At 67.4% G+C, this 111,438-nt stretch carries 100 protein-coding genes, 1 pseudogene and 1 riboswitch (2 of these 102 cut by a window edge); of the genes and pseudogenes, 35 read left to right on the top strand and 66 right to left on the bottom strand.

All coding sequences use genetic code 11. The annotated features are described in order from the left end of the window. The 3 genes in view from BM133_RS16865 to BM133_RS16855 are tightly spaced (at most 37 nt apart) and all read right to left on the bottom strand, a layout consistent with a single transcriptional unit that may run on beyond the window. Window positions 1–304, bottom strand: partial view of a pirin family protein gene (locus BM133_RS16865; RefSeq protein ID WP_093435904.1) — the start only. The gene continues 563 nt to the left of window position 1, outside the view; only the first 304 of its 867 coding nucleotides appear in the window; the start codon lies at window positions 302–304; its stop codon lies beyond the left edge, outside the window. After that, window positions 301–888, bottom strand: coding sequence for an NADPH-dependent FMN reductase (locus BM133_RS16860; protein WP_093435902.1), 588 nt, complete (start codon window positions 886–888; stop codon window positions 301–303). The genes BM133_RS16865 and BM133_RS16860 overlap by 4 nt, the downstream gene beginning before the upstream one ends. Before the next feature lie 37 nt (window positions 889–925). Beyond that, window positions 926–1,312 carry a DoxX family protein gene (locus tag BM133_RS16855; RefSeq protein WP_093435899.1) on the bottom strand — a complete coding sequence of 129 codons (387 nt, stop codon included), beginning with the start codon at window positions 1,310–1,312 and terminating at the stop codon, window positions 926–928. Window positions 1,313–1,398: 86 nt separating this feature from the next. Between BM133_RS16855 and BM133_RS16850 the strand changes: the two genes are divergently transcribed. Continuing rightward, window positions 1,399–2,340, top strand: coding sequence for a LysR family transcriptional regulator (locus BM133_RS16850; protein WP_093435898.1), 942 nt, complete (start codon window positions 1,399–1,401; stop codon window positions 2,338–2,340). Window positions 2,341–2,365: 25 nt separating this feature from the next. Continuing rightward, entirely contained in the window at window positions 2,366–2,842 is a 477-nt protein-coding gene (locus BM133_RS16845; protein ID WP_093435895.1) for an FKBP-type peptidyl-prolyl cis-trans isomerase, read from the top strand. 9 nt (window positions 2,843–2,851) lie between these two features. Here BM133_RS16845 and BM133_RS16840 read toward each other — a convergent pair whose 3' ends face one another. Beyond that, window positions 2,852–4,465, bottom strand: a complete 1,614-nt coding sequence (locus BM133_RS16840) for a CYTH and CHAD domain-containing protein (RefSeq protein WP_093435893.1) — start codon at window positions 4,463–4,465, stop codon at window positions 2,852–2,854. Between the two features lie 175 nt (window positions 4,466–4,640). On the opposite strand from BM133_RS16840, the gene BM133_RS16835 reads away from it, so the two are divergent. Together BM133_RS16835 and BM133_RS16830 are read left to right on the top strand one after the other, a co-directional pair. Beyond that, a complete protein-coding gene (locus tag BM133_RS16835; protein ID WP_093435891.1) occupies window positions 4,641–5,063 on the top strand; it encodes a VOC family protein in 423 nt (140 codons plus the stop codon). Between the two features lie 153 nt (window positions 5,064–5,216). Beyond that, entirely contained in the window at window positions 5,217–6,278 is a 1,062-nt protein-coding gene (locus tag BM133_RS16830) for a pirin family protein (protein WP_177224861.1), read from the top strand. Window positions 6,279–6,396: 118 nt separating this feature from the next. On the opposite strand, the gene BM133_RS16825 is transcribed toward BM133_RS16830, so the two are convergent. The 3 genes from BM133_RS16825 to BM133_RS16815 form a co-directional block, all read right to left on the bottom strand. Next, the gene (locus tag BM133_RS16825; RefSeq protein ID WP_093435885.1) at window positions 6,397–6,687 is read right to left on the bottom strand and encodes a YciI family protein; all 291 of its coding nucleotides are present in this window, start codon (window positions 6,685–6,687) and stop codon (window positions 6,397–6,399) included. Window positions 6,688–6,784: 97 nt separating this feature from the next. Next, window positions 6,785–7,795 (bottom strand): Bug family tripartite tricarboxylate transporter substrate binding protein, encoded by a 1,011-nt coding sequence (locus BM133_RS16820; protein WP_177224860.1) that lies wholly within the window; start codon window positions 7,793–7,795, stop codon window positions 6,785–6,787. A 68-nt stretch (window positions 7,796–7,863) separates the two neighbouring features. After that, window positions 7,864–8,955 (bottom strand): tartrate dehydrogenase, encoded by a 1,092-nt coding sequence (locus BM133_RS16815; protein ID WP_093435880.1) that lies wholly within the window; start codon window positions 8,953–8,955, stop codon window positions 7,864–7,866. 126 nt (window positions 8,956–9,081) lie between these two features. On the opposite strand from BM133_RS16815, the gene BM133_RS16810 reads away from it, so the two are divergent. The 3 genes from BM133_RS16810 to BM133_RS16800 all read left to right on the top strand — a co-directional run bounded on the left by BM133_RS16810 (window position 9,082) and on the right by BM133_RS16800 (window position 11,487). Then, window positions 9,082–10,002: a LysR family transcriptional regulator gene (locus BM133_RS16810; protein ID WP_093435877.1), complete on the top strand. Its 921-nt coding sequence runs from the start codon at window positions 9,082–9,084 to the stop codon at window positions 10,000–10,002. A gap of 85 nt (window positions 10,003–10,087) precedes the next feature. Further along, entirely contained in the window at window positions 10,088–11,155 is a 1,068-nt protein-coding gene (locus tag BM133_RS16805; protein WP_093435875.1) for a M4 family metallopeptidase, read from the top strand. Continuing rightward, window positions 11,152–11,487 (top strand): protealysin inhibitor emfourin, encoded by a 336-nt coding sequence (locus BM133_RS16800; RefSeq protein WP_093435872.1) that lies wholly within the window; start codon window positions 11,152–11,154, stop codon window positions 11,485–11,487. Before BM133_RS16805 ends, BM133_RS16800 begins: the two co-directional genes overlap by 4 nt. Window positions 11,488–11,490: 3 nt before the next feature. Here BM133_RS16800 and BM133_RS16795 read toward each other — a convergent pair whose 3' ends face one another. Next, window positions 11,491–12,819 carry an Nramp family divalent metal transporter gene (locus BM133_RS16795; protein ID WP_093435869.1) on the bottom strand — a complete coding sequence of 443 codons (1,329 nt, stop codon included), beginning with the start codon at window positions 12,817–12,819 and terminating at the stop codon, window positions 11,491–11,493. Between the two features lie 117 nt (window positions 12,820–12,936). Here BM133_RS16795 and BM133_RS16790 point away from each other — a divergent pair, with 117 nt between their 5' ends. From BM133_RS16790 to BM133_RS16780, 3 genes are all read left to right on the top strand, one after another. Further along, window positions 12,937–13,245 carry a putative quinol monooxygenase gene (locus BM133_RS16790; RefSeq protein ID WP_093435867.1) on the top strand — a complete coding sequence of 103 codons (309 nt, stop codon included), beginning with the start codon at window positions 12,937–12,939 and terminating at the stop codon, window positions 13,243–13,245. Between the two features lie 91 nt (window positions 13,246–13,336). Then, window positions 13,337–13,942: a hypothetical protein gene (locus BM133_RS16785; RefSeq protein WP_093435864.1), complete on the top strand. Its 606-nt coding sequence runs from the start codon at window positions 13,337–13,339 to the stop codon at window positions 13,940–13,942. Window positions 13,943–13,981: 39 nt separating this feature from the next. Beyond that, window positions 13,982–14,557 carry a hypothetical protein gene (locus BM133_RS16780; RefSeq protein ID WP_256219236.1) on the top strand — a complete coding sequence of 192 codons (576 nt, stop codon included), beginning with the start codon at window positions 13,982–13,984 and terminating at the stop codon, window positions 14,555–14,557. Between the two features lie 75 nt (window positions 14,558–14,632). Here BM133_RS16780 and gap read toward each other — a convergent pair whose 3' ends face one another. Both gap and BM133_RS16770 read right to left on the bottom strand, forming a co-directional pair. Beyond that, window positions 14,633–15,634: a type I glyceraldehyde-3-phosphate dehydrogenase gene (gene gap / locus BM133_RS16775; protein ID WP_093435858.1), complete on the bottom strand. Its 1,002-nt coding sequence runs from the start codon at window positions 15,632–15,634 to the stop codon at window positions 14,633–14,635. Window positions 15,635–15,694: 60 nt separating this feature from the next. Then, window positions 15,695–17,809 carry a transketolase family protein gene (locus BM133_RS16770; protein WP_093435856.1) on the bottom strand — a complete coding sequence of 705 codons (2,115 nt, stop codon included), beginning with the start codon at window positions 17,807–17,809 and terminating at the stop codon, window positions 15,695–15,697. Between the two features lie 146 nt (window positions 17,810–17,955). On the opposite strand from BM133_RS16770, the gene BM133_RS16765 reads away from it, so the two are divergent. Genes BM133_RS16765 through BM133_RS16755 form a run of 3 tightly spaced genes read left to right on the top strand, consistent with a single transcriptional unit; the run spans window position 17,956 to window position 20,467 of the window. Continuing rightward, window positions 17,956–18,336 carry an S-adenosylmethionine decarboxylase family protein gene (locus BM133_RS16765; RefSeq protein ID WP_093435853.1) on the top strand — a complete coding sequence of 127 codons (381 nt, stop codon included), beginning with the start codon at window positions 17,956–17,958 and terminating at the stop codon, window positions 18,334–18,336. Between the two features lie 23 nt (window positions 18,337–18,359). Beyond that, window positions 18,360–19,073, top strand: a complete 714-nt coding sequence (locus tag BM133_RS16760) for a nucleotidyltransferase family protein (protein WP_093435850.1) — start codon at window positions 18,360–18,362, stop codon at window positions 19,071–19,073. Further along, window positions 19,070–20,467 carry an aminopeptidase P N-terminal domain-containing protein gene (locus BM133_RS16755; RefSeq protein ID WP_093435847.1) on the top strand — a complete coding sequence of 466 codons (1,398 nt, stop codon included), beginning with the start codon at window positions 19,070–19,072 and terminating at the stop codon, window positions 20,465–20,467. The genes BM133_RS16760 and BM133_RS16755 overlap by 4 nt, the downstream gene beginning before the upstream one ends. Here the strand turns inward: BM133_RS16755 and BM133_RS16750 are convergent. Next, window positions 20,409–21,383, bottom strand: coding sequence for a LysR family transcriptional regulator (locus BM133_RS16750; protein ID WP_093435844.1), 975 nt, complete (start codon window positions 21,381–21,383; stop codon window positions 20,409–20,411). The genes BM133_RS16755 and BM133_RS16750 overlap by 59 nt on opposite strands. A gap of 129 nt (window positions 21,384–21,512) precedes the next feature. Here BM133_RS16750 and BM133_RS16745 point away from each other — a divergent pair, with 129 nt between their 5' ends. Both BM133_RS16745 and BM133_RS35170 read left to right on the top strand, forming a co-directional pair. Continuing rightward, window positions 21,513–22,580 (top strand): aldo/keto reductase, encoded by a 1,068-nt coding sequence (locus BM133_RS16745; protein WP_093435842.1) that lies wholly within the window; start codon window positions 21,513–21,515, stop codon window positions 22,578–22,580. Continuing rightward, window positions 22,577–22,744, top strand: coding sequence for a hypothetical protein (locus BM133_RS35170; protein WP_177224859.1), 168 nt, complete (start codon window positions 22,577–22,579; stop codon window positions 22,742–22,744). The genes BM133_RS16745 and BM133_RS35170 overlap by 4 nt, the downstream gene beginning before the upstream one ends. Window positions 22,745–22,939: 195 nt before the next feature. Here the strand turns inward: BM133_RS35170 and BM133_RS16740 are convergent, their stop codons facing one another. The 11 genes from BM133_RS16740 to BM133_RS16690 form a co-directional block, all read right to left on the bottom strand. After that, a complete protein-coding gene (locus tag BM133_RS16740; protein ID WP_093435839.1) occupies window positions 22,940–24,292 on the bottom strand; it encodes an esterase-like activity of phytase family protein in 1,353 nt (450 codons plus the stop codon). Between the two features lie 172 nt (window positions 24,293–24,464). After that, the gene (gene pbpC, locus BM133_RS16735) at window positions 24,465–26,774 is read right to left on the bottom strand and encodes a penicillin-binding protein 1C (protein WP_371286341.1); all 2,310 of its coding nucleotides are present in this window, start codon (window positions 26,772–26,774) and stop codon (window positions 24,465–24,467) included. 33 nt (window positions 26,775–26,807) lie between these two features. Continuing rightward, window positions 26,808–32,819: an alpha-2-macroglobulin gene (locus BM133_RS16730; protein ID WP_093435837.1), complete on the bottom strand. Its 6,012-nt coding sequence runs from the start codon at window positions 32,817–32,819 to the stop codon at window positions 26,808–26,810. Window positions 32,820–32,939: 120 nt separating this feature from the next. Then, window positions 32,940–33,416 (bottom strand): DUF2269 family protein, encoded by a 477-nt coding sequence (locus BM133_RS16725; RefSeq protein WP_093435834.1) that lies wholly within the window; start codon window positions 33,414–33,416, stop codon window positions 32,940–32,942. After that, a complete protein-coding gene (locus BM133_RS16720) occupies window positions 33,413–33,790 on the bottom strand; it encodes a DoxX-like family protein (protein WP_093435831.1) in 378 nt (125 codons plus the stop codon). Before BM133_RS16720 ends, BM133_RS16725 begins: the two co-directional genes overlap by 4 nt. Next, complete coding sequence (locus BM133_RS16715; RefSeq protein ID WP_093435828.1) at window positions 33,787–34,905, bottom strand: saccharopine dehydrogenase family protein; 1,119 nt, start codon at window positions 34,903–34,905, stop codon at window positions 33,787–33,789. The genes BM133_RS16720 and BM133_RS16715 overlap by 4 nt, the downstream gene beginning before the upstream one ends. Beyond that, on the bottom strand, window positions 34,902–36,533 hold the full coding sequence (locus tag BM133_RS16710; RefSeq protein ID WP_093435825.1) for an FAD-dependent oxidoreductase: 1,632 nt from the start codon (window positions 36,531–36,533) through the stop codon (window positions 34,902–34,904). The genes BM133_RS16715 and BM133_RS16710 overlap by 4 nt, the downstream gene beginning before the upstream one ends. 10 nt (window positions 36,534–36,543) lie before the next feature. Then, window positions 36,544–38,094 (bottom strand): polyamine aminopropyltransferase, encoded by a 1,551-nt coding sequence (locus BM133_RS16705; RefSeq protein ID WP_093435822.1) that lies wholly within the window; start codon window positions 38,092–38,094, stop codon window positions 36,544–36,546. 127 nt (window positions 38,095–38,221) lie between these two features. Continuing rightward, on the bottom strand, window positions 38,222–38,440 hold the full coding sequence (locus BM133_RS16700; protein ID WP_013544332.1) for a DUF350 domain-containing protein: 219 nt from the start codon (window positions 38,438–38,440) through the stop codon (window positions 38,222–38,224). Window positions 38,441–38,500: 60 nt separating this feature from the next. Further along, a complete protein-coding gene (locus tag BM133_RS16695; RefSeq protein WP_093437062.1) occupies window positions 38,501–39,988 on the bottom strand; it encodes a DUF4178 domain-containing protein in 1,488 nt (495 codons plus the stop codon). A gap of 139 nt (window positions 39,989–40,127) precedes the next feature. After that, window positions 40,128–41,186 (bottom strand): SPFH domain-containing protein, encoded by a 1,059-nt coding sequence (locus BM133_RS16690; protein WP_093435820.1) that lies wholly within the window; start codon window positions 41,184–41,186, stop codon window positions 40,128–40,130. Between the two features lie 177 nt (window positions 41,187–41,363). On the opposite strand from BM133_RS16690, the gene BM133_RS16685 reads away from it, so the two are divergent. The 3 genes from BM133_RS16685 to BM133_RS16675 all read left to right on the top strand — a co-directional run bounded on the left by BM133_RS16685 (window position 41,364) and on the right by BM133_RS16675 (window position 44,784). Beyond that, complete coding sequence (locus BM133_RS16685) at window positions 41,364–43,712, top strand: NADP-dependent malic enzyme (protein ID WP_093435817.1); 2,349 nt, start codon at window positions 41,364–41,366, stop codon at window positions 43,710–43,712. Window positions 43,713–43,894: 182 nt separating this feature from the next. Continuing rightward, on the top strand, window positions 43,895–44,308 hold the full coding sequence (locus BM133_RS16680) for a guanyl-specific ribonuclease (protein WP_093435815.1): 414 nt from the start codon (window positions 43,895–43,897) through the stop codon (window positions 44,306–44,308). A gap of 50 nt (window positions 44,309–44,358) precedes the next feature. Next, window positions 44,359–44,784 (top strand): barstar family protein, encoded by a 426-nt coding sequence (locus BM133_RS16675; RefSeq protein WP_086011111.1) that lies wholly within the window; start codon window positions 44,359–44,361, stop codon window positions 44,782–44,784. Window positions 44,785–44,827: 43 nt separating this feature from the next. On the opposite strand, the gene BM133_RS35165 is transcribed toward BM133_RS16675, so the two are convergent. From BM133_RS35165 to BM133_RS16660, 4 genes are read right to left on the bottom strand one after another with little or no spacing between them, the layout of a single operon-like run. Continuing rightward, the gene (locus tag BM133_RS35165; RefSeq protein ID WP_177224858.1) at window positions 44,828–45,061 is read right to left on the bottom strand and encodes a hypothetical protein; all 234 of its coding nucleotides are present in this window, start codon (window positions 45,059–45,061) and stop codon (window positions 44,828–44,830) included. Then, window positions 45,058–45,822 carry a 16S rRNA (adenine(1518)-N(6)/adenine(1519)-N(6))-dimethyltransferase RsmA gene (gene rsmA / locus BM133_RS16670; RefSeq protein WP_093435813.1) on the bottom strand — a complete coding sequence of 255 codons (765 nt, stop codon included), beginning with the start codon at window positions 45,820–45,822 and terminating at the stop codon, window positions 45,058–45,060. Before rsmA ends, BM133_RS35165 begins: the two co-directional genes overlap by 4 nt. A 4-nt stretch (window positions 45,823–45,826) precedes the next feature. Beyond that, on the bottom strand, window positions 45,827–47,236 hold the full coding sequence (locus BM133_RS16665) for a peptidylprolyl isomerase (protein WP_093435810.1): 1,410 nt from the start codon (window positions 47,234–47,236) through the stop codon (window positions 45,827–45,829). A 21-nt stretch (window positions 47,237–47,257) separates the two neighbouring features. Then, on the bottom strand, window positions 47,258–49,873 hold the full coding sequence (locus tag BM133_RS16660) for an LPS-assembly protein LptD (RefSeq protein WP_093435807.1): 2,616 nt from the start codon (window positions 49,871–49,873) through the stop codon (window positions 47,258–47,260). 237 nt (window positions 49,874–50,110) lie between these two features. Between BM133_RS16660 and BM133_RS16655 the strand changes: the two genes are divergently transcribed. The 4 genes from BM133_RS16655 to BM133_RS16640 all read left to right on the top strand — a co-directional run bounded on the left by BM133_RS16655 (window position 50,111) and on the right by BM133_RS16640 (window position 54,105). Further along, complete coding sequence (locus BM133_RS16655; RefSeq protein ID WP_093435804.1) at window positions 50,111–51,289, top strand: aminoglycoside phosphotransferase family protein; 1,179 nt, start codon at window positions 50,111–50,113, stop codon at window positions 51,287–51,289. 70 nt (window positions 51,290–51,359) lie between these two features. Continuing rightward, on the top strand, window positions 51,360–52,100 hold the full coding sequence (locus BM133_RS16650) for a 16S rRNA (uracil(1498)-N(3))-methyltransferase (protein ID WP_093435801.1): 741 nt from the start codon (window positions 51,360–51,362) through the stop codon (window positions 52,098–52,100). An 88-nt stretch (window positions 52,101–52,188) separates the two neighbouring features. Continuing rightward, window positions 52,189–53,544: a M20/M25/M40 family metallo-hydrolase gene (locus BM133_RS16645; protein ID WP_093435798.1), complete on the top strand. Its 1,356-nt coding sequence runs from the start codon at window positions 52,189–52,191 to the stop codon at window positions 53,542–53,544. Between the two features lie 99 nt (window positions 53,545–53,643). After that, the gene (locus tag BM133_RS16640) at window positions 53,644–54,105 is read left to right on the top strand and encodes a YidB family protein (RefSeq protein ID WP_198785438.1); all 462 of its coding nucleotides are present in this window, start codon (window positions 53,644–53,646) and stop codon (window positions 54,103–54,105) included. A 69-nt stretch (window positions 54,106–54,174) separates the two neighbouring features. On the opposite strand, the gene BM133_RS16635 is transcribed toward BM133_RS16640, so the two are convergent. Both BM133_RS16635 and BM133_RS16630 read right to left on the bottom strand, forming a co-directional pair. Continuing rightward, window positions 54,175–55,029, bottom strand: a complete 855-nt coding sequence (locus BM133_RS16635; RefSeq protein ID WP_093435793.1) for an alpha/beta hydrolase — start codon at window positions 55,027–55,029, stop codon at window positions 54,175–54,177. Between the two features lie 304 nt (window positions 55,030–55,333). Then, window positions 55,334–56,845, bottom strand: coding sequence for a M20 family metallopeptidase (locus BM133_RS16630; protein WP_093435790.1), 1,512 nt, complete (start codon window positions 56,843–56,845; stop codon window positions 55,334–55,336). Window positions 56,846–56,936: 91 nt separating this feature from the next. Between BM133_RS16630 and BM133_RS16625 the strand changes: the two genes are divergently transcribed. After that, window positions 56,937–57,731 (top strand): DUF72 domain-containing protein, encoded by a 795-nt coding sequence (locus BM133_RS16625; protein ID WP_093435787.1) that lies wholly within the window; start codon window positions 56,937–56,939, stop codon window positions 57,729–57,731. Here BM133_RS16625 and BM133_RS16620 read toward each other — a convergent pair. Next, a complete protein-coding gene (locus BM133_RS16620) occupies window positions 57,728–58,249 on the bottom strand; it encodes a bactofilin family protein (RefSeq protein ID WP_093435783.1) in 522 nt (173 codons plus the stop codon). The genes BM133_RS16625 and BM133_RS16620 overlap by 4 nt on opposite strands. 167 nt (window positions 58,250–58,416) lie before the next feature. Here BM133_RS16620 and BM133_RS16615 point away from each other — a divergent pair, with 167 nt between their 5' ends. Continuing rightward, the gene (locus BM133_RS16615; RefSeq protein WP_371286344.1) at window positions 58,417–59,313 is read left to right on the top strand and encodes an ion transporter; all 897 of its coding nucleotides are present in this window, start codon (window positions 58,417–58,419) and stop codon (window positions 59,311–59,313) included. On the opposite strand, the gene BM133_RS16610 is transcribed toward BM133_RS16615, so the two are convergent. From BM133_RS16610 to BM133_RS16595, 4 genes are all read right to left on the bottom strand, one after another. Next, the gene (locus BM133_RS16610; RefSeq protein ID WP_093435778.1) at window positions 59,258–59,845 is read right to left on the bottom strand and encodes an IMPACT family protein; all 588 of its coding nucleotides are present in this window, start codon (window positions 59,843–59,845) and stop codon (window positions 59,258–59,260) included. The genes BM133_RS16615 and BM133_RS16610 overlap by 56 nt on opposite strands. 23 nt (window positions 59,846–59,868) lie before the next feature. Further along, window positions 59,869–60,456 (bottom strand): methionine biosynthesis protein MetW, encoded by a 588-nt coding sequence (metW, locus tag BM133_RS16605; RefSeq protein ID WP_093435775.1) that lies wholly within the window; start codon window positions 60,454–60,456, stop codon window positions 59,869–59,871. Continuing rightward, window positions 60,453–61,610: a homoserine O-succinyltransferase MetX gene (locus tag BM133_RS16600; RefSeq protein ID WP_093435773.1), complete on the bottom strand. Its 1,158-nt coding sequence runs from the start codon at window positions 61,608–61,610 to the stop codon at window positions 60,453–60,455. The genes metW and BM133_RS16600 overlap by 4 nt, the downstream gene beginning before the upstream one ends. A 125-nt stretch (window positions 61,611–61,735) precedes the next feature. Then, window positions 61,736–62,299: a TMEM165/GDT1 family protein gene (locus BM133_RS16595; protein ID WP_093435770.1), complete on the bottom strand. Its 564-nt coding sequence runs from the start codon at window positions 62,297–62,299 to the stop codon at window positions 61,736–61,738. Window positions 62,300–62,316: 17 nt separating this feature from the next. Next, a riboswitch (yybP-ykoY riboswitch) is annotated at window positions 62,317–62,494 on the bottom strand. Between the two features lie 262 nt (window positions 62,495–62,756). Between BM133_RS16595 and BM133_RS16590 the strand changes: the two genes are divergently transcribed. Next, complete coding sequence (locus BM133_RS16590; protein ID WP_093435768.1) at window positions 62,757–63,326, top strand: RNA recognition motif domain-containing protein; 570 nt, start codon at window positions 62,757–62,759, stop codon at window positions 63,324–63,326. 98 nt (window positions 63,327–63,424) lie between these two features. Here BM133_RS16590 and BM133_RS16585 read toward each other — a convergent pair whose 3' ends face one another. From BM133_RS16585 to BM133_RS16570, 4 genes are read right to left on the bottom strand one after another with little or no spacing between them, the layout of a single operon-like run. Next, window positions 63,425–64,213, bottom strand: a complete 789-nt coding sequence (locus BM133_RS16585) for an SDR family oxidoreductase (RefSeq protein WP_093435765.1) — start codon at window positions 64,211–64,213, stop codon at window positions 63,425–63,427. A 23-nt stretch (window positions 64,214–64,236) separates the two neighbouring features. Continuing rightward, the gene (lptC, locus tag BM133_RS16580) at window positions 64,237–64,890 is read right to left on the bottom strand and encodes an LPS export ABC transporter periplasmic protein LptC (RefSeq protein ID WP_177224857.1); all 654 of its coding nucleotides are present in this window, start codon (window positions 64,888–64,890) and stop codon (window positions 64,237–64,239) included. Next, on the bottom strand, window positions 64,887–65,435 hold the full coding sequence (locus BM133_RS16575) for a KdsC family phosphatase (RefSeq protein WP_093435762.1): 549 nt from the start codon (window positions 65,433–65,435) through the stop codon (window positions 64,887–64,889). Before BM133_RS16575 ends, lptC begins: the two co-directional genes overlap by 4 nt. After that, the gene (locus BM133_RS16570) at window positions 65,435–66,436 is read right to left on the bottom strand and encodes a KpsF/GutQ family sugar-phosphate isomerase (protein ID WP_093435759.1); all 1,002 of its coding nucleotides are present in this window, start codon (window positions 66,434–66,436) and stop codon (window positions 65,435–65,437) included. The genes BM133_RS16575 and BM133_RS16570 overlap by 1 nt, the downstream gene beginning before the upstream one ends. An 88-nt stretch (window positions 66,437–66,524) precedes the next feature. Here BM133_RS16570 and BM133_RS16565 point away from each other — a divergent pair, with 88 nt between their 5' ends. Next, on the top strand, window positions 66,525–68,510 hold the full coding sequence (locus BM133_RS16565) for a monovalent cation:proton antiporter family protein (protein WP_093435756.1): 1,986 nt from the start codon (window positions 66,525–66,527) through the stop codon (window positions 68,508–68,510). Window positions 68,511–68,615: 105 nt separating this feature from the next. On the opposite strand, the gene BM133_RS16560 is transcribed toward BM133_RS16565, so the two are convergent. The 7 genes from BM133_RS16560 to rpmH form a co-directional block, all read right to left on the bottom strand. Further along, window positions 68,616–69,563 (bottom strand): zinc ribbon domain-containing protein, encoded by a 948-nt coding sequence (locus BM133_RS16560; RefSeq protein WP_093435754.1) that lies wholly within the window; start codon window positions 69,561–69,563, stop codon window positions 68,616–68,618. Between the two features lie 94 nt (window positions 69,564–69,657). Beyond that, complete coding sequence (locus BM133_RS16555; protein ID WP_093435751.1) at window positions 69,658–70,119, bottom strand: Crp/Fnr family transcriptional regulator; 462 nt, start codon at window positions 70,117–70,119, stop codon at window positions 69,658–69,660. A 101-nt stretch (window positions 70,120–70,220) separates the two neighbouring features. Beyond that, on the bottom strand, window positions 70,221–71,630 hold the full coding sequence (gene mnmE, locus BM133_RS16550; RefSeq protein WP_093435748.1) for a tRNA uridine-5-carboxymethylaminomethyl(34) synthesis GTPase MnmE: 1,410 nt from the start codon (window positions 71,628–71,630) through the stop codon (window positions 70,221–70,223). A 75-nt stretch (window positions 71,631–71,705) separates the two neighbouring features. Then, on the bottom strand, window positions 71,706–73,397 hold the full coding sequence (gene yidC / locus BM133_RS16545) for a membrane protein insertase YidC (protein WP_093435746.1): 1,692 nt from the start codon (window positions 73,395–73,397) through the stop codon (window positions 71,706–71,708). Then, window positions 73,394–73,681 carry a membrane protein insertion efficiency factor YidD gene (yidD, locus tag BM133_RS16540; RefSeq protein ID WP_013544365.1) on the bottom strand — a complete coding sequence of 96 codons (288 nt, stop codon included), beginning with the start codon at window positions 73,679–73,681 and terminating at the stop codon, window positions 73,394–73,396. Before yidD ends, yidC begins: the two co-directional genes overlap by 4 nt. Then, on the bottom strand, window positions 73,678–74,091 hold the full coding sequence (locus BM133_RS16535) for a ribonuclease P protein component (protein ID WP_093435743.1): 414 nt from the start codon (window positions 74,089–74,091) through the stop codon (window positions 73,678–73,680). Before BM133_RS16535 ends, yidD begins: the two co-directional genes overlap by 4 nt. An 86-nt stretch (window positions 74,092–74,177) precedes the next feature. Continuing rightward, window positions 74,178–74,312, bottom strand: coding sequence for a 50S ribosomal protein L34 (gene rpmH, locus BM133_RS16530; protein ID WP_007834827.1), 135 nt, complete (start codon window positions 74,310–74,312; stop codon window positions 74,178–74,180). 288 nt (window positions 74,313–74,600) lie between these two features. Here rpmH and dnaA point away from each other — a divergent pair, with 288 nt between their 5' ends. The 3 genes from dnaA (at window position 74,601) to gyrB (ending at window position 79,935) form a co-directional block, all read left to right on the top strand. Next, window positions 74,601–75,980 (top strand): chromosomal replication initiator protein DnaA, encoded by a 1,380-nt coding sequence (gene dnaA, locus BM133_RS16525; RefSeq protein WP_093435740.1) that lies wholly within the window; start codon window positions 74,601–74,603, stop codon window positions 75,978–75,980. Window positions 75,981–76,069: 89 nt separating this feature from the next. Next, entirely contained in the window at window positions 76,070–77,176 is a 1,107-nt protein-coding gene (dnaN, locus tag BM133_RS16520) for a DNA polymerase III subunit beta (RefSeq protein ID WP_093435737.1), read from the top strand. Between the two features lie 137 nt (window positions 77,177–77,313). Next, complete coding sequence (gene gyrB / locus BM133_RS16515) at window positions 77,314–79,935, top strand: DNA topoisomerase (ATP-hydrolyzing) subunit B (RefSeq protein ID WP_093435735.1); 2,622 nt, start codon at window positions 77,314–77,316, stop codon at window positions 79,933–79,935. Between the two features lie 77 nt (window positions 79,936–80,012). On the opposite strand, the gene BM133_RS16510 is transcribed toward gyrB, so the two are convergent. The 8 genes and pseudogenes from BM133_RS16510 to BM133_RS16485 form a co-directional block, all read right to left on the bottom strand. Continuing rightward, a complete protein-coding gene (locus BM133_RS16510) occupies window positions 80,013–80,750 on the bottom strand; it encodes a Crp/Fnr family transcriptional regulator (protein WP_093435732.1) in 738 nt (245 codons plus the stop codon). A gap of 40 nt (window positions 80,751–80,790) precedes the next feature. After that, the gene (locus tag BM133_RS16505; protein ID WP_256219234.1) at window positions 80,791–81,687 is read right to left on the bottom strand and encodes an OmpA family protein; all 897 of its coding nucleotides are present in this window, start codon (window positions 81,685–81,687) and stop codon (window positions 80,791–80,793) included. A gap of 47 nt (window positions 81,688–81,734) precedes the next feature. Then, complete coding sequence (locus BM133_RS16500; RefSeq protein WP_256219233.1) at window positions 81,735–88,079, bottom strand: YadA-like family protein; 6,345 nt, start codon at window positions 88,077–88,079, stop codon at window positions 81,735–81,737. A 36-nt stretch (window positions 88,080–88,115) separates the two neighbouring features. Continuing rightward, window positions 88,116–89,384: pseudogene (locus BM133_RS35760) on the bottom strand (ESPR-type extended signal peptide-containing protein); the annotation flags it as partial. A 127-nt stretch (window positions 89,385–89,511) separates the two neighbouring features. Beyond that, complete coding sequence (locus BM133_RS16495; protein ID WP_093435728.1) at window positions 89,512–90,342, bottom strand: winged helix-turn-helix domain-containing protein; 831 nt, start codon at window positions 90,340–90,342, stop codon at window positions 89,512–89,514. 69 nt (window positions 90,343–90,411) lie between these two features. Further along, a complete protein-coding gene (locus tag BM133_RS34660) occupies window positions 90,412–90,645 on the bottom strand; it encodes a hypothetical protein (RefSeq protein WP_143100143.1) in 234 nt (77 codons plus the stop codon). Window positions 90,646–90,914: 269 nt separating this feature from the next. Next, the gene (locus tag BM133_RS16490; protein WP_143100142.1) at window positions 90,915–91,643 is read right to left on the bottom strand and encodes a Crp/Fnr family transcriptional regulator; all 729 of its coding nucleotides are present in this window, start codon (window positions 91,641–91,643) and stop codon (window positions 90,915–90,917) included. Beyond that, window positions 91,640–92,389, bottom strand: coding sequence for a Crp/Fnr family transcriptional regulator (locus BM133_RS16485; protein WP_177224855.1), 750 nt, complete (start codon window positions 92,387–92,389; stop codon window positions 91,640–91,642). Before BM133_RS16485 ends, BM133_RS16490 begins: the two co-directional genes overlap by 4 nt. A 480-nt stretch (window positions 92,390–92,869) precedes the next feature. Here BM133_RS16485 and BM133_RS16480 point away from each other — a divergent pair, with 480 nt between their 5' ends. The 3 genes from BM133_RS16480 (at window position 92,870) to BM133_RS16470 (ending at window position 95,398) form a co-directional block, all read left to right on the top strand. Beyond that, window positions 92,870–93,394, top strand: coding sequence for a hypothetical protein (locus tag BM133_RS16480; RefSeq protein WP_093435720.1), 525 nt, complete (start codon window positions 92,870–92,872; stop codon window positions 93,392–93,394). 122 nt (window positions 93,395–93,516) lie between these two features. Beyond that, on the top strand, window positions 93,517–94,008 hold the full coding sequence (locus BM133_RS16475; RefSeq protein ID WP_093435716.1) for a hypothetical protein: 492 nt from the start codon (window positions 93,517–93,519) through the stop codon (window positions 94,006–94,008). 142 nt (window positions 94,009–94,150) lie between these two features. Beyond that, window positions 94,151–95,398 (top strand): metallophosphoesterase, encoded by a 1,248-nt coding sequence (locus BM133_RS16470; protein WP_093435713.1) that lies wholly within the window; start codon window positions 94,151–94,153, stop codon window positions 95,396–95,398. A gap of 18 nt (window positions 95,399–95,416) precedes the next feature. Here BM133_RS16470 and BM133_RS16465 read toward each other — a convergent pair whose 3' ends face one another. Then, a complete protein-coding gene (locus BM133_RS16465) occupies window positions 95,417–95,914 on the bottom strand; it encodes a polyhydroxyalkanoate granule-associated phasin (RefSeq protein WP_093435710.1) in 498 nt (165 codons plus the stop codon). A 199-nt stretch (window positions 95,915–96,113) separates the two neighbouring features. Between BM133_RS16465 and BM133_RS16460 the strand changes: the two genes are divergently transcribed. After that, window positions 96,114–96,689, top strand: a complete 576-nt coding sequence (locus BM133_RS16460) for an acyloxyacyl hydrolase (RefSeq protein WP_093435708.1) — start codon at window positions 96,114–96,116, stop codon at window positions 96,687–96,689. A gap of 3 nt (window positions 96,690–96,692) precedes the next feature. Here the strand turns inward: BM133_RS16460 and BM133_RS16455 are convergent, their stop codons facing one another. Genes BM133_RS16455 through BM133_RS16445 form a run of 3 tightly spaced genes read right to left on the bottom strand, consistent with a single transcriptional unit; the run spans window position 96,693 to window position 99,742 of the window. After that, the gene (locus BM133_RS16455; protein WP_177224854.1) at window positions 96,693–97,649 is read right to left on the bottom strand and encodes a lysylphosphatidylglycerol synthase domain-containing protein; all 957 of its coding nucleotides are present in this window, start codon (window positions 97,647–97,649) and stop codon (window positions 96,693–96,695) included. A 16-nt stretch (window positions 97,650–97,665) separates the two neighbouring features. After that, a complete protein-coding gene (gene clsB, locus BM133_RS16450; RefSeq protein WP_093435705.1) occupies window positions 97,666–98,937 on the bottom strand; it encodes a cardiolipin synthase ClsB in 1,272 nt (423 codons plus the stop codon). Window positions 98,938–98,950: 13 nt separating this feature from the next. Beyond that, window positions 98,951–99,742, bottom strand: a complete 792-nt coding sequence (locus tag BM133_RS16445; protein ID WP_093435703.1) for an endonuclease/exonuclease/phosphatase family protein — start codon at window positions 99,740–99,742, stop codon at window positions 98,951–98,953. 281 nt (window positions 99,743–100,023) lie between these two features. Between BM133_RS16445 and BM133_RS16440 the strand changes: the two genes are divergently transcribed. Then, entirely contained in the window at window positions 100,024–100,461 is a 438-nt protein-coding gene (locus tag BM133_RS16440) for a serine/threonine protein kinase (protein ID WP_093435700.1), read from the top strand. A gap of 92 nt (window positions 100,462–100,553) precedes the next feature. Here BM133_RS16440 and BM133_RS16435 read toward each other — a convergent pair whose 3' ends face one another. The 5 genes from BM133_RS16435 to BM133_RS16415 form a co-directional block, all read right to left on the bottom strand. Continuing rightward, on the bottom strand, window positions 100,554–101,129 hold the full coding sequence (locus BM133_RS16435; RefSeq protein WP_093435697.1) for a Spy/CpxP family protein refolding chaperone: 576 nt from the start codon (window positions 101,127–101,129) through the stop codon (window positions 100,554–100,556). Between the two features lie 158 nt (window positions 101,130–101,287). Next, window positions 101,288–102,361 (bottom strand): flavodoxin family protein, encoded by a 1,074-nt coding sequence (locus BM133_RS16430; protein ID WP_093435695.1) that lies wholly within the window; start codon window positions 102,359–102,361, stop codon window positions 101,288–101,290. A 93-nt stretch (window positions 102,362–102,454) separates the two neighbouring features. After that, a complete protein-coding gene (locus BM133_RS16425) occupies window positions 102,455–103,342 on the bottom strand; it encodes a pirin family protein (RefSeq protein WP_093435692.1) in 888 nt (295 codons plus the stop codon). Window positions 103,343–103,401: 59 nt separating this feature from the next. After that, window positions 103,402–103,959, bottom strand: coding sequence for a DUF3159 domain-containing protein (locus BM133_RS16420; RefSeq protein WP_093435689.1), 558 nt, complete (start codon window positions 103,957–103,959; stop codon window positions 103,402–103,404). Further along, window positions 103,956–105,362 carry a carotenoid oxygenase family protein gene (locus tag BM133_RS16415; protein WP_093435687.1) on the bottom strand — a complete coding sequence of 469 codons (1,407 nt, stop codon included), beginning with the start codon at window positions 105,360–105,362 and terminating at the stop codon, window positions 103,956–103,958. The genes BM133_RS16420 and BM133_RS16415 overlap by 4 nt, the downstream gene beginning before the upstream one ends. Window positions 105,363–105,525: 163 nt before the next feature. Between BM133_RS16415 and BM133_RS16410 the strand changes: the two genes are divergently transcribed. Beyond that, a complete protein-coding gene (locus BM133_RS16410; protein WP_177224853.1) occupies window positions 105,526–106,185 on the top strand; it encodes a TetR/AcrR family transcriptional regulator in 660 nt (219 codons plus the stop codon). 110 nt (window positions 106,186–106,295) lie between these two features. Here BM133_RS16410 and BM133_RS16405 read toward each other — a convergent pair whose 3' ends face one another. From BM133_RS16405 to BM133_RS16385, 5 genes are all read right to left on the bottom strand, one after another. Beyond that, complete coding sequence (locus BM133_RS16405; protein WP_093437052.1) at window positions 106,296–107,057, bottom strand: GNAT family N-acetyltransferase; 762 nt, start codon at window positions 107,055–107,057, stop codon at window positions 106,296–106,298. 46 nt (window positions 107,058–107,103) lie between these two features. Next, a complete protein-coding gene (locus BM133_RS16400) occupies window positions 107,104–108,249 on the bottom strand; it encodes a biosynthetic peptidoglycan transglycosylase (RefSeq protein WP_256219230.1) in 1,146 nt (381 codons plus the stop codon). 133 nt (window positions 108,250–108,382) lie between these two features. Beyond that, window positions 108,383–108,952, bottom strand: a complete 570-nt coding sequence (locus BM133_RS16395) for a hypothetical protein (protein WP_093435679.1) — start codon at window positions 108,950–108,952, stop codon at window positions 108,383–108,385. After that, window positions 108,933–109,862 (bottom strand): exosortase Q, encoded by a 930-nt coding sequence (gene xrtQ, locus BM133_RS16390; RefSeq protein WP_093435677.1) that lies wholly within the window; start codon window positions 109,860–109,862, stop codon window positions 108,933–108,935. The genes BM133_RS16395 and xrtQ overlap by 20 nt, the downstream gene beginning before the upstream one ends. Before the next feature lie 16 nt (window positions 109,863–109,878). Further along, window positions 109,879–111,438, bottom strand: partial view of a VIT and vWA domain-containing protein gene (locus tag BM133_RS16385; protein WP_093435674.1) — the 3' portion only. 513 nt of this gene lie beyond the right edge of the window; 1,560 of the gene's 2,073 nt are visible here — the last part of the coding sequence; its start codon lies off the right edge, out of view; the stop codon is at window positions 109,879–109,881.

Here is a 111,438-nt window from a genome sequence, read left to right as displayed (position 1 = left end):
CGCGCATCCACTCGACCCCGCCGCCGCGCAGCACGCCCTGTTCGCCGGTCGTGTCTTCGTAGAGCGTGTCGCCTTCGATGAGCCAGGTCAGCGTGGCGATGCCCGAGTGCGGGTGCATGCCGAAGCCCTTGTGGCCGCCGCCGACATCGAAGCCGAACAGGTCTAGGAACACGAAGGGTTTCAGGAACTCGCCCAGGTCGCCCGGGCTCATGAGCCGCGTGATCGGCCCGTGCTGCGCGCCGCGCGTGCGGTAGACGATGGCGCGCGCCTCGGTCGAGACGGCGACTTCGACGGCGGTGGTCATGCGGCCTCCCTCGCGGTCTTCAGCGCCCGGGTCCACCACGCGAGGTCGTCCAACATGCCGTTGGCGGCCTGCCCGAGATGCGGGAAGTCGTCGAAGCTCTTGCCCTGCTGCCAGATGCCCAGGAACTCGACCATGCCGATGTGCACGGCGTTGCGCACCGGCGCCATCTGCATCTCGACCGCGACCAGCCGCAGCTGCTCCACCGCGCGCGCCGCGCCCACGCCGCCGTAGCCCACGAAGCCGATGGGCTTGCGCACGAACTCCTTGTAGGCCCAGTCGATCGCATTCTTGAGCACCGCGCTCGGGCCGTGGTTGTATTCGGGCGTGACGATGACCAGGCCGTCGAAGGTGGCCAGCTTGGCCTGCCAGCGCTGCGCGGCCTCGTTCTTCACCGGGCCCCAGGCGGGCGCGCCGGCTTCATTGAAAAAGGGCAGCGGATGGTCGCGCAGGTCGACCAGCTCGAAGGCGAGGTCGGTGCGCTGCTTGGCGATCTCGTGGATCCACTGCGCGGGCTTCTCGCCGAAGCGGCCTTCGCGGGTCGAGCCGAGGACGATGCCGACGAGAGGTTTTTGCTGTTGGCTCATGAAGTACTCCTGAATGGGGGTTGGGAAGGAAAAGGGATCAGGCCGCGGTGGCCGCCAGCCGCGGCACGGGCCGCAGCCGCCACGCCACGAAGGCCGAGAGCAGCGCGAGAACGATGGCCGGCGCCGGGTTGCCGCCGATCAGCACGAGGTGCGTGGCCACGGCGCAGGCCATGGTCACGGCCAGCAGCAGGCCGCCGAGGAAACCGGTCGCCGGCACGAGCAGCAGCAGCGCGCCGCCGACCTCGACCACGCCCGTCACGTAGCGGAACCACTGGCCGAAGCCGATGGCATCGAACACCTGGACCATCTGCGGCACGCCGGCCAGCTTGGAGGCGCCGGCCGCGCCGAAAGCCAGCGCCAGGAGGATGCGGACGCCCCAGACGATGCGGCGTTGGGTAAGGGAAAGAGAGGATGGGGAAGACATGGACACAAGGTTAGGGTCGCACCCATTGATCGACTAGACGGTAGAGTCGGATTGCACTCGTCCATCCATCGAAGGAATCAACCCCCATGCTCGACCTCAACGACATCGCCATGTTCGTGCAGGTGGTGCGCTACGGCAGCTTTGCCGAAGCTGCCCGGCGCCTCGGCCTGCCGCCCAACACGGTGAGCCGGCGCATCCAGCAGCTCGAGGCGCAGCTGGGCACGCGGCTGATGCAGCGCTCGACCCGCAAGCTGACGCTCACGAGCGCGGGCCAGGCGTTTCACGAGCGCTGCGCGGGGGCGGTCGATGGGCTGGTCCAGGCCGGGCAGGAGCTGATCACCGGCAGCCAGGGACCCAGCGGGCTCGTGCGCGTGGCGGCGACGGCGGACTTCTTCGATTTCTTCCCGATGGAATGGGTGGCGGACTTTTTGGCGGCGAATCCGCTGGTGCGCGTCGACTTCGTGCTGAGCGACGCAAAGGCCGACCTGATCGCCGAGCAGATCGACGTTGCGTTTCGCGGCGGGGCGCTGCCCGACTCAGGCTATGTCGGGCGCAAGTTGCTGGGGCCGCGCACGGACGGGTTGGTGGCGAGCCCCGCGTACATCGCCGCGCGCGGGGCGCCCGCGACGCTGCAGGAATTGGCGGATCACGACTGCGTGACGGCAGCGCACCCGAGTGGGCGGGCGACCTGGCGGGTGACCGGGCCGGAAGGGGTGGAGGAGGAATTGCAGGTCACCGGGCGCTTCAGCGGGAACACGGCGCAGGCGTTGCGCAAGGCCGCGGTGGCGGGGCTCGGCATCGCGCTGCTGCCGCCGTCGATGGGGCGGCTGGACGTGGAGGCGGGGCGGCTGGTGCCGGTGCTGCCGCAGTACCAGCGCACGGGGCAGGGGCTGACGGTGCTGTACCCGAGCCGCAAGCACCTGCCGCTGGCGGTGTCGGCGTTCATCGGGATGGTGTTCGAGAAGTTGAGTACCGAGGAGACGCTGCCGGACGCGTTTCGATCCTGGAAAGCCTCGCTTCGACGGTGAATCGGTTTCCACAGAAAATGCCGGCATGAAAATCGAAAAAGACACCGTCGTCACCATCAAGTACAAAGTCTCCGACGCCCAGGGCAAGCTCATCGAGGCCAGCCCCGAGCCGATGGCCTACCTGCATGGCGGCTACGAGAACACCCTGCCCAAGATCGAGGAAGCGCTCGACGGCAAGGAAAAGGGCTTCCAGACCGTGCTGAACCTCTCCCCCGAAGACGCCTTCGGCCCGCACGACGAGGCGCTGGTGCGCACCATCCCCAAGAACGAATTTCCGCCGGGCGTGAAGGTGGGCGGGCAGCTTCAGGGCCGGCTCGACGACGGCACCGAGCACGTCTTCACCGTGACCAAGATCAAGGGCCCGGTCGTGCTGCTCGACGGCAATCATCCATGGGCCGGCAAGGCGCTGAAGTTCAGCCTGCAGGTGACGGATGTGCGTGCGGCGCTGCCGGTGGAAATCGAGCACCGGCATGTGCATGGTGCGCACGGGCACCATCACTGATTCTTCGCGTCAGCGGACACGCGCCGCCTTGGTCCAGAACCGCGGCGCCTCGTCGATCCCGCCCAGCGCCTTGCGGCATGTCTTCGCATGGACCGCATGCCTCGCACTGAACCACCCCACCGCAAACCACGCGCGCCCGTCGCGCGCCGTGGCTTCGCGGTAGAGCGCGAGCGCGACGGCTTCGTCGTTGAATTCGCCCAGCGCGTCCTGCGCGGGGCGCAGGTGCTTCAGGTAGCGCTCGGCGGCTGACGACGACTTTTCATCGGCATCGAACAGCGGCGCGACGAACTCGGCCAGGTAGCGCAGGCGCTTGAGCCGCTTGCGCACGCGGTGCTGGCTTTCGGTGTCGAGCGACTCGAAGCGCTTGCCGTCGCGCACCGCCTGCTTGTGCAGATGCTGCAGGCGCTTTCGCAGGAAGCGGCGGGCGTCGCCGAGGCTCATCGGGGTCGGCGCCGGAGGGGGTTCTTCGGCTGCTTGTGCATTGGTGGCCTTCGGTTCGGCTTGCGGCGCTGCCGCGGTGAATCCGATCAGCGAAACCAGCACCGATTGGAACGCCGGCGCACGCACCACATCGCCGGACGACCGCACATCGGCCGCCACATCGTCACTGCCCGCCAGTGGATCGAACTCCGGCGCGCCCGCTTCGCGCAGTTGCGGCTGCGCCAGTTTCACCACCTGTTCGCGGTCGCGCAGGTCACCGAGCGCGCGGAAGGCATCGACCAGCGGCGGCTCCCATGCGGCCGCGTCGAAAAGACCGGTGTCCGCATCGAGCCCCGCCAGTTCGCGCAGCGCGGTACGCAGGCGCCGGATGCCGATGCGCAGTTGATGGATCTGCTCTTCGTCCGTGCTGCCCGCGGCGATCTCGCTGGCGTTGGGCAGCATCTGCGCGAGGCACGACGCGACCACGGCCTGCTGGACCGCGCGGCCATCGAGCTTGTCCTTGCCTTCGGGAAAGCGCGGCGTCTCGGCCTTCACGGCCGGCACGACTTCGACCTTCGCCAGCAGCCGCGCGCCGCGCTCGGCCTTGGACACGGTGCTGAACCACAGCCCGTGCTGCTGCGACCACCGGCGCGCGAGCGCCACGAGCCCCTGAACGTCGCCGCGCTTGAGTTCGAGCTCCAGCTCGCACACGGGCGATTCAGACTGCTCAGGCGTGCCCGCGTAAGCCACGACCTTGCCGACATCCAGCGCCATCTCCACGACCGCGCCGCAGGGCCCCGTGACGCGCACGTCGCGCGTGAGCCGCACGATGTCGGTGGACTGCCGCTCCACCAGCGGCGCACCGCTCGCGGCCAGCACCTTGGCGAGCCGATCGCCCACGGGCGTGCCCTGGTGGCGCTGCGGGTCGACGCTCGGCGATGCGGCGGCGGTGCCGAGGTCGACGTTGTGCTCCAGCCGGTGCAGCGCGTTGTCGCCCGTCGCCTTGACGGTCTGCACCCAGCGCCGCCCTTCCTTGCGCAGCCGCAGCACGATGCCCTGGGCGGCAAGCGCCTGGTCGGCGGTGTCGAAATAGCGCGCCTGCAGACGGGTGCGCACGACGGTGCCGCGCCGCAGCGCCGCCTCGACGGCCTTCAGCCGGCCGGCCGGAATCTGAAACTTGAACTCGATTTCCATGGCGGCCATGATGCCCCGCCTTCTTGGGTCCCGGGCGCAATCCCCCGGGGGCCGGGCCGGGCAAAAACAGAGAGTCGAAAAATCATGTGGACGCCGTCCATTTTCTTTGGTATCTTTTGTGGACGGTGTACACAACACACCGGCAAACCTCCAGATCCAACCCTTCATCGACACAGGAAACACCATGGCCAACAAGCAGATCTTCGTGAACCTCCCCGTCAAGAACCTCGAGAAGACCAAGACGTTCTTCGCCGCGCTGGGCTACACCTTCAACGCGCAGTTCACCGATGCGAATGCCGCCTGCATGGTGATCGAGAAGGACAGCATCTTCGCGATGCTGCTGGTCGAGGACTTCTTCAAGACCTTCACGACCAAGAGCATCACCGACACCAGCAAGAGCACCGAGGTGCTGGTGTGCCTGTCGTGCGAGAGCCGCGCCGAGGTCGACGCGCTGGTCGCCAAGGCGGTGGCCGCCGGCGGCACCACGCCGCGCGAACCGCAGGACTACGGCTTCATGTACGGCCACGGCTTCCAGGACATCGACGGCCACCTCTGGGAGCTGATGTACATGGACCCCAACGCCGTCGTGACGCACCAGAACACCTGATGCGCTGAAGAACAGGCAAGAGCGATGCCCATCGTTCCATACGCGCTCTTCACTGTTGCAGGCAAGGCCCCTACCGGAAGGCGGCGGCGCCCCGATATTCCAACCATTGGCACGGCATCATCGGCCGAGCCCCCCATGGAAAGGAATATCAACATGTCCGACAACAACAACAAGGGCCCCGTCGTCCAGGTCAAGCCGCTCGGCTTTCCCTGGCAGACGATCGACCCGTTCCTGTTCTGCGTCTATCACGACGACGCCTATCCCAAGGCCAACGGCCAGATGGGTCCCGAGGCCTCGCTGGCCGGCCGCCAGATCGGCCAGGACTTCAGCCGCAAGGACGGCTGGAGCATGTACCACGGCGACACGGTGCCGGGCTTTCCCTCGCACCCGCACCGCGGCTTCGAGACGGTGACCATCGTGCGCAAGGGCCTGGTCGATCACTCCGATTCGCTGGGCGCCACCGCGCGCTTCGGCGGCGGCGACGTGCAGTGGCTCACGGCCGGCAAGGGCATCGTGCACTCCGAGATGTTCCCGCTGCTGGACGCGGGCGCGCCCAATCCGCTGGAGCTGTTCCAGATCTGGCTCAACCTGCCGGCCAGGAACAAGATGGCCGAGCCGCACTTCACGATGTTCTGGTCGGACGCGATTCCGCGCTTCGCCTCGGACGACGCCAAGGGCGGCCGCACCGAGGTGGCGGTCATCGCCGGCCGGCTCGGCGATGCGGTCAACGGCCAGGACCCGATCCAGCCGCTCGCGCCGCCGCCCGCGTCATGGGCCGCACAGGCCGATGCCGACGTGGCGATCTGGACGATCAAGATGACGCCCGGCGCGCAATGGACGCTGCCGGCCGCCACGGGCGAAGGCACGCGGCGGATGCTCTATTTCTTCAAGGGCGCGGTGGCGCAGATCGGCGGCCAGCGCGTCGAAGGCCCGGCGGCGGTCGAACTGCGCGCGGATGCGGCGGTCGAGCTGGTCAACGGCGACGACGAGAGCGAGTTCCTCGTGCTGCAGGGCCGCCCGATCGCCGAGCCGGTGGCGCAGTACGGCCCCTTCGTGATGAACACGCAGGCCGAGATCAGCCAGACCATGGCCGACTACCGTCGCACGCAATTCGGCGGCTGGCCGTGGGACGATTCGGCGCCGGTGCATGACGCCAAGGCCGAGCGCTTTGCGCGGCACCCGGGTGGGCGCGAGGAAGTGCCGGCAGCGAAATAAGACCCTACGGTCTTCTTCGAGAAACACCGCGGAACCGGCTCTGCCGGGCCGGAGGTGTTGCCCCCGGCAGGGGTTGGCGAAGCGACACGAAGTGCGCGTAGCCTGGGGGCGAGCCCGATCAGAACGTCTTGAGAACTTCGATGCTGGGGGCGGTCATGCTGGGGACGAACTCGGTCACGTCCATCCGCGCCACGCCGCCCTGCACGAAGGGGTCGCGCGCCAGCAGCGCTTCCAGCGCCTCGCGGTCGCCCGACCGCGCGAGGATCACGCCACCCGTGCGCGGCACCTGCCGGCCCGACGCCACGAACAGGCCGCTCTCGTAATGCTTCTTGAGCCAGACCATGTGCGGGTCCATCAGCGCATCGACTTCTTCCAGGGGGCGGGTGTAGGTGAGGGTGACGATGAACATGGGCAGGATGGCGGTGAAGACGAAAGCCCCAATCCTATGCCTTGGCAGGGTACCCAACGCACGAGAGTGTGCACGCGCGTAACCAAGGCCCTGTGCCCTATTCGATCGCCACGCCGCCTTCTTTCACCAACTTCGCGAATCTGTCCGTTTCCTCGCGGATCTGTCGCGCCATGTCGTCCGGCGATCCACCCAGCGGCTCGGCGCCGATGGCCTGCATGCGCTGCACGAAATCGGGCGACTTGATGATCTTCACCATCTCGGCGTTGAGCCGCGCGACGATCTCCCTGGGCGTCGCGGCCGGCGCGAGCACGCCGAACCAGGTGCCGATGTCGAAGCCCTTCAGGCCCGCCTCTTCCAGCGTGGGCACGTCGGGCAGCACCGACGAGCGGCGCGCCGTGGTCACGGCCAGCGCACGCAGCTTGCCGCCCTTGATGTGCTGCAGCACCGGTGTGATGGTGTCGAACGACATCGCCACCTGCCCGCCGAGGAGGTCGGTGGTGAGCGGGCCGCTGCCCTTGTAGGGCACGTGCAGCAGCGTGGTGCCGGTGCTGGCCTGGAACTGCGTGCCGATCAGGTGCTGCGCGGTGCCGTTGCCGTTGGAGCCGTAGGCGAGCTTCTCGGGCGCGGCCTTGGCGAGCGCGACCAGTTCGGCCACGTTCCTGGCCGGCGTATTTGCCGGATTCACGACCAGGACGTTCGGCACCATCGCCACGACGGTGATGGGCGCCAGGTCTTTCTGGAAGTCGTAGGGCAGCTTCTTGTAGACGCTGGTGGCGATGGTGTGGTGCACCGCGCCCATCAGCAGCGTGTAGCCGTCGGGCCTGGCCTTGGCGACGTAGTCGGCGCCGAGCGTGGCGCCGGCACCCGGCTTGCTCTCGACCACCACGGGCTGGCCGAGCGACTGCGAGAGCTTGTCGGCCAGCGCGCGCGCCAGCACGTCGGTCGTACCGCCCGCGGGAAACGGCACGACGAGGCTGATCGGTCGCGTGGGCCATGCGGCCGGCTGCGCGAAGGCCAGCCCGGCGACGCCGAGGCCCAACGCCATCGCGCCGGCCTGCAGCATCGTGCGACGGCGACGCGCGCCCCGGGTGAAAGTGAAAGCTGTCATGGTCTTGTCTCCGGCTCGTTGTGGTGGTGCCCGCGCGCATCGAGGCGCGCTGTGGCTGCGGAAGGAAATCAGGCCGCGAGGGGCTGCCGCGCGCTCGCGATGTGTTCGCACACGGCGCGCGTCACTTGCGCGGTGGTGGCGCTGCCGCCGAGGTCGCGCGTGTGCAGCGAGGGGTTGGCGGTGACGTGCTCCACCGCCTCCATCACGCGGCGCGCCGCCTCCGCTTCGCCGAGGTGCTCCAACAGCATCACGACCGACCAGAAGGTGCCGACCGGGTTGGCCAGGCCCTTGCCCATGATGTCGAAGGCCGAGCCGTGGATGGGCTCGAACATCGAGGGGTAGCGGCGCTCCGGATCGATGTTGCCGGTGGGCGCGATGCCCAGGCTCCCGGCCAGCGCGGCCGCGAGGTCGCTCAGGATGTCCGCGTGCAGGTTGGTCGCGACGATGGTGTCGAGCGAGGCGGGCCGGTTGACCATGCGCGCGGTGCAGGCGTCGACCAGTTCCTTGTCCCAGGTCACGTCCGGAAATTCCTTGGCGATCTGCAGCGCGATCTCGTCCCACATCACCATCGCGTGGCGCTGCGCATTGCTCTTGGTGACCACGGTGAGCAGCTTGCGCGGCCGCGAGCGGGCCAGCTGGAAGGCGAAACGCATGATCCGCTCGACACCCGCGCGGGTCATCATGCTCACGTCGGTCGCGGCCTCGATCGGGTGGCCCTGGTGCACGCGGCCGCCGACGCCGGCGTATTCGCCCTCGGAGTTCTCGCGCACGATCACCCAGTCGAGCTGTCCCGGCGCGCAGCGCTTGAGCGGGCCGTCGATGCCCGGCAGGATGCGCGTGGGCCGCACGTTGGCGTACTGGTCGAAGCCCTGGCAGATCTTCAGGCGCAGGCCCCAGAGCGTGATGTGGTCGGGAATGTGCGGATCGCCCGCGGAGCCGAATAGGATGGCGTCTTTTGCGCGCAGCGCGTCGAGGCCGTCGGCCGGCATCATCTCGCCGTGCGCGCGGTACCAGTCGCCGCCCCAGCCGAAGTCTTCGAACGTGAAGTGCAGCGCGCCGCCGGAGGCCGCGGCCAGCGCCTGCATCACTTCGCGCCCGGCCGGGATCACTTCCTTGCCGATGCCGTCGCCGGGAATGGTGGCAATGCTGTAGCTGCTCATCGTCGTCCGTCCTTCAATGGAATGCTTCCGGGTTCTGGAAGGTGCCACTGTAGGATTCGAAGCATCGAACGATTCGCCCCCGAAGTGAATCCATCCTTAACCTGAATTCAACAATCGGATCGCCCCATGGTTTCTCCGATACAGCCCGCCGAACTCGGCTTCTTCTCCACGCTCGCGGCTTGCGGCAGCCTGAGCGCGGCGGCGCGCGAGCTGGGCATCAGCACGCCGGCCGTGAGCAAGCGGCTCGCGCAGATGGAGGCGCGCATCGGCGTGACGCTGGTGAATCGCACCACGCGGCGCATGAGCCTCTCGCCCGAGGGCGAACTCTATGTGGCGCATGCGCGCGGCATCCTCGGCGCGATCGACGACATGGCGCAGCTGCTGGGCGAGGCGAAGGCCGAGCCGCGTGGCCTCTTGCGCGTGAACGCGACGCTGGGCTTCGGCCGCAGCCACGTGGCGCCGCTGATTTCGAAGTTCGCGCGCAAGCACCCGGAGGTAGAGGTGCAACTGCAGCTCTCGGTCAACCCGCCGCCGCTCACGGACGACGCCTTCGACGTCTGCATCCGCTTCGGCGCACCGCCCGAGGCACGCGTGATCGCGCGGCGCATCGCATCGAACCGGCGCCTCTTGTGCGCCTCGCCCGCGTATCTCGCGCGCGCCGGGCAGCCCAAGGTGCCCAACGACCTCACACGCCACCGCTGCATCGGCATCCGACAAGGCGACGAAGCGTATGGCGTGTGGCGCCTGAGCTCGGGCCGCGGCGCCGCGCAGCACACCGAGGCCGTGAAGACGCGCGGCGCGCTCAGCACCAACGACGGCGAGATCGCGGTCAACTGGGCGCTCGATGGCCACGGCATCCTGATGCGCGCGGAATGGGACATCGCGCGGTACCTGCGCAGCGGCCGGCTGGTGCAGGTGCTGGCCAACTACCGCACGCCCGATGCCGACATCTACGCGGTGTACCCCCAACGTCATCAGCTGTCGGCGCGCGTGAGAGCTTTCGTTGACTTCATTGCGGCGGCGCTGGCGGCGGGCAGCATCCGGTGACATCTGCAAAGGGACTTGCGCGGCTCGGTTCGCGGCTTTCTGCTACCGTATTTTTCATCGCTGACCGCTCACCGGAGACCTGCTCATGCCGCTTCGCCCGCCACCGATCCTGCCGCCCGGCTTCGTACCGCCGTACCTGCTGGACCGGCTCGCGGCGCACGCCGATGCGCCGGTCAGCGCGCGCGCGGCCAACACGCTGATGATCGACCGCGAGCACCGCGGGCTGCGCGAATTCCTCGCGCCCAAGGTGTCGTCGAGCCCCGCGCCGCAGTACGCGAAACGCGGCTCGCCCGAACGCAAGATCCATGACGCGGGCAACACCACGCAACTGCCCGGCAAGCTGATCCGCAGCGAAGGCCAGGCCGCCAGCAAGGACCTCGCGGTCGACGAGGCCTACGACGCCCTGGGCGCCACCTGGCGCCTGTACCGCGACATCTACGCGCGCGACTCCATCGACGCCGCGGGCATGCCGCTCACGGGCAGCGTGCACTACGGCAACGACTACGACAACGCCTTCTGGAACGGCACGCAGATGGTGTTCGGCGATGGCGACGGCGAGGTGTTCAACCGCTTCACCATCGCCGTGGACATCATCGGCCACGAGCTCACGCACGGCGTGATCGATCACGAGTCGGGGCTGGTCTACCAGGGCCAATCGGGCGCGCTCAACGAATCGATCTGCGACGTGTTCGGCGCGCTCGTCAAGCAGCACGTGCTCAAGCAGACGGCGCAGCAGGCCGACTGGCTGGTGGGCGCGGGGCTTTTCAAGGAAACGGTGAAGGCGCGCGCCCTGCGCTCGATGGCCGAACCGGGCACCGCCTACGACGACCCGGTGCTCGGCAAGGACCCGCAGCCCGCGCACATGAAAGACATCGTCGTCACGCGGCAGGACAATGGCGGGGTGCACATCAACTCCGGCATTCCGAACCGCGCTTTCCATCTCGCCGCGACCGCCATCGAAGGCCCGGCGTGGGAGACGGCCGGGCGCATCTGGTACGACACCGTGTGCGACCGCCGGTTGAAGCAGGACGCCGATTTCGCCGCCTTCGCCGAACTGACCGTGAGCGCCGCCGCCAAGCGCTTCGGCCCCGGCAGCGCCGCGCACAAGGCGGTCATCGCCGCATGGAACACCGTGGGAGTCACCGCATCATGATCCGCCTGCCGCCCCTGACCGAAGCCACCGTGGTGCGCGTGACGCGCGAGGGCGGCATTGCCTACATGCCGGGCCTTGCGCGCCCGCGCAGTTTTCAGCTGGGCGACTGCACCGCGGAGTTGCGCCAGCAGATCGACGACGCGCTGCAAAGCGCCGCGCCGCACGCCGAGGAAAGCGATGCGGCCTCGCCAGGCGGCGACCAGCGCGTCTACCGCGTGGAAGTGGTGATGGAGAACACGGCCACCGCCAGCTCGGTCAGCTTCGACGTGCCCGAGACCGACGCGCCCGAGGCGCTGGTGCATCTCTGGAAGGACGCCGGCAAGCGGCGTTGACGCTCATCCGTTTCCGAAGACCACCGAGGCGATCAACCACACGTTGGCCGCGCTGATCACGCCGAACAGGCCCCAGGCCAGCAGCTTCACCACGGCGCCGTTCGCAAAGCCGCCCATCATTTCGCGGCTGCTCGTGAAGCGGATCAACGGCCACATCGCAAAAGGCAGCTGGAAGCTCAGCACCACCTGGCTGAGCACCAGCATCTTGCCCACGCCGCCATCGCCGAACCACCAGACGCCGAAGAACGCCGGCCCGAGCGCCAGCGCGCGCGTGAGGAAGCGCCGCTGCCAGCACGGGATCTTCAGGTCGAGAAAACCTTCCATGATGATCTGGCCCGCGATGGTGCCGGTGAAGGTCGAGCTCTGCCCCGAGGCCAGCAGCGCGATGCCGAACAGCGTGGCCGCGAACGCGCTGCCGACGATGGGTTCGATGAGCCGGTAGGCATCGTCGATCTCGGTCACGTCCTGGTGGCCGGTGGCGTGGAAGGCGCTGGCCGCCAGCACCATGATGGCCGCGTTGACCAGGAGCGCGAGCGACAGCGACACCACCGCGTCGAGCGTGCAGAAGCGCACCGCCTCGCGCCGCGCCGCATCGGTGTCGGCGATGAGCCGCGTCTGCACGATGGACGAGTGCAGGTACAGGTTGTGCGGCATCACGGTGGCGCCGACCACGCCGATCGCAAGGTACAGCGCGCCGGGCTGCTGCAGCCGCTCGAAGCTGGGCGCAAAGCCCATCGCCACGCCGAACCAGTTGGGCTGCGACATCGCGAGCTCGACCACGAAGCAGCCCGCGATGGTGCCCACCAGCCCGAGCACGATGGCCTCCACGCGCCGGAAGCCCGCGCCCTGCAGGCCCAGCACGAGCAGCGTGTCGAAGGCCGTGATCGCGATGCCCACCGGAATCGACACGCCGAACAGCAGGTGCAATGCAAGCGCGCTGCCCAGCACCTCGGCCAGGTCGCAGGCCACGATGGCCAGCTCGGCGCCGAGCCAGAGGAAGCGGTTCACGCGCGGCGAATAGTGCTCGCGGCAGGCGCGCGCGAGGTCTTTCTGCGCGACCAGCCCGAGCCGCACGCACAGCGTCTGCAGCAACATCGCCGCCAGGCTCGCGAGCAGCACCACGAAGAGCAGGCCGTAGCCGAAGCGCGATCCCGCCTCGATGTCGGTCGCCCAGTTGCCCGGGTCCATGTAGCCCACCGATACGAGGAGGCCCGGGCCCGCGTAGCGCAAGAGCTTCTTGCCGAAGGGCAGGTCCTGCGGGACCGCCACGCTGCCCTTGACTTCGGAGGGGCAGAAGGGCGCGGTGGCCGTGCGGGGGAGCGGGAAGAACATGCGCGCGATGATAGGGTGGGGCACCGGGTCTCGCGCGGGACCTGCGCCGAGGCGCCGGATCTTTTAGATTCGACGCTCGCCATCCACAACCCTTACAACCACACCGGAGCCATTCCAATGATTCACGTAGTCGCTGTCATCAACGCCAAGCCGGGCCAGCGCGCCCAACTGCTCGAAGCCTTTGCCGCCAACCGCGCGGCCGTGCTGGCCGAAGAGGGCTGCATCGAGTACGGCGCGACGATCGACGCGCAAGGCGTTCCCCCCTCGAAGGCGAGCTTCGGGGCCGACAGCTTTGTCGTGATCGAGAAGTGGGAAACGCTGGCCCATCTGCAGGCCCACGCCGTCGCGCCGCACATGAAAGCCCATGGCGAGAAGACCAAGGAACTGGTCGAGAGCAAGCTGATCCACGTGCTCGAACCAGTCTGAGGTTCTTCCCTTAGCGGCCTTCGCGCACGGCGCGAGGCGTGCTACCTTCGCGCCGGGAGCACAAGACATCTCGGACGAGGGGACTCGAGACATGGCGATCGTTTTCAGACCGCATGGTTTCCGCCTGCACGCTTTCGCCGCGAGGCTAGGCGCATGCGCCGCGGTGCTGCTCGCGGCTGGTTGCGCACAGCTCGGCGCACCGCCTTACGCCGCCGACTACGAGGCGCTCGATCGCCTCGAGGCCAACAACCCCGGCAAGGTGGCGGTCGCCAAGGTGCAGCCGACCGACCCCAATGACAAGATCAACACGCTGAGCCTGCGCCGCGCCAAGTTGGTGTCGCCCAGCGGCACCTTCGCGCAGTACCTGGAGGACGCGCTGATGCGCGACCTGAGCGAGATCGCGGTCTACGACCCGAAGGCGCCGACACGCATCGCAGCGCGCATCGTCGTCAACGAACTCGACCTCGGCGTGGTCAACGGCACCGGCCGCATGGACGTGGAGGTCACCGTCACGCGCGACGCGGCGCAGAAGCTGCGCAAGACCTACCGCGGCGAGATCGCCTTCGATTCGAGCTACGCGAACATCGTGGCCGTGCCCGCCGGGCAAGCGGCATATCCGCGGCTGGTGCGTGCGCTGCTGCGGCAGGTGTATGCCGATCCGCAATTCGTTGCGGCCATCGCCTCGTCAGCGCCATAAAGCCGGAGAAGCACCATGTCGTTTCTTCTTTCTTCTCCGATGCCCCGCCTGGCTGCCGCGCTGGCAACCGCCGCCCTGCTGGCCGGCTGCTCCCATCCGATCACGATGATCACGGAGACCGCGCCGCCGCGCTCCGTCGCCCATCTCATCCCGAAGAAGGTCGCCTATGTGATGACCGATGCGCAGCGCGACCTGCAGGTCACGACCGCCGGCGGCAGCGGCGACCGGGTGAGCTACTACCCGTACCGCGACCTGGAGAAGTCCATTCGCGATGCGCTGCGCGGGGTCTACCGCAACGTGATCGTCCTGCGCACCGCCGGCGATGCGAAGGCCAATGAAGCAGCGGGCGTGTCGCTGGTGTTCACGCCGCAGATCAAGACGGATTCGAGCTCGTCGTCCTGGGTCACCTGGCCGCCCACTTCGTTCACGGCCGAGGTGTCCTGCGTGGTGAGCGACGCCGCGGGAGCCGAGGTCACGCGCGTGCGTGCAACCGGCAGCGGTGCGGCGGAGTTCGGCGAGTTCAATGGCGATTACGGGCTGGCGGCCCGGCGTGCGGCCAGGCAGATGACTTCGCAGCTGAGCAGCGAGATCCGCAGGAACGCGAAGCTGCAGTGAGCGCGTTGTCGCCGAACCGGCGAGCCCCAAGAAAAAACGCGCCCTCGGGCGCGTTTTTCGTTGAAGCGCGAAGCCTTACTTCGACACGACCTTCACCATCTCCAGGCACTTGTTCGAATAGCCCCATTCATTGTCGTACCAGCTCACGAGCTTCACGAAGGTGCTGTCCAGCGCAATGCCGGCTTCGGCGTCGAAGATCGAGGTGCGCGGGTCGCCGCGGAAATCGGTGGCCACCACCTTGTCTTCGGTGTAGCCCAGCACGCCCTTGAGCGCGCCTTCGCTCTGTGCCTTCATTTCGGCGCAGATTTCCTTGTACGTGGCTTCCTTCTCGAGCTCGACCACGAGATCGACCACCGACACGTCGGAGGTCGGCACGCGAAAGCTCATGCCCGTGAGCTTCTTGTTGAGTTCGGGGATCACCACGCCCACGGCCTTGGCTGCGCCAGTGCTCGAGGGAATGATGTTTTCCAGGATGCCGCGGCCGCCGCGCCAGTCCTTGTTGCTCGGGCCATCGACGGTCTTCTGCGTGGCGGTGGCGGCGTGCACGGTGGTCATGAGGCCGCGCTTGATGCCCCACTTGTCGTGCAGCACCTTGGCCAGCGGAGCCAGACAGTTGGTGGTGCAGCTGGCGTTGCTGATGATGGCTTCGCCGGCGTACTTCTTGTCGTTCACGCCGTAGACGAACATGGGGGTGTCGTCCTTCGAGGGTGCCGACAGGATCACCTTCCTGGCGCCCGCGTCGATGTGCTTTTGCGCCGTTTCCTTCGTGAGGAAGAGGCCGGTCGATTCGAGCACGATGTCGGCGCCGACGTCGTTCCACTTCAGCTGCGACGGGTCGCGCTCCTGCGTGAGGCGGATCTTCTTGCCGTTGACGATCAGCGTGTTGCCTTCGACCGTCACTTCACCCTTGAAGCGGCCATGCACCGAGTCGTACTGGAGCATGTAGGCCAGGTAGTCGGGCTCGAGCAAGTCGTTGATGGCAACGATCTCGATGTCGTTCTTGAAGTTCTGCACCGCTGCGCGCAGCACGTTGCGACCGATGCGGCCGAAGCCGTTGATACCGAGTTTGATAGCCATCTGACTTGCTCCTAAGGTTGAAAAACTTGTGATCGGACGGAAAGAAGTACCGGGAGACGATCAGTCCCGCAGCGCCGCTTCCACGGTGGCGGCAACGTTTTCCGCCGTGAACCCGAAATACTTGAACAGCTCCGGCGCCGGTGCCGATTCGCCGTAGGTGTCGATGCCCACGACGGCCGCGCAGCCGTACTTCCACCAGCCGCCGGTGCAGCCCATCTCCACGGCGATGCGCGGAATCTTCTTGGGCAGCACGGCCTTCTTGTAGGCGACGTCCTGGCGATCGAAGGTGGTGGTCGAGGGCATCGACACCACGCGCACCGCGATCTTCTTTTCGGCCAGGAGCTTCTGGGCGGCCAGCGCGAGCGGCACTTCGGAGCCAGTGGCGATGATGACCGCCGCGGTCTTCTTGCTCTTGAGGCCCACGGTTTCCGGCTCGGACAGCACGTAGGCACCACGGCTGATGTCGCCCAGTTCCTTCTTCGGTGCGTAGGCGATGTTCTGGCGGCTCAGCAGCAGCGCGGTCGGGCGCGACTGGTTCTGCAGCGCCACGGCCCAGGCCACCGCCGTTTCGGCCGTGTCGCCCGGACGCCAGACGTCCAGGTTCGGAATCAGGCGCAGCGACGCGGCGTGCTCGATCGACTGGTGGGTCGGGCCGTCTTCGCCCAGGCCGATGGAGTCGTGCGTGAACACGTGGATCACGCGGCGCTTCATCAGCGCGGCCATGCGGATGGCGTTGCGGCTGTAGTCGCTGAAGGTGAGGAAGGTGCCGCCGTAGGGGATGTAGCCGCCATGCAGCGCCACGCCGTTCATGATGGCCGCCATGCCGAACTCGCGCACGCCGTAGTTGATGTGGCGGCCGATGGTGCCGTGCGGCACTTCGGCGGGGGCTTCGGGCTTGGCTTCGTCTTCGGCGCCCTGCTTGGCTTCCACCGCCGGCACGTTCATGACCACGGCGCCCGTCTTCGGGTCGAAGCGCAGGGCCGCAGTGCTCTTGGTGTTGGTGAGGTTGGAGCCGGTCAGGTCGGCGCTGCCGCCGAGCATTTCGGGCAGCGCGGCCGTGAAGGCTTCCAGCGCGAGCTGGCTGGCCTTGCGGCTGGCGACGGTCTCGCCCTTGGTGTGGGCGGCCACCACGGTGTCGAACGCGACCTGGTGGAAGTTCTTGGGCAGCTCGCCCTTCATGCGGCGGGTGAACTCGGCGGCCAGTTCGGGGAAGGCGGCGGCGTAGGCGGCGAACTTGTCGTTCCAGGCGGCTTCGATCTTCGCGCCTTCGGCCTTGTGGTCCCAGTCGGCGTACACCTCGGCCGGGATTTCGAAGGGCGGGTAGTGCCAGTCGATCGCGTCGCGGGTGAGCTTGATTTCTTCGGCGCCCAGCGCCTCGCCGTGCGCCTTGGCGGTGCCGGCGCGGTTCGGGCTGCCCTTGCCGATGACGGTCTTGCAGTTGATGAGCGTGGGCTTGTCGGTCGACTGCTTGGCCTTGGCGATGGCCTTCGAGACCGCCTTGGCGTCGTTGCCGTCGATCGGACCGATCACGTGCCAGCCATAGGCGTGGAAGCGTTCGGCGACGTTGTCGATGTACCAGGGCTTGACCTGGCCGTCGATGCTGATGCCGTTGTCGTCGTACAGCGCGATCAGCTTGTTGAGCTTCCAGGCGCCGGCGAGCGCGCTGGCTTCGTGGCTGATGCCTTCCATCATGCAACCGTCGCCGAGGAAGGCGTAGGTGTGGTGGTCGACGATGTCGTGGTTCACCTTGCCGACCTGGCGGTTGAACTCGGCGGCGAGCAGCTTTTCAGCCAGCGCGAAGCCGACCGCGTTGGTGATGCCCTGGCCCAGCGGGCCGGTGGTGGTTTCCACGCCGGGGGTCACGTCGATCTCGGGGTGGCCGGCGGTCTTGCTGTGCAGCTGGCGGAAGTGCTTGAGCTCTTCCATCGGCAGGTTGTAGCCCGTGAGGTGCAGCACCGAGTACAGCAGCATCGAGGCGTGGCCGTTGGAGAGCACGAAGCGGTCGCGGTCGAACCAGTGCGGGTTGGCCGGGTTGTAGCGCAGGTGCTCGCCCCACAGTGCGACGGCCATGTCGGCCATGCCCATCGGTGCACCGGGATGCCCGGAATTTGCTTGTTGGACGGCATCCATAGCCAGAGCGCGGATTGCGTTGGCCATCAGGGCGTGGTTTGCCATGTGCGGTGGACTTTCGGAGGGAAAAGGAAAGGGTTGGGGTCGGGAGAACCCGCGATTTTACCGGGCGAGCCCCAACCGCCCCCGATACGGCCTGAACACCCTGCTGATGTTCTTGTGCGGCGGGCTGGCTGCTAGAGTTGCCACCCATGCACGGGCTGCACCTCACCGCCGATCTCCACGACTGCCGATGCGGTCTCCAATGGCTCACCGACGGGCCCGCCCTGGGCGCCGTCTGCATCAAGGCAGTGTCGGCCGCGGGGCTGCAGGCGGTGGGCAAGCTGATCCATGCCTTTCCCGCCACGTCCGAAGGGCCGGGCGGCGTGACGGCCACGGTGCTGCTGGCCGAATCGCACCTGTGCATCCACACCTGGCCCGAGCAGCGCGGCGTGACGCTCGATGTGTACGTCTGCAATTTCGGCGGCGACCATTCGGCCAAGGCGCATGCGCTGATGGAATGCCTGGTCTCGCTGTTCCAGCCCTCCCACAGCGAACGCAACGAGCTGCAGCGCGGCCGAATCGCGGCGTGAGCACCCCGGCTTCCGTGCGGGCGATGATCCTGGCCGCAGGCCGCGGCGAACGCATGCGGCCGCTGACCGATGCGACGCCCAAGCCCCTGCTCGAAGTGCGCGGCAAGCCGCTCATGCAATGGCCGATGGAGGCGCTGGCCGACGGCGGCTTCACCGAACTGGTCGTCAATACGGACTGGCTGGGCGCGAAGATTTCGGCCCGGTTCGGCGCAAGCCCCTTGCTGGACGCGCACGGCGCGCTATCAATTTCATATTCCGACGAGGGCCGCGACTTCGGTGGCGCCCTCGAAACGGCAGGCGGCATCGTGCGCGCACTGCCGCTGCTGGGCGAAGTTTTCTGGGTCGCGGCCGGCGATGTGTTCGCGCCCGATTTCCGCTTCGCGCAAGCCTCGGTCGACCGCTTCCTGGCCGGCGGCAAGCTGGCGCACCTGTGGCTGGTGCCGAACCCGGCGCACAACCCGAAGGGCGATTTCGGCCTGTCCGCCGAGGGGCTCGCGCTGAACCAGGCCGCCGAGAAGCACACCTTCTCGACCATCGGCCTCTACCGCGCCGCCCTGTTCGCGCCGCCGTACTGCAGCATCCCGCCCGGCAACCCTGCCGGCGTCAAGGCCCCATTGGCCCCGATCCTGCGGGCCGCGATGGACAATGAACTCGTGAGCGCCGAGCTCTACACCGGCCCCTGGACCGATGTGGGAACCCCCGAACGGCTTGCCCAACTGAACACCACGCCAAGATGACCTCAGCAGACACCACCACGATCTACGCCGAGCGCCGCGCGCGCCTCGCCTCGCACCTCGGCAAGGACGGCATCGCCATCATCCCGACCGCGCCCGAGCGCCCGCGCAACCGCGACACCGATTTCCTGTACCGGCACGACAGCTACTTCTATTACCTGACCGGCTTCACCGAACCGAACGCCTGGCTGGTGCTGGCCGGCGACGGCCGCGCCACGCTGTTCTGCGCACCGAAAGACCTGGAGCGCGAGATCTGGGACGGCTACCGCCTGGGCCCCGAAGCGGCGCCCGCCGCGCTCGGCGTCGACGAGGCCTTCTCGGTCACCGACCTCGACGCCAAGCTGCCCAAGCTGCTGGAGAACCGCTCGACCGTGTGGTTTCCGTTCGCCATCCACAAGGGCCTGGAGACCCGCATCGACGGCTGGCTGCAGTCGGTGCGCGCCCGCGTGCGCTACGGCGCGCTGTGCCCCGAAGAGCAGCGCGACCTGTGCGGCCCGCTCGACGAGATGCGCCTCGTCAAGGACGCGCACGAGCAGGACATCATGCGCCGCGCCGCGCAGATCAGCGCCCGCGCCCACGTGCGCGCGATGCAGCTTTCATCTCGCATGCTGCGCGAGGGCAAGGACGTGCGCGAGTACCACCTGGACGCCGAGCTGCTGCACGAGTTCCGCTTCGGCGGCTCGCAGTATCCGGCGTACTACTCCATCGTCGCGGCCGGCGCCAACGCCTGCGTGCTGCACTACCGCGCCGACGCGGCGCCGCTGCGCTCAGGCGAACTGGTGCTGATCGACGCGGGCTGCGAGCTGGACGGCTACGCGAGCGACATCACCCGCACCTTCCCGGCCGACGGCAAGTTCACCGGACCGCAGCGCGCGCTGTACGACCTGGTGCTCGCGAGCCAGGACGCATCGGCCGCGGCCACCAAGGCCGGCAACCGCTTCACCGACCCGCACGACGCCGCGGTGCGGGTGCTGGCGCAGGGCATGCTCGACTTCGGGCTGCTGGACGCCAACAAGGTGGGCAGCCTCGACGACGTGATCGACTCGCGCGCCTACTTCCAGTTCTACATGCACCGCACCGGCCACTGGCTGGGCATGGACGTGCACGACTGCGGCAGCTACGTGGAGCCCACGCAGGTCGGCGAAGTGAGCGAACGAAAAGATCCGCTGTCCAACGAGGTCATCAAGAACCGGCCGAGCCGCATCCTGCATCCCGGCATGGTGCTGACGCTGGAGCCCGGCATCTACGTGCGGCCCGCCGACGGCGTGCCAGAGCAGTTCCACAACATCGGCATCCGCATCGAGGACGACGCGATCGTCACGGCCACCGGCTGCGAACTCATTTCGCGCGGCGTGCCGGTGAAGGCGGACGAGATCGAGGCGCTGATGCGGGCCTGACCGCCCGCTGCGACACCGGCGGCGGCGCGTGCCGCGCCTGCAGGAAGTCGATGAACACCCGCAGCTTGCGCGGCATCTGCGCGCGGCTCGGGTGGTAGAGGTAGAAGCCCGGAAAGGTCGGCCACCACGGCTGGAGCAGCGGCACGAGGCGGCCGCTTTCGAAGTCGGCGCGCACCGATTCCTCGAACGCCACCATGATGCCCGCGCCGTTGCGCGCGGCCGCCAGCAGCACGTCGCTGTCGTTGCTGACCAGCGGGCCGGCCACCTCTACATCGAGCACGCGGCCGTCCTGCGCGTATTCCCAGCGGTAGAGCCCGCCCGTGGTCAGGCGGTAGTTCAGGCAGTGGTGCGCGCGCAGGTCCTCGGGCGTCTGGGGCGGCGTGCGGCCCTGGAGGTAGCGCGGCGATGCGAAGGTCACCATGCGCAGCGGCCCGCCCACGGGCACGGCCACCACGTCCTGCGCCAGGCTTTCGCCGAGCCGGATGCCGGCGTCGAAGCCGCCTTCCACCAGGTCGACCATGCGGTTGTCGCAGACCAGCTCGAGCGTGATGTCGGGGTAGGCCTGCGCGAAATCGCCGAAATGCGGAAAGAGCAGCAGCTCGGCCGACACCCGCGCCGCGTTCAGGCGCAGCAGGCCGGCGGTCTTGTCGCGCGCCTCGTCGATGCCCTCGACCGCCTGCGCCAGGGCATCGAGCCCCGGCCGCGCGCCCGCGAGGAATTGCTGGCCCAGCTCGGTGACGCCGACGCGCCGCGTGGTGCGGTCGAGCAGGCGCACGCCCAGGCGCTGTTCGAGCGTGCGCACGGTCTGCGACAGGGCGGAGGGCGACACGCCCAGTTCTTCCGCGGCGCGCGTGAAGCTGGCGTGGTGGGCCACCCGTGCAAAGGCGGCAATGGCCGGAAGGAGTTCAGGCGACATGCGCTCATTATGAAGACCAGCTTCACAAAGCATCAAGCCGAACGGGCTTTTTCCGAATCAATGCCGGAACTACCTTCGAGGCCATGGCGATGCAGCCGCACCGCCGCCCCCCTCGAAAGGACATTCACCATGAAGCTGGACAACTACCTCACCCTCGGCCGCTCGGGCCTGCGCGTCAGCCCCATGTCGCTGGGCACCATGACCTTCGGCCAGGAGTGGGGCTGGGGCGCCGATGCCAGCGAGTCGCGCCGCATGTTCGACGCGTACGTGGAACGCGGCGGCAACTTCATCGACACCGCCAACTTCTATACCAACGGCAGCTCGGAGCGCATGCTGGGCCAGTTCATCGCCCAGAAGCGCGAGTCGGTGGTGCTGGCCACCAAGTACTCGCTCAACATGCAGCCGGGCAACCCCAACGCCGGCGGCAACCACCGCCGCAACATGGTCCGCTCGGTCGAGGCGAGCCTGAAGCGCCTGGGCACCGACTACATCGACCTGCTGTACCTGCACATCTGGGACAACCTCACGCCCTTCGAGGAAGTGATGCGCGCCTTCGACGACCTCGTGCGCTCGGGCAAGGTGCTGTATGCCGGCATCTCCGACACACCGGCCTGGCAGGTCGCGCGCATGCAGACGCTGGCCGATCTGCGCGGCTGGGCGCCGCTGGTGGCGCTGCAGATCGAGTACAGCCTGATCGAGCGCACCGTGGAGCGCGAGCTGCTGCCGATGGCACACGAACTCGGCCTGGGCGTGATGGCGTGGTCGCCGCTCGGCAGCGGTGTGCTGACCGGCAAGTACACGCGCGCCGACCTCGACCACGCGAACAACCCCGGCGCCGGCGTGACGGGTTCGCGCAAGGACGTGGCGGCCGGCAACGGCGCGCTGCAGCCCCGCTCGCTTGACATCGCGGATGTGGTGGCGCAGATCGCGAAGGAACAGGACCGCTCACCGGCGCAGGTCGCGCTGGCCTGGCTGCTGCATCGCAACGCGCCGACGGTGATGCCGATCATCGGCGCGCGCACCTTCGCGCAGTTCGAGGACAACCTGGGCGCGCTGGATGTGGCGCTCGACGGCGATGCGATGCAGCGCCTCGATGCGGTCAGCGCGATCAAGCTCGGCTTTCCGCACGACTTCATGGCGCTGCCGATGACGCAGGGCGTGCTGTCGGGCGGCTCCTCGGTGCGGCGGCCGGCATGAAGCTGCTGCGGCTCAAGGTCGTGGTGATCGGCGGGGGCGGCATGCTCGGCCGCGCGCGAAGTCACGCGGCTCTACGCGCTCTGGCCGTGGAAGGCGCGATGAGCGGACAGGCGCTGCGCATCACGCCGCCGATGCGGCAAGCAGCAGGCAGAGCAGTGCAATAACCGCAGCAGCGGACGCGATCCGGTGAAAGCGGTGCGGCGCGCATCCCAGCAATCCCACGGTCGCCAGCGCGGGTGCCGTGAGCGCGCCCAGCCAGAGCACCCAGCCGATACGAGACCGCGCAGGCGCACCACGCACTGGAGAGCCAGCGCACATCCGGCAAGGTGGTGCTGGTGCCCTGACCGCTTTTGCTTTTTTTACTTCGCCTGCAGCAACGCGCCCACTTCGAGCAGCACCAGCTCGTTGTCGTCCGCCTTGTTCGGCTCGCGGCTGCTCGAGAAGGGCAGGTTGTTGTCGTTGCCGACCACGATGTGCGTCGCATCGACCACGTCGACGTTCTCGATCGTGAAGAACGGGAACTTGAGCACGCCGTCGTTCAGCGGCTTGCGCGCGAGCTTGTCTGGATCGGCGATGTTCAGCAGGTCGATGTAGCCGATCTTGCGCGCCGGGCCGCCCGCGTTCGCATCGCCCAGCTCGACCTTGTAGACGCGCTTGAACTTCGCGATGTCGTGAAAGCAGTCGGTGCGCTTCTGGCCTTCGGGGCAGGCCTTGTCGTTCGTGCCTTCGCCGTTGTCGCGCTCGATGACGAGGCCCGTGGTGCCGTCGATCATGTTGAAGTCGCCGATGGCGTTGCCGTTGGCTTCGAGCACGTACTTCCAGTGGCGGCCCGTCCATTTTTCGGTGGCCACGTCGAACTCCAGCACGCGCAGCGCTTCCTTGCCGTCGACGCGTTCGTAGTCCTTGGCCTCGGCGTTCCACACCGGGCCTTCGAGCAGCGCGTAGAGCTTGCTGCCGTCCTTGGACGAGGCCATGCCCTCGAAGCCCTTGGAGCGCTTGACCTGGAAATCGACCGCGCCGCCGGGAACGCCCGGCGTGGTGACCGCGGGGTGATCGGGCGAGCGCACGACCTTGCCGTCGACCTGCGTGTCGAACACCGCGAGCACCTTGCCCTTGAGGTCGGCCTTGATCAGGAAGGGACCGAACTCTTCGCCGATCCAGAGCGCGCCGCCGGCGAACTGGAAGCTCTCGGGATCGAAATCGGAGCCCGTCAGGTAGCGCTGCTTCGTGCCTTCGTGGACGATGCGAAACGGCACCTTCTTTTCCGGGTCGTGCAGGAAGATCGTGTTCAGGCGGTTGAACTTGCCGCTCTTGAAATCCACCTTGTAGTGGTTCAGGTAGAGCATGAAGTCGGGCGAGTTGGCCTTGGCGCCGGCACCGTTGTCGGTGAGGATCCAGAACGTGCCGTCGTCCATCTTCTTGATGCCCGAGTGGCCCTGCAGCGGCTGGCCCTTGAAGGGCACCGAGACCCCGGTGCCACGGCCACCCGAGAGACCTTCCACCGTACCCAGCGCCTCGACGCGCTTGCCCGAGGTGAACTTGCCGCTGGCCTGCAGGTCGGCGGGCGCATCCTTGGGCGCGGCGACGAAGCTTTGCGCGGGCAGCACGGCGTGGCCGGCGAGCGTGGCGGGAAAGGCGGTCTGTGCGGCCGCGCTGCCGCAGGCGAGCGCGGTGGCAAGGGCGACGAAGGAGAGGGAGGCAAGACGCGTCATGAGCAAGAAGAAAGGTTTCAGTCGAAACGCGAGACCATGCCGATTTCGCGTGACGCCGCCATGACATCCGTTCGTTGCGGGCGCCGCTGGGCCTCCCAAGGCGCCCGCGCCTCATCTCGGGGGTGGTGAATCACACGAAGCGCAGCGCAGTGAAAAGCCGGGGGCTCGCAAGCTACGGTGCGATGTCCACCGTGACCTCGCGCGACTCCGCGCGGCCCTGGTCATCGATTGCGCGCAGCACGTAGCGCCGGCCTGAATCGGCCATGTCGGGCATCCAGGTGATGCCTTCGCCGGGCGCGGCCTTGCCGATCAGCGCGTCGTCCGCGAACCAATAGATCGCCTGCGTTCCTGCGGCCGCTTCGGCGCGCAGCACCAGCGGCTCCGGCTTCTTCACGCGCAGCGTGTGCCGCACGCCGCGCAAGGGCGAGGTGATGAGCGGCGCCGTTTCCGAGGCCTCGCCCTTCTCGCAGCCATCGGCCGGCAGGCTCGCGCGCGGCAGGCCGGCCTGGCGGAACAGCCGCCGCATGTCGCTGCCCCATTGCTCGACCACCTGCTGCCGCGCATTGGGCTGCGGCCCGCACACCACCTTGCCGGTCGTCTCGTCGACCCACACGGCGCGGTGCAGGTTGCTCACCTGGATCGGCGACTTGCCGGCGATGAACCAGGTCGTGGCACGCACCGGGCACAGCCCATCGGGCAGCCCGCCCGTCGCTGCGCAGACTTCGATCTGGCGAAGGTCGGGCGGCTGACGCGTCGCGATCTCGCCAGGGTCCAGCCGCTCGGCGCGCAGTGCATCGACCATGCGCAGGAAGAGCGGCGCGGCCGCATCCACGCCCACGAGCGCGGGGTTGCTGGTGCCGTCGAAATTGCCGACCCACACCACGAGCACATGGCGGCCGAACACGCCCGCGGTCCATGCATCGCGAAAGCCCCAGGAGGTGCCCGTCTTCCACGCGATGGCGGGGCGTGCGGGCAACGTGGTGTCGGGGCGCGGCGTGTGGCGCAGCATGTCGAGCGTGATGAACGAGGCCTCCTCGCTCAACAGGCGCAGCGGCTGCGCCGGGCGCTCGTCGGGCGTGGGTTGCGTGTAGCGCAGCGGCTGCGAGATGCCGCCATTCGCCAGCGTGGCGTAGAGACCCGCAAGCTCCTCGGGCGTGACCTCGCCACCGCCCAGCACCAGCGCCAGGCCGTAGTGCGATTCGCTCTGCAGCTTCTGCACGCCCGCGAGCCGCATGAAGTCGTAGAGCCCGGGTTTCGAGAGCTTCGCTGCGACGGCCACCGCCGGAATGTTGCGGCTGCGGATCAACGCCTCCTGCGCGGACAACGGGCCGGCGAAGCGGTGGTCGAAGTTCTCGGGCGTGTAGGGGCCGAAGGAAGTCGGCGCATCTTTCAGCATCGTCTTCGGATGCAGCAGCCCCTGGTCGAGCGCGAGTGCATAGATGAAGGGCTTGAGCGTGGACCCCGGCGAGCGCTTGGCCTGCGTGCCGTTGACCTGCCCCGCGATCGCGTCGTTGTGCCAGTCGGCCGAGCCGATGAGCGCCCGCACCCGCATGGTCGAGGCGTCGAGCAGCAGCGCGCTCGCGTTGGCCATGCCGACGTCGGCGTGCGTGCGCAGGTACTGGCCCATCACGCGTTCGAGCGTGGCCTGCATGCGCAGGTCGAGCGTGGTACGGATCTCTTGCACGCCACGCTCCTGCGCGAGCAGCATGTCGGTGGCGTGCGGCGCGAGAAAGGGAAGGCTCCCGCGCGACTGGGCGGAGAGCGCAAGCTGCGCATCGGGCGCGTGCTGCTTCGCGGTCGGATCGCGCTCGGCCCACAGCGCCCACAGCCGTTCGCGCGCCGACTGCAGCTCGGCATTGCGGCCGCGCTCGGCGATGCGCTTGACGGGGTTCTGCGGAATCACCGCGAGCGTCAGCGCCTCGGGCAGGCTGAGCTTGGCGGCGTCCTTGCGGAAGTAGATGAGGCTGGCGGCCTGCACGCCTTCGATGTTGCCGCCGTAGGGCGCGGTGTTGAGGTACGCCTCGAGGATCTCGCGCTTGCCGAAGCGCGCCTCCAGCCAGAGCGCCGCGCCGATCTGCGCGACCTTGCCCATGGCCGTGCGGCTGTCGATGCCGTAGATGCGCCGTGTAAGCTGCATCGTGAGCGTCGAGCCGCCTTGCCTGCGCTCGCCACTGGCGATGCGCCAGGCGCTGCGCGCCAGCGCGGCGGGGTTGACGCCGGGGTGCGCGTAGAAGCGGCGGTCTTCGTAGAGCAGCACGGCATCGACCAGCGTCGGGGAGATGCGGTCGAGCGGCACCCAGAGGCGGTATTGCTCGTCGCCCGCGAGCGTGAGGCGCAAGAGCTCGCCGCCCTGGGCATACACGGCGCGCGAGCTGCCGACGGTTTCGCTGAGCGGGGCGTGCGGCCAGAGGCGCAGCAGCGCCAGCAGGAAGGCGGCCGCCAGCGCCCACAGCGCGGGCTTGCGGAGCCTTTCCAACTTCACGCTCAAGCGCATGGCGGCCTCGCTGCGCCTGCGTCAGTTGGCGACGACCTGGAAGCGCGCACCGGCCGAGCGCGAATACACGCGCCGGTCGTACATCGCCTCGCCATACGCGGCCGGCACCACGAAGTCGCCCACGTTGGTAGCGCGCGCCTTGTAGGTCACTTCGAGCAGGTCCTTGTTGACGGCGCCGTAGAACACCACGCGGTCTTCGCGGATGTCTGCGTACTGCACCTTCCAGGAGCCACCGCCGCCCAGGCGCTTCTTCCAGATCGGCGCATCGGCATTGGCGTCATCGTCGTCGCCCACGGCCTGCAGCACCGGCTCCAGCCCGCCGGGCAACAGGTCGACCAGCGCCACGTCGTTGAGCTGCGCGCGCTCCAGGCTGCGCACGCGCACCCGCACCGTGACCTCTTCGCCGAGCCTGGCCTTGGTGATCGGGTTGCCCTTGGCATCGAGCACCTCGTGGAAGATTTCCAGGCCCTGGTTCACCGGCGTGGCGGGCACGTTGCGCTCGAAGCCCTGCTCGGCCCAGCTGTAGTACAGGTTGAAGTCGCTGTCGTTCGACAGCTTCAGCCTGGCGGTGCCGATGGGAACCGGCGCGCGCGTGATCGGGTTCACCGAGCCCAGCGCGAGCGCCGCGGCCTGCCCTTGCGCGTTGACCGTCTGCGCCGTGAGCTTGCCCTCGACGTTCTGCGCCACGGCTTCGAAGTAGGCATCGACCGCCAGCAGCATCGAGGCCGACGACAGGCTGTTGTACCAGCCGTCGCGCACCATCGCGCCCATGCCTTCCCACACCTCGGGCTTGAGCGTCTTCAGGCGCGAGGGGAAGTGGCGGCCCACCAGGTGCAGCGTCATGCTGTCGTGCACCAGCGGGTCGTAGTAGGCGCCCCACACGTTGCGGCGCTGCTTCTTCTCGGTGCGTGCGAGCAGGTCGGACCACACGGGGTTGAGCAGCTCGTTGGCCACCTGCTCCTGCTTCACGAGCTGGTAGCTCGCGGCCAGGTACACGGCGCCGAGGTCGTCGCTCCAGCCCTGCGTCTGCTTGCTGCGCCAGGCTTCGCGCAGGTTGGCCAGAGCGGCCGGCGCGATGATGCCCTGGCGTGTCAGCAGGTAGGCGGCCTGCGTGCGCTGGCGCCAGCCGTCCAGCGAGGTGTCGCCGCTGCCGAGCCAGCCCTGCAGGTAGGTGTTGGCCTTCTGCAGCAGGTCCTGCGGCACGGGCAGCTTGTGGTCCTTGGCTTCGATCAGCAGGTGCACCGCGTACAGCGTGGCGAAGGGACTGGCGTCGGCACCGGGCCACAACGCGAAACCGCCATCGGCCGTCTGCCGTGCGCGCAGCTGCACGAGGTAGCGCTCGAAGGTCTTGCGCGCGTCGGGCAACGGGCCTTGCTCGGCCGTGCGGCCGCGCGCCATTTCCTTGATCAGCTCGGGGCGCCCGGCCAGCAGCACGGCCGGGAAGGTCTGGCTGGTGATCTGCTCGGTGCAGCCGTGCGGATAGACCTCCAGGTACTGCATGAGCCCGGTCGCGAAGGCCCACGGCGCGGCAGACACCGCCACTTCGCTCTTGCGGAAGTTCGGATACAGGTCGGCCTTGCTGCTCAACTCGCCCGCGCGCTGGAAGCTGCCCGCCTGCACCAGCGTGACGAAGGGCGATGCGGGCCGCACGCTCACCTCGGTCGACAGGCGCGCGCTGAAGGTCTTGTGCGTCGAGGTGAACACCAGCGCCGAGGAACCCAGCACCGCCTGCTCGCCCGGCTTGGCGCGCACGTTGAACCTGGTGCTCGCTTCGCCGCGCTCGTTGACCTTGAGCGTCTGCGTGGCATCGCCCACCACTTCGAGTCCGCCTGAAGCGGTGAGCGTGAGCGCAATGGGCACTTCCTTGCCCGAACCCGCGATGTTGTTCGCAAGGCCCACGCCCACTTCGACGGTGTCGCCGGGCGCCATTGCGAGCGGCGCGTTCGGCAGGATCACCATGTCGCCGCGCACCACGGTGCGGGTGCTCTTGGCGGCGGTGGTCTCGTCGTTCACCGCGACGGCCATCACGCGAAGGCTGCCGTTGAAGCTCTCGGGCACGGTGTAGCTGAACTCGCGGCTGCCGTTCACATCGACCAGCCCCGACCAGTAAGCCACCGGCTTGTCGCGCTTGCGCTTGAACGGGTTCAGGTGCTTGCCCAGTTCGCCTTCGCCGTCACCACCGGGTGCGGCGCCCTGCATGAGCTTCTTGAACTCGGGCAGGATCAGGTCGAGCGTCTGCAAGGTGCCCACTTCGAGCGCGCGCTTCTGGAAGAAGTGCTTGAGCGGGTCGGGCGTCTTGTAACGCGCCACCTGCAGGATGCCTTCGTCCACCGCGAACAGCACGGCGCGCGTGGGCTTGTCGCTGGTGAGCTTCATCTTCACCGTCTGGCCGGGCTTCACGAGTTCGCTGCTGGTGAGCTGCAGGTTCGCGGTGCGCTTGGCCAGGCTGGTGGCGAAGGGAATGACGCCGTACGACAGCGGGCTCATGTAGACCTCGTCCGAGGCCGGGTCGCGCACGAAGTGCACGTTGATGTAGCCGGTGCCCTCGAAGTCCTTGGGCAGCGTGATCTTCTGCACCGAGGCGGTCTTGTCAGTCTTGAACCATGCGTGGGCGTAGACCTTGTCGCGCTCGATGGTGATGAGGCCCGCGCCCACATACGGCGCGCGGATGCTCACCTCGATCTCCTGGCCCGGCTCGTAGTCCTTGCGGTCCAGCGTGAGCTGCAGCTCGGCGTTGCGGTCCAGCGAGCGCGAGACGTTCGCGTTGCCCGCCACGCTGTACTCGACGCGGTTCAACTCCAGCCCGCCGGCATTGCGCACCACGTAGGCAAAGTTGCCCGGCGTGGACGTGTTCAGCGCGATGGTGTTGCCGGCCGCGACGATGGCCAGCGGCTTCTCGTCGATCACGATTTCCTTCTTGCGCGACTCGTAGCGGTAGAGGCCGCTGTCCTGCTTCACGAGCACCGACAGCACCTTGCGCTCCACGCGCTCGATCTTCAGGTCGGCCACGGCCGTCTTCCTGGCCTGCGGGTCGATCGCGATCACGGTGGCGTTGCGCGCGGCGCCCTTGCTCACGTAGCTGGTGTCGCCATCGACCTTCACGCCCACGAGGTAGGGCATGTCGCTCACCAGCGTCTGGGCCTCGGCCGAGACGCTGCGCCCGCCCTCGGGCTCGAAGGCCTTGGCGAGCACGTGCACCTGGTAGGTGGCGGCATCGAAGCGCGAGAGGCGCAGGTCGAACTCGGCCTTGCCTTCGGCGCTGGTCTGCGTGCTGCCCAGGTCGTCGACCTGCTTTTCGGCGGCGCGCTGCGGATCGAAGAAGGCGTAGTCGGCAAACGCGCGGAACACCGGGAAGGCCGGGCTCAGCGTGAGCGTGCCTTCGACCTTGCGGTCGGGCGCGGGCGTGCCGAAGAGGTTCTGCACATCGATGAGTGCCTTCAGGTCCTTCGGCTTGACCCAGCCTTCGGCGACTTCGCTGCTGAGCTTGGCGACGACCTTGGTGCGGTCGGGCAGGAACTCCTGCACCTTCACCGTGGTGCTGCCGATCAGGAGGCCCTGCACCTCGGGGTTGCCCGGCGACGATTCGCGCGGCAGGTAGAGATTGACGGTGTAGTTGCCGGTGGGCGAGCTGTCCTGCGTGGTGTGCGCGATTTCCGCCGCGCCGCCGGGGCCGAGCTTGAGCTTTTCGCGGCGCACGCTGAGGCCGCGCGCATCGATGATCTCGGCTTCCAGCGGCAGGTCGCGCAGCGACGTGGCCCAGTTGCCGGCCTTGACCATCATCGCGATGTGCATGGTGTCGCCCGGGCGGTAGATGCCGCGGTCGCTGAACACGTAGGCGGTCATCTGGTTCGGCACGCCGGCCGCGCGCAGGCCGCCGACGTCGAAGCGAGAGATGTCCAGCGTGCGGTCGCTGCGGTTGAAGGGCAGGAAGCTCAGGTCGCCGTCCTTGCGCACCACCAGCACCACGGGTGCTTTCTCCCGCTGGTAGCCGGCGAGGTTGGGCAGCTTGGCGGCGCCCGTGGCGTCGGTGGATTGCGACGCCACGATCATGCCGTTGCGGCCCCACACCTCGACCAAAGCGCCAGCGACCGGCTGGCCGTTGGCGATGCTCTGCACGAACACGTCGCGCGTGCCGTCGAGCGATTTCTTCGCGACGATGCCAAGGTCTGTGACCAACACCAGGCGCTGGTCTTTCTGGTCTTCGGGGTTGCCGCTTTCGGGATTGCCTTCGCCCTCGTACTGCTGTTGCTCTTCCTGCTGTTCTTCTTCGGGCTGCGCCTGGGTGGCATCGCCTTCGGGCTTCTTCCTGGCCTTGGGATCGAAGCCCTGCACCTTGAGCAGGAACACGCCGCGGCGGTCGGCCACGTCGCTGCGCAGGTACTCGGCGAAGTCGACGGTTTCGTAGTGCGCCTTGCCGGCGGGAATGCTGAGCGGAATTTCCTTCTGGAAGCGATCGACGAGGTTGTCCGACTGCAGGCCGCTGTTGAACTGCGGATGCGCGAAGTCGCCGTTGGTCTGCGTGACAAGGTGCTGCAGCTGCTGCGGCAGGAGGCGGCCGATTTCCAGGCGGATGCCGGGCAGGTCGCGCACCAGGATCGGCAGCTTGCGTTCACCGGAGAGCGCGAGCAGCGAGCCCTGGCTCATGATGGTGAGCTCCGGCGCGAAGGTCTTGAGCAAACGCACATCCTGCCGCGCGGCGCCGAGCTGGTAGCCGCCCGGCGTCTTCAGGCCCTTGGCCACGCGCACCAGCAGGTAGCGGCCGCCCTCGGCCTGCGGCAGGCGGAAGCTGACCATCTCGGTCACCTCGCGCTCGCTGGCGATGGGCTGCAGGCTGATCTTCTTCGCGCGGCGCAGCACGGCGTCGGTGACCTTCGACGGATCGGCGGACCAGTCGAACTTTTCTTCCGGGTCGCCCTTGGCTTCTTCCGTGGCGGGCAAGAGCCAGGCCTGCACCACGCGCGCCATTTCGCGCTCGTGCACCGGCATCGAGGCGGTGACGTGCATCACGTGCTCAGGCTCGCCGTTCTCGCCGGTGACGATGGTGGGGTCGACGCTGGAGATGTCCAGGCTGAAGAGGCCGGGAATGTCGACTGCGCGCGAGATGTCGTTGCGCTGGCCAGGGCCGCCCTTCTGTGCGACCGCGCCGGCCGCAAGGCTCAGCACGACGGGGCGGGTCTTCTCGGGAATGGGCAGCGGCTCGGACTGGAGCGTGGCGGTGAGGCGCAGCTTGTCGTAGCTGACGGTGAACTTCTCGCTCGCGCACTTGCCCACGCTGAAGATCGAGGTGCCGCAAGCCTGGTCATAGGTCAGCACCAGTCGCTTTTCGAATTCGGCGGTGTTGACCGGGTGCGAGAAGCGCACCTGGAAAAGTGCACGCCGCACGTTGGCCTGCACGGGGTCTTGATAGAACTCCGCGCCCGCGATGCGCGCGCTGAATTCGGGCGAGGCGAACTCGTACTTGCGCTGCTCGATCTCGATGTGCGGCGCGAGCGCATCCTTCGAGAGCTGCACCTTGTAGGGCTGGCCGACCGGCCAATCCTGCGCGGGAAGGAATTCGAGCTTCTTCTGGCTGCTCCACGACCAGCGTCCGGCAATGGCGGGCTCGATGGTGACGCCGGTCGCCTCCTGGCCGATGCGCGCGATCGGCGCGACCGAGGCGGAGAAGTTGATGACGACCGGGTTCGGTCCCTTGTCGTTCTCGATCTGCGTGCGCGGCGGCGGCACGATCTGCGCGGTGGAAACGACAGGCTCGACGCGATCGGGCGTGAGGCCGTGCCACCACTTCAGCACATGCGGGCTGGCGAACCAGCCGGCCAGCACCAGCAACGCCAGCACGACCAGCCAGGCCAGCCGTTGCTGCAGCCACTGCAGCCCGAAAAGAAGAAAAGCGCCCACGATGCGCAGCCACCCTGGGGGTCGCCAGGAACCGATGAGTCCGCGTGCCAGCGGACGCAGAAAACCGAGCGCACGGCCCAGTCCGGTGAAGAGCACGTCGCTGAGCGACGCGAGTTTTCGATTGGCGATTTGAAGCATGGAAGCTCCCCCGGTGTTTTTGTTGGCGCCTGGCAGTCTCCCGACTGCCTGTGAAGCAATGGCGCTGTGTGTGAAGTCTGCGTGAAAACCGCACAGGCCCGCGCACCGGCCCGTCTCGAATCAAAGCGAAAGCGCGGGCTTGTTCACCATGAGCCAGAAGACGGCGGCCATGGCCACGAAAGCCGGGTAGCCGAGCAGTTCCCAATAGCGTTGGTAGCGCGCGTACAGCGGCGGCAGCGGCATGGCGTCGCGATGTGCTTGCCCGGCCATCGCGGCCATGCGGATCTGCAGCCACACCACCGGCAGCCAGCAGATCCCCGCGAACAGGAAGAGGCCCAGCGATACCGCGAGCCACGGCGTCGAGAGCGGCCAGCCCGCCATGTGCGCCAGCGCGAAACCGGTGGCTGGCTGCAGGATGACCGTGGGCGTGGTGAACCACCAGTCCGCGCGCACCACCAGCCGGCTCACCACCGCCTGCGCCGGCACGCTGCCGCTGCGGTTGGCAAAGAACATGTAGAAGGCCGAGCCCAGCCCCGTGCCGACCATCAGCACGCTGGAGACGATGTGCAGCCACTTGAGGACGAGGTAGGTGTTCATGGCTTGGTGCGCCGGTACAGGTGCCAGAGCAGTGCGGCGATGGGCAGGTTCTTGAGCAGCGGGCCCAGCGGATGCAGCCACAGGGCGGGCTGAAGAAAGGTCGCCGCCGCGGTCATGAGCAGCATCAGGCCGAGGGCCGCGAGATAGCTGGTGCGACCGGGCCGCCACCAGAGCGCCAGGCCGATGGCGAGGTCGGCCGCCGCGCCACCGAGGATCAGCAATTGCACCAGCCACGGCGGCGATGCGATGCCGGCATCGGCCAGCACCTGGCGGCTCTGCCCGTTCAGTTCGACGAGGCTGGCAAAGGCCGTGAACAGCCAGACCGCCACGAGGCTCAGGCGCAGCAGGCGATCGTCGTCGGCCGGCTGGGTCATGGGGTGGGCGAGGTCTCGTCGATCAGGTCGGTCACCATGCCCCAGCGCGCGAACTCGGGCTCGAATTCCGGCAGCGTGAGCAGCCCGGCGCAGGCGTGCGCGCCGACGGGAAGCGCATCGCCGCGCGCGAGCCGGCGTGCCAGCAGGATCGCGGCCATGCAGGGAATCTCGGGGCCATGGTTGTCGTCGGCGGCGATGTGCCAGGCGTGGCGCGCGACCGCGCCCTGCGCATCGATGCCTTCGCCCCGCACCACCATGCCGCCCAGCGCAGTGCCGAGCACATCGAACACGCCACCCGCCGAATGCAGCAGCGGCGCCAGCTTCCGCGGCGCGCGCAGCAGGCCCACGCGATGCATGAACGCCATGAAGGCGAAGGCTTGCTGCGCGATACCGACTTCGAGCGCCGCGCGGAACATGACTGACTGCACGCCCGCATAGCGCGACGGAAAAAGTTCGAGATCGGGGATGTCGCACAAGGCACCCCGGCGTGGCCGCATGCGCGCGAACTGCACCTTCACGGGATTCGCCCAGCCGGGCTGCTCGATCCACTGACCGTCCTGCCAGACGCGGATCGGCTCACCGCAGTAAGCGAGCACGCCCGCGAGCGTCGCCTCGCCGCGCGGCGCGCCTTGCGCAGGCGCGATGCAGATGTCGATGCTGCGGATGCCTTGCCAGCCGGCCGCGAGATGGTCGACCACCGCCGACGAGAGCGCCGGCACGGTGCTGGCGCCTGCAACGGCAGTTCGCCCCGCATCGCGGAAGGCGGCGTCCATCGCGGCGGGAAAGTCGCAGACGAAGCGGCGCCCATCGGCCAGGTCGATGTAGTGCGCGCCGGCGGCGGCCACGGCCTGCGGCACGCGGTAGTCCTGGTTCTGGAACGGGCCGGCGGTGTGGATGACGAGCTCGACGCCCAGGTACCCCAGGCCCTGCGCGAGATCGGGCGCCTCCGCATCGACGCGAATGCCGCGCGCATTGCCGCCCAGCGATTGCGCAAACGCCGTCGCACGCTCCAGGTCGCGCCCGCCGACCAGCAACTCGATGCCGGCATCCGCCGCCAGCGCACGACAGATGCGCGCGCCGAAATTGCCGTAGCCGCCGAGCACCAGCGTCTTCATGCCAGGCTCGCGCCCGCGACGTGGCCGCGCGTGAACGCTTCCTCGAAGATCGAATAGCCCGACCAGTCGGCGTGCGCGAACGACAGGCGCCCCGCGATGACGCTGCCGCGGTGCGCATCGTCCGGCGCGGTGCGTTGCGAGCCGATCTCGGCCAGCAGCCCGGGCCGGGGGATCGACATGGCGTGGCCGTAGCGCGTGATCTCGATGCGCGTGGCGAGCGAAGGCAGGTCCGGGTGCGGCACCGACAGCTCGGCGAGCAGGTCGTCGCGCCAGCCGGTCCACGGGCGCTCCAGCAGCAGCTTGCGGCCGTCGGCGGTGTCGTAGCTGCTCGGGCCCAGCGGGCGGTACCAGCTCAGCACGGTGCCGCGTGGCGTGGGGTCCAGCGTCTGGTGGCGCGCATCGACATAGCCGAGGCCGCGCGTGCCGTAGATGACGTTGTCCCAGCTGGGCGCGGCGCCGACGCGGTCGGCCAGCGGGCCGCGCAGGTGCACGTTGGCCACCAGCCACGGCGCGTAGCGCACGTGCGCGGCGGCGTGCTTCAGCACCTCGGGCGCGTTCTCGACCACGCGCGCGGCGATGAACACCGGCAACGCGACGATGCAACGCTCGGCCTGCCAGCGCACCAGCGATTTCGACGCGGTATCCCACGCATCGACCTCGACGCCGCCGCGCAACTCGGCGATGCGCGTGACGACCTGGCCCGTGCGCAGGCGCTCGCCGAGCGGCGCGGCCAGTTGCTTCGTGAGCCAGCCGTTGCCTTCGGGCCAGGTGAGCACGCCGTCGCGCTCAGGGTTCGCATCGTTGGCGCTGCCGCTCGGATCGCCGGGCGCATGGAAGCCGTGCCGGCTCGCGAAGTAGTGGATGCCGGCCCAGGCCGAGACCTGTTCGATGCCCGCGCCGTAGTCGTCGCGGCAGCAGTAATCGAGGTACCAGCGCAGCTGCACGTCGCTGAAGCCTTCGCTGTCGAGCCAGCGCGAGAAGGCGATGGCATCGAGCGCCAGCAGTTCGGGCGTGACCGCGACCTTGAGCGTCGGAATGGCGAAGTGCGCCGCGTGCTGCAGTGCGTCGATGCGCTGCGCGAACTTGCGGTACTGCGCCATCGTGTCGACGCCCACGCCGTGCACGGGCAACAGGCCGTCCTGCCACTCGCCGTGGAAGAACAAACGCTCCTGCGGGCTGTGGCAGAGGGTGCGCTCGTCGTATTCCCAGCGGCCCGCGACGCGCTGGCGCAGGCCCAGTTCTTCGAGCAAATCCTGCACCTCGCGTGCATCGTCGCCGGGCACCGGCAGGTAGTGGGCACCCAGCGGGCAGGCAATGCCGTTGACCATGCCGCCGCGCGCGTTGCCGCCGGCGGTGTCTTCGAGTTCGAGCAGGGTGAAGTCCTCGATGCCCGCGAGCCGCAGCGCACGCGCGGCCGCAAGGCCCGCGACACCGCCGCCGGCGATCACCACGCGCGTGCGTTTCACGGTCGCGGGCGCCTGGCTCTTGAGCGTGCCGTCGCGCATCGCATGGCCGCGCGCGACGTCGATGCCGGTGAAGCCGCCTTCGATGGGCGGCGGCACCTCGCACCCGGCCAGCGCCAGGGCGCCCGCCGCGCCCGCTACGCCGAGGAAATCGCGCCGCTGCATGGTGTCGAAGCTAGTGCGCCATGACCTTGCCCCACTCTTGCTCGTAAGTGGTGACCAAGGTTTGATTCGACAGGCGGTTCACCTCGGCCGGCACGCGCGCCATGTCGAGCGGAAAGTCGAACATCAGGGGCAGCGTCGACGGCGAGAGGAATCGCAGCCCCGAGGGCAGCGCATCGGGCATCCGATAGGGCCGGCGGCTCGCGATGATGTAGCCCCATTCGCCGAAGCTCGGCACATGTGCGTGATACGGCGTCGCGCGCAGGCCCACCGACTCGATGGTGGTCGCCACGGTCCAGTAGCTCTTGCGCGCCACCAGCGGCGAGGTGGTCTGGATCACCGCGTAGCCACTGGCCGACAGGCGCTTCTCGAGCAGCGAATAGAAGCTGTTGGTGTAGAGCTTGCCGATCGCGAAGTTGGTCGGATCGGGAAAATCAACCACGATCACGTCGAACATGTCGCCCGGCTGCTGCAGCCACTGGAAGGCATCGGTGTTGACGATCTTCACCTTGGGCGACGACAGCGAATGCGCGTTGAGCGCGGCCAGCGTCTCGTGCTCGGTGAAGAGCTTCGTCATGTTCGGATCGAGCTCCACGAGCGTGACCGATTCGACCGAGGGGTACTTCAGGATCTCGCGCACCGCCATGCCGTCGCCGCCGCCGAGCACGGCGACCTTTTTCGGCGCGCCCTGCGCGGCCATCACCGGATGCACGAGCGCCTCGTGGTAGCGGTACTCGTCGCGCTCGGCGAACTGCAGGTTGCCGTTCAGGAAGAGGCGGTGCCCGAGCTGCCCGCGCGTGACCACGATGCGCTGGTAAGGCGAGGTGGCACTGAACACGATGCGGTCCTGATAGAACTTGTCTTCGGCCAGCGTGGTGATGTGGTCGGCCCAGACGAAAGCGGCCAGCAGCGCGGCCAGTGCGAGAAAGCACGCCACCGCATGCGCGCCGATGCGCCGCAGCTCATGGCGGAACAGCCACAGCGCCCACACCGCCACCGCCGCGTTCATGAAGCCGAACAAGAGGCCGGTGCGGATCATGCCCAGCTGCGGCACGAGGATCAGCGGAAACGCCACCGACACCGCGAGCGCGCCCAGGTAGTCGAAGGTCAGCACCTGCGACACCAGGTTCTTGAGCACGATGTTGCGCTTGAGGATGCGCATGACCAGCGGGATCTCGAGCCCGACCAGCGTGCCGACGACCATCACGAGACCGTAGAGCAAGAGCCGGAAGGCGCTCGGCACATAGGCGTTGGCAAGGAACAGGATCGCCGGCAGCGCGCCGCCGATCAGCGCCACCAGCAGCTCGATGCGAAGGAAGTGCGCCGGCAGCTGGCGGTCGAAATAGCGCGAGAGCCAGGAGCCCACGCCCATCGCGAACAGGTAGGTGCCGATGATGGTGCTGAACTGCAGCACCGAATCGCCGAGCAGGTAGGAGCTGAGCGCCGCCGCGCTCAGTTCGTAGACAAGCCCGCAGGCTGCGACCACGAACACGCTGGCGAGCAGGGCGATCTCGACGGGCTGCGGCCCTTTGGCCGGCAGCGCCGGACTGGCTGGAGCGTTCATGGATCAGGCGGTCGCCGCCGGGCCGCCAGCGCGGCAACGTCCGCGCTTTGCCCGGACGGGCGAGCCGCGCCTCCCCCTCGGGGGCTGGCGAATGACGCGTAGCGAAGCGAAGTGCAAAACCGGGGGGCTAATGAATCGCTGCGGCGACGATGATGCAGATGCCCAGGCTCATCGCGGCCACGACCAGGCCGAGCGCCACGTTCTGCTTCTCGACGATCTCGCCCCACAGGTCATAGGGCGTGATCTTGTCGATGATGAGAAAGCACAGCCAGAAGATGATCACGCCGATCAGCGCATACACGAGCGATCCGAGGACCACGCCCGGTTTCAGCCATTCAAATCCCATGGGGACCTCCAGTCGTAGCAGTAGTAAGAAGTGAAATTGCGATGGGCGAAAGCATCTTCGTCATTTGTGGCCGCCACCGCTCGAATACCCCCCGTACGAGCCGCCCGAACTGCGGTAGCCGCTCGAGGAGCCGCCACGGCCGCTGCAGGTGCTCAGGATGATCAGCAGGATGATGATGACGACGATGATGAGGATGATCGTGCCGCAGCCCATGCCCGAGGCGGCGCTCACGGGCAGCGCGTCGCCGCGCTTGAACATGTCCTTCTTGGCATCGAGCTTGAAGGCGGTCGCGACCACGCCGCTGTCCAGCTTGATGCCCGACGACCAGGTGAGCTCGTTGGTCGAGCGCTCCATCGACAGCAGTGCCGGGCCGCTGGCGAAGTCGCGGTTGAAGGTCTTCTGCCCGCGCTCGACCTGCCAGTAGAACTCTCCCGCCACGTAGGTGGTCTCGGCGTTGTAGGCGTACTGCTGCTGGTAGCGCTTGCTCAGATATGTGGCGGTGCTGCCGTTCTCGGCCATCACCGGCGCGCCGGTGGTCGGCTTGACCATGCTCCAGCCGTCCTCGGCATCGACCAGGAAGCTGAAGCCGCGCTTCTGGTTGTAGAGCAGGTACTCGTCCCAGCCGAACATCTCGTCGTCGCCCGGCTCCACGCCCATGCGGTGCTGGAAGCCCACCACCTGCCACTGGGCGCCCTGCAACTGGCCCATGGCACCCAGCGCGATGAGCGGGCGCACCGGCTCGTCCTGCGCCGCGTGCTTGAGCTCGCCGCCGATGCCCTGCGACAGATCGATGATGCTGTTGCACGAACGGCAGGTGATGCTCTTGCTGTCGGCCAGGTTGACGGTGACCGGCGAGCCGCAGTTCGGGCAGTTGAAGCTGCGGCCCTTTTCGTCCTTGGCCGACTCCTCGCGCAGGCCGGAGAGCTGCAGATCCTCGAGTTGCACCGAGCGGCCGAGGTAGGCGCTGGGCTTGGCGGTGCCGTAGTCGATGCTGAGCACCAGCCCCTTGTCGTTGCGCAGCTCGACCATCGCGAACGGCCGGCCGAGATCGGGCAGGTGCGGCAGCTCGCCCTGCGCGGAGGTGAGCGCAACCTGCTCGTTCGAGGTGACGGTGTAGCTCTGGCCGGCGAAGGCGCTGGTGGCGCCCACGCGCAGGTCGACCGACGGCGGCGCGGTGCGCTGCAGATCGAAGGGCAGCGCGAAGACGTAGGCGCCGTTGTCCTCGCTGAGGATCGCGGTGCGGTCGTCGTCGAGCGCGGCGATCCATTCGGTCCAGCGGCCACCGGGGTAGGTGTATTGCAGCCGGCCGATCAGCGTGAAGGGCTTGTCCTGGATGCGGCCCGAGGCGAACAGCTGCAGCGGGCTGAAGTCGTCGAACAGCTCGGCCATCTTGCCGGTGCGCGCGAGCGTCTCGCCCTGGCGCACGACGGTGCTCTGGCAGTAGGGACAGACCGCGTGCGTCGACTGCGCCGAGCGGAATTCGACCGGCGCGCCGCAGCCGGGGCAGGGGGCGCGGTAATAGCGCTGGTTGCCGGTTTCCTCAGCCATGGCAATCCACGGCAACGGCAACAGCGGCGGCAGCGACTGCAGCTATGGGGAATGCCGTGGAACCGGCTGCGCCAGGCCACGGGCATTGCCCCCTGCAAGGGGGAAGGAGAAGCGACACGAAGTGCGCGAAGCCTGGGGGTTAGACCAACTTCTTGAGCAGGTCTGCCTTCTTGGCGTCGAACTCTTCTTGCGTGAGGATGCCCTTGGTCTTGAGCTCGCCGAGCTTCTCGAGCGTGGTCATCACGTCGGCGGGGCTCACCACGGCCACGGCGGGCTGGGACGCTGCCGTGGCGGTGGCCGCAGCGGCTGCGGCCGCGTTCGGGCTCAGGCCCTGTGCGAGGTTCTGCGCCAGCACCTGGCCGAGCGCCACGCCGGCGCCCAGGCCCATCGCATCGCCCGCGATGCCGCCGCCGTTGGCCGCGCCTTCGGCGAACTTGGGGATCGCCTGCGCCGTCTGGTACTGCATGAACTTGCCCATGTCGTTGCCGACCATGCCCATGCCGATCTTCTGGTCGAGGATCTTCTGCAGCTCTTCGGGCAGCGAGACGTTCTGGACGGTGATGTTCTCCAGCTTGATGCCGATCTTCTCGAACTCGGGCACGAGCTGCGCGGCGAGCGCCTGCGCGAACTGGATCTGGTTGGCCGCGAGGTCCAGGAAGGGAACGCCGCTGGACGCGATGGCGTTGCTGATGTTCTGCAGCACCAGGCCGCGCAGCTGGCCGTCCAGGTCGGCCACGCTGTAGATGTCGCGCGTGCCGGAGATCTCGGTATGGAACAGCTTGGCATCGCCGATGCGGAAGCTGTAGTTGCCGAAGGCCCGCAGGCGCACGGCGCCGAAATCCTTGTCGCGGATCGTGATCGGCTGGGGCGTGCCCCACTTCTGGTCGACCTGCTGGCGGGTGCTGAAGAAGTAGACGTCGCTCTTGAAGGGCGATTCGAAGAGCTTGTCCCAGTTCTTCAGGTACGTGAGCACGGGCAGCGTCTGCGTCGTGAGCTTGTACATGCCGGGGCCGAAGACGTCGGCCACCTTGCCTTCGTTGACGAAGACGGCCACCTGCGATTCGCGAACGGTGAGCGAGGCGCCGTTCTGGATTTCCATCTCGGCCATCGGGAACCGCCAGGCCAGCGTGCCATCGCCGGTCTCGGTCCACTGGATGATGTCGATGAACTGTTTCTTGATGAAATCCATCAGGGCCATGGTTGCTCCTCTACAGGTTTTTTCAGGTTTTGTCCGAGCCGTGCATATTGCCACATCGCCTTGACAGCGCCCCGTGCTTTTGGTCATGCCTCGCACCGGCCATGCGGCGTATGGCTTTACGAACCGAGGTCTACAATCGGCGCCCCCAGAAGAAGCGCCACCAGGAGCTACAGGCACATGTCCGATTCGACCCCTTCGACTTCATCGACTCCCACGCCCGAAGACAAACGCGCCGAGTTGCGCCGTGCCGCCCTCGAGTACCACGAGTTTCCCGTCCCCGGCAAGATCGCCATCGCGGCGACCAAGCAGATGGTCAACCAGCGCGACCTGTCGCTGGCCTACTCGCCCGGCGTGGCGGCGCCCTGCGAGGAAATCGTCAAGGACCCGCTGAACGCCTTCAAGTACACCTCGCGCGGCAACCTCGTGGGCGTCATCAGCAACGGCACCGCGGTGCTCGGCCTGGGCGACATCGGCGCGCTGGCTTCCAAGCCGGTGATGGAAGGCAAGGGCGTTCTCTTCAAGAAGTTTGCCGGCGTCGACGTGTTCGACATCGAGATCGACGAGAAGGACCCGGTCAAGCTGGTGGAGATCATCGCTTCGCTGGAGCCCACCTTCGGCGCCATCAACCTGGAAGACATCAAGGCCCCGGACTGCTTCTACGTGGAGCGCGAACTGCGCAAGCGCATGAAGATCCCGGTGTTCCACGACGACCAGCACGGCACGGCGATCACCGTGGCGGCAGCCATGGTCAACGGCCTGAAGGTGGCCGGAAAGAACATCGCCGACATCAAGCTGGTCACCTCGGGCGCGGGCGCCGCGGCGCTGGCCTGCCTGAACCTGCTGCTCAAGGTGGGCCTCAAACGCGAGAACGTGTTCGTCACCGACCTGGCCGGCGTGGTCTACGAAGGCCGCGAAGAGCTGATGGACGACGACAAGCGCCAGTACATGCAAAAGACAGAGCTGCGCAAGCTCGCGCAAGTGATCGTCGGTGCCGACGTGTTCCTGGGCCTGTCGGCCGGCGGCGTGCTCAAGCCCGAGATGGTCGCCAGCATGGCGGCCAAGCCGGTGATCTTCGCGCTGGCCAACCCGAACCCCGAGATCGCCCCCGAAGACGCGCACGCAGTGCGCCCCGACGTGATCATGGCCACGGGCCGCACCGATTATCCGAACCAGGTCAACAACGTCCTGTGCTTCCCGTACATCTTCCGCGGCGCGCTCGATTCGGGCGCGACCACGATCACCGACGAGATGGAAATCGCCGCGGTGCACGCGATTGCCGACCTGGCCCAGGCCGAACAGAGCGAGCGCGTTGCCGCCGCCTACGTCGGTGAAAAACTGTCGTTCGGCCCCGAATACCTCATTCCGAAGCCCTTCGATCCGCGTCTCATGATGAAGATCGCGCCGGCGGTGGCCAAGGCGGCCGAGGAAAGCGGTGTGGCGACGCGTCCGATCAAGGACATGGACGCCTACCGCGACAAGCTGCAGAACTTCGTCTATGCCTCGGGCACGACGATGAAGCCGATCTTCGAAGCGGCCCGCCGGGCGCAGAAAAAGCGCGTGGCGTACTGCGAAGGCGAGGAAGAACGCGTGCTGCGCGCCGCGCAGATCGTGGTCGACGAAGGCATCGCGCGCCCGACGCTGATCGGCCGCCCGGCCGTCATCGCGCAGCGCATCGAGAAATTCGGCCTGCGCCTGAAGGAAGAGCTGGACTACGACATCGTCAACGTCGAGCAGGACCACCGCTACCGCGACTTCTGGCAGACCTACCACCGCATGACCGAGCGCAAGGGCCAGACGGTGCAGACCGCCAAGATCGAGATGCGCCGCCGCCTCACGCTGATCGGCGCGATGCTGCTGCACAAGGACGAGGTCGACGGCATGATCTGCGGCACCTGGGGCACCACGCTGATCCACCTGCACTACATCGACCAGGTGATCGGCAAGCGCCCCGGCGGCTGCGAGAGCACCCCGCAGGACGTGCCGGTGTACGCCTGCATGAACGGCCTCCTGCTGCCCGACCGCCAGGTGTTCCTGGTCGACACGCACGTCAACTACGACCCCTCGCCCGAGGAGCTGGCCGAGATCACGACGATGGCGGCCGAGGAAATGATGCGTTTCGGCCTGAAGCCCAAGGCGGCGCTGCTGTCGCATTCGAACTTCGGCACCAGCAACGAACCCAGCGCCATCAAGATGCGCAAGACGCTCGACCTCTTGCGCGTGCAGGCGCCCTGGCTCGAAGTGGACGGCGAAATGCACGGCGACGTGGCCCTGGACAGCAAGCAGCGTGCGGTCGTCATGCCGCACAGCGCGCTGGCGGGCGACGCCAATCTGTTGGTTTTTCCGAACATCGACGCCGCCAATATTTCGTACAACCTGCTCAAAACTGCAGCAGGCGGCAACATCGCCATCGGCCCTGTCCTGCTCGGTGCGGCCAAACCTGTGCACATTCTCACGGCCAGCGCGACTGTTCGGCGCATCGTGAACATGACAGCCTTGACAGTGGCTGACGCAAACGCAGAGAGATAGGCCATTCGGCGAAAGTGGACGCTGACTTAGTGGGCCACTTCCGCCTCTCGCGACTGCTCAAACTTTGGGCAGTCGCTTGCTATTTTCGCCAGCGTGGTGCACACTCGCGGGCTTGAATTTGCGGGTTAACCCCGAGGTTGAGCGCAATTCGAACCCCCCGCTCTTTTCTCTTGTGGTGTCCCATGGCGGCTTACGCCTCGATCACGTCCTCTGTCTCCAAGTTTGCGCTCACCAGCCTGATGCTGTTGGCGTTGACGACCGGGGCCGAGGCTCGCGGATGGTTCGGCGCAGGAAAAACGTCCGTTGAGGAATCGATTGCACTGACCGATCTTCCGGTCCAGGGCCAGCGAACCTATCAGGCCATCTTGAACGGTGGTCCCTTCCGGTACGAAAAGGACGGCACTGTATTTGGCAATCGCGAGCGTCTCCTGCCGCCGGCACGGCGCGGCCACTACCGCGAGTACACGGTGACGACACCGGGCGCTCGCAACCGGGGTGCCCAGCGAATCATCTGCGGTGGCGAGCAGCGCACGACCCCCGAGGCCTGCTGGTACACGGCAGACCACTATGCAAGTTTCAGACGGATTGCGCCATGAGCGATGAAAACGACCTGAGCGGCGCCCCCAAGCGCCCCGAAGAAATGATGATGACTATGGAAAGACCAGCGGAGATGACCTTATCCCTTCGTGCCGTACGCCCGAACATCGTGCAATCGATCCGCGCGTTCCGCGTGAACGACCTGCAGGACGCCGCCAACGCGGCCGGCCAGCACTTCCTGTACGCAAACCTGGGCAACGCCCAGACCAAGCAGGACGTGCTCGACCTGATCGCCCAGCAGTTCACCTTCCCGGCGCACTTCGGCAAGAACTTCGACGCGCTGTACGACTGCATGACCGACCCGTTGCATAAATCGGGCCCGCAGCCAGGTTTTGTCATCGTGCTCGAACAGATCCCGGCCAACGCCAAGTTCGACAAGGAAGCGCGCGAGCAGCTGCTCGACATCTTCCGGGACGCTTCGGATTACTGGGGCGACCGCAAGGTCCCCTTCCGGTGCTTCTATTCTTTTCTGTAGCCCGTTCTGCATCTACCAGCCAAGCAGAACGGGCGAACGAGGCTCAGCCGAACGCTGAAACCCTCGATGGCATCGAAGTGAACCCCAACGCCGCCGCAACGGCCGCCGCCAGCACCGAGCCGGCGGGCGAAAAAATGCCGACCGACAAACTGGTCGACGTGTCGCCCCTGGCATTGCGCATGAGCAGCCCCTTCAACGCGGGGTACTGGCTGGCCGCCGCGTAATCGCAGCAACCCGCCCCCATGAAAAAAGCCCGTCGTCGACGGGCTTTTTTCATGGGGGAACGGCCTGGGCCAGTGCAACGTATTCGGCCACCGGCACTTCCTCGGCGCGCCGCTGGGGATCGAACTCTCCCTGGAAGCCGTGCGTCTCCAGCCATTTGCCCAGCGTATGCCGCAGGATCTTGCGGCGCTGGCTGAAGGCCACCTGCACGATCTCGCCCAGCCGCGCCGCATCCACTGCCGGCGGCTGCGCCAGCGGCACCATGCGGACCACGGCGCTGTCCACGCGCGGCGGCGGCTCGAAGCTCTCGGGCGGCACGAACAGCACGTTCTGCATCTCGTAGCGCCACTGCAGCATCACGCTCAGGCGGCTGTAGTCCGAGGTGGCGGGCCTGGCCACCATGCGGTCGATCACTTCCTTTTGCAGCATGAAGTGCTGGTCCGCGATCAGGTGGGCAAAGCCCAGCAGATGGAACAGGATCGGCGTGGAGATGTTGTAGGGCAGGTTGCCCACCACGCGCAGCGGCTTCGGCTCGGCCTTGGCCGCGAGCTCTGCGAAGTCCACCTTCAGCACATCGGACTCGATGACCTCCAGCTGCGGGTGCTCGCGCAGCCGCTTGGCCAGGTCCCGGTCGAGCTCGATGACCGTCAGGCGTCCGAGCCGTTCGACCAGCGGCTGCGTCAGCGCCGCGAGCCCTGGCCCGATCTCGACCATCGCATCGCCGGGCTGCGGCGCGATCTCCTGCACGATCGCATCGATGATTCCGCCGTCGGACAGGAAATGCTGCCCGAACCGCTTCCTGGCGATGTGTGCCATCGGATCAGGACTGCGGCGGGTCGCGGTATTCCACGTAGGCGCGTGCGCGCACTTCCTGCACCCAGGTGGTGAAGGCTTCCTCGACGCGCTGTTCGCGCAGCACGTTGCGCGCGGCTTCGCGCTGCTCGGTCTGGGTCAGCTTGGAATCGCGGCGGCCGACCACCTGGATCAGGTGCACGCCGAAGCGCGACACGACAGGGTCGCTGATCTGGCCTGGCGACAGCCGGTCCATGGCTTCCTCGAACTCGGGCACGAACTGGCCGGGGCGCGACCAGCCGAGGTCGCCGCCTTCCTTGGCACTCGCGTCCTGCGAGTTGTCTCGCGCAAGACCCGCGAAGTCGGCCGTGCCGGCCTGCACGCGGCGCTTGAATTCCGCCAGTTGCGCCACCGCCTGCGCCGTGGTGCGCTTGGGGTCGTTGAGCAGCAGGATGTGGCGCACCTGGGTCTGCGTGACGGTCGCGTCCAGCGATCCGATCTGCGCCTTGGCCAGCACCTTGAGCACATGGAAGCCGGCGCTGGAGCGAACCGGCCCGGCGATGCCGTTCAGCCCCGTCGATTGCACGGCGTCCACGAACAGCGGCGGGTAGCGGTCGGAGGAGCGCATGCCGATGGCGCCGCCGTTTTCGCGGTCGGGCGAATCGGAGTTCTCGCGCACCAGCTTGGCGAAGTCCTCGCCCGAACGGGCGCGCTCGGCGATGCCCTGCGCCTTCTTCTGCGCGGCGGCCACCTGGGCGTCCGTGGCGTTCTCGGGCAGGGCGACGAGCACCTGCGCGAGATTGAGGTTCTGAAAGGCCGCATTCTTGGTGGTCGAGTTGCGCTGGTCGCGCAGGTACTCGTCGGCCTCGGTGTCGCTGATCTTGACCTTCGACTCGACTTCGCGGTCGCGCAGGCGCGTGAGCAGGAGCTGGTCGCGCAGGTCGCTGCGGAAATCGGCCAGCGCGATGCCTTCGGCAGCCACGCGGCGGCGCAGCTCGACCAGGCTGATTTCGTTCTGGCGTGCCACGGTCTGCTCGGCCTGGTCGATCGCCACGTCGTCGACCTTGATGCCGCCTTCCTTGGCCAGCTGCAGCTGGGCGCGCTCGACGATCAGGCGCTCGAGCACCAGGCGCGCGAGCTCGCCGCGCGGCACGCGTTCCGCATCGGGGTTCTCCTTGAGCAGGCGCGTCACCCGCGACTGCACGTCGGTGTTGGTGATCGGCTCGGAGTTGACCAGCGCGACGATGAATTCAGCCGCCCGCTGCACGGGTGCCGCCGACGGCGCGGCAGGGGCCCGCTGCACCGGCGGAGGACCCAGGCGCGGACCGGCGCGCATGATGTCCGTGATGCCGCTGCCAGAGCGAAAGCCCTGCGCACCCGACGTTGCGGCCATTGCCGCGAGGCAGCCCAGGGTGATGATGGAACGGATGTGTTTCATGGCGTTGCTCAGTCAGTCGTCTCAGTCGTAGTTGGTGAAGCGGCTCGGCGCCTCGCCAGGTTGGCGCAGGGGTTCGTAGCGCTGGATGTTCTGCCGCAGCGCCTGCATCGGGCTCGAGCCGATGCTGGAGAAGCCGACAAATTCGAGCTGGAACATGATGCGGGTGTTGGCCGTCACCTGGCCGGTGGTGATGCGCTGCAGCACCACGCGCCCGATCCAGCAGCAGCCGTCGTACTCGAAACCGAGCACGCCGTCCGTGAGTTTCTTGTCCTGCAGGTCGTAGTTGAGACGGCCCACCGCGTACCAGCGGCCACCGCCCTGGCCCTTGCCCGGGCCCAGGTTCTTGCCCTTGTCGCCCCACAGGTCGTTGAGCGGCCATTGCCAGCCCACGTCGATCGACTTGTTGCCGTCGTTGACCGCGGTGGTGTTCGGATTGGCCAGCAGCGCCGCCTGGTACGCCGCGCTCGGGGCCTGGTAGCGGAACGCCACGCTCAGGTTGTGGTACGGCTCGGGGTTGTAGCGCGCGCTCAGCGCCGCGCGGGTCGAGCGGCGCGTGTCGGGGTTGTACTGCACGAGCGCGTCGGTGCTCCACTTGGGCGTCCAGTTGATCTGGCCGCCGACGAGGAAGTCGCTCGCGCGGTCGGTCACCGGCAGGCCGCCAGGGAGCACGACCTTCTGGTCCGCAAAGCGCAGCCGCTGCGCGATGCCGATGCGTGCCGCCTCGACGCCGGTCGAGGGGTCGATCAGGCGGGAGGTCACGCCCATCGTGAGCGCGTTGGTGTCCGAGATGCGGTCGCTGCCCGAGAAGGCGTTCTCGGTGTAGATGGTCGCAAAGCTGAAGTCGTTGGCCGCCGAGTCGTAGTTCGGCAGCATGCTCTGGTTGCGGTACGGCGTGTAGACGTAGTACGCGCGCGGCTCCAGCGTCTGGCGGAAGGCGCGCCCGAAGTAGCTCGCGTCGCGCTCGAAGATCAGGCCGCTGTCCAGGCTGAAGGTCGGCACCGTCCGGTTGGACGAGGTTGGGAAAAAGTACAGCGAATTCGGGTTGTACGGCACGCCGTTGACGTACTGGACACCGTTGATCGTGAGCTTGGGGATGTCCGCCTGCGGCTGGTAGTAGCTGTAGCTGGCAGTGTTCAGCTGCAGTTTTGGAATGACGAACGAACTCGGCGTGATGAACGGCCGGCTGATCGCAAGGTTCGCCATGGCGCGATCGCCATCGGGCTGCGACTGCTGGATGAGGTCGAAGCCGGGCTGGCCGCTCAGGATCGTGTTGACCCGAAAGCGCGTGTAGTCGAGGTTCAGCGCAACGTCGAAGCCGTGCCAGTCGTACTTGTTGTAGTTGGCCGTGATCTGCGGCATGCGGTCGTACGAGGGCACGATCGGCGACAGGTTGTACTGCAGCGTCTGGTAGCGCAGCGTGCGGATCGCGCCGCTCCAGTCGTCCTTGCTCCAGTTGAGCGAGGCCTCGTTGGGCAGCTGGCGCTGCGCCAGCGTGGGCGTGCGCGTGAAGTCGCGCCAGTAGTCGTTGTCGCTGACGCGGTTGATGTTGATGTTGGCCGACAGCGAATCCAGGCCGAGCGCCTTGGCGTCGAAATCCTGGTGGTGGTTCGCCCAGATGCCCCAGCGCTTGGTGCTGCCGGGCGGCGCGGTCAGGTCCTTGGCCTGGATTTCTCCATTGGCCAACTGCTGCAGTTGCGAGGCGCGCAATTCGTTGTAGCGCTGGCCCACCAGGCGGTCGGCGCCCATCAGGTCCAGGCGGATGCTGCCGGTGTATTCCTTCTCCATGTACCGGAACTCGGTGCCCAGGTTCAGGCCGCGCTTGCTCATGATCGTGGGCGTGATCGTGGCGTCGCGGTTGGGCGCGATGTTCCAGTAGTACGGCTGCGAGATCTCGATGCCGTTGGTGTTGTCCACGCCGATGGTGGGCGGCAGGAGGCCGCTCTTGCGCGCGTTGGACAGCGGGAAACTCACGCTCGGGATCGGCGGCGTGCTGATGCCCATGAAGCTCAGGCGCGCGTTGGTGGCGACGCCCTCATTCTCTTCGGTGTCGGTGGTGATCGTGGCCGCGGTCAGCAGCCACGCCGGCATCCAGCCCGGGAAGTCTTCGCGGCGGCAGGTGGTGTAGGTGGCGCGCCGGGCGATCGAGACGTTGGCGTCGACGAAATCGATGCGCTCCGCATCGCCGTGGCCGCCGTTCGCCAGGAACCGGTAGCGCACGTTGTTGAAGAAGCCCTCGAAGGTCTCCAGCTTGAGCTCGAGCTCGGGCCCCTCGTACACGTTGCCGGCCTGGTTGACCCGCACGTTGCCCTTGGCCTTGGCGCGGTCGTCGGGCTGGTAGTACTCCAGGCGGTCGGCGGTGATGGCGACCGGGCCGCGCCTGAGCGTCGCATTGCCTTCGACCACCGTCTCCAGGTCGGGGCGGCCGGACATGCGGTCGCCGGTGACCAGGCTGGGCAGTTGGCCGCGCTCGGTGGGCGGGATGATTTCGGTGAGCAGCGGCGTGCGCTTGAGCGTGAGCGGGCCATCAAGGCCGCCCGCGGGCTGCGCGAAGGCGCCGTGCGCCTGGAGCAGCGCCAGCGACAGCATGGCCAGCTTCAGCGGCGGGCTGGCGCGTCGCAGGGCAACACGTCGGCTCATCAAGCCTCCTGCCAGGCCGTTCCGAGGAAGGCCCGCGGCCCCCCCGAGGAGAGCAGCGAGCGCACAAGGTGCCAAGCGTGAGGGCTTTGGGTCGTAGGCATCGGTTCGGAACGAAAGATCGTCGGGGAGACGGCGCGGCAGGCCGGCGGGTTGCAGGGGCCGGCAGCAACCTCTGTTCGATCGGTGGCCGACCGGAAGGGGTTGCCGCGCCAGGCGGATTTGTAGAATCGATTATCCATGACAGCACCCCCGCCCCCGGCCTCATTGGCCCCACGCCCCGCCGAGGCCCTTCTCTGGACAGATCCGCAGCGCGCCGAAGTGTTCCGGGGCTGGCTGTCGGGCATTGCCGTCGCACAGCATCTTCTGCCCGACACCGTGCGCCTGGCCTCGGCCGATGCGAGCTTTCGCCGCTACTTGCGCGTGGACACCCGCATCCCCGGCACGCCGACGCGCATCGTGATGGACGCCCCACCGGACAAGGAGAACAGCGACCCCTTCGTGCAGGTGGCCGGGCTCATGGCCGAGGCCGGCGTCACCGCGCCTCAGGTGCTCGAATGGGACCGCCTGAATGGCTTCATGCTGCTGGACGACCTGGGCCGCCAGACCATGCTCGATGTGATCGACCCCGCCCAGCCCGATGCCAGCCGCCCGCTCTACGACCAGGCCATCGACGCGCTCATCCGCTGGCAGCTGGCCTCCAAACCCGGCGTGCTGCCGCCCTACGACCGGGCGCTCCTGGAGCGCGAACTGGCGCTCTTTCCCGAGTGGTACATCGGCCGCCACCGCGGCGTGGCCATCGACGGCAAGCTGAAGGAGCGGCTCGAACGCAGCTTCAAGCTGATCGTCCAGAGCAACCTGGCGTCGCCCAGCGTCTACGTGCACCGCGACTTCATGCCGCGCAACTTGATGATGAGTGTGGCCCCCACGCTCGGCACTGGCGTGTCCTCGCTGCCCCCCGAGGGGGCGCTCGCCGCCTTGGGGCGGCCCGGTGACGGCTCGGGCACCACGCTGGGCGTGCTCGACTTCCAAGACGCCGTCTACGGCCCGATCACCTACGACATCGCCAGCCTGATGCGCGACGCCTTCCTCAGCTGGGACGAGGAATTCGTGCTCGACGTCACCGTGCGCTACTGGCAGGCGGCGCGCAAGGCGGGGCTTCCGGTGGACGAGGATTTCGGCGCTTTCTATCGCGCCGTCGAATGGATGGGCTTGCAGCGCCACCTGAAGGTCGCCGGCATCTTCGCGCGCCTCACGCTGCGCGACGGCAAGCCCCGGTATCTGGCCGACACGCCGCGCTTCATCGCCTACATCCGCGCCACCGCCAGCCGCTACATGGAGCTCACGCCGCTCGTGCGGGTGATCGACGAGGTCGAGGGCACCTCCGCGCTCACGGGCTTTGCCTACGGCCGGGTCTGAAGCGAAATTCATAAAAAACCGCCCGGGATGCCCGCACCACAGCTGCGTTCCTTGCTCCATATTTCATAGCATGCCCCGTTTCCACTGCTCCGTGCCGCTGAGCGCCGGCGCCGCTTTCGCGTTGCCGCCCGGTGCCGCGCGCCACGTGCAGGTGCTGCGGATGCAGCCCGGCGACGCGCTCACCCTGTTCGACGGCGCGGGCGGCCAGTACGAGGCCACGATCGAGCGCATGGGCCGCAGCGACGTCTCGGTGACGGTCGGCGCCCATCACCCGGTCGAGCGCGAGGCGGCGCGCGCGGTGCACCTGGCCGTCGGCATGCCGGCCAACGAGCGCATGGACTGGCTGGTCGAGAAGGCCACCGAGCTGGGCGTCGCGAGCATCCAGCCGCTGGCGACGGCCCACGGCGTGCTGCGTCTTTCGGGCGAGCGCGCCGAGAAGAAACGGGCGCACTGGGAGGCCATCGCCATCGCGGCGTGCGAGCAGTGCGGCCGCAATCGCGTGCCGGTGATTCACCCGGTGCGGTCGTTCTCGGGCAATTCGGGATGGATCGATGCGCAGGGCGAAGGCGGCGCTGCGGCGCGCTTCGTGCTGAGCCTGGCCGAGGGCACGCAGGGCATTGCCGCAGCCGTTGCGGCACACGCCCCCGACCACCGCGACGTGCGCGTGCTGAGCGGCCCCGAAGGCGGCCTCAGCGCGGCCGAGGAGCAGGAGGCCATCGCCTGCGGCTTCGCGCCGGTCACGCTCGGCTCGCGCGTGCTGCGCGCCGAGACCGCGGCGCTCGCGGCCCTGGTGTTGCTCGGCGGCGCCTAGGGGGTGTTTTCCGCGACGCGCGCGCGGGCAGGCTGCGGAAGAATGGGTACCTCACCCGTTCATCACGACAAAGAAGGACCCTCCGCCCATGTCCCGTTCGCTGCGTCTCGCGCCTTTTGCCCCTCTCTTTCTCGCCGCGCTGTGCGCCGCCCACGGCGTCCATGCCCAGAGCAACGCCGTCGCGCCCACGCCGGCGCAGGTCAGCCCTGAAGTCGACAGGACCTACACCCAGCTGATGGCATCGCCCGCGATCCAGAAGCTGCTGGACGCGGTCAAGGCCGACCACGAGCGCGCCGTCGAAGACCTGAGGATGCTGACCGAGATCGAAGCCCCGCCCTTCAAGGAGCAAAAGCGTGCCGAAGCCTTCCTCGCACGCATGAAGGCCCTGGGCCTGGCCGACGCGAAGATCGACGCCGAAGGCAACGTCGTCGGCCTCCGCAAGGGCGTGGGCAATGGCCCGAAGCTCTTGATCTCCGCGCACCTGGATACGGTGTTCCCCGCCGGCACCGACGTGAAGGTGAAGGAGCGCGACGGCCGGCTCCACGCGCCGGGCATCGCGGACGACACGCGCGGCCTCACGGTGCTGCTGTCGTGGCTCAAGGTGCTCAACGACAACAAGGTGCAGACGGCGGGCGACCTCCTGATCGTCGGCAACGTCGGCGAGGAAGAACTGGGCAACCTGCGCGGCATCAAGGCGATCTTTCGCGATCACCTGGACATCGACGGCATGGTCGGGCTGGAGCCTTCGCCCGACGGCCACGTGCTGGTGCTGGGCACCGCGAGCCATCGCTACGAGGTCAACTTCAAGGGCCCGGGCGGCCACAGCTTCGGTGCGTTCGGGCAGGTGCCCAGCGCCATCCACGGCATGGGCCGCGCGATCGCCAAGATCGCCGACGTGCGCACGCCGGGCTTTCCCAAGACCACCTTCACCGTCGGCACCGTGGGCGGCGGCACCTCGGTCAACACCATCGCGCCGGATGCGCGCATGGCCGTCGACATCCGCTCGGACGACATGGCCTCGCTGCTGGAGACCGAGAAGAAGATCCTCGCGGCCATCGACGAAGCGGTGGTGGAAGAGAACAAGCGCTGGAACGTCGCCACGCTGAGCGCGAGCCACAAGCTGATCGGCGACCGGCCCGGCGGACGCACCCCGACCGACTCGGTGATCGTCGAGGCCGCCACGCGCTCGAACACCGCCTTCGGCCACAAGACGCTGCTGCGCGGTGGCAGCACCGATGCCAACGTGCCGATCTCACTGGGCATTCCGGCCATCATCATCGGGGGCGGCGGCAAGTCCTCCGGTTCCCATGCGTTGAGTGAGTCGATCGACGTGACAGATGCATGGAAAGGCGCGCAGAATTCGCTCGTGACCGTGCTCGGGCTCGTGGGCGTGCAGGGGGTCACCCCCGCATTGCTGCCCAAACGCCCGGCACGTACCAAGTAATTTGTCACGTTGCAAGTTCGAAAGTGGGCGCTTCACTTACGGCTTGCGGTCCGTCACACGGAAAATGCGACGGTTCTGTCACACACCAAGGAAATGACCATGGGATTGCTCGATTCGGTGCTCGGTCAAGTGCTCGGAGGCGCTGGCCAACAGCAGCAACCGCAAGGCGGAGGCATCGGGGGATTGGGAGATCTCGGCGGCCTGGCCGGCGCGCTGGGTGGCCTGCTCGCCAACAACGGCGGTCAAGGCGGCCTGGGAGGCCTGGTCTCGAAGTTCGAACAGGCCGGCATGGGCGATGTCATCGGCTCGTGGATCGGCAAGGGGGACAACCAGCCGGTGTCGGGCGACCAGCTGCAAAACGCGCTCGGTGGCGACACCATCGCGAACATTGCGGCCAAGCTCGGCATCAATGCGCAAACGCTGCTGCCCATGCTTGCCACCATGCTGCCGGCCCTCATCGACCAGCTCACGCCCCACGGCAAGGTGCCGGACCAGGGCCTGGGCAACCATGACGACCTGCTGGGTTCGCTCAGCGGCTTGCTGCAAGGCAAGCAGTCCTGAACGAGGCCTGCCTCATCAGAATTCCGGCGCCCGCGAGGGCGCTTTTTTTTTGCCCCGGCCAGCCTTGTGTCAGTTCAGCGGAAAGCGCTCGTCCAGCCAGTGCTGCAGCGCGGCGAACACCGGCTCGGCGTCCAGCTCGTTGAAGATCTCGTGGTACAGAGTCTCGAAGCACTGCGCCTCGACCATGCCGCTGGGCGCCGCGGCAGCAGCGAATGCGCGGCTCGCGGCAGGCTTCACGAGCCGGTCGTCGCCCGCGTAGATCAGCAGCGTGGGCACCGGCCAGCGCGCCGCCGCCTGCTGCACCATGGCGCCTTCGTAGGCGAGGAAGCGCGCGAGCCGGCTGCCAACGCGGTCGTGCGTGAGCGGATCGTCGCGGTAGGCCTGCACCACGGCGCGGTCGTGCGAAAGAAAGTTGTCGTCCAGCCCGTTGCCCACGCGCAGGTTCGGCGCGATGCGCGGCAGCACCGCGAGGAGGGCCTTCTGAAACCCACTCAAGCCCGGATCGAGCCCCGGCGACGAGAGCACCAGGCCATCGACAGGCCGCACACCGCGCGCCACCAAGCTGGCCGCGACCAGCCCACCGAGGCTGTGCCCCAGCAGCACGACCGGCACGCCGGGGTTCTCGCGGCGCGCATCGTCGATCACCAGCGAGAGGTCGTCGACCAGCCGCAGTTCGCTGGGCAGGCCGCCCCGTGCGCCGGAGGATTCACCATGGCCGTGATGGTCGTGCGCCCAGACCGCGAAGCCCCATTCGTGCAGCCGCTTGGCAAGCCCGTGGTAGCGCCCCGCATGCTCGCCCAGCCCGTGCACCACGACCACGACGGCGCGGGGCGTCCCGGCAACGGGCAGCCGGCGCAGGGCCAGCGTCTGGCCGTCCGGGGTGGACAGCGGCACGCGCTGCGGCAACGGCAGCGCGGCGCTCATTGGCGCACCCTTGGCGCTGCGCGCCTTCCCGCCAGGCGGGAGCGAGCTTGCTTGGGGCGGCCCGGCGCGGCGTTCATTGGTGCACCCTTGGCGCTGCGCGCCTTCCCGCCAGGCGGGAGCGAGCTTGCTTGGGGCGGCCCGGCGCGGCGTTCATTGGTGCACCCTTGGCGCTGCGCGCCTTCCCGCCAAGCGGGAGCGAGCTTGCTTGGGGCGGCCCGGCGCGGCGCTCATTGGTACACCCTTGGCGCTGCGCGCCTTCCCGCCACGCGGGAGCGAGCTTGCTTGGGGCGGCCTGGCGCGACGCTCAAGCGGCCGCCGGCTCCGCAGAGGCGGCGCGGTGCGCGACCGGCAAAGCCGCAATCACCTCGGCCACGGCGGCCGTGAGCTTCTTGGCGTAGGGCACGTGCAGGAACTCGTTGGGCCCGTGCGCATTGCTCTTCGGGCCCAGGACGCCGCAGACCATCATCTGCGCCTTGGGGAAGCCGGCGCTCAACATGTTCATGAGCGGGATCGTGCCGCCCTGGCCGATGTAGCCGCAGGACGCGCCGAAGTGCGCCTGCGAGGCCTTGTTGAGCGCGTCTTCGAACCAGGGCGTGATCGTCGGTGCGTTCCAGCCGGTGGCGCCGCCGTTGCTCTCGAAGGTGACGCGCGCCTGGTAGGGCGCGTTGTCTTCCAGCAGCGCCTTGAGCTTCTGCACCGACTCGGCCGCATCGACCAGCGGCGGCAGGCGCAGCGAGAGCTTGAAGGCGGTGTAGGGGCGCAGCACGTTGCCCGCGTCCTTCAGTGCCGGAAAGCCTTCGGCGCCGGTGACCGACAGCGTGGGCTTCCAGGTGCGGTTGAGCAGCGCCTCCACCGGATCGGTGGTGGTCGGCAGCGCGAACATGGTCGAGCCGCCGCAGTCGTAGTGCGCCCACGGGAAGCGCTTGTAGACCTCTTCGCCGAGGATCGCGGCGGTGGCCTTGGCTTGCGCGAGGCGGTCGGCCGGCACTTCGCAGTGGAAGCTCGCGGGCAAGAGGCGCCCGGTGGCGCTGTCTTCGAGACGGTCGAGCACCTGCCGCATGATGCGAAAGCTGGAGGGCACGAGGCCGGAGGCGTCGCCCGAGTGGATGCCTTCGGTCAGCACCTCGACCTTGAGCGTGCCGCTGGCCATGCCGCGCAGCGACGTGGTGAGCCACAGCTGGTCGTAGTTGCCGGCGCCGGAGTCCAGGCAGATCACCAGCTCGACGTTGCCCAGGCGCGGACGCAGCGCATCGACATACGGCAGCAGGTCGTAGGAGCCGCTTTCCTCGCAGGTCTCGATCAGCCCGACGATGCGCGGATGCGCCACGCCTTGTGCCTTGAGCGCCTGCAGCGCGGCAACGCTCGCGTACACCGCATAGCCGTCGTCGGCGCCGCCGCGGCCGTAGAGCAGGCCGTTCTCGTACTTGGGCGTCCAGGGGCCGAGGTCGTTGCGCCAGCCGGTGAATTCGGGTTGCTTGTCCAGGTGGCCGTACATCAGCACGGTCTCGCCCATGTCGGTGCCGGTGGCCGGCACTTCGAAGAACAGCACCGGGGTGCGGCCATCCAGGCGAACGATCTCCAGCTTCAGGCCTTCGACCTTCTGGGCCTCGACCCAGGCGGCCGCGTTGCGCAGCACGGTCTCCAGGTGGCCGTGGGCCGACCAGTCCTTGTCGAAGCCGGGCGACTTGGCCGGGATGGCGATGTAGTCGGTGAGTTGCCTGACGATGTCGCCGTCCCACTGGGCGGTGACATCGGAGAGGGCGCGCGTCGCGTCGAGCGTGCCGGCAGGCATTTCGCGGTGCAGGGGGGCGTTCATCGGTGGGTTCTCCGCGTGGGACGAAAAATCGCATTTTGCGCCTCGCGGCGAGCGCGCGTAGAGTGCGGGCGATCTCAACCCGGAGCGCAATGTGAGCAAGGCAACATCGACTCGGACCAAGGTGAATATCAAGGTGGGCATAGGCGGCTGGACCTACGAGCCCTGGCGCGACAACTTCTATCCCAAGGGGCTCGCGCAGGCCAAGGAACTGAACTACGCGAGCCGCCACGTGAGCGCCATCGAGATCAACGGCACCTACTACAGCACCTTCAAGCCCGAGACCTTCCGCAAGTGGCACGACGAGGCGCCGGAAGAGTTCGTGTTTTCGATGAAGGCTTCGCGCTTCACCACCAACCGCAAGGTGCTGGCGACCGCGGGCGAGTCGATCCAGCGCTTCATCGACAGCGGCGTCGGCGAACTGGGCGACAAGCTCGGGCCGATCGTCTGGCAGTTCATGCCGACCAAGCAGTTCGATGCGGAAGACTTCGAGGCGTTTCTGGAACTGCTGCCGAAGAAGGACGGCAGCCGCGTGCTGCGCCATGTGATGGACGTGCGGCACGAGAGCTTCATCACGCCCGCGTACAAGGCGCTCGCCAGGAAGCACAAGGTGTCGACCGTGTTCACCGACGCGGACAAATTCCCGTCGTTCGAGGAGCCCGAGGGCGACGTCGCCTATGCGCGGCTCATGATGGCCGACGCGAAGCTCAAGACGGGTTACGGACCGAAGGCGCTCGATACCTGGGCCGAGCGGGCCGAGGGCTGGACCGAATCGCCGAAGAAGCGTGACGTGTTCGTCTACTTCATCAATGGCGCCAAGGAAAGAGCACCGGCCGCGGCCGGTGCATTGCTGGAGCGCCTGGGGTGGAAGCCCCCCGTGGAGGCTTAGGCCGCGGCCTGGAGCGACGGCTTGGCGCCGAAGCTGATCTCGCCGGAAAGCTGGCCGCCTTCCTCGATCACGATCTTGCCGTAGCGGATCTTGCCGGTGACCTTGCCGGTCGAATGGATCACGAGCTTCTCGCGCACCGTGAGGTTGCCGTCGAAGATGCCGCGGATCTCGGCGATGTCGATTTCGGCCGAGCCCTTGAACTCGCCCTGCTCGGCGATCTGCATCAGGCGCGAGTCCATGGTCGCTTCGACCAGGCCTTCGACCACGAGCGTGTCGCAATCGGTGATCTCGACACCCTTCAACTTGATGTTGGGGCCGACGGTGAGCTTGCTGCCGCCTTCCTTGACGGCGGGTGCTGCCGCCGCGGCGGCCAGGCCGCCTTGCTGCGCGGTCAACGAGGAGGGATTGACGGGCGTGCCCGACAGATTGGTGCCCGAACCAACGAGCGGTGCGGGGCGGGATGTCAACGAGTCGGTCTCACGATCGCGCTTGCCGAAGAATGGGGACTGTGTAGCCAATGGGGAGCTCCTCAAGAAAGGGACTATCGTAAGAACGCACTTACGGCGTGCCGCACTTCATTGCGCAAGAGGCGTAACCGAATAAGACGATGCGCCTCGACAATGGCACGACAGTAGACCCTAATCCACGGAAGATGACGACCCCCTTGCAAAGCACCGCCGCATCCATGGTCCATTCGGTGGCTGATCCGGCCGTCGGCGACGCCCGCTTCGGCAAGCCTGCAAAAGGCTGGCGGCGCGCGCTGTTCTCGGTGATCTTCGAATCGGAGTCGCGGCTGGGCCGCCTGTTCGACCTGATCCTCATCGCGGTGATCGTGACCAGCGTGGTGGTCGTGATCCTGGACAGCGTGCAGTCGATCCACCAGCAGGCAGGCCATGTGTTCGGCGTGCTCGAGTGGGTCTTCACCGGGCTCTTCACGCTGGAGTACATCGGGCGCCTGGCCTGCGTGAAGCGACCCTTGCGCTATGCCACCAGCTTCTACGGCGTGATCGACCTGCTCGCGCTGCTGCCGACATTTCTGGTGGCGCTCGCGCCGGAGTTCGCCTACCTGATCGACGTGCGCATCCTGCGGCTCCTGCGCGTGTTCCGCATCTTCAAGCTGTCGCGCTACTCGGTGGAGTACCGCGCGCTGGTGTCGGCCGTGGCGGCGAGCCGGCGCAAGATCACCGTGTTCGTGGGCTTCGTGATGCTGGTGGTGCTGGTGATGGGCACGCTGATGTATGTGGTCGAGGGGCCGGTGCACGGCTTCACGAGCATTCCGGTGGCGATCTACTGGGCCATCTCGACGATGGCCACGGTGGGCTTCGGCGACCTCGTGCCCAAGACCGACCTGGGCCGCGCGATCGCCTCGGTGATGATGCTGCTGGGCTGGGGCGTGCTGGCCGTGCCCACGGGCATCGTGACCGCCGAGATGGCGAGGCGCGGGCCCGACGACGAGGTGGTGCCGGTGGCCGCGCGCGGCATTCTCTCGATGACGCCCCCGCCGCCCGCCGTACCGCCGCGGCGGCTTACTCCCGCTGCCAGACGACGCGCCCTTGCGCAGCATCGTCGAGACGGGCGATGAAGGCATTCGCCTCGGGGTCGGGCAGCGTGAAGGCGAAGCGCACGTCGTCGGCGTGCTGTACCGAATCGAGCACCGCGCCCACTGCGGCCATCTCGCGCCGCACCAGGCCTTCGAGCGCGTAGGGCACGGCGCACCGGAGGCTCCGCTGCCGCACCAGCGGCACGAGCGTGGCGCCGAGCAGCGCCTGCGCGATGGCATCGGTGTAGGCGCGCACCAGGCCGCCTGCGCCCAGCTTCACGCCGCCGAAGTAGCGCACCACGGTCGCGAGCGCGCCTTCGATCTCTTGATGGCGCAGCACCTCCAGCATGGGACGGCCCGCAGTGCCGCCTGGCTCGCCGTCGTCGTTGGCGGCCGACTGTCCGCCGGCCATCAGCGCCCAGCACACATGCGCGGCCGCAGGGTGTTCTGCGCGCAGCGAGGCGACGACGGCCAGAGCTGCGGCCCGGTCGGCCACCGGCTGCACGCAGCCGATGAAGCGGCTCTTCTTGATGACCAGCTCGCTGCGAACCGGCGCTGCCAGCGTGAAGCTCATCCGGTTGCGCTCCGGCGCGGTGTTCAGCCGCCCCGCTCGAACTTGAAGACCGCGGTGCTGGCGCGCGCGTTGGGCAGCCAGCGCACATCGCGCCCATCCTGCAGGCCGAACGCGTCGAGCACGCGCAGGTTGTTCTTGCCGGCCAGCACCTCGAAGTCCTTGAAGGTGCCCACGCGGATGTTGGGCGTGTCGTACCACTGGTAGGGCAGGCGGCGCGTCACGGGCATGCGGCCGCGCGCCACGCTCAGGCGGTTGGGCCAGTGCGCAAAATTGGGGAAGGCCACGATGCCGATGCGGCCGACGCGGGCGGTCTCGCGCAGCATCACCTCGGCATTGCGCAGGTGCTGCAGGGTGTCGATCTGCAGCACCACGTCGAACGAGGCGTCGTCGAACATCGCGAGGCCTTCGTCCAGGTTCAGCTGGATCACATCGACGCCGCGGCGGATGCACTGCAGCACGTTGCCGTCGGCGATCTCCACGCCGTAGCCGCTGCAGCCGCGCTCGCGCTGCAGGAGGTCGAGCAGGGCGCCGTCGCCGCAGCCCAGGTCGAGCACACGCGCGCCTTCGGGCACCAGTGCGGCGATCAATTTCTGGTTGTCGAGGTCGCTCATTGGATTTCCTTCGCGACGCGTTCGAAGTAGGAGCGCACCACGCCGATGTAGCGCACGTCGTCCAGCAGGAAGGCGTCGTGGCCGTGCGGTGCGTCGATCTCGGCGTAGCTCACGTTGCGGCGGTTGTCCAGCAGCGCCTTCACCAACTCGCGGCTGCGTGCGGGCGAGAAACGCCAGTCGGTCTTGAAGCTCACGAGCAGGAACTTGGCGGTCGCCTTCGCGAGCGCTGTGCTCAGTTGGCCGCCGTGGCTGCGCGCGGGGTCGAAGTAGTCGAGCGCGCGGGTGATCAGGAGGTAGGTGTTGGCGTCGAAGTACTCGCTGAACTTGTCGCCCTGGTAGCGCAGGTAGCTCTCGATCTGGAACTCGACGTCCTGCGTGGAATAGCGGTAGTCGAGGCTTGCCGCTTCGCCTTCGACGGCGCTGCGCAGGATGCGCCCGAACTTCTCGTTCATCACGTCGTCGCTCAGGTACGTGATGTGACCGATCATCCGCGCGATGCGCAGGCCCCGCTTGGGGATCACGCCGTGTTCGTAGAAGTGGCCGCCGTGGAAGTCGGGGTCGGTCACGATGGCGCGGCGCGCCACTTCGTTGAAGGCGATGTTCTCGGCCGTGAGGTTGGGCGCGCTGGCCACCACCACGGCGTGGCGCACGCGGTCGGGGTATTGCAGCGTCCACGACAGCGCCTGCATGCCGCCGAGGCTGCCGCCCATCACGGCGGCGAGCGTCCGGATGCCCAGCGCATCGAGCAGCACGGCCTGCGCATCGACCCAGTCTTCGACGGTGACCACCGGGAAGTCGGCGCCGTAGACGCGGCCGGTGGCGGCGTTGACGTGCATCGGGCCGGTCGAGCCGAAGCAGGAGCCCAGGTTGTTGACGCCGATCACGAAGAAGCGGTCGGTGTCGACGGGCTTGCCCGGGCCGACCATGTTGTCCCACCAGCCCTCGGAGCGGGCCTGGCCCTCGTAGACGCCCGCCACGTGGTGCGAGGCGTTCAGCGCGTGGCAGACCAGCACCGCGTTGCTGCGGTCGGCATTGAGCGTGCCGTAGGTTTCGTAGGCGAGCGTGTAGTCGCTGATCGACGCGCCGCTGCGCAGGGCCAGCGGGCCTGCGAACTGCATCGACTGCGGACTGACGACCAAAGGAGGTGACGACATGAATGAAAAAACCCGGCCTCGCCAAAAACGAGCCGGGTTCGGCAGCCGTCTTTAGCAGAATTTATAAAGCGCCCGCAAGCTGAAGCAAATCGGCGCAGGCGGCAGTATATCGCCCTGTCGGATTCCTACCAGCCAACGATCATCACGATGCCTAGCACCAGGAAGATCGCGGCCGAGATGCCGTGCACGAGCTTGATCGGCACGCGCTTGACGATCTTCTCGCCCAGCCAGACGACCGGCGCATTGGCCAGCATCATCCCGAGCGTGGTGCCGGCGACGACCCAGAAATAGTCCTGCGTGAAGCGAGCGGCGAGCATGACGGTGGCGATCTGGGTCTTATCGCCCATCTCGGCCAGGAAGAACGCGACGAGCGTGGTGCCGAAGACGCCGAAGTGCGAGGCGCCGGGGGCGTCGTCATCGTCGAGCTTGTCGGGAATCAGCATCCAGGCGGCCATCGCGATGAAGGAGCCGCCAAGAATCCAGCGCAGCATCTCGGGGCCGAGCCAGCGCGTGATGTAGTTGCCTACCGCCCCTGCCAGGGCGTGGTTGACGATGGTGGCGGCGAAGATGCCGAGGACGATCGGCCAGGGTTTCCTGAAACGGGCCGCGAGAAGAAGGGCCAGGAGTTGGGTCTTGTCGCCCATTTCGGCGAGCGCAACGACGCCCGTTGCTACGAGAAAAGCTTCCATGATGACGTGGGGTTCCTTGGGCCGAAGGACGCAATTGACCGTGCAACACCTTCGGCCATATTCCCGAAGTTGCACGGTCAAAGGTCTCGCCAGGTGTGTTCACTGCACGCGCCATGTCCTGTGTGGGGCAGGACAAGTCTGTTGACGCGGGCCCTTCTCGAAAACGGAAGGCGGCTACTCCCCAATGACGGGGCGAATTCTACCTGTAACGCCAACCGCCTCATTCCATTCTTGTAAGCGTGCGCTAGCTTTCTCGGGCTTTGACAAGTGCTACGCCAAGAAGCAATTTCCCGCTTGCTTTTTGCATATTTCACCCATAATGCACGAGCCTCCCTCTTCATTTTTGGTCGGGAGGTAGTTCGGTGATCGGCCAGTTTCGCGCGACTCGACGGCTCTCGTTTGAGTGATGCTTTCGGGACTCCATCGCTTTTCTTGATGTGTTTATAGGAGTCCCTTGATGGGCAACAAACTGTACGTCGGCAACCTGCCTTACTCGGTGCGCGACGGTGATCTCGAACAGGCATTCGGGCAGTTCGGCGCAGTGACCAGCGCCAAAGTCATGATGGAACGCGACACCGGTCGCTCGAAGGGCTTCGGCTTCGTCGAGATGGGCAGTGACGCCGAAGCGCAAGCTGCCATCAACGGCATGAATGGCCAGCCCCTGGGCGGCCGCAGCGTCGTCGTCAACGAAGCACGTCCCATGGAAGCACGTCCCCCGCGCAGCGGTGGTGGCGGCGGCTACGGTGGCGGCGGTGGTGGTTATGGCGGTGGTGGCGGTGGCTACGGCGGTGGCGGTGGTGGCGGCTACGGTGGTGGCGGCGGCGGCGATCGCAGCGGTGGCGGTGGCGGCCGTTCCGGTGGTGGTGGCGGCTACGGCGGCGGCGGTGGCCGCAGTGGTGGCGGCGGCGGTGGCGGCGATGGCGGTTTCCGCAGCCCCTACGGCGCAGGCCCCCGTGGCGGTGGCGGCGGTGGTCGCTCCGGCGGTGGTGGCGGCGGCTACGGCGGTGGCGGCAACAGCGGCTACTGAGCTCTCAGGCTCCGGCACACAAAGACAAAAGGCTCCTTCGGGAGCCTTTTTCGTTGGCGTTGGCGTTGGCCTGGGCTTTGGGCATTGGCGCGAAGGACTCAGCCTTCGCTGCTGCGCTTCTTGCGCCCGCGGCCCTGCACCACGCGGTCGAGCAGGGCATTCGGCAGCATGCGCATGATCTTGGCGATCACGCCCATCTGCCAGGGAATCACGCGGTAGCTGGTGCCGGCCTCGATGGCGCGCAGCGCCTGGTCGGCAAAGTCCTCGGCCTTCATGAGAAAGGGCATGCCGTAGCGGTTGCCCTGCGTGAGCGGCGTGTCGATGTAGCCCGGGCACAGCGTCACCACCTTGACGCCGCTTTTGTGCAGTTCGCCGCGCACGCTCTCGCAGTAGGCGACCACGCCGGCCTTGCTCGCGCAGTAGGCGCCGTGTCCCGGCAAACCGCGAATGGACGCGACGCTCGCGATGCCCACCAGCCGGCCGCTGCCGCGCTTTTGCATCGCCGCGATGAAGGGATGAAAGGTCGCCATCAGGCCGACGTTGTTGGTCGCGAAGGTGCGGGCCATCACGTCGATGTCCGCGCGCTCGGCCGTGTCGACGCCCACGCTGATGCCGGCGTTGGCAATCACCACGTCGGGCAGGCCCTGGCGTTCGATGCAGGCGGCGCCGGCGGCGACGATGCTGTCCGTCTGTGCCACGTCGGCGCTGTAGATCTGGTAGCGGCCGGCGTCCAGCTGGCGCCCCGCCGCCCACGATTCGATCTCCGCCGTGCGCCGGGCGACCAGCGCCAGCCTGTAGCCCGCGTCGTAGAAACTCGCGGCCAGCGCCTGGCCGATGCCGCTCGAGGCGCCGGTGATGAAGACCAGCGGGGACGACGTGGTGGTCATGCGTGAATGTTCTTTTTTCTTCTTCAGCGCGGCTTGCCGCCCGGGGTGGCCGCCGACGGCACCAGGAGGCCCTTCACCCGGCCGGTCAGGTTGGCCACGCCGCTCAGGTTGTCGTAGTCCAGGTTGTCGGCCGTGAACTGATCGGTGCCGCGAATCAGCGTGACCGGCTTGTTCGAGGTGACGCGTTCGGTGTCCAGGAAGGCGTGCAGGAAGTCGCCGCGAAATTCCAGGCGCGGCGTCGGCTTGCCGTTGGCGCCCACCGAAGGATCGCGGATGACGATCGCGTTGCCGAACAACTGGATCTCGCTGCCGTCCGAATTGGAGAGCCCGCGGTTGGCCGTGGAGCGGGTCGTGTAGCCCTGCGGCGAGACCGAGCGCATGTTCACGTCGTCGACCTCGATGGTGTCGGTGTCCGGATAGTGCCGGCCTTCCTTGCCGTGCAGTTCGCTGCGCAGGTCGCCGTTGGGCAGGAAGTTCTTGATCACGAAGTCGCGCATGAAGTAGTCGGGCTCGTGCGTGGGCGCTGCCTTGGCGGTGGGCTCCAGCAGCTTGGGGGCGTTGCGCACCAGCCAGTAGGTGCCCAGCGCCACGGCCGCCGTCAGGATGATCGGCAGGTAGATCGTCGCGCGGTCGAGCACGTCGCGCACCAGGCCCCATGCGCTTTTCAGGTTGTTCATGGGTTCGGGCCTCGCGCGGCGTCGAGCAGGTGCCGGTACTGGCCGCAGGCCGTGAGCAGCAGGTCGCAGAATTCGCGCGCCGCGCCTTCGCCGCCCCGCGCCTGGGTGACGTAGCGCGCGATGCCGCGCACTTCGGCATGCGCATTGGCCGGTGCCGCGGCGAAGCCCACGCGCGTGAGCACCGGCAGGTCGGGCCAGTCGTCGCCGATGGCCGCGGCCTGCGCCCAGGTGAAGCCGAGTTGTTCGAGCATGGTTTCGGCCGCGGGCAATTTGTCTTCCGTGCCGTAGCGCACGTGTTCGATGCCCAGCGCCTCGAGCCGCACGCGCAGCGGCTTGGAATCGCGCCCCGTGATCACGGCCGGCACGATGCCCGCCAGCCGCAGCAGCTTCAGGCCATAGCCATCCAGGATGCTGAAGCGCTTGAGTGTTTCGCCGTGCTCGGTGAAGTAGACGCCGCCGTCGGTCAGCACGCCGTCGATGTCGAAGAAGACGATGCGGACATCCTGCGCGGCGAGCAATGTTTCGGCCTGGAACGCGAGCGGCATCAGATGACTTTCGCGCGCATCAGGTCGTTGGTGTTGATCGCGCCGACGATCACACCCGCGTTGTCGATCACGAACAGGCGGGTGATGCCGCACTGCTCCATCAGTTCGGCCGCCTCGACCGCCAGCGCATCGACGCGGATGGTCCGCGGATCGCGATGCATGATGTCGGCCGCCTTCGGCGAGCGCAGGTCGGCGCCCGCTTCGATCAGGCGGCGCAGGTCGCCATCGGTGAAGATGCCCAGCGCGCGGCCGTCGGGCTCGACCACCGCGGCGGCGCCGAAGCCCTTGATGCTCATCGCGCGCATCAGTTCGCTGACAGTGGCTGACGGCGGCACGCGGGGCACTTCATCGCCCGAGCGCATCACATCGCTCAGGTGCGTGAGCAGCTTGCGCCCGAGCGCGCCGCCGGGGTGCGAGCGCGCGAAGTCTTCGGAGCCGAAGCCGCGCGCATCGAGCAGCGCCACGGCCAGCGCATCGCCCATCGCCATCTGGGCGGTGGTGCTCGCGGTGGGGGCGAGGTTCAGCGGGCAGGCTTCCTTGGACACACCGGCGTCGATCACGATGTCGGCGTGGCGCGCAAGTGTGGATTCGAGGCCGCCGGTCATGGCGATCAGCGGCACGCCCTGGCGCTTGACGACCGGCAGGATGACGGTGAGTTCGTCGACCTCGCCGCTGTTGGAGATGGCCAGTACCAGGTCGACCGACTTGATCATGCCGAGATCCCCATGACTGGCCTCGGCCGGGTGCACGAACATCGCCGGCGTGCCGGTGGAGGCGAGGGTGGCGGCGATCTTGCGGCCGACGTGGCCGCTCTTGCCCATGCCCATCACGACCACGCGGCCGCGCACTTCGAGGATCTTGCGCACGGCGTCCACGAAGCTGGGACCGACACGGTCCTTCAGGCCGAGGACGGCTTCGGCTTCGATGTCGAAGGTCAGGCGTGCCCGAGCGAGGATGGCTTCGGGGTCGACCACTGGGGCCGGGGCGGGGCGGGAGCTCATTGCCGGATTTTACGGGCCACCCAATGCCGCGAGACGGCATGCCCCGGGCAAGCCCCGGGGCACGGACATTGCTCTAGCATCCGCACCCATGTCTTCGTTCGATCTCACGCTGTTGTACTTGCTGGCCGCGGTGATCGGCGTGGTGGTCTGCCGGTCGCTCAAGCTGCCGCCGATGCTGGGGTATCTCTCGGCGGGCGTCTTGATCGGGCCGCATGCGTTCGCATTGGCGCAGAACTCCGAGGGCATCCGGCACCTGGGCGAATTCGGCGTGGTGTTCCTCATGTTCGTGATCGGGCTCGAATTCAGCCTGCCCAAGCTGCGGGCGATGCGCAAGCACGTGTTCGGGCTAGGCCTCCTGCAGGTGCTGCTGACGATGGCCCTCGCCACGGCCGGCGCCCTGGTCATCGCCACGCAGTTGCCGCCGGCCTGGCGCCTGGGCTGGCAGACGGCGCTCGCGCTCTCGGGCGCACTCACCATGAGCAGCACCGCCATCGTGGTCAAGCTCATGTCCGAGCGGCTCGAGCTGGAGAGCGAACACGGCAAGCGCGTGATGGGTGTGCTGCTGTTCCAGGATCTGGCCGTGGTGCCGCTGCTGGTGCTGATTCCCGCGCTCGGCGCGCCGCCCGAAGCGCTGGCCAAGGCGCTGGGCCTTGCGCTGGTGAAGGCGACGGTGCTGATCGGCCTCCTGCTCTACGGCGGCCCGCGCGTGATGCGCTGGTGGCTCACCCTCGTTGCGCGGCGGCGCAGCGAAGAGCTCTTCATCCTGAACGTGTTGCTGATCACGCTGGGGCTCGCGTGGCTCACCGAGCTGGCCGGCCTGAGCCTGGCGCTGGGCGCGTTCATCGCCGGCATGCTGGTGTCGGAGACCGAATACAAGCACCAGGTCGAGACCGACATCCGCCCCTTCCACGACGTGCTGCTGGGGCTCTTCTTCATCACGGTCGGCATGTCGCTCGACTGGCACATCGTGGTCGATCGCTGGCTGCTGGTGGCCGTGCTGCTCCTGGTGCCGCTCTTCTTCAAGCTGGCGCTGGTGACGGTGCTGGCGCGGGTGCTGGGTGCGACCTCGGGCGTGTCGCTGCGCACCGGCCTCTATCTCGCGCAGGCCGGCGAGTTCGGCTTCGTGCTGCTGACGCTCGCGCAGGAGCGCAGCCTCCTGCCGCCCTGGCTCGCGAACCCGGTGCTGGCCTCGATGGTGCTGTCGATGCTCGCCACGCCGTTCATCATCATGTACAGCAACGCCATCGTGCGAAAGCTGGTGGCCAGCGACTGGCTGCAGCAATCGCTGCAGATGACGAGCATCGCGCGCAAGACCATCAACACCGCGAAGCACGTGATCATCTGCGGCTACGGGCGCTGCGGGCAGAACCTGGCGCGCATCCTGGAGCGCGAGGGCATTCCGTACATGGCGCTCGACCTGGACCCCGACCGCGTGCGCCAGGCCGCCGCCGCCGGCGACTCGGTGGTGTTCGGCGACGCGGCGCGGCTGCAGGCGCTGATGGCCGCGGGCCTGGCGCGCGCCAGCGCTGTGGTGGTGACCTACCTCGACGTGCCGGGCGCGATGAAGGTGCTGGCCAACACGCGCGCCCACGCAGCCCACGTGCCGGTGATCGTGCGCACGCAGGACGACCACGACCTGGAGAAGCTGCAGGCCGCCGGCGCGACCGAGGTCGTGCCCGAGGCCATCGAAGGCTCGCTGATGCTCGCGAGCCATGCGCTGGCGCTGGTCGGCGTGCCGATGCGGCGCGTGATCCGCGTGGTGCAGGACCAGCGCGACGCGCGCTACAACCTGCTGCGCGGCTACTTCCACGGCGCCGACGACGACAACGCCGACGAGATCGATCACGAGCGGCTCAACAGCTTCACCCTGAATCCCGGCGCCCGCGCCATCGGCCACACCCTGGAGCAGCTGGCGCTGGACACCCTGGGCGTGCGCGTCGCCACCCTGCGCCGCCAGGACGGCCAGGCCCGCGTGCCTACCGGCGAGACCGTGCTGACGGATGGCGACACGCTGGTGCTCTCAGGCAAACCCACCGCGCTGGCCATCGCGATCGAACGCCTGCAAAAAGGCTGACGTCCCCTTCGGGAATACCGAGGAACCGGCTTTGCCGGGCCTCAGGCATTGCCCCCGGTAGGGGGTTGGCGCAGCGACACGAAGTGCGCGCAGCCTGGGGGTGAGCTAGTTGACCAGGGTGGGGTTGCGCTTTTCTTCTTCGAGCCGCTGCTGGCGCCGCACCGCTTCGCACTGCGCATGCGCCTTGAACTCGGGCTTGAGGCACTGCGTCGCCATGCACTGGGCCTTGGCGATGAAGTTGCGGTCACCGCACAGGGCCTGCGGTTCGGCGGGAGCGGCCGGGGCCGCTGGCGGCGGTGCCGTCGCGGTGGCAGCTGCCGGGGCTTCGGGCGCTGCGGACGGCGGCGTGGCCGTCGCCTGCTTGCGCGGCGGCTTGGCCGCAGGCTTGGGCGTTGCCACCGGCGCGGCGGGAGCCGCCTCTGCCGCGGGCGCCTCGACGGCCGGCGTTTCGGGTGGCGCAGCGGATTCGGCGGGCGGCGGCTCGGCGACCGCCGGTGCGGCAGCAGGCACCGGGGCGGGCGCGGCAACGGGCGGCGGCGGGGCCTCGGCCCGTTCGGCGGCCTTGCGGGTGCCATAGCCGTACCAGCCGGCGACCACCATCACCACCGCGACCGCCAGCAGGCCCAGCCAGAGAACCAGGCCACGCCGGCGCAGCGGCGGTTCGGGAGGTTCGGGTGTGCGCGGCACCTTGACCCGCGCGCGCTTGCGCTCGGAGCGCTCGCTGCCGGAGGACGACACCGGCGCGGGTGGCTGGCCGGGCGCCAGGATCACGGTTGGCTCGCCGCCCGGCGCGGCGGCCGGCGCCCTGCCGAAAAAGCTGCGCGAGGACGGCGCGGGCTCGGGGAGATCGAAGAGCGGCGCCGGGATCGTCGGCGCGCGCAACTGGGCGGGCGCGGTCGTGGCCCACTCGCGGTCGGCCTGACTCCCCGAACCGAGGGGGCTGGGGGCAGGAGGCATACGGGCGGTCGTCGCGGACAGCGTCGTGCCGCAACTCTTGCAGAAATTCGCGCCGTCACGGTTTTCCGTGCTGCAGACCGGACAGATCGAGGCCATGGCTTACTTACTGACTACTCTCGGAATCCAAAAGAACAAGAACTTTGCTGCGCGCGGGGCCTGCTGATCGGTCTGGCTGTGCGCCCGAGACGCCTCAGGTCACTGCCACGCGCTTGGAGCGGTGCGCCATGCGCTTGGCGATCACGGCGCCGAGCGCCATTGCGATCTCCAGCGCCATGTTGGGCTGGCGGTTCGACATTTCCGCGAAGCGGATCGCGGTGAGGCGCCAGACGCGTCCCGCGCCGGTGACGACCACGTTGGCCGAGTGCGGCTGGCGCGAGAAGAAAGCGCCTTCGCCCACCACGGCGCCGGGCGTCAGGACCGCCAGGCGCATCTGTTCCTTGCTGCTGACGCGGTGCACGCTGATGGCGCCGCTCTCCACGAAGAACACCGAGCGGTCCGGTGTGTTCTGCTCAATCAGCACGTCGCCCACGCCGGTGTCGATGGGCTGCAGGTAACCGGCCACCGTGTCCCATTGCTGGACGGTGAAGGTCAACGCAAACGCGTCGATGCTCGTGTTTTCCGCGATGGCGCGGCTCAGGTTCTGGATGGACATTTTTTCTTCGGCCCCCGCATGTGAGTCGAAGTATCCGCGAAGGCCACGAGTTTCGGCTACAAGTGTTTACGTTTCGCCGGGCGCCGCGTCGCCATGTGTCGCTATTTCCCGATACAGAAGCGCGAAAAGATGACACCCAGCAGGTCGTCGGCGCCGAACTCCCCGGTGATCTCGTTGAGCGCGTTCTGCGCCAGCCGCAGTTCCTCGGCCAGCAGGTCCAGCAGCTGGGCTTGGGCCGCCAGGTGGCTCGCGGCCAGCGCCAAGTGGGTCTCGACCTTGCCGAGCGCCTGCACATGGCGCGCCCGCGCGAGGTAGACGCCCTCGGGCACGGACTGCCAGCCGGCCATCGCCAGCAGCTGATCACGCAGGGCCTCGATGCCAAGGCCGGTCTTGGCGGACAGCGCGATGCCACGAGCGGGAGCGGCGGTCGGCGCGGCATCCTGCTTGTTCCAGACATCGAGCACCGGCACGCTCGCGGGCAGCTTGCCCTGGAGCCCGCGCAGGATCTGCGCATCGGCGGCGGCGTAGTCCGGCTGCTCGGCGCGCGTCAGGTCGTGCAGGAACAGCACGGCGTCGGCGCTTTCGATCTGCCCCCAGGCGCGCGCCACGCCGATCTGCTCGACCTCGTCGCTGCTGTCGCGCAGGCCCGCAGTGTCGGCCACATGCAGCGGCACGCCGTGGATCTGGATGGTCTGGGAGACCACGTCGCGCGTGGTGCCCGCCACCGCGCTCACGATGGCCAGCTCGGCGCCGGCCAGGGCGTTGAGCAGCGAACTCTTGCCCGCGTTCGGCTGGCCCGCGATGACCACCTTGATGCCTTCGCGCAGCAGGGCACCCTGCCTGGCGCGCTGCTGTACCGCGGCGAGTTGCGACTGCAGCTTCGTGAGTTGCCCGGCCGCATCGGCCTTTTGCAGGAAGTCGATTTCCTCTTCCGGGAAGTCGAGCGTCGCCTCGACCAGCATGCGCAGGTGGATCAGCGCATCGCGCAGCGTGTGGATCTCGCGCGAGAACGCGCCCGACAGCGAGCGCCCGGCGCTGCGCGCGGCCGCCTCGGTGCTGGCGTCGATCAGATCGGCGATCGCCTCGGCCTGCGCCAGGTCGATCTTGCCGTTGAGGAAGGCGCGCTGGCTGAACTCGCCGGGCTCCGCCACGCGCAGGCCGGGCAGGCGCGGGCGGCCGGTGACCGGGTCGGCTTCGGCCGCGGCTTCGAGGCAGCGCGCCAGCAGCAGCTGCAGCACGACCGTGCCGCCGTGCGCCTGCAGCTCGAGCACGTCTTCGCCGGTGAACGAGTTCGGCGAAGGAAAGTGGATCGCCAGGCCGTGATCGACCGGCTCGCCAACGGCGTCCCGGAACGGCAGGTACGTTGCCTCGCGCGGCTTGAGGGCGCGTCCGCAGACCGCCTCGATCAGCGGTGCCAGCCGGGCGCCGGACACCCGCACGATGCCCACCGCCCCGCGCCCCGAGGCGGTGGCGATGGCGACGATGGGGTCTGTGGTGCGGGCGAACGTCATGGCAGGCGCGATTCTTTCAGCAAAAAGGAAAAGGGCCGCGGATGCGGCCCTTTGCGCTAACGGAGGTCGTGCGGCTTACTTGCCCAGCACGCCCAGCCGCTTGTTGATGAACCACTGCTGCGCGATCGACAGCACGTTGTTCGTGATCCAGTACAGCACCAGGCCGGCCGGGAAGAAGATGAACATCACGCTGAACGCGAGCGGCATGATCCACATCAGCTTGGCCTGCATCGGATCGGGCGGCGTCGGGTTGAGCCAGGTCTGGAACAGCGACGTGGCCGTCATCACGACCGGCAGGATGTACCAGGGGTCCGGTGCCGAGAGGTCGGTGATCCAGAGAATCCACGGGGCGTGGCGCATTTCGACCGACGACAGCAGCACCCAGTAGAGCGCGATGAACACCGGGATCTGGATCACGATGGGGAAGCAGCCGCCCATCGGATTGACCTTCTCGGTCTTGTAGATCCGCATCATTTCTTGCTGCATCTCTTGCGGCTTGTCCTTCAGCCGCTCGCGCATTTCCATGATCTTGGGGTTGATGGCCTTCATCTTGGCCATGCTGGCGTAGGCCTTGGCGTTGAGCCAGTAGAAGGCCGCCTTCAGCAGCACCACCAGCGCCACGATCGACCAGCCCCAGTTGCCCAGGATGCCGTGCAGCTGGGTGAGCAGCCAGTACAGCGGCTTGGAGATGATCGCGAAGATGCCGTAGTCCTTCACCAGGTCCAGGCCCGGGGCGATGGCTTCGAGCTTCTTTTCTTCTTCGGGACCTGCGAACAGCGCGCTGTTCACGACCTGCGTGGCACCCGGGGCGATCTTTGGCAGCGTGGCCACCATGGCCACGGTGAAGAGGTTGTCGCCCAGGTCCTTCACGCGGAACTCGCGGCGCAGCTGTTCGCTGGCCGGGTCGCCCTTGAGCAGCCACGCCGACGCGAAGTAATGCTGAACCATCGCGATCCAGCCGTCGTTGGCCGGCGGCGGCGGTTCGATCTTGCCTTTGGCGATGTCCTTGAAGTCGAGCTTGTGGAACTTCTTCTCGTTGGTGTACGCGGCGGGACCGGTGAAGGTGTTGGTGCCGAACATGGTGCCGGCGGCCACGGTGCCGTGACGCAGCAGCTGTAGGTACAGCTGCGCCTCGCGCGGCTGGTCGCTCACGTTGACCACCTCGTGGCGCACGCCGATGACGTAGTCGCCGCGGTGGAACACGTAGGTCTTGATGTACTTCAGGCCACCGACGGGCGCGCTCTCGAAGCCCACTTCCAGCGTGTTCTGGCCATCGGCCATTTCGCGCGGGCCGGCCTTCGCCGTCATCGGCGTCAGGTGGTTGGGGAAGCGGTCGCCCGAGTCGACCTGGTTCAGGAGGCCGGTCTGCGCCACGTAGCGGGTGGCCGGCGAGCCGTTCTCGAACAGCACGACGCGCTTGGTGCGGTCAGCTTCGTCGTACTTCTGCAGCTCGAGGTTGTTGACCGTGCCGCCTTCGCTGTCGATCGTGGCCTTGAACAGGTCGGTGGTCACGATGACCTGCTCGCGGGGCGCAACCGCCGCAGCCTGCGTGGGCACGGCGCCTGCGTTGCCGCTGGTGCCGGATGCCGTCGGCACGCCGTTGCCGGCTGCGGGCGCGGTGCCAGCCGGGGCAGCGGCCACGGCCGCCGGCTTGCTCGAGGGCAGGAAGGTCGGCTTGTTGCCGTTGAAGACCTGCCATTGGTCCCACAACAGCACCAGCGAGAACCCAAAAATCACCCACAGGATCGTGCGGCGGATATCGTTCATGACGAAGACTTCTTGTCGGAGGAGAGAAGAGACGAAAACAGCGAGCCTGACTTGTCAGTGCGACACGGTGATTTCGGTGGAACCGGATCGTGGCCGCCCTGGCACCAGGGCTGGCAGCGCGCGATGCGGTGCAGAGTGAGGTAGCTGCCCTTGAGCGCGCCGTGCACTTCCAGCGCCTCGATCGAATACACCGAGCAGGTCGGCGTGAAGCGGCACGACTGGCCGAGCCAGGGGCTCAGCAGCAGGCGGTAGCCCTTCACGAGGCCGATCAGCAGGCGTTTCATGGGGAGGAGGGGGAAGAGGAAGGCGGTGCCGGCGAGCGCGCGGCCCGCGCCAGCAGTTGCTGGAGTTCGGCGCGCACGGCGCCCTTGAGCTTGTCCGAGGACGCGCTCACGAACTCCTTGCGATCGAAACCCGCCCGCAGCCGCACCACGTGCGCAGCACGAGGCAGGCCGACGTCGGGCGCGGCGCTCACGGTATAGATCTGGCGCTTGATGGCGTTGCGCGTGACTGCGCGACGCGCCCAGCGCTTGGGCACCATGGCGCCCAGCCAGACATCGTCGGACGCGAACAGCGGAGCCGCGCTCGATGCGAGATCGAGCGCACAGCGATGCAATGCGAAATGAGCAGTGCGCGCCACGGTGGCACCTGCGAGGACGGCCTGGAATTGCGCGCGGGTCTTGAGCCGCTGCATGGAAGCCGAGCCGGACACGTCAGTAGCGCTAGCTGAAAGAGCTGGCGCTGACGGGTCGGCTGCTGGCAACGGCAGGTGGGCTGCCGTCAGACAGCCAGGCGCTTGCGGCCCTTGGCGCGGCGTGCGTTGATGACGGCACGGCCGCCACGGGTCTTCATGCGGACCAGAAAGCCGTGGGTACGGGCGCGGCGGACTTTGGATGCTTGGTATGTGCGTTTCATGATGGTTCCAGATTCCCTGATTTCCGCATGCGAAAAAGCCGCGGGCGCTGGGGAGCGTGTTTCGGATGGCCCCCGAAAGACGCAATGAGGTTTTCAGGGAAACCCGCAATTATCGCAAACATTCGGCCCGGGAACAATCTTCGACTGGATTTGCGGGCCTTTCGCAGCCGTCCACAGCGTGTGGATAAGGTTTTGACAAGTTAGAATGCCGGGCGCCTTCCAGCAGAGAATATCCACAATACCTATACCAAGAAATGCCCGAGGGATTCACCACTTTTCAAAGCGCCCATGTCGACTGACGGCATCGGCGAAAGCCTCTGGCAGGCCTGCGTCGACCAGCTCGCGCAGGAGCTGTCCGAGCAGCAGTTCAACACCTGGATCAAGCCCCTGACAGCGCAGGTCGCCGACGATCTTTCGCGCATGACGGTGTTCGTGGCGAACCGCTTCAAGCTGGACTGGATCCGCGCCCAGTACGCCGGCAAGATCGCCGCCATGGCCGAGAAGATGTACGGCCAGCCAGTGGCCGTCGAGTTAGCGCTTGCTCCTCGCGAAGCGCCCGTGCGCTCTACGCCCGTGGCCGTGATGACCGAGACCGATGTGCCGCGCGACGTGGCCGGTCCGGGCGAGGAACCCGCCGCCGCCGGTTTCAAGAACCGCCTGAATTCGGGCCTCACTTTCGACACCCTGGTCGAAGGCACGGCCAACCGCATGGCGCGCGCCGCCGCGATGCACGTGGCCGGCATGCCGGGCCATCTGTACAACCCGCTTTTCATCTACGGCGGCGTCGGCCTGGGCAAGACCCACCTGATGCACGCCGTGGGTAACCGGCTCCTGGCCGATCGCCCTGATTCCAAAGTTCTCTACATCCACGCCGAGCAATTCGTCTCGGATGTGGTCAAAGCCTATCAGCGCAAGACTTTCGATGAGTTCAAGGAGCGGTATCACTCGCTCGATCTGTTGCTGATCGACGATGTGCAGTTCTTCGCCAACAAGGACCGGACGCAGGAAGAGTTCTTCAACGCGTTCGAGGCCCTGCTCGCCAAGAAGTCGCACATCGTGATGACCAGCGACACCTATCCCAAGGGGTTGGCCGACATCCACGAGCGCCTGGTTTCGCGCTTCGATTCGGGCCTCACGGTGGCCATCGAGCCGCCCGAGCTCGAGATGCGCGTGGCCATTCTGATCAACAAGGCGCGCGCCGAATCGGCCGAAATGCCCGAGGAAGTGGCCTTCTTCGTCGCCAAGAACGTGCGCTCCAACGTGCGCGAGCTCGAAGGAGCGCTGCGCAAGATCCTGGCCTATTCGCGCTTCAACCAGAAGGAGATCTCAATCGCCCTGGCGCGCGAGGCGCTGCGCGACCTGCTGTCGATCCAGAATCGCCAGATCTCGGTCGAGAATATCCAGAAGACGGTGGCCGACTACTACAAGATCAAAGTCGCCGACATGTACAGCAAGAAACGCCCGGCCAGCATTGCGCGGCCGCGGCAGATCGCGATGTACCTGGCCAAGGAGCTCACCCAGAAGAGCCTGCCGGAAATCGGCGAGCTGTTCGGCGGGCGCGACCACACGACGGTGCTGCACGCGGTGCGCAAGATCTCGGGCGAGCGCCAGCAGCTCACCGAGCTCAACCAGCAGTTGCACGTCCTCGAACAGACGCTCAAGGGCTGAAGCCGGATGCCATCCGAAATGCCCCTCGCGACAGCGGAGAATGGCGTCTTACAAGCTGATTCAAAGAGATAAGAGAAGAGGAAGAAGACATGATCGTTTTGAAGGCAACCCAAGACAAGGTTCTTGCAGCGCTGCAGTCGGTGGCGGGCATCGTCGAGCGGCGCCACACGCTGCCGATCCTGGCGAACGTGCTGATCCGCAAGACCGGCGGCCAGCTGCAGCTGACCACCAGCGACCTGGAGATCCAGATCCGCACCACGGCCGAACTGGGCGGCGACGAAGGCAACTTCACCACCACCATCGGTGCGCGCAAGCTGATCGACATCCTGCGCACCATGCCGGCCGACCAGACCGTGAGCCTCGAATCGAGCGCGAGCAAGCTGGTGCTCAAGGGCGGCAAGAGCCGTTTCACGCTGCAGTCGCTGCCCGCCGAAGACTTTCCGCTGGTGCAGGAAGCGGCCAATTTCGGCCCCGTGTTCAGCGTGCCGCAAAAGACGCTGAAGGACCTGCTCTCGCAGGTCTCGTTCGCGATGGCCGTGCATGACATCCGCTACTACCTGAACGGCATCCTGTTCGTCGCCGAAGGCAAGCAGCTGAGCCTGGTGGCCACCGACGGCCACCGCCTGGCGTTTTCGTCGGCCATGCTGGACGTCGAGGTGCCACGGCAAGAAGTCATTCTTCCGCGCAAGACCGTGCTCGAAATGCAGCGCCTGCTGTCGGACGCCGAAGGCGCCATCGAGATGCAGTTCGCCAACAACCAGGCCAAGTTCAGCTTCGGCGGCATGGAATTCGTCACCAAGCTGGTCGAGGGCAAGTTCCCCGACTACAACCGCGTGATTCCCAAGACCCACAAGAACACCGTCACGCTCGGCCGCGCGCCGCTGCTGGCCAGCCTGCAGCGCACCGCCATCCTGACCAGCGAGAAGTTCAAGGGCGTGCGCCTGAACATCGAGCCCGGCACGCTGCGCATCGCATCGAACAATGCCGAGCAGGAAGAAGCCCAGGACGAGCTGGACATCGACTACGGCGGCGACGCCATCGAGATCGGCTTCAACGTCACCTACCTGATCGACGCGCTGTCCAACATGGACCAGGACATGGTCAAGCTGGACCTTGCCGACTCCAACAGCTCCGCGTTACTGACCATCCCCGAGAACGCATCCTTCAAATACGTCGTGATGCCGATGCGGATTTAACAAGTTAGACAACAAAGCGCCTTGCGCAGACAACCCGCGGCCCTCCGCGGGTTTGCGCTTTCAAGAGGCGGCGAATTGAGTTCTCGAGAGCCCGAAAAATCACGTCGATGCCGTGAGAGAGATAGAGGAATATCCGAATGAGTGCAGAAGAAAACAAGCCCGAAGTCCCGCACACCGAGCCGGTCTACACGCCTGAAGTCCAGGTCGTCGCGCCTGAAGTCATCCTGGCCGACACCAGCTACGGCGAAGGCTCGATCACGATCCTGGAAGGGCTTGAAGCCGTGCGCAAGCGCCCCGGCATGTACATCGGCGATACCTCCGACGGCACGGGCCTGCACCACCTGGTGTTCGAAGTGGTGGACAACTCCATCGACGAGGCGCTCGCGGGCCATTGCGACGACATCGTCGTCACGATCCACAGCGACAACTCGATCTCCGTCACCGACAACGGCCGCGGCATCCCCACCGGCGTGAAGATGGACGACAAGCACGAGCCCAAGCGCTCGGCCGCTGAAATTGCGCTCACCGAACTGCACGCGGGCGGCAAGTTCAACCAGAACAGCTACAAGGTCTCGGGCGGCCTGCACGGCGTGGGCGTGTCCTGCGTGAACGCACTGAGCATCAAGCTGCGCCTGATCGTGCGCCGCGAAGGCAAGATCCACGAACTCGAATTCAGCCGCGGCTTCGTGCAGAACCGCCTGCTCGAAACGGTGAACGGCTTCGAGGTCTCGCCCATGAAGATCATCGGCGACACCGACAAGCGCGGCACCGAGGTGCACTTCCTGCCCGACACCGAGATCTTCAAAGAGAACGCCGACTTCCACTATGAAATTCTCAGCAAGCGCCTGCGCGAGCTGAGCTTCCTGAACAACGGCGTGCGCATCCGCCTCCTGGACGAACGCACCGGCAAGGCAGACGACTTCTCGGGCGCCGGCGGCGTGCGCGGCTTCGTGGAATTCATCAACAAGGGCAAGACCGTCCTGCATCCGAATTCGTTCTATGCAGCGGGCGAGAAGCCGGCCGACACCTACGGCGGCATTCCCGGCACGCACATCGGCGTGGAAGTGGCGATGCAGTGGAACAGCGGCTACAACGAGCAGGTGCTGTGCTTCACCAACAACATCCCGCAGCGTGACGGCGGCACCCACTTGACGGGCCTGCGCGCCGCGATGACCCGCGTCATCAACAAGTACATCGAAGAGAACGAGTTCGCGAAAAAGGCGAAGGTCGAAGTCACCGGCGACGACATGCGCGAAGGCCTGTGCTGCGTGCTGAGCGTGAAGGTGCCCGAGCCCAAGTTCTCCAGCCAGACCAAGGACAAGCTGGTCTCCAGCGAAGTGCGCGCGCCGGTGGAAGACATCGTCGGCCGCCTGCTCACCGACTACCTGCAGGAGCGCCCGAACGACGCCAAGATCATCTGCGGCAAGATCGTGGAGGCCGCCCGCGCCCGCGAAGCGGCCCGCAAGGCCCGCGAAATGACGCGCCGCAAGGGCGTGCTCGACGGCATGGGCCTGCCCGGCAAGCTGGCCGACTGCCAGGAAAAAGATCCCGCCCTGTGCGAGGTCTACCTGGTGGAGGGCGACTCCGCCGGCGGCTCCGCCAAGCAGGGCCGCGACCGGAAGTTCCAGGCCATCCTGCCGCTGCGCGGCAAGATCCTGAACGTGGAGAAAGCGCGCTACGAGAAGCTGCTCACCAGCAACGAAATCCTGACGATGATCACCGCGCTGGGCACGGGCATCGGCCGCGCGGGCGCCACGACCTCGGGCGGTGGCGCGGACGACTTCAACGTCGCCAAGCTGCGCTACCACCGCATCATCATCATGACCGACGCCGACGTGGACGGCGCCCACATCCGCACGCTGCTGCTCACGTTCTTCTACCGGCAGATGCCCGAGCTGGTCGAGCGCGGCCACATCTACATCGCGCAGCCGCCCCTCTACAAGGTGAAGGTCGGCAAGGAAGAGCAGTACCTGAAGGACGGCCCCGCGCTGGACGCGTTCCTCCTGAAGGTCGCGCTGAAGGATGCGCGCATCGAGACCGGCGGCGCCACATCGACCACGCTCACCGGCGACACCCTGGCCGAACTGGCGCGCAAGCACCAGGTGGCCGAAGCCGTGATTGCGCGCCTGCGCAACTTCATGGACGCCGAGGCCCTGCGCGCCATCGCCGACGGCGTGGCGCTCGACCTGGACACCACGCCTGCCGCCGAAGCCTCGGCCGTGGCGCTGCAGGCCAAGCTGCGCGAGCTCAACACCACCGGCATCCCGGCCGAGGTGAGCAGCGAATTCGACGCCCGCACCGACAAGCCGCTGCTGCGCATCAGCCGCCGCCACCACGGCAACATCAAGAGCAGCGTGCTCACGCAGGACTTCGTGCACGGCGCCGACTACGCGGCGCTGGCCGAAGCGGCCAACACCTTCCGCGGCCTCCTGAGCACCGAAGGCGCGCTGGTCAAGCGTGGCGAAGGCGAACGCGCCAAGGAAGAAAAGGTCGACGACTTCCGCCAGGCCATGAAGTGGCTGATCAGCGAAGCCGAACGCGCCACCTCGCGCCAGCGCTACAAGGGCCTGGGCGAAATGAACCCCGAGCAGCTGTGGGAAACCACGATGGACCCCGCCGTGCGGCGCCTCTTGCGCGTGCAGATCGACGACGCGATCGAAGCGGACCGCGTGTTCACGATGCTGATGGGCGACGAGGTGGAGCCGCGGCGCGAGTTCATCGAGCAGAACGCGCTGCGGGCGGCGAATATCGACGTGTAGAAGAGGAGAGGGGGAAACCGCCGAGCCCCCGGGTTTCGGTTTCTCCGTCCACGTTCGGATTCACGGCCGACCGGCCATCACGCGCCGATCGGCGCCGTGCTTTGCCCCAGCTTTCGCAACGTCGACAGGTCGAGAATGATCATCCCGTTGTACTCGGAGCGAATCAATGCCATGTCTTCGAGCGCCCGCATCTCCTTGTTGATGGACCTGCGGGTCACCTGCAGCATGGCGGCCAGATCATCCTGCGAGAGCCGCAGGCGAAGGCGTTGCGTGCTCTCTTCCAGGCCGTAGATCTGCACAAGTCCACCGATGGCCGCCGCCAGGCGCTGGCGGGTGTTGCCCGTGAGGTGGTCCAGCACCGTCGTGAAGATCTGGCGGTGCTGCCTGGACAACGTGCGAGCCATGCTCTTCCACAACAGCGCCTCGGCGCCCAGCGTCCGAAAGACAACCGGCGCCGGCAGATGAATCACGGTGGCATCGCCATGTGCGCGATAGCCGTGCAACGGCGCGTCGTTCGGAACAAGGCCGCGCGAAATTCCGGCGACCAGGCCCGATCCGAGGATGGCGATGGGCGCATGCGAGCCGTCCGGGTAGATGCGTTCCACCATGACGTGACCCGCCACCACGATCAGCACCTCCGCCTCACCGCTCGCTTCGCTGTGCACCAGGTCGCCACGCACATACCGGCGCAGCCGCGAAGCCGGCAGCAACCGCTCCAGAAGTTCGTCCGGCCACGATGAAAAAACCTCCGACAAGGCAAAGCCTTGCCGGATCAGCGCCGGATCTCCCGGCTTGCCGTCCGGCGGATTCAGCAAAACCTTCTCCTTTCCGATCGAGGTCTTGCCCGCCGAACGCCTACGACTCCCCCGCGACCTCGATCTCCACGCGCCGATTGGGCTGCAGACAGGCCACCAGCACCGCTCTGGGGACGCCGCCCGGACAAGCGACCAGCGGACGCCGGCTGCCCTCGCCGTGCACCTGCATCACGCCCTCGGGAACGCCCGACCGAACGAACAACGCTCGCACGGTGCGGGCTCGCGAGACCGACAGCGCGTCGTTCCCGGCGATGGTGCCGAGCCTGTCGGCATGTCCGGTGATGCGCACGCTGCGCACCGACCTGAAATCGCGTTGCACCTGCGCGGCCAGCGCGGCGATGCGGCGCCGGCCTTCGGGCAGCAGGTCTTCAGGTGCGTGCTTGCCGAAGCGAAACAGGCCGTCGGTGCCGATCGATGACTTCGTCACCGATCCGGAAGAAGGCTCCGGTTGCGGGCTCGGCACCATTGCCGGTGGAGCCGCCATTGCCATTGCAGGCGCGTCCAGAAACGCGGCGCAGCCTGCAGGCTTCCAGTGGAAGGTGCGCGCCAGGCTGTTCTTGTCGAAAAGCACCTTGTACTGGCAGGTGGTCACGCGGGTGCCGGGGACGGCGCGGAACTGGAAGAGGTAGTCCCACTCGCGCACCGCGCCGATGCCTTCCGCAAAATGCGGTGCGCCCAGCAGGTCGTGCAACTGATCCTTCGTCACGCCGGCACCCACTTGCCGCAGGTTGTCGACGTTGGGAAAGATGCCGCCTTTCGCCCAAGCGCTCGACGGCTCCGGAAAAACGATCTCGCCGACGGTGCCGTCGCCCATGACATCTTTGCTCACCGTCGAGGTTCCGCAGCCTGCGAGAAGTACCGCCGCGCTGAATGCGGCGGCCGCCATCGCGCCCGGGGTCCTGCGCGCCGGTGCGCGATTTTTCATGCTCATGTTCATTTTTTCTGTTCGATGTTCTTCGTTGCGTTGTGCGTCGTGTGGGCCGATCAATCCCAGACACCGCTGATGCCGGCGCGCACGCCGACGGTGCCGGCCGATGTCGCAGTCACCCCGCCGCTCACGCTCCAGCGGCCGCTTTCGGCCGTCTTGCGCAGCGACGCGCCCACGGCTGTCTGCCCCTGGTAGTGCCCCATGCCGGCTGCGTACGAGACCTTGCCCGCCACGTAGGGCGCGCTCTCCAGCGCCATCGCAGCGGCCGTGCCGGCGTACGACTTCTTCTCGATGTCCTTCATCGCGCTGCCCAGCTGGTTGACGCGTGCGTCGGTGTAGTTCATCGACGCGGCGGCGGCGCTGTTGAGCTGGTTCACGTTGACCGCATCGTTCCCCAGCACCCCCGGCGCCACGTTGGAAATGCGCGTGCCGTCGGGCGCCTGCCCGTTGCCCATCGTGATCTGCCCGTAGTTGACGGTGCCGTTCGCGTTGGTGTCGTACTGCACGCTGCCGGCCTTGACCGCGCTGGCCGAGGCCTTCAACTGCGCCACGTTGGCCGCGTCGCTGTCGGCCGTGCCCGCAGCCACGCCGGTGATCTGGCGGAACTGGCCGTTGCCTGCATCTCCCACGGACACGGCGCCCTGCGTGCCCTTGGTCGCCCGCACGGCCGACGCCTGCGGTGCGGCTGCGCCTTCGGGCACATAGCCGGCCACGCCCGCCGCCGTCGAGGCGACCGAGCCCGCGCCCAGCGCCACGCCGCCTGTCTGCTGCACCACCGCGTTGAAGCCGATGGCCGTACCGCTGGCCGAGGTGGCCTGCGCGCCCGCGCCCAGGGCGACGGACGAAGCACCACTGGCCACCGCCTGCGGGCCCACGGCCACCGCATCGGTTCCGCTGGCCGTCGCGTCAGTCAACGTCGAGTTGGTGCGGAAGTACTTGATGCCCCCGCCGTTGATCGCGTTGTTGACCGTGGTGAGGTTGTCGTTCACCGAGCCCAGCGCGCCGCCCACGTTGTCGTAGGTGTTGCCCTGGACGGTGTAGCTCGGTCCCTTGCCTTCCTTCAGGTTCGCGCCGCCGCCCAGGTAGTTCGACACGGCCGTGTTCGTGGCATCGAGCTGCGCGCCGTTGACCGCATCGGTCGACTTGTCGTTGACCGCGCCTTGTGCCACGTTGGTGAGCCTCGTGCCGCCGGTCTTGCCGCCGTCCGTGGAGGTTGTGCCGCCCATCGTCGCCGCAATCTTGTCGGCACCGTCGTACCGGACCGCGTTGCTCGGCGTGCCCACCGCTTCCTTCAGCTGGCCCAGGTTGACGGCATCGCCGTCGCCCGTGCCGTTGGCCACGTTGGTCACGCGCTGCGCCGCGCCGGGGTTGGCGGCCGTTCCATCCTTGCCCACCAGCACCAGTTCGTCGGTGTTGCCGGTGCGCTGGAGCGGGCCGACCTTGCCATCGTTGATGGTGGTGGTCAGGTTCTTCAGGTCATCGCCCAGGTTGGTGACGTTCTGGTTCGTGGTGTTCAGCTGGCCGCCGTTGACCGCGTCCTTCGAGCCCGCGGCCAGGTTGCCGTCGGCGACGTTGCCCAGCTTCACGGGGTCGGTCGATGGCGTCTTGCCGTCTGCGCCCATGCCGCCCAGCGTGATGCTGGACTTGCCCGGCGTGCCGTCCGCGCCCTTGTCGTACTGCACCGAGTTGCCCGCCTTCGTGCCGGCCGCCGCGACCGCTTCGCTGACCGCATGCAGCTGGCTGCCGTTGACCGCGTCGGTCGACGTGCTGGACAACTCGCCGTTCTTCACGTTGGTGAGCTGCTGGGGAGCGCCGGGGGCAGCGCCCGTGGCGCCGGGAGCCACCAGTGCGAGCTGGTCACGATTGCCGGTTTGCCGGACCGGACCGACCGCGCCGTTGGTGACCGCGGTGCCGAGGTTGTCGAGCGCCCCCTGCACCGTCGTCGCGGTGCCGCCACCGATCGTGGTGAAGGTCGAGGGCGTGTAGAGGCCGCCGATATAGGTGCCGCCAAGCACGTTGGCGATGCCGGTGCCCAGCGTGTTCAGCTGCCCGCCGTTGATCGCGTCCTTCGAGTCGACGGCCACATTGCCGTCGGCCACGTTGGTCAGCTTCACGGCTGCAGTGGCCGGCGTGCCGTCTGCCTTGAGGTCACCCAGCGTGACCGTGCTCCGGCCCGGCGTGCCGTCCGCGTTCTTGTCGTATTGAACTGCGTTGAATGCTTTCTCGCTGGCGACAGTGGCCAGTATGTTGACCTTGTTCAACTGGCTTCCGTTGACCGCGTCCTTCGACGAGGCGGACAGCTCGCCATCCTGCACGTTGGTCAGCACCTGTGCGTTGCCAGGCGCAGCGCCGGTCGCGCCCGACGCCACCAGCGTCAGCCGATCGGTCTTGCCCGGGACCGTCTGCACCGGGCCGATGGCGCCGTTGCGGATGTTGTCGCCCAGGTTGGTGACGTTCTGGTTCGTGGTGTTCAGCTGGCCGCCGTTGACCGCGTCCTTCGAGTCCACGGCCACCTCGCCGTCGGCCACGTTGGCCAGCTTCACGGGTGCCGTCGCCGGCGTGCCGTCGGCGTTCGTGCCGCCGAGCGTCACCGCGCTCTTGCCCGGCGTGCCGTCCGCGTTCTTGTCGTACTGCACGGCGTTGGCAGCCTTGGCTTCCACTGCTTTCACCTGGTCCACGTTGGCCGCATCGGTGCCGTTCGTACCTGCACCGACGTTGGTGATTGGCTTGCCGCCTGCGTCGATGCCGGCCGTGGTCACGCTCGGGCCCGCCTTGCCGTCTGCGCCGGTGGTCGTCAGGCCGTTGGCGCCCAGCGTCGTGCTGGCACCGGGGTTGCCCGGCGTGCCGTCCGTCGTCAGGGTCACCGACTCGAAGGTCGGCGTCTTCGACACATCCACCTTGATCTGGTTGCCGCTGCGTGAGACCGTCGTGTTGCTGCCGTTGACGAAGTCCACTGCGCCACCCGGTGCAATGTTCAGCGGCGAGGCTTCACCGTTGGCGCTGAGGTTCCAGCCCTTGTTGGCCGTCTCGCGAACCGCGTTCAACTGGCCACCGTTGACCGCGTCCTTCGAGCCCGCAGCCACGTTGCCGTCGGCCACGTTGCCCAGCTTCACGGGGGTCGTTGCCGGCGTACCGTCGGCGTTCGTGCCGCCGAGCGTCACCGCGTTCTTGCCAGGCGTGCCGTCCGCTTTCTTGTCGTACTGCACGGCGTTGCCGGCCTTGGCTTCCACTGCTTTCACCTGGTCCACGTTGGCCGCGTCCGTGCCTTTCGTACCGGCACCCACGTTGGTGATCGGCTTGCCGCCTGCGTCGATACCGGCCGTGGTCACACTCGGCCCCGCCTTGCCGTCTGCGCCGGTGGTCGTCAGGCCGTTGGCGCCCAGCGTCGCGCTGGCACCAGGGTTACCCGGTGTCCCGTTGGTTGCGGTCACCGTCTCGAAGACCGGCGTCTTCGACACGTCCACCTTGATCTGGTTGCCGGTGCGCGAGACCGTCGTGTTGCTGCCGTTGACGAAGTCCACTGCGCCACCCGGTGCAATGTTCAGCGGCGAGGCTTCACCGTTGGCGCTGAGGTTCCAGCCCTTGTTGGCCGTCGCGCTCACCGTATCGAGCTGGCCGCGGTTGACCGCGTCGTTCGGGGCCGTGCCATCGGCGACATTGGCCACCTTCACAGGCGCCGTGGCCGGCGTGCCGCCCAGCGTCACCGCGCTCTTGCCTGGCGTGCCGTCAGCGTTCTTGTCGTACTGCACGGCGCTGCCGGCAAGTGCGTCGAGTTGGCCCACGTTGGCCGCGTCGGTCGGCGCCTTGCCTGCAGCCACGTTGCTCAACACCTGTGCGTTGCCAGGTGCGGCACCGGTCGCGCCCGGTGCCACCAGCGTCAGTTGGTTGGTCTTGCCAGGGACAGCCTGCACCGGGCCGATCGTGCCCGCCGCAATGTTGTCGCCCAGCTTCGTGATGTTCTGGTTCGTGGTGTTCAGCTGGCCGCCGTTGACCGCGTCCTTCGAACCCGCACCCACATTGCCGTCGGCCACGTTGGCCAGCTTCACTGGCGCCGTCGCTGGCGTGCCGTCGGTGTTCGTGCCGCCCAAGGTCACGCCCGACTTGCCCGGCGTGCCGTCGGCGTTCCTGTCGTACTGCACGGCGTTGTCGGCCTTGGCTTGCGCCGCCTTCACCTGGTCCACGTTGGCCGCGTCCGTGCCGTTCGTGCCGGCACCCACATTGGTGATCGGCTTGCCGCCTGCGTCGATCCCCGCCGTGGTCACGCTCGGTCCCGCCTTGCCATCCGCTCCGGTGGTCGTCAGGCCGTTGGCGCCCAGCGTCGTGCTGGTGCTTCCGGGCGTTCCAGGCGTTCCGTTTGCCACGGTCACCGTGTCGAAGACCGGCGTCTTCGACACGTCCACCTTGATCTGGTTACCGGTGCGCGTGACCGTCGTGTTGCGGCCGTCGATGAAGTCAACGGTGCCGCCAAGCGCAATGTTCTGCGGCGAGGCTTCGCCGTTGGCGCTGAGATTCCAGCCCTTGTTCGCCGTCGCGCTCACCGTGTCGAGTTGGCCGCGATTGACCGCGTCGTTCGGCGCCGTGCCGTCGGCTACGTTGCCCAGCACCTGTGCGTTGCCAGGTGCGGCGCCGGTCGCGCCCGGTGCCACCAGCGTCAGTTGGTCGGTCTTGGCAGGGACAGCCTGCACCGGGCCGATTGCGCCCGCCGCAATGTTGTCGCCAAGCTTGGTGATGGTTTCGTTCGTGGTGTTCAGCTGGCCGCCGTTGACCGCATCCTTCGACCCTGCAGCCACGTTGCCATCAGCAACGTTGCCCAGCTTCACGGGCGCCGTTGCCCGCGTGCCGTCGGCGTTGAGGCCGCCCAGCGTGATGCGCTCCTTGCCTGGCGCTCCATTCTTCGCGTCGTACTGCACCGCGTTGTCAGCCTTGGCTTGCACCGCCTTCACCTGATCCACGTTGGCCGCATCGGTGCCGTTCGTACCTGCACCGACATTGGCAACTGGCTTGCCGCCCGCGTCGATGCCGGCCGTGGTCACGCTCGGGCCCGCCTTGCCGTCCGCTCCGGTGGTCGTCAGGCCGTTGGCGCCCAGCGTCGCGCTGGCACCGGAGTTGCCCGGCGTGCCGTCCGTCGTCAGGGTCACCGACTCGAAGGTCGGCGTCTTCGACACGTCCACCTTGATCTGGTTACCCGTGCGCGACACGGCCGTGTTGCTGCCGTTGATGAAATCCACTGCACCACCCGGCGCAATGTTCAGCGGTGAGGCTTCACCGTTGGCGCTGAGGTTCCAGCCCTTGTTGGCCGTCTCGTTCACCGCGTTCAACTGGCCACCGTTGACGGCATCCTTGGAGCCTGCAGCCATGTTGCCGTCAGCGACGTTGCCCAGCTTCACGGGGGTCGTTGCCGGCGTACCGTCTGCGTTCGTGCCGCCGAGCGTCACCGCGTTCTTGCCAGGCGTGCCGTCCGCGTTCTTGTCGTACTGCACGGCGCTGCCGGCAAGTGCGTTGAGTTGACTCACGTTGGCGGCGTCGGTCGGCGCCTTGCCTGCAGCCACGTTGCTCAACACCTGTGCGTTGCCAGGTGCGGCACCGCTCGCGCCCGGTGCCACCAGCGTCAGTTGGTTGGTCTTGCCAGGAACAGCCTGCACCAGGCCGATCGTGCCCGCCGCAATGCTGTCGCCCAGCTTCGTGATGTTCTGGTTCGTGGTGTTCAGTTGGCCGCCGTTGACCGCGTCCTTCGAACCCGCACCCACATTGCCGTCCGCCACGTTGGTCAGCTTCATGGGTGCAGTGGCCGGCGTGCCGTCTGCCTTGAGGTCACCCAGCGTGACCGTGCTCCTGCCTGGCGTGCCGTCCGCGTTCTTGTCGTATTGAACTGCGTTGAATGCTTTCTCGCTGGCGACAGTGGCCAATGTGTTGACCCTGTTCAGCTGGCCACCGTTGACCGCGTCCTTCGAGCCTGCAGCCACGTTGCCATCAGCCACGTTGCCCAGCTTCACGGGCGCCGTGGCCGGCGTGCCGCCCAGCGTCACGCTGCCCTTGTTCAGCGTGCCGTCCGCGTTCTTGTCGTACTGCACGGCTGCCGTGGATGCCGCCTGCAGTTGGCTGACATTGACCGCATCGGTGCCGGCGCCGCCAGCAGCCACGTTGGTGACCCGGCGTTCGCTGCCGCTCGACCCCACGGAGACCTCGCCGGCCGGCGTGGCGCCCGCAATGGCGGCGCCCTTGAAGGGCGTGTGGGCCGCGGTGGACTGAAGGGCGCCAAGCGTGGCCGAGGTCTTGCTCGACGAGCCCAGTGCAACGCTGTCGTCGTAGATCGCGTTGGCACCGGTACCCAGCGCCGTGGCGCGAGCACCGGAAGCAGTGGCCTCGTGGCCCAGCGCTGCGCCGAGGTCACCCGTTGCCAAAGCGCCAGAGCCGACGGCAACAGAGCGATCCCCGCTGGCTACGCTGGAAGTTCCCTGAGCGATCGAGTTGACACCGCTGGCCGTGGCCGAGTTGCCCATCGCCATGGAATCGACGCCGCTGGCATTGCTTGCGTTGCCAATTGCAACGGCTTGGCTTGCCGTTGCGGCCGTCTCGGCGCGTTCGCCGATCGCAATCGAATTGAGTCCCCTCGCTTTGCTGGCGTCGCCCACGGCAATGGCATTGGCGTCCGACGCGACGGCGTTGGCGCCTATGCCGATGGCATTCGCTCCGGATACTGCTGCGCCGTCACCCTGCGCGATGCCGAAGGCGCCGCTCGTCGTTGCCCCACGGCCAACGGCAATGCCGGATGTGGCCGCTTCAGCAACGCTGGACTGACCTCCGATGGCGATTGCATCCGCCGCAGCGGCGGATGCGCCTGATGCGGTATTGGCGCCAAGCGCGGTCGCGCCGGCCCCGCTCGCCTGCGATTTCCAACCGAGCGCCGTGGCTTTTACGGCGGAAGCCTCGGATCGGTCGCCGATGGCAACCGAACTCACGCCCGAAGCATTCGCGTCGTTGCCCATGGCAATGGCGTTCTCGCCAGTCGTCGTCGCGCCGCCGATGGCTGTCGAGAAATTGGCATTCGCAGTCGAAAAGGCGCCAACGGCCGTCGCCATGGCTCCGGATGCCTTTGCCACCGCACCGAAGGCTGAGGCCGATGCGCCTATGGCGTTCGTGGCATAGCCGTTTGCGAGGGCGCCGTTTCCATCTGCATAAGAAATCGTGCCGAATGCGAGGCCACCGCTCCCAAGCGCTGTTGCCTTAAAACCAAACGCCGCTGACGGGCCTTCACTTTCGCCGTGAGCTTTTGCGCGCAAACCCACAGCAATGTCGTTGGCGGACTCGGCCTTTGCACTGGTGCCAAGTGCCATTGCATAGGCCGCGGATGCGTTGGAACCCGCACCCAAAGCTATCGAGCTTCCGGCACTGGCGGTGGCCCCCTCTCCTTGACCTGTGCCACCGCCAATTGCAATGGTGGCCGGCCCACTGGCAACACCGCCACTACCAGCGGGAGCGAATTGAGCAAATGCAGGGAATGAACCCGCGGCTGTGCCCAGGATTGCCAAGGAGATCGCGCCCGCCCATCGTCGGCCACGGCCAAGCGCTCGTTCAGGAGCCACTGCCAGCGGCACCCGCGCCGCATTTCCAGCCTTGCTGCGCTTGCCGCGCCCCTTGGTGACTTCAGAAGCGGCGACCCACGCGCCGAGCGATTCGTTCCAGATGGATTTGTATGACGTGTTCATTGCATTTGCAGCCGTGCTGCGAGAAGAAAAAGGAAAAGGAAAAAGGAAAAGGAGGAAAAGCAATCGACGAGGCGCGTCGCCCCGTCGGCACGTCCGGTGCCGACGCAGGCGCGAGAACCTCGGTGACTCAGTGCGGCGGCGCAGAGCTCGCCTGATCGGGAGGAGCGACGGAATTGGCCGGCCAGCCAACGACGATTCGGGTGGCGGCGTCCAGTTCGGGCCTGGACACCCTGAGCGGGGTGATCGCCAGAAGCTGGTAGCCGCGCCCATAGACCGACTTCAGCGTGAATCCGTTTTCCGGAGAAAGCTGCAGCCTCTTGCGGATATTGGCCACGCAGACGTCGAGCGTTCTCACGCCTTTCGAAGGAAATGGCGTGGCCCACAGCAGGGACCACAGCCGGTTTCGCTCCAGCACGCGGCCCAGGTTGCGAAACAATTCGAGCGCCAATTGGAATTGACGGGGTTGCAAATAAATTTCGGATTCGCGATGCAGAACGGAGCCCTTCGCTTCGTCGAATTTGTAATTGCCAAATGCCGTCTCCTTGATTCTGGAGAATTGAACCTGGTGCGCTTCGCCGTGATGGAGCAGCCGGGAAATGCGTTGATTCAATTCGGCATCCTCGCAATCCTCGAATGCGAAATCGAATAGCGGAGAAACGGGAAACTTTTCGAGCCATTGGGCGCCTTGCTCGAAACCGGATTTCCGTGCGAGCACCAGGACCGGCATGCCGAGCACGCCGCACACCGTCACCAGCTGGTGCCACATCGAAGTGCCGTCTTCGACGATCAGCAAGAGGTCAAACCGCCGGCCACCGCACAGCAGAGACAGGAGCTCCAATGAATCCTCGAACACCACGGGGGCGCCGCCGCCCTCTGCCAGCCGCCCGCACAGTCGAGCGCGCCGGGTGGCAAGACCATCGATCAATGCCACATGGCGTGGCGCCCATTTGCCGTTCATTTTTTAATCTCGAAAATTACCAAGGCCATTTCGGCCCACGTATGAATCAATTGCCCATTCCGAATCAATTCAAATTGCGAAGAATCGTTTGATTTGTGAATGTGTGAAGGCGACTGTAAATAGCACTTGGTCGATCGAGCAGCCGGTCATCTCGCCAAAAGTAACCTTCTTCTCGTTTCCAGCGGTGGGCATTAATAAAGCGCGACAAACATCACACTCCAAATGCATGCGCTGTCTTTTTTTCAGTTCTTTAAAAGTAATTTTTTTCCCATTTCCGCACCGCTTGGCTTTGGCGCGCCCCATCGCACTGCCTCACGCACAGGGGGCAAAGAAAGCGGGAAGAACGCCGGACAGGAAAGTCAGGGCGGTTCGAGGAAGGTGACGGCGCCCGCACCAGCGCGCGTGTCTGGGCGGGGCAAGGCGAGGCGGGCCGCCGGACACCCTGGGACCGGGTGAAGCCGCAATGGGCGGCGGTCGGATCAGTTCACGCCGAGGCGTTGCAACGCGTCCTGGCGCAATTCACACGGATTTGCCGCGTCGCAGGCAGGTGAAGCGCCGGGATGTCCGGCGAGTCAGGCATCGCCATGCAGGCTGCGCAGCGCCTGCAGGTCGAGCACGGTCACGGCGTTGTATTCGGAGCGGACCAGCCCCTGGGCTTCGAGCGCGCGCATTTCCCCGTTGATGGACCGGCGGGTGACTTGCAGCATCGCAGCCAGGTCGTCCTGCGAAAGCCGCAGGCGCAGATTCCGGGTGTCGTCGTCCACGCCATAGATCCTTGCGAGCCGGGAGATCGTCGCTGCAAGCCGCTGGCGCGTGTTGCCGCTCTGAAAGTTCAGGAGCGTGCTGGCAATCGAGCGATGCTGCTTCACGACCACTTTGGCCATCGCCTTCCAGAGGAACGGCGTCGCATCGAGCCGCTCGACAACCAACTGTGCCGACAGGTGCAGTACCGAAGTGCTGTCGTGCGCCTCGTAGGCGTAGATCGCATGCTTCTCGTTGTCCAGCCGTGCCTGGATGCTGGCCACGTTGCCGGGGTTGAATATGAAAACCGGCACGCGGGAATCGTCCGGATAGAGCCGGCTCGCCAGCATGTGTCCCGAGAGCACGAGCAGGACCTCGGGCGCGCCGTCGTCTTCGCGCTTGACCATTTCTCCGCGCTCATAGCGGCCCAGCCGTGCGGTGGGCAGCAGGCCCTCGATGGCGGAAGGCGACCACCCCGCGAAGCTCTCCGCGGCCATCAGTTCGCTCCTGATGAGTCCCTCGTCTGCGGGCGAATGGGGCGGATGGGGCGGATGGGTCACGTCTGCACCTCGTCCTGCCCGGGCTCTTCGACAGCGCCGGCCAGCTTGCGCAGCGCAGGCAGGTCCAGAACGATCAACGTCCCGTACTCGGCACGAATGAGGCCCTGCGCCTCGAACACGCCCAGTTCCCTGTTGAGTGCGCCGCGCGACGCCTGCAGCATGGCGGCCAGGTCCTCCTGCGAAAGACGAAGCCGAAGACTCTTCTGGCTGCTGTCGACGCCATACACCTGCGCGAGCCGTGCGATGGTGGCCGCGAGCCGCCTGCTCAGGTTGCCGGCGAGCTGGTCCACCACCGTCGTGAGCATCTGGCGGTGCTGCTTCAGGAGCATGTGCGCCATGGCTTTCCAGAGAAAGGCTTCGGAGTCGAGTGTCTGGAACACGATGCGCGCGGGCACATGGACGATCACGGCGTCGTCGTTGGCGCGGTAGTCGTAGAGTGCCTCGTCGTCCGGGTTCATCCCCCGCGGGATGCCGATGACCAGGCCCGGGCCGAGAACGGAGATGGGTGCCCGGGAGCCGTCGACTTTCACCCGGCTGACCATCAGATGGCCGGACACCACCGTCAGGATCTCGGGCTCCGTCTGCGCTTCGCTGTGCACCAGGGCGCCGCGCGAATGACGACCCAGGCGCGACGCCGGCAGCAGCCTGTCCAGGAGCGCGGCCGGCCAGGACGAGAAAGCCTCGGTCAGGCCCAGTGCCTGCCGGATCAATGCCAAGTCGGCAGGACTGCTTGTCGGCACGTTCATGACGCCCCTCGTATCACGAGCCAGCTCCCTGGTGCGTGCTTTTTCTTTTGCTGGACGGCAGATGATTGCAGAAATCCGCGGGTCGATGCGACACCCGTTTCCGCAGGCCTGTCGCGTCTGATCGCCGTGGCGCGAGGACATTCGGCTCGCAGATGGATGGCGATATGGAAATGCGTGTGCCATTTCTCGCGACTGTGTTCATGCCCTTTCCTTGATAGCCGGCGCATCCATGCACCGCTGTAGGCGCACCTCATGCACCCTCGCGGCCCGGCCCCCCAACCGTTGCGCCTCAGGGTTTCCGTGAGGTCGGGGTCCGAAAACGCCCACGACGCCCGTCACACTGACGTCATCAGCTATTAAAACAATAGCGTTCAATTCGAATTCGAGCATCGTTCCTCGTAAACGCTATATCTAGCCCGACTCTTGCTAAGCAAAATCCTCCACGGATTTCACGTCATGCAAGATCGAGGACAACAAGCAATGAACCCTACGCGTCTCCGGCGGCCCCTGGCCGCTTTGGTACTGGGCGGTACAGCAGCATTCCTCGGCGCCGTTTTGCCGGCCCACGCTTTCTCGAACCCGCCCATCCAGGTGGCGCAGGGCATCGAGTACATGTGCGGCGGCGCAGTCAAGGGCGAGGCCGAGTTCATGGAAATGGTGGCGCCGCGCTGGGCCGCGACCATCGAACTGGGCGTGAGCGACGGCAAGGGTGCGCAGCTGGCCGGCTTCCCGGCCAAGGCCTCGGTTCAGATCCGCCAGAAATACACCGGCCAGGCGGTGATGGACGTGGAAACCCGGGCGCCCTACATGCTGGCGCGCCTGAACCCAGGCGCCTACGACGTGAACGTCACGCTGGGCGGGCTCACGCTCACCCAGTCGCTGATCGTGATTGCCGGTTCGCCGGCCCGCGCGTCGTTCCTCTGGCCGTCGAATTTCGACATGGCCTCGGTCACGCCGCCGATGCCGCAAACGCAGGCGCTGGCGCAGACCTCCGCCGCCCGCTGAGCATCAGCGGTGACCACCCGGGCTGCGCAGCGCCGCGGCCGGTGGTCAGCCTTTTCTAAGTCGTGCGCCGCACATTGGCGGCGTGGCTTCTCGCCACCACGACCAGGAAAGGATCCAAGACCATGACCTCCCGTTTTTCTTCTTCACGCATGCGGCCGCTGGCGGCTGCCATGTTGTGCGGCGCCGTCCTGCTCGGCGCGCTTTCGTCGGCCCAGGCGGCGGTGAATCCGCCGATCTACATGACGCACGGCGTCGAATACATGAGCGGCGGCATCGGCAGCGATGAAGCGCAGCTGATGGAGACGGTGTCGCCACGCTGGCCCGCGACCTTCGAATTCGCGGTCAAGGACCACAAGGGCAGCGCCGATTTCGCCGCCGGCGTGCACGTCACGGTGCGCGACAGCAGCGGCACCGCGCTGCTGGACAACGTGGTGTCGGGCGGTCCGTTCATGGTGGCGCGGCTGGAGCCGGGCACCTACGAAGTCGAGGCGCGGATCGGCGGCCAGGTGCTCAAGCAGCCGCTGCATGTGCTGCAGGGCGCGGCGGCAAAGGCCGTCTTCGAATGGCCGGCGGGCACCGACATGGCCTCGGCCGGCACGCGCACGGTGCAGTGACGCGGCGGCCCCGGTGGCCGGCGCGGCTCCCGGGGCACCCTGAAGCTGCGAAATCCTGACGGTCGTCAAGCCGCAGCGCCCGCTATCCGGGCGTCGTGCGCTATAGAAAAAATAGCGAAAGCGGCCTCTTCGCGCATCTTGAATGCGCGGCATGCGCCTTGCAGGTGGTGTATCCCGGGCAATGCCCGAACCCATTGCCCCGATGCCGATCCGCCCCCTGAGCGCCCTGACCGCGCTGCTGCACGTCTACATAGCGCTGCGCCTCGTGCCCGCGTTGGCCATGCTCACGCCGGCGTGGCCGCTGGCGCTGGTGCTGCTGGTGGTGTCGGCGTTCACGATCCCGCTGCCTTTCGTCTCGCGCCGCATTGCGCCCGATGCCTCGGTGGGCGAGGTGCTCAAGTGGGTCGGGCTGATCAGCATGGGCTGGTTCTCCTCGATGTTCGTGCTGACGCTGCTGCGCGATGCCGGCCTGCTGCTCACCTGGCTGGCCGGCGCGCTGGGCCTGGCGCAGGCGAACTGGAATGCGCTCTTGCCGTGGAGCGCGCTGGCGGTGCTGGCGATGGCCACGGGCACGTCGCTCGTGGGCTTCCTCAACGCGCGCCGCACGGCGGGCGTAAAGCGCGTGGACATTCCGATCCGCGGGCTGCCGACGGCGCTGGAGGGCTTCACGATCGCGCAGTTGAGCGACATCCACGTCGGCCCGACGATTCGCAGCGCCTATATCCAGCGCATCGTCGATGCGGTCAACCGGCTCGGCGCCGACGCCATCGCGATCACCGGCGACCTGGTGGACGGCACGGTGCCCGAACTGCGCGAGCACATCGCGCCGCTGGCGGGGCTGCGCGCGCGCCACGGCACTTTCGTGGTCACGGGCAACCACGAGTACTACGCAGGCGCCCATGCCTGGATCGACGAGCTGCGCCGGCTCGGCCTGAAGGTGCTGCTCAACGAGCATGTGGTGCTGCAGACGCGCAATGTGCGCGGCGCCCAGACCGATGAGGAACTGTTCGAAAGCGCGCTGGTGCTGGCCGGCGTGACCGACTTCACCGCCGGGCATTTCGACGCGGCGCATGCGAGCGATCCGCACCTGGCGCTGTTCGATGCGCCGCCGCTGGTGCACACGCGCGTGCTGCTGGCGCACCAGCCGCGCAGCGCGGCAGTGGCCGCCGCGGCCGGCTACCAGCTGCAGCTGTCGGGCCACACGCACGGCGGCCAGTTCTTTCCGTGGAACCTGTTCGTGCCGATGCAGCAGCCTTTCACGGCAGGCCTGCACCGGCTGCACGACATGTGGATCTATGTGAGCCGTGGCACCGGCTATTGGGGCCCGCCGAAGCGCTTCGGTGCGCCTTCGGAAATCACGCTGCTGACGCTGGTGCCCGCGCGGACCTGAGCGGCCGCGCTTCTTTTCTCAGGATTGCAGCTGGGCCAGCCGCCGCGCATTCGACGTGGCCGCGGCATGAATGGGCTTGAGCCCTTCGCGGGCGATGCGGGCGGCAACGCCGGAGAGCTGGCTGGCCGTGGTCGCCGTGCGGGTCGCGGTCTGCACGAAGGCATCGCTGCGCGCGGCCGCCTGTGCGGGGGTGACGCTGCCGGCCATCGAGAAAAAGGCCGTCGTGCCCTGGAGCCACTGCTGCAGCGCCTTGTTGGCCAGCGAGAAATGGCTGCTGTGCCACTGCTTGGCCATCGCGATGCCCGATTCGCTCGCCGCGGCGAGCTTCTCGTGCCCCATGAGCTGGAACTCCGCCAGGTCGGCCGCGGTGGGCGTGAGCCCGGCCTTGGCGATGCGCTCGGTCCGCATGCGGATCACCGAGCCGGAGGACAGCAGCATCTCGTTGGTCTTGAAGGCCAGGTCGAGCCACTGCATGAGCGGATTGGCCAGACGGGCGGTGGAACTGAGAGATGACATGTGGGGCCGATGCGTGAGGGAGGAGAACCCACTATAGGCCTCGACCGTTTCGATTGCTGCAGCGCAGCAATATCAATCCGCATTCTTGGTGAACAAGTCCTACCTTCGGATGTGGAAATTACGTGCTGTCTCCACCGCGGGCGCCATGGAAAGTAAATATGCAGACTTTTTCTCACCATCCGCACTGGAGATTCACAACATGAAATCAAATCCTTGCGCGCCCCTCCGGGCCGCCGTGTTCGCAGGCCTTTTCGGCTTGCTGGGCACGGCGGCCCACGCTTTTGCAGACGACACCCGCGGCTTCTATATCGACGGCGGCCACGCACGGCACGGAGAAAGGGGCGACACCAACTCGGTCAGCGTCGGCATGACGGTGCCGTGGTCGATCGGCGAGAGGCCGCAGGGGAGTCCGTTCACCTCGTACCTCGACTTTTTCGTGAGCAACTGGCATGCGCGCGCGCTCGACGACGGCCCGCGCAATTTCGTCCAGATCGGCGCGATCTACACCTTGCGCTATCGCTTCGGCGACGGTGCGTCGCCCTGGTTCGCCGAAGGCGGCGTCGGCGCGACCTTGATGGACCACGTCTATCGCACGCCCGATCGCAGCTTCAGCACGGCCTTCCAGTTCACCGAGGTGCTCGGCATCGGGCGCAGCTTCGGCGACAACGGGGCGCACGAAGTCGCGCTGCGGGTGCAGCATGTCTCGAACGGGGGCATCAAGAAGCCCAATCCGGGCGAGACGTTCCTGCGCCTGCGCTACACCTACCACTTCTAGGATCTAGGGCAGGCGCCGACGACGGCGGCGCACGCGCATCTCCATGACCAGGTAGGCGCCCAGCGCAACGGCCAGCGGCAGCAGGTAGTACAGCCCCCGGTAAGCCAGCAGCGCTCCCAGCAGCGTGGCCTCGGGCACCTGGTAGGACAGCAGCGCGACGAACACCGCCTCGAGCACGCCGAGTCCCGCCGGCACATGCGTGACGACACCCGCCACCGCGGCCACCAGGAGCACCGCGAGCACGTGCGGATAGCCGACCTGGCCCTGCAGCAAGAGCCAGATCACGCCGCCCATCAGCGACCAGTTCAGGCACGACATCGCCAGCTGCAGCAGCGCCATCGCGAGCCCCGGCGTCTTGAACGTGTGGCCGCGCACGCGCCAGACGCGCCCGGCCGAGAAAGTGCACAGCGCCAGGTACCCCGCCGACAGCGCCAGCAGCACCGCCCCGAGCACGCGAAGGCCCCCGCTGCCGATCTTCCATTCGGGCGGCAGCGTCATCGGCCAGAAAGAGAAGGCCGCGCCGGCCACCACCAGGTAGCCGAGCCAGTTGGTCAGCATGCTGAAGCCCAGCACGCGGGTGATGGCCGCGTTGCCCAGGCCCAGTCGCGAATAGAGCCGGTAGCGAAAGGCCACGCCGCCGATCAGCGAGCCGAAGTTCAGGTTGAAGGCGTAGCTGATGAAGGTCACGCCCATCACGGAGCCGGCGCCCAGCGGGTGTCGCGTCAAGTGCCGGCCCAGCAGGTCGTAGGTGCTGTAGAGCGCGAAGCTGCACGCGGCCAGCGCGCCGGCCGCCAGGAGCGTTGTCGCGGGCAGCGCGCGGATCGCCTGGAGCACCTCGCCCCAGTCGATGACGCGCGCCTGGTTTACCAGCAGCCAGGCAACGAGCCCGAAGAAACCCCACACGACCACCCGGCGGGCCCAGGGCCACCAGGACTGGCGAGCGAGGGCCGTCGTGCTCATGCGCATGCCCATGGGCTCATGCCGCTTCCGTCTGCGTGGCGCCGCCGGTGTGTTCGTTGTTCTTCTCGTTCTTCTGCCTTTCGGCCAGATCGGTTGCCTCGGCGGGCGTCAGGCGCGGCACGTGGCGCGGCAGGCGGTCCAGCCACGCGGGATACCAGCGCAGGAAGTGGAAGATGAAGAAGCTGCGCACCAGCCGCCACCCGCTCCATTCGCTCGCCAGGTCCGCCGTGTCGATCTGCTTGCAGCTGTGCTGCATCAGCTGGTCCATGCGCTGCCACAGCACCTCGTTGAAGGCCTTGTCGCGCACGACCACGTTGGCCTCCAGGTTGAGCGACAGGCTCAGCGGATCGAGGTTGCTGGAGCCCACCGTGCTCCAGCGGTCGTCCATCAGCGCGATCTTGCCGTGCAGCGGCCGGTCGCAGTACTCGTAGATGCGCACGCCCGCGTGCAGCAGGTGGTGATACAGCATGCTGGCGGCCGTCTTGACGATCGGCATGTCGGGCTCGCCCTGCAGGATGAGCCGCACGTCCACGCCGCGGCGCGCGGCGCGACGCAGTTCCTTGATGAGCCGGTAGCCCGGAAAGAAATACGCATTGGCGATCACGATGCGCTCGCGCGCCGAGCGGATCGCGGCGCGGTAGTGGCGCTCGATGTCGTTGGTGTGGCGGCGGTTGTCGCGCGTCACGAAGATCGCGTCGGCTTCGCCGGCCACGGTCTGGCGCACCGGCGGCGCCTGCTTGAGCCGGCGGCGGAACCACCCCGCGCCCTTGCCGCCGACGGCAATGGCGCGCAGCACGAACTGGTGGATCTCCGCCACGATCGGGCCCGCGAGTTCGACCGCGTAGTCCTGCTTGGCCTTGGGGCCGAAATCGAGCAGGTGGTCGGCCGAGTAGTTGATGCCGCCGACGAAAGCGCGTTCGCCATCGACCACCACGATCTTGCGGTGCATGCGGCGGAACACGTTCAGCCGCTGCCCCATGAAGCGATGGCCGGGGTCGAACACCCGCACCTTCACGCCGACCGAAGTGAGCCCCTCGATGAATTCGCGCGAGAGATCGGGCGAGCCGAAGCCGTCGATCATCAGGTCGACCTTGGCGCCGCGCTGTGCCGCCTCGCGCAGGGCCGCGTGCAACGCCAAGCCCACCTTGTCCTCGAACAGGATGAAGGTCTCGACGATCACTTCGCGCTGCGCCGCGCGGATCGCGTCGAACACGCGCGGAAAGAATTCCTCGCCGTTCTCGAGCAGCTCGATGCGGTTCCCGCCGACCCAATGGTTGCCGTGGCTCATGGTGCAGCCCGCTTCAGAGATCGATGTCCGCCACCAGCGGCGCGTGGTCCGACAGGTGCGACCAGGGCCTGCGCGGCAGCACGACCGGCGCGTGCACGCCGGCATTGCGCACGTAGATGCGGTCCAGCGGCAGCACCGGGAAGCGCGACGGAAAGGTCCTGGCGGCGCGCCCGTTGGCGTGCACGAACACCTCGCGCAGCGACGCGCCTTGCGCCAGCACCTCGTGCGCGCGGCCGCGCCAGTCGTTGAAGTCGCCCGCGACGATCAGCGGCGCATCGGCCGGCACTTCGTCGCGCACGATGTGGCAGAGCAGTTCAAGTTGCTGCTGGCGGTGCGCCTCGGCCAGCCCCAGGTGCGCGCAGATCACATGCACGTCGACCGTGCGGCCGGGCAGGCGCAGCACGCAGTGCAGCAGGCCGCGCTTCTCGGGGCCGCTCACCGACACGTCGTGGTTGCGGAAATGCACGATCGGAAATTTCGACAGCACCGCATTGCCGTGGTGGCCCTTCGGGTACACGGCGTTGCGGCCGTAGGCGAACTGCGGCCACATCGTGTCGGCGAGGAATTCGTAGTGCGGCGCCTCCGGCCAGTTGCTCACCTTGCGGGAGTGCCGCGAGTGCGTGCCCAGCACCTCCTGCAGGAACACCACATCCGCGCCCACCGTGCGCACGGCATCGCGCAACTCGGGGAGGATGAACTTGCGGTTGAGCGCAGTGAAGCCCTTGTGGGTGTTCACCGTCATGACCTTGAGCGAGGTCGGCGCGGGCGCTGCATCGGCTGCATCGGGAATTGGCGAAGAAGACATCGACTTGGTTGTACGTTGCCGCACCGGCCGCGCCTGTAGGAACGCGCCACCTTCTTGCGTGCCGTTCTCCGCGCCTTTCCACGCCTTTCGCCACGCCTTCGCGTTCGGGAGGCCGGCTCCTACAGGCGAGCCTGCCGCACCCTCACAGGCAGGCCTGCCGCACCCCGACACGGGCCGCCTCCAGGGCCTCCTACGGTGATTTCAGGGCTGGCGACAAGGCGGCCCAAGGTTCTCCATTCCATGACTCATCCCCTCATCCGAGACAAGCAAAGGAACACACCATGAAGCAGCAGACAACTGTTATTTTTCGAAGTACGGTGCTCGCCGTGCTGATGGCCGCGGCCGGCGGCGCCATGGCCCAGGCCACGTCGATTCCCGCGCAGCCCGACCCGTCCGTGGGCGGCGAGGCCAGCACGATGACGCCGGCCGGCGTGGCCAATCCGCCGCAGCGCCCCGACAACTCGATGCCCGCCTCCCGCGAGGCCGTGAAGGCCGAGGCGCGTGCGCAGAACCGCAACAACGCCAACAGCATGGTGCCCAAGGGCGAGGCCACGACCACCGTCAACCACCAGCCCAACGCCATGCCGCAGCCGACCGGCGAGATGTCGCGCGCGGAAGTGAGCCAGCAGGCGCGCAAGGTGAAGCCGCGCTTCGGCGAGAAGGGCGAGCGGCCGACCGTGCCGACCAATCCAACCGACAAGACCGGTACGCCTCAGTAAGCACGGGCACCGCGCCTGACAACGAAAGAGCCCGCAGCGCCTTGTGCGCTGCGGGCTCTTTTCACGGACCACCGTCGCCGGTGGCCGGTTGCTCAGCTCTTGACGGGCGCCGCGTTGCGCTGGCCGCCATGGCCGTCTTGGCCGCGGTGGAAGCGATGGCCGTGGCCACCGGCATGCACCGTTTCAGCATCGAAGGTCTTCTGCTGCTCGGGCGTCAGCGCGGCATAGAAGGTCTTCGTGGCGTCGGCACGCTTGGCGAACATCGCGCTGCGCTCGGCCTGGCGGGTCTGCATGCGTTCCAGGCGCTCGGGCGTGGTCAGCTTGGCGAACTCGGCGCGGTCCATGCGCTGCGGCCGGGCACCGGCGGGCGGCTGGTTGGCCGTGGTGTAGGTGCTCCACGCGCCTTCCTGGGCGGCGGTCAGCTTGAGCTTGTCCTTCAGCGCGGCCATGCGCTTGGCACGGTGCTCCTTCATGCGCTCCATGCGCTGGGCCGGGTCCATGCGCTTGTGCTGCGCCTTGGGGGCGGCGGTGGTGTCGGCCTGGGCCACGGCAGCGGTTGGCGCTGTCGTGGTGGTTGCGGCCGGCGCTTGAGCGAAGGCACCCGAAGAGGCGAGGGCGGCGGAGCCCAGGAGGCTCGCCCAGACGATGCGTTGGCGAAGAGAAATCATGAGAAGTGCTTCCTTTCGAAGAAGCCCGCCACCGAGGGGCAGCAGGTGAAGCGAAGTGTGGAAGACCTCTGTATCGCCTCCGTTAGCCTGGAGTGAGCTTGCGTAAAGAATGATGAATCGCGCGAATCGCCCGATGGACCGCGCCTTTGCGGTGTGACTTATTTGGGCCGTGGCTGCTTCAGGCCCCGGTCCGGGACCTGCAGTTTGCCGGCGCGCAATTCGCCCACGGCGCGAGCGACGGCACGCGCCACGTTGCGGACCTCTTCCTGCACGTCGGCATCGGCGTCCAGCGCATCGTGGCTGGTGGCGTAGGGCTCGTAGTAGCCGATGTAGCGGTCCAGGCGCGCCTGCGCGCCGGCATCGATCAGGCCCATCCAGTCGAGCCAGTCGGTGAGGTTGCGGCGCAGGCTCTCGGTGCCGGCCACGTCGCCGTGCACCACCACGCCGTAGACGCGGCCCTCGAGGTGCTTGGGGTAGCCCCAGCCCTCCAGTTCGAGCGCCTTGGCTTCCTCGGGCTTCTTGCCGTGCGTGCTCGTAGGGTCGGGGTTGCCGCCGTCGGCGCAGACGAGCCGGTCGATCATGAGCTTCAACGGGCTCGCGGCCTGGTACCAGTGCGTGGGCGTCAGCAGGATCACGCCATGCGCGGCGACCCAGCGCTCGTAGATCTCGTTCATCCAGTCGCCGGTCTGGCGCAGCGAATGGTTGGGGTAGCAGCTGCAGGGCCAGTGGCACAACGGCATGGCGGTGGAGACGCAGCCCTTGCAGGGGTGGATCTGCCGGCCGTATTCCGACGTGAGGAGGCTCAGGTCGAGCACGTCGGTTTCGATGCCGCCGCCTTCGAGCACTTCACGCGCCAGTTCGGTGAGGCGCCAGGTCTTGGAAATCTCGCTGGGGCAGGTGCCGTCGTTGCGCGGCGAGCCGTTGACCAGCAGCACGCGCGAGCGCGTCTCCCGCTGGCCCCAGGCGGCCTGCGCCGCATCGAGGCGCGCCTTGGCTTCCAGCCAGTCGACCGACAGGTCGTAGCCGGGGTCCGCATACCCGGGCCCTGCCTTGCGCGTGACGGGCGACTTGCGGCCTTCCTGGTAGGCCTCCCAGGCGATCAGTTCGATGCGCTGGAGCGAATCGGTCTCGGCCTTGAAGGCCGGGTCTTGGAAGGGCTGCATGAAGCGGTCATGGAACTGGGCGCGCTGCAGCGTGTCGGGCGCCTGTCCTTTGCGGATCGTGGGGGGCATGAGCGCAATCTATGCGCCGCGTGCCACGGTGCGGCCTGCATCGCGATGCCGACTTTCGGTAGGCCCGCGACTACAGCAACCGCAGTTGCTCGCTCAGCCGAGCTGGCCGTTCTGGAAGTCGTGCACGGCCTGCTTCACTTCTTCCTGCGTGTTCATCACGAACGGGCCGTACTGCGCGATGGGTTCGTGCAGCGGCCGGCCCGCGATCAGCAAGGCGCGCGCCGGGCTGTGGTTGGTGGCGCCGGCACGCAGCACCACGCCGTCGCTGCCGGCGTCGTTGGCGAGGATGGCCATGCGGCGCGTCGGCACTTCGCTGCCCGCGATCCAGAGCGACTCGCGGAACACGTAGACCAGCACGTTGTGGTCCGCGGGCAGCGGCTGCGCGAACTCGGCGCCCGGCGGCAGCGTGATGTCCAGGTAGAGCGGCTCGGTGTGCTCGCGCCGCACCGCGCCCTCGATGCCGTGGCTCGCGCCCGCGATCACGCGCACGTGCACGCCTTCGGTGGTGGTGTATTCGGGGATCTCTTCGCTCTGGATGTCGCGATACCAGGGGTCGCGCATCTTGTCCTTGGCGGGCAGGTTGAGCCAGAGCTGAAAGCCTTCCATGAGGCCTTCTTCCTGCTCGGGCAGTTCGCTGTGCACGAGGCCGCGGCCGGCCGTCATCCACTGCACGCCGCCGTTTTCGAGGAGCCCCTCGTGGCCTGCGCTGTCGCGGTGGCGCATGCGGCCCGCGATCATGTAGGTGACGGTTTCGAAGCCCCGGTGCGGATGGTTCGGAAAGCCGCCGATGTAGTCGCCCGGGTTGTCGCTGCCGAAGGCGTCGAGCATCAGGTAGGGATCGAGCCGTTTCTGCAGTGGCTGCTGCAGCACGCGGGTGAGTTTGACGCCGTCGCCGTCGCTGGTGGAGACACCGGCCACGATGTGGTCCAGGCCTCGCGGCGTGGTGACGGGTTCGGTGGGGTGGTTGGCATTCTTCTTCATCGGCCCATGGTGTCACTAACCCCCCGACCGCGCCACCGGTGGGGACGAGCGCATCCGTGTCAGCCGGCGGCCCGCAATTTCGCCCGCATGCGCTGCGGATACCACTGGGTGAAGCGGATCGCACCGACGATGGCCGCGACCGTCACCGCAATGCCCACCCACAGGGGCAGCGCGGGCATGTAGATCATGGCCACATCCGCCAGCACCATGAGCGCGAAGGCGACGGCCCACGCGGCGGTGATGACATTGTTGATCCGCCTGAAGCCCGGTTGCGTCCATACCTCGGGCGGCGTCTGCTCCTTGGCGTATTGCAGCGTGAAAGGCTGGCCGATGAGCATCGAGGCCAGCACCACGACAAGAAGGCCGGCGTCCACGCGCAGGCGCACGCCCAGCAGCGACCACTCCGTGTGCGCCGCGAGGGCAAAGACGGCGAGGCCGCCGAACAGCAGCACGGTGCCGATCTCCAGCACCTTGACCGTGCGCCCGGGGCTCAGCCAGTCGCGCACCAGGAAGGCGGCCGAGAGCAGCGCAGCGGCGCACAGCGCGGGCACGACGCCCAGGATGCGGTCGAACACCGCGAAGACGATGAAGGGCACGAAGGCCAGCAGCATGCTCATGCGCGTTCTCCAAACCAGTTGCCGTGAAAACCGACCGGCACGCGGTGCGGCAGCGACGCCGTGCAGACCGGGCCTTTGGCCAGCGCGCGGGCATCGAAGATGACGAGATCGCTGGTGTTCGTCGCGCCGCGCCACACGGTGGCCAGCAGCCAGCCGTCGCCTTCTTCGGCATCGGGCGAGCGGGGAACGAAGACGCCTTCGGACACCACGTCGGGCGCGGGGAACAGGTACATGTCGTGCCCGGCCGTGGCGTGATCGACGTGGCGCAGGCCCGCATAGAGCCGCTGCGGTTCGCCCGGCTGCGCCTCGGCCCGGCACACGTACCAGCCATGACGGTACGGCAGGCCCGCGAAGCGATCGTCGATGCGGGGAAATTCGCCCGAAATATCCTCCAGCCGCGTCTGCGTGAATTCGCGCGTCGGGTCCGACAGGTCGAACTGCCAGCGCGCCAGCCAGCTCGGCGGCGTGGTCTCGCTCGCGGGCGAGCCGTCGGGCTTCGGAAAGAGCGGCGGCGTGGCGAACTGGATCACGTCGGCGAACAGGCGGCCGTCGGCCTCCCAGGCGTTCATGACGTGGAACATGTAGCAACTCGCACCGCGCCACCAGACGATGTCGGCGGTGCTGCCATGGCGCGGCATCACGCCCACGCGGGTGCCGTATTCGGGCTCCCAGGCGTAGGGCGGGCGGCCGCTCTGGGCGCGCTCCATGCTGGCCGTGAGCGGCATGATGGGGAACATCACGTAGCGCTCGGTCACCATGAAGTCGTGGACCATGCTGGCGTAGGGCGCCTCGAAATGCTCCAGGCGCGTGACGCGGCCCTCGGGCGAGATCACGCCGAAGCTCATGCCGCTGGACAGCCGCGCCGGCGTGCCGTAGCCGAAGAACAGCAGCTCGCCGGTGCGCGGATCGGTCTTGGGATGGGCGGTGAAGCTGCCCTGCAGGGCGCCGTCGAAATCGGTCGCGCCCAGGGTGGCGAGGGTGGGCAGGTCGACTTCGATCGGCAGGTGCGCCTCCTCCAGCGCGAGCATGTGGCCGGCATGGCCGATCACGTTGGTGTTGGCCGTGCCGTCGGTCGGCTGGGGTGCGTGGCTGGAGGGCGCCTTCTGGAAGCCGCTCGCCAGGTCCCGCCCTTCGGTGGCGGCCCGCCAGAGCTCGGTGCGCACCCAGCGGTTGCGGTAGTGCACCTGGCCATCGGCCAGCGTGAACGAATGCAGCATGCCGTCGCCGGCGAACCAGTGCGCCTTGGGATCGGACACCACCGGGTTCGGGCCGTTGCGCACGAGCGTGCCGCGCAGGCCCTCGGGCAGCGTGCCGCGCAGGGGCAGCGGGCCGAGCTCCGTCTCGAAGTCGATCGGTCCCATGTTGGGCGGCGGGGCATTGCGGGGAAGGGTGACATCGTTCATCGGGGCTCCTGGGGGTTCGATTGAGGTCGTCCGGATATCTTTCCAGTGGAAATATCAACGAGCCCGCCTGCGAAGTCAAGTAATTTTTCCAGTGGTAAGATTTTTGACCTCCTTGCCGCTGCGCCTCGCCCTTTCCTTTTTCCTCCTCCTTCTCCTTCCCCCGATGACCACCGAAGCCCCGCCCAAGCGCTACCACCACGGCTCGCTGCCCGAGGCCCTGCTCGCCGCGGCCGAGGCGGTGCTGCTGCGCGACGGCATTCCCGGCCTGGGCCTGCGGGCCATCGCCCGGGAGGCGGGGGTGTCGCACACGGCGCCCAAGCACCATTTCGGCGACACGACGGGGCTGGTGAGCGAGCTGGCCGCGGTCGGTTTCCGGCGCCTGACCGAGGCCATGCGCGCCGCCGCGCCCGGCACGGCGGACGTGCGCGGGCGCCGCAATGCGATCGCACGCGCCTACGTGCACTTCGCCCATGACAACGCGGCGATGTTCGGCCTGATGTTCCGCAACGAGATGATCGACATCCGGCGTCCCGCGCTGCACGAGGCCGCCCGCGAGGCGATGCGCGTGATGGCCGCCATCATCGGCGGCAGGCCGGAAACCTCGGGGGAAACGCCGGTGTCACTGGGCGACACCGAGGCGGTGCGGATGACGGCCGCCTGGGGCTACGTGCACGGCCTGGCGATCCTGCTGATCGACCAGCGCCTGGGCGGCATCCTCCAGGTGACGCCCGGATTCGGCAGCCCGATCGACCTGGTCGATGCGACGCTGCGGGACGCGCGCTTCGGCTTCGAAGCCGGCGAAACGCTCGAAAAAAAGCCCTGAGGAGTCCCTTCGTGAAACACCGAGGAACCGGCTTCGCCGGGCCTCAGGTGTTGCCCCCGGTAGGGAGCAGGAGAAGCGACACGAAGTGCGCGCAGCCTGGGGGCGAGCCCTTATCCGGGCCACTGCTGGCGTTGCCAGTAGCGGTATTGCCAGTGCGTCGTGAAACCGGCGCGGCGGTAGAGCGACAACGCCGGATGGTTCTGCGCATCGACCTGCAGGAACACGCGTTCGAAGCCCGCCGTCAGCGCCGCTTGCGCAAGCCCCGCCAGCACGCGCCCCGCCAGTCCCCGGCCGCGGTGCGCCTTGTCGGTGCGCATGCCGTGCACACTGGCCCAGCCATGCCCGAAGGCCATGGCGCCCGCGGCCACGGTGCGCCCGTTCTCGCGCACGCTCGCGTAGAGCGAGCCCTTGGCGCGGGCCAGCGAGCGCACCCGGTGGGCGCCGTCCACCGGATCGAACCCCTCGCCGAGAAACAGCGCGGCCCAGGCGTCGTCGGGTGCGCGGTCCACATCGGCCATCGAACCGGCGCCGGTCGCCACCTGCCGCAGTTGCAGCATTTGCCGCGCCGTTCCGATCTGCACGCAGGTGGGGTTGTCCTGCACGTAGTGCCGGCGCTCGAGTTCGGCGCGCAGGCTGTCGAAGCAGTCGGCATCGGCCAACCGGAGCGCGGGCACGACCTGGCGGCTGTCGTAGCGGTCCTCGATGCGGTCCAGCGTGGCCGCGTCCACCGCGCTGCGGTGGAGCGGAACCGCCGACTTGGCGCGCTTGACGGTCCCGCCGTCGAAAGGCAGCAGCCAGCCGTCGAGCTCCTCGCAGGCCTCGGGCGACACCGCGGCGACGGTGGCGCGTTCGATGGCTTCGATGTCGGCGATGTTCTGCGCTGTCGTCAATGGAATATCTCCGTGCTTCGCGCTGCGCTCATGGCGTGTTGGCTTCCGGTGCGGTGTATTTGGCTGCCGCCACGCTCTTGAGCAGCACCTCGCGCTGGTTGCGGCTGATGCCGCGCACGCTTTCTGCAACCCACTTGGTGCGGTCTGCATCGATGCGTCCGTCGCGCCGCCATTGTTCGAGCACGGCCTGCGGCTTGTGCAGCATCGCGGCGAGCCACACGGCCTGCGCGGGCTCCAGCGTGCGCGCGCTGCGCTTGAAGTAGCGCCGCGCCGCCGCCTCGGCGCCGCATATGTTGCCGCCCCAGGGCGCGTTGTCCAGATAGAGCTGCAGGATGCGGGCCTTGCCCAGCGTCTGCTCCATCTCGACCGCGTAGAGCATTTCGCGCAGCTTGCGCTCGGCCGTGCGGTCGCTGCCGGTCACCAGCAGCTTGGCCAGTTGCTGGGTGAGCGTGCTGCCGCCGCGCTTGGTCTGGCCTTCCTTCTGGTTGTTGTCGATCGAGGCGAGGATCTCGGTGATGTCGTAGCCCGCGTGCGTGAAGAAGCGCTGGTCTTCGGCCGCGATGACGGCGCGCGCCAGCCAGCTGTCGTTGGCCAGCTTGGCGGACGGGCCGCAGCTGGTGCGCGCGCCGAGCATCGCCTCGGTGCCGAGCCCCTCGACCGTGAACTGGCTGATGACGGGCTGCACGGCGAAGGTGGCTTCGGGCAGCACCAGCTGGCCGCTCAGTGTGAGCGTGCCGCCGATGCGCGCGCGCTGCAGCTCGGGCAGCGTGGGCACCAGCACCGCGTACCAGCGGGCGATGGGCGCGTCCTGGACCTTGGCGCTCAGATGCAGGTTCTTGGGCGCCAGGCGGCCTTCCCATTGGCCCTGGAGCATGTCCGTCTCGGCGGTCCTGGGGGTGGCTTCGAAAGTGCCTGTCAGGGTGTTGCCGTCGCGGCGCACCGTAGCGACCAGGCGTTCGACCTTGATCGGCTGCGTGCCGAGCGCGGGCACCTCGACGCTGCAGGGCTCGCAACGCAGCTCCTGCAAGCCGGCGGCGTCTTTCCAGCTGAAACGAACGGTACCGAAACGGGTGTCGAGCGAGTGGCCGTCAAGGCGCGGCGCGAACCACGGCGAAGTGGCCAGCCGCACGGCCGTGGGCACGCCGATCTCGAAATCCAGCGGGCCGGCTTTCACCGACGTGCTCCACTCACCCGCCACAGGTGCCAGCGCGAATTTCACTATCAAAAAGATAGCTACAAGCGCTGTCAACACAAGGGCCAGCAGCCCGAAAAGCACAAATCGCAAGGTCTTCTTCACAAACACGCTCTCACATCGGTCTCGCCACGGTGACGGCTTGCCACGGACCGGTCGACTGCCCGCTGGCCGCCGACCAATACCAGGCTGAAGTGTCGGTGAAAGCGGTGCCTTGGGCATCGACGATGCGCTCGCAAACGCGGAACTTTTGCGCGCCGTGCCGTTGCGCAACAAAACAGCGCCACAAACGCGCCTGCGCATCGCGTTCCAGCCGCGCCTGTTCGATGCGATAGCCGAGCGCGCGGTAACAGTCCGCGGCCGGATGGAGCATGCGGGTGGGCTGCTTCACCTCGCGCATCACAAGGGTCTGGGTGCCGTCGGTCATGCGGCCGATGGCACCGGGAAAGCGGTCGGCGAAACGCTGCTCGACCTCGCTCAACGCGAGCGGCCGCAACGCAACGCCGTCCCATTGACTGGGCCATTCGTGCGACAGGGCCGTCTCGGCAAGCGCAACCGGCGCGCGCAGCGCCGCCGCGGTCGACCAGAGCATGCACAGCAGCATCGCCAGCGCGAAGGCGGTCTTGTGGCCGATGCGGTTGATGAAATGGTTGGCGAACCAGCGTTCAAAGAACGGTGTCGACATGGCGGCCTCCTTGCGTGGTGATCAGGCCCGGGATCGGGTGGTCGGCCGGTTCCGGCACGGCGCGCGCGGGCACCATCAGGCGTGCGATGGCGCCGCACACGGCCGCCAGCACGACCAGCCCGAGCGCGTTGTGCGCCCACGGCGCCAATGCGTGGCCCGCGCCCTCGAAAGCAATCAGCACGCTGTTGCGCACGATGTTGCCGCCCAGCACCAGCAGGCCGACCATCGGCAGGCGCCGCAGGAAGGCCTTGTCGCTGCGGCGCGCCCACAGCGCGACGGCGCAGGCGGTGAAGTAGCCCAGCCACACCATCTGCACGCCGGAGCAGGGCGCATCGACGATCACCAGACGGCCATCGACCACCAGGCTCGTGCCTTCGCGCGCCACGTCGAAGCCCGGCGCGAGCAGCCAGCGGCTGGCCTCGGCCGTCACCACGCGCAGCGGATAGCCCGCATAGAACTGCAGCGACGACAGCAGCGGCAGTGCGAGCACTGCCAACCCCGCTACCGGCAACGCAGCCACGCGTCTCGGCAGGAATGCCAGCAGGCCGCAGGCCAGCGCCAGCACGGCCACCAATCCCGCCGCCAGCGGGGGCAGCGCGGGCACGACGCCGAGCCCCGAACGCAGCAGCGTGGCGAGCACGGTGCCGGCACCCGCCAAGGCCAACCAACCCAGGCGCGGGGACGCTCGCAGCTCGCGCCGGCATTGCCACGCCAATGCTGCGAGTGCGACCAGCGCCACCAGGCCCAGCGGATCGTCCGAACCGTCGCGCATGCGCTGGACCATCCATGCCCACGTGGGGGTCAGCGCGGCGAACTGCAGCGCGAGCCAGCCGGCGGCCGGCGTGCGGTCGATGTGAATGCCCCAATCCACGACGCGCGGATGACGGTGGGCGAGCGTTGCCAAGGACATGTTTCTTCTCGATCGTTCAGGAGGTGAAGCGGCGTGCGTCGTTGCGGCGCGCGCGGCGGCGCAGCATGGCGAGCATCGACAGCACGACGGCGATGGCACCCAGCGACTCGGGTTCGGGCGTGCTGGGCACTTCGGCGCCCAGCGCCTGGTTGCTCACGCCCTGCGGCATCGGCAGCGGCTGGTTCACGTCGACGCTGTTCTGCGGCGCCGCGTTGCGCACCACCTTGTCGACCGCGATGAAGCTCGTGTACTGCGTGAGCAGGCTGTACTTCAGGCCCAGCTCGGTGATGCGCTCCTTGAAGGCCGCGCTGCCTTCGAGCGTTTCCTGGTCGCTCAGGCTCTGGATGCGATGGCGCGCCCACAGCGTACGCAGTGCCGCGGTGTCCAGGCGGGTGCGATCGTCGATGCGCACTTCCTGGCGGTAAGGGCCGCTGGCGCTCTGGCCTTCGATGATCACGCGGCCCTTGGGCTCGCCACGCCATTTGCCGAACACGATCACCGGGCGTTCGCCGAGCACGTCGGGCAGGGCCTGCGGTTCCACGTCATACACATCGAGGCCGCCGAAGGTGGCCCTCACGCTGGTGAGCACCGGCGACTCCACCATGCGGCGAAAACGCGCGGCCTGCTCGGGCGCCTGCACCGGGTCGGTGATGATGAACGGCTCGCCCATGCCGGCGCGTGCAATGCCTTCCATCAGGCTGCGATTCACGGAAGAGCCGATGCCGAAAGCGAACACGTTGGCTTTGGAGAGGTTGCTGCGCACCAGGTCGAAGGCTTCGCGCTCGACCGTCACGTAGCCGTCGGTCACCACGACCACGGTGCGCGACACGTTCTCTTCCTTCGGCTCGGCGTAGACGCGCTTCAACGCCGGAATCAGTTCGGTGCTGCCGCTGCCGCTGTAGTTCTTGATCGTCGCGAGCGCCTGCTCGATATTGGCGCGCGTAGCCGGCACGGATTTGGGCGAGAGCATCTTGTTGCTGCCCGAGAACAGCAGCACGTTGAAGGTGTCGCTCGGGCGCAGCCCGCCGATCAGGCGTTCGAGCACCGTCTTGGCGGTGTCCAGCGGAAAGCCGTGCATCGAACCCGAGATATCGACCACGAAGATGTAGTCGCGCGGCGAGATGGCGCTGGCGGCCACGGCCTTGGGCGGCTCGATCATCGCGAGGAAGAAGTTTTCGGCGCTTCCATCCGGGTTTTGGCCTTGGCCTTTGTAGAGCATCAGGCCCGACTCGATCTTCTCGCCCGCCAGGCGGTAGTCGAGCACGAAGTCGCGGTTGTCGGCGGGGCGTCCATCGGCGGTGAGCGTGATGTCGGCGTGCTGGTCTTGGTCGCTCTTCTTCACCTCGATGGCGTGGGTGGTCGAACGAACTTCCTTCAGGCCCATCGGCGTGTCGATGGTGGCCTTCAGCCTGAAGCTGGTGCTCGGCGCAACGCCTGCCTGCAGCGTGGGTTGCGCGACCCACCTGGCTTGCGCGTTCTCCGACTGCGGGCTGTTGTAGCGTGGGCCGACCACGGTCGGGAACACGAACTCGTAGTTGCCCGATTGCGGCACCAGCAGTTCGGTGTAGCGCAGCTC

This window comes from Variovorax sp. 770b2 (genome assembly GCF_900115685.1).
Taxonomy (GTDB): domain Bacteria; phylum Pseudomonadota; class Gammaproteobacteria; order Burkholderiales; family Burkholderiaceae_C; genus Variovorax.
Note: the sequence above shows the minus strand (reverse complement) of the source record. Positions and strands in the feature narration are given on the sequence as shown.

What these genes read in the sequence shown, in the direction of transcription:
- BM133_RS16600 (WP_093435773.1), bottom strand. Translation starts at nt 61,610, where the DNA reads ATGTCGTCACCTCCTTTGGTCGTCAGTCCGCAGTCGATGCAGTTCGCA.
- gyrB (WP_093435735.1), top strand. Translation starts at nt 77,314, where the DNA reads ATGAGTGCAGAAGAAAACAAGCCCGAAGTCCCGCACACCGAGCCGGTC.
- BM133_RS35165 (WP_177224858.1), bottom strand. Translation starts at nt 45,061, where the DNA reads ATGAAAAAAGCCCGTCGACGACGGGCTTTTTTCATGGGGGCGGGTTGC.
- BM133_RS16845 (WP_093435895.1), top strand. Translation starts at nt 2,366, where the DNA reads ATGAAAATCGAAAAAGACACCGTCGTCACCATCAAGTACAAAGTCTCC.
- BM133_RS16570 (WP_093435759.1), bottom strand. Translation starts at nt 66,436, where the DNA reads ATGAGCTCCCGCCCCGCCCCGGCCCCAGTGGTCGACCCCGAAGCCATC.
- BM133_RS16720 (WP_093435831.1), bottom strand. Translation starts at nt 33,790, where the DNA reads ATGACCCAGCCGGCCGACGACGATCGCCTGCTGCGCCTGAGCCTCGTG.
- BM133_RS16435 (WP_093435697.1), bottom strand. Translation starts at nt 101,129, where the DNA reads ATGATTTCTCTTCGCCAACGCATCGTCTGGGCGAGCCTCCTGGGCTCC.
- BM133_RS16855 (WP_093435899.1), bottom strand. Translation starts at nt 1,312, where the DNA reads ATGTCTTCCCCATCCTCTCTTTCCCTTACCCAACGCCGCATCGTCTGG.
- clsB (WP_093435705.1), bottom strand. Translation starts at nt 98,937, where the DNA reads ATGAGCCACGGCAACCATTGGGTCGGCGGGAACCGCATCGAGCTGCTC.
- rpmH (WP_007834827.1), bottom strand. Translation starts at nt 74,312, where the DNA reads ATGAAACGCACATACCAAGCATCCAAAGTCCGCCGCGCCCGTACCCAC.
- BM133_RS16765 (WP_093435853.1), top strand. Translation starts at nt 17,956, where the DNA reads ATGCACGGGCTGCACCTCACCGCCGATCTCCACGACTGCCGATGCGGT.
- BM133_RS16505 (WP_256219234.1), bottom strand. Translation starts at nt 81,687, where the DNA reads ATGAACATGAGCATGAAAAATCGCGCACCGGCGCGCAGGACCCCGGGC.
- BM133_RS16645 (WP_093435798.1), top strand. Translation starts at nt 52,189, where the DNA reads ATGTCCCGTTCGCTGCGTCTCGCGCCTTTTGCCCCTCTCTTTCTCGCC.
- BM133_RS16575 (WP_093435762.1), bottom strand. Translation starts at nt 65,435, where the DNA reads ATGCCGCTCGCGTTCCAGGCCGAAACATTGCTCGCCGCGCAGGATGTC.
- BM133_RS16850 (WP_093435898.1), top strand. Translation starts at nt 1,399, where the DNA reads ATGCTCGACCTCAACGACATCGCCATGTTCGTGCAGGTGGTGCGCTAC.
- BM133_RS16650 (WP_093435801.1), top strand. Translation starts at nt 51,360, where the DNA reads ATGCCCCGTTTCCACTGCTCCGTGCCGCTGAGCGCCGGCGCCGCTTTC.
- BM133_RS16615 (WP_371286344.1), top strand. Translation starts at nt 58,417, where the DNA reads ATGGTCCATTCGGTGGCTGATCCGGCCGTCGGCGACGCCCGCTTCGGC.
- BM133_RS16470 (WP_093435713.1), top strand. Translation starts at nt 94,151, where the DNA reads ATGCGCGGCATGCGCCTTGCAGGTGGTGTATCCCGGGCAATGCCCGAA.
- BM133_RS16730 (WP_093435837.1), bottom strand. Translation starts at nt 32,819, where the DNA reads ATGCTTCAAATCGCCAATCGAAAACTCGCGTCGCTCAGCGACGTGCTC.
- BM133_RS16655 (WP_093435804.1), top strand. Translation starts at nt 50,111, where the DNA reads ATGACAGCACCCCCGCCCCCGGCCTCATTGGCCCCACGCCCCGCCGAG.
- yidD (WP_013544365.1), bottom strand. Translation starts at nt 73,681, where the DNA reads ATGAAACGCCTGCTGATCGGCCTCGTGAAGGGCTACCGCCTGCTGCTG.
- BM133_RS16430 (WP_093435695.1), bottom strand. Translation starts at nt 102,361, where the DNA reads ATGCCCCCCACGATCCGCAAAGGACAGGCGCCCGACACGCTGCAGCGC.
- metW (WP_093435775.1), bottom strand. Translation starts at nt 60,456, where the DNA reads ATGAGCGACCTCGACAACCAGAAATTGATCGCCGCACTGGTGCCCGAA.
- BM133_RS16795 (WP_093435869.1), bottom strand. Translation starts at nt 12,819, where the DNA reads ATGTTCTTCCCGCTCCCCCGCACGGCCACCGCGCCCTTCTGCCCCTCC.
- BM133_RS16740 (WP_093435839.1), bottom strand. Translation starts at nt 24,292, where the DNA reads ATGACGCGTCTTGCCTCCCTCTCCTTCGTCGCCCTTGCCACCGCGCTC.
- BM133_RS16535 (WP_093435743.1), bottom strand. Translation starts at nt 74,091, where the DNA reads ATGCAGCGGCTCAAGACCCGCGCGCAATTCCAGGCCGTCCTCGCAGGT.
- BM133_RS16805 (WP_093435875.1), top strand. Translation starts at nt 10,088, where the DNA reads ATGCCGCTTCGCCCGCCACCGATCCTGCCGCCCGGCTTCGTACCGCCG.
- BM133_RS16825 (WP_093435885.1), bottom strand. Translation starts at nt 6,687, where the DNA reads ATGTTCATCGTCACCCTCACCTACACCCGCCCCCTGGAAGAAGTCGAT.
- rsmA (WP_093435813.1), bottom strand. Translation starts at nt 45,822, where the DNA reads ATGGCACACATCGCCAGGAAGCGGTTCGGGCAGCATTTCCTGTCCGAC.
- BM133_RS16455 (WP_177224854.1), bottom strand. Translation starts at nt 97,649, where the DNA reads ATGAGCACGACGGCCCTCGCTCGCCAGTCCTGGTGGCCCTGGGCCCGC.
- BM133_RS16595 (WP_093435770.1), bottom strand. Translation starts at nt 62,299, where the DNA reads ATGGAAGCTTTTCTCGTAGCAACGGGCGTCGTTGCGCTCGCCGAAATG.
- BM133_RS16395 (WP_093435679.1), bottom strand. Translation starts at nt 108,952, where the DNA reads ATGTCGACACCGTTCTTTGAACGCTGGTTCGCCAACCATTTCATCAAC.
- BM133_RS16780 (WP_256219236.1), top strand. Translation starts at nt 13,982, where the DNA reads ATGCCCCGCCTGGCTGCCGCGCTGGCAACCGCCGCCCTGCTGGCCGGC.
- BM133_RS16480 (WP_093435720.1), top strand. Translation starts at nt 92,870, where the DNA reads ATGAACCCTACGCGTCTCCGGCGGCCCCTGGCCGCTTTGGTACTGGGC.
- BM133_RS16565 (WP_093435756.1), top strand. Translation starts at nt 66,525, where the DNA reads ATGTCTTCGTTCGATCTCACGCTGTTGTACTTGCTGGCCGCGGTGATC.
- BM133_RS16585 (WP_093435765.1), bottom strand. Translation starts at nt 64,213, where the DNA reads ATGACCACCACGTCGTCCCCGCTGGTCTTCATCACCGGCGCCTCGAGC.
- BM133_RS16745 (WP_093435842.1), top strand. Translation starts at nt 21,513, where the DNA reads ATGAAGCTGGACAACTACCTCACCCTCGGCCGCTCGGGCCTGCGCGTC.
- BM133_RS16685 (WP_093435817.1), top strand. Translation starts at nt 41,364, where the DNA reads ATGTCCGATTCGACCCCTTCGACTTCATCGACTCCCACGCCCGAAGAC.
- BM133_RS16815 (WP_093435880.1), bottom strand. Translation starts at nt 8,955, where the DNA reads ATGAGCAGCTACAGCATTGCCACCATTCCCGGCGACGGCATCGGCAAG.
- BM133_RS16560 (WP_093435754.1), bottom strand. Translation starts at nt 69,563, where the DNA reads ATGGCCTCGATCTGTCCGGTCTGCAGCACGGAAAACCGTGACGGCGCG.
- gap (WP_093435858.1), bottom strand. Translation starts at nt 15,634, where the DNA reads ATGGCTATCAAACTCGGTATCAACGGCTTCGGCCGCATCGGTCGCAAC.
- BM133_RS16800 (WP_093435872.1), top strand. Translation starts at nt 11,152, where the DNA reads ATGATCCGCCTGCCGCCCCTGACCGAAGCCACCGTGGTGCGCGTGACG.
- lptC (WP_177224857.1), bottom strand. Translation starts at nt 64,890, where the DNA reads ATGAACAACCTGAAAAGCGCATGGGGCCTGGTGCGCGACGTGCTCGAC.
- BM133_RS16640 (WP_198785438.1), top strand. Translation starts at nt 53,644, where the DNA reads ATGGGATTGCTCGATTCGGTGCTCGGTCAAGTGCTCGGAGGCGCTGGC.
- BM133_RS16445 (WP_093435703.1), bottom strand. Translation starts at nt 99,742, where the DNA reads ATGTCTTCTTCGCCAATTCCCGATGCAGCCGATGCAGCGCCCGCGCCG.
- BM133_RS16700 (WP_013544332.1), bottom strand. Translation starts at nt 38,440, where the DNA reads ATGGGATTTGAATGGCTGAAACCGGGCGTGGTCCTCGGATCGCTCGTG.
- BM133_RS16440 (WP_093435700.1), top strand. Translation starts at nt 100,024, where the DNA reads ATGAAGCAGCAGACAACTGTTATTTTTCGAAGTACGGTGCTCGCCGTG.
- BM133_RS16690 (WP_093435820.1), bottom strand. Translation starts at nt 41,186, where the DNA reads ATGGCCCTGATGGATTTCATCAAGAAACAGTTCATCGACATCATCCAG.
- BM133_RS16630 (WP_093435790.1), bottom strand. Translation starts at nt 56,845, where the DNA reads ATGAACGCCCCCCTGCACCGCGAAATGCCTGCCGGCACGCTCGACGCG.
- BM133_RS16810 (WP_093435877.1), top strand. Translation starts at nt 9,082, where the DNA reads ATGGTTTCTCCGATACAGCCCGCCGAACTCGGCTTCTTCTCCACGCTC.
- BM133_RS16460 (WP_093435708.1), top strand. Translation starts at nt 96,114, where the DNA reads ATGAAATCAAATCCTTGCGCGCCCCTCCGGGCCGCCGTGTTCGCAGGC.
- BM133_RS16835 (WP_093435891.1), top strand. Translation starts at nt 4,641, where the DNA reads ATGGCCAACAAGCAGATCTTCGTGAACCTCCCCGTCAAGAACCTCGAG.
- BM133_RS16840 (WP_093435893.1), bottom strand. Translation starts at nt 4,465, where the DNA reads ATGGCCGCCATGGAAATCGAGTTCAAGTTTCAGATTCCGGCCGGCCGG.
- BM133_RS16410 (WP_177224853.1), top strand. Translation starts at nt 105,526, where the DNA reads ATGACCACCGAAGCCCCGCCCAAGCGCTACCACCACGGCTCGCTGCCC.
- BM133_RS16680 (WP_093435815.1), top strand. Translation starts at nt 43,895, where the DNA reads ATGGCGGCTTACGCCTCGATCACGTCCTCTGTCTCCAAGTTTGCGCTC.
- BM133_RS16785 (WP_093435864.1), top strand. Translation starts at nt 13,337, where the DNA reads ATGGCGATCGTTTTCAGACCGCATGGTTTCCGCCTGCACGCTTTCGCC.
- BM133_RS16755 (WP_093435847.1), top strand. Translation starts at nt 19,070, where the DNA reads ATGACCTCAGCAGACACCACCACGATCTACGCCGAGCGCCGCGCGCGC.
- BM133_RS16415 (WP_093435687.1), bottom strand. Translation starts at nt 105,362, where the DNA reads ATGAACGATGTCACCCTTCCCCGCAATGCCCCGCCGCCCAACATGGGA.
- BM133_RS16820 (WP_177224860.1), bottom strand. Translation starts at nt 7,795, where the DNA reads ATGACAGCTTTCACTTTCACCCGGGGCGCGCGTCGCCGTCGCACGATG.
- BM133_RS16665 (WP_093435810.1), bottom strand. Translation starts at nt 47,236, where the DNA reads ATGAAACACATCCGTTCCATCATCACCCTGGGCTGCCTCGCGGCAATG.
- mnmE (WP_093435748.1), bottom strand. Translation starts at nt 71,630, where the DNA reads ATGACGTTCGCCCGCACCACAGACCCCATCGTCGCCATCGCCACCGCC.
- BM133_RS16660 (WP_093435807.1), bottom strand. Translation starts at nt 49,873, where the DNA reads ATGAGCCGACGTGTTGCCCTGCGACGCGCCAGCCCGCCGCTGAAGCTG.
- BM133_RS16705 (WP_093435822.1), bottom strand. Translation starts at nt 38,094, where the DNA reads ATGAACGCTCCAGCCAGTCCGGCGCTGCCGGCCAAAGGGCCGCAGCCC.
- BM133_RS16725 (WP_093435834.1), bottom strand. Translation starts at nt 33,416, where the DNA reads ATGAACACCTACCTCGTCCTCAAGTGGCTGCACATCGTCTCCAGCGTG.
- BM133_RS16830 (WP_177224861.1), top strand. Translation starts at nt 5,217, where the DNA reads ATGTCCGACAACAACAACAAGGGCCCCGTCGTCCAGGTCAAGCCGCTC.
- BM133_RS16465 (WP_093435710.1), bottom strand. Translation starts at nt 95,914, where the DNA reads ATGTCATCTCTCAGTTCCACCGCCCGTCTGGCCAATCCGCTCATGCAG.
- BM133_RS16695 (WP_093437062.1), bottom strand. Translation starts at nt 39,988, where the DNA reads ATGGCTGAGGAAACCGGCAACCAGCGCTATTACCGCGCCCCCTGCCCC.
- BM133_RS35170 (WP_177224859.1), top strand. Translation starts at nt 22,577, where the DNA reads ATGAAGCTGCTGCGGCTCAAGGTCGTGGTGATCGGCGGGGGCGGCATG.
- dnaA (WP_093435740.1), top strand. Translation starts at nt 74,601, where the DNA reads ATGTCGACTGACGGCATCGGCGAAAGCCTCTGGCAGGCCTGCGTCGAC.
- BM133_RS16495 (WP_093435728.1), bottom strand. Translation starts at nt 90,342, where the DNA reads ATGAACGGCAAATGGGCGCCACGCCATGTGGCATTGATCGATGGTCTT.
- BM133_RS16590 (WP_093435768.1), top strand. Translation starts at nt 62,757, where the DNA reads ATGGGCAACAAACTGTACGTCGGCAACCTGCCTTACTCGGTGCGCGAC.
- BM133_RS16770 (WP_093435856.1), bottom strand. Translation starts at nt 17,809, where the DNA reads ATGGCAAACCACGCCCTGATGGCCAACGCAATCCGCGCTCTGGCTATG.
- yidC (WP_093435746.1), bottom strand. Translation starts at nt 73,397, where the DNA reads ATGAACGATATCCGCCGCACGATCCTGTGGGTGATTTTTGGGTTCTCG.
- BM133_RS16710 (WP_093435825.1), bottom strand. Translation starts at nt 36,533, where the DNA reads ATGCAGCGGCGCGATTTCCTCGGCGTAGCGGGCGCGGCGGGCGCCCTG.
- BM133_RS16760 (WP_093435850.1), top strand. Translation starts at nt 18,360, where the DNA reads ATGATCCTGGCCGCAGGCCGCGGCGAACGCATGCGGCCGCTGACCGAT.
- BM133_RS16715 (WP_093435828.1), bottom strand. Translation starts at nt 34,905, where the DNA reads ATGAAGACGCTGGTGCTCGGCGGCTACGGCAATTTCGGCGCGCGCATC.
- BM133_RS16675 (WP_086011111.1), top strand. Translation starts at nt 44,359, where the DNA reads ATGACTATGGAAAGACCAGCGGAGATGACCTTATCCCTTCGTGCCGTA.
- BM133_RS16790 (WP_093435867.1), top strand. Translation starts at nt 12,937, where the DNA reads ATGATTCACGTAGTCGCTGTCATCAACGCCAAGCCGGGCCAGCGCGCC.
- dnaN (WP_093435737.1), top strand. Translation starts at nt 76,070, where the DNA reads ATGATCGTTTTGAAGGCAACCCAAGACAAGGTTCTTGCAGCGCTGCAG.
- BM133_RS16555 (WP_093435751.1), bottom strand. Translation starts at nt 70,119, where the DNA reads ATGTCCATCCAGAACCTGAGCCGCGCCATCGCGGAAAACACGAGCATC.
- BM133_RS16475 (WP_093435716.1), top strand. Translation starts at nt 93,517, where the DNA reads ATGACCTCCCGTTTTTCTTCTTCACGCATGCGGCCGCTGGCGGCTGCC.
- BM133_RS16750 (WP_093435844.1), bottom strand. Translation starts at nt 21,383, where the DNA reads ATGTCGCCTGAACTCCTTCCGGCCATTGCCGCCTTTGCACGGGTGGCC.
- BM133_RS16425 (WP_093435692.1), bottom strand. Translation starts at nt 103,342, where the DNA reads ATGAAGAAGAATGCCAACCACCCCACCGAACCCGTCACCACGCCGCGA.
- BM133_RS16420 (WP_093435689.1), bottom strand. Translation starts at nt 103,959, where the DNA reads ATGAGCATGCTGCTGGCCTTCGTGCCCTTCATCGTCTTCGCGGTGTTC.
- xrtQ (WP_093435677.1), bottom strand. Translation starts at nt 109,862, where the DNA reads ATGTCCTTGGCAACGCTCGCCCACCGTCATCCGCGCGTCGTGGATTGG.
- BM133_RS34660 (WP_143100143.1), bottom strand. Translation starts at nt 90,645, where the DNA reads ATGGGGCGCGCCAAAGCCAAGCGGTGCGGAAATGGGAAAAAAATTACT.
- BM133_RS16610 (WP_093435778.1), bottom strand. Translation starts at nt 59,845, where the DNA reads ATGAGCTTCACGCTGGCAGCGCCGGTTCGCAGCGAGCTGGTCATCAAG.
- BM133_RS16860 (WP_093435902.1), bottom strand. Translation starts at nt 888, where the DNA reads ATGAGCCAACAGCAAAAACCTCTCGTCGGCATCGTCCTCGGCTCGACC.
- BM133_RS16485 (WP_177224855.1), bottom strand. Translation starts at nt 92,389, where the DNA reads ATGAACGTGCCGACAAGCAGTCCTGCCGACTTGGCATTGATCCGGCAG.
- BM133_RS16635 (WP_093435793.1), bottom strand. Translation starts at nt 55,029, where the DNA reads ATGAGCGCCGCGCTGCCGTTGCCGCAGCGCGTGCCGCTGTCCACCCCG.